The sequence below is a fragment of the Geodermatophilus sp. SYSU D00691 genome (assembly GCF_054050275.1).
Genome location: NZ_JBJGYZ010000004.1, coordinates 115,343 through 209,140, shown reverse-complemented (window position 1 = coordinate 209,140; position 93,798 = coordinate 115,343). Strand labels below are relative to the sequence as shown.

At 75.1% G+C, this 93,798-nt stretch carries 87 protein-coding genes (1 of these 87 running past the window's edge); 41 read left to right on the top strand and 46 right to left on the bottom strand.

Going from position 1 to position 93,798, the window contains the following annotated elements; genetic code table 11:
- Window positions 1-51: 51 nt before the first annotated feature.
- The 3 genes from ACI797_RS04695 to ACI797_RS04685 all read right to left on the bottom strand — a co-directional run bounded on the left by ACI797_RS04695 (window position 52) and on the right by ACI797_RS04685 (window position 3,124).
- The gene (locus tag ACI797_RS04695) at window positions 52-891 is read right to left on the bottom strand and encodes an aldo/keto reductase (RefSeq protein WP_456857343.1); all 840 of its coding nucleotides are present in this window, start codon (window positions 889-891) and stop codon (window positions 52-54) included.
- Between the two features lie 111 nt (window positions 892-1,002).
- Window positions 1,003-1,863 (bottom strand): tryptophan 2,3-dioxygenase, encoded by an 861-nt coding sequence (locus ACI797_RS04690; protein ID WP_456857342.1) that lies wholly within the window; start codon window positions 1,861-1,863, stop codon window positions 1,003-1,005.
- A 4-nt stretch (window positions 1,864-1,867) separates the two neighbouring features.
- Window positions 1,868-3,124: an MFS transporter gene (locus tag ACI797_RS04685; protein ID WP_456857341.1), complete on the bottom strand. Its 1,257-nt coding sequence runs from the start codon at window positions 3,122-3,124 to the stop codon at window positions 1,868-1,870.
- Between the two features lie 280 nt (window positions 3,125-3,404).
- Here ACI797_RS04685 and moaA point away from each other — a divergent pair, with 280 nt between their 5' ends.
- From moaA to ACI797_RS04660, 5 genes are all read left to right on the top strand, one after another.
- Window positions 3,405-4,454, top strand: a complete 1,050-nt coding sequence (moaA, locus tag ACI797_RS04680; protein WP_456857340.1) for a GTP 3',8-cyclase MoaA — start codon at window positions 3,405-3,407, stop codon at window positions 4,452-4,454.
- Window positions 4,451-4,690, top strand: a complete 240-nt coding sequence (locus tag ACI797_RS04675) for a MoaD/ThiS family protein (protein ID WP_456857339.1) — start codon at window positions 4,451-4,453, stop codon at window positions 4,688-4,690. Before moaA ends, ACI797_RS04675 begins: the two co-directional genes overlap by 4 nt.
- Before the next feature lie 41 nt (window positions 4,691-4,731).
- Complete coding sequence (locus ACI797_RS04670) at window positions 4,732-4,959, top strand: hypothetical protein (protein WP_456538393.1); 228 nt, start codon at window positions 4,732-4,734, stop codon at window positions 4,957-4,959.
- 5 nt (window positions 4,960-4,964) lie between these two features.
- The gene (locus ACI797_RS04665) at window positions 4,965-5,810 is read left to right on the top strand and encodes an SMP-30/gluconolactonase/LRE family protein (protein ID WP_456857338.1); all 846 of its coding nucleotides are present in this window, start codon (window positions 4,965-4,967) and stop codon (window positions 5,808-5,810) included.
- Window positions 5,811-5,874: 64 nt separating this feature from the next.
- A complete protein-coding gene (locus ACI797_RS04660) occupies window positions 5,875-6,390 on the top strand; it encodes a GAF domain-containing protein (protein ID WP_456857337.1) in 516 nt (171 codons plus the stop codon).
- 12 nt (window positions 6,391-6,402) lie between these two features.
- Here ACI797_RS04660 and ACI797_RS04655 read toward each other — a convergent pair whose 3' ends face one another.
- From ACI797_RS04655 to ACI797_RS04625, 7 genes are all read right to left on the bottom strand, one after another.
- Entirely contained in the window at window positions 6,403-6,825 is a 423-nt protein-coding gene (locus tag ACI797_RS04655; protein WP_456857336.1) for a molybdenum cofactor biosynthesis protein MoaE, read from the bottom strand.
- 20 nt (window positions 6,826-6,845) lie between these two features.
- The gene (locus ACI797_RS04650) at window positions 6,846-7,406 is read right to left on the bottom strand and encodes a nucleotidyltransferase family protein (protein WP_456857335.1); all 561 of its coding nucleotides are present in this window, start codon (window positions 7,404-7,406) and stop codon (window positions 6,846-6,848) included.
- Between the two features lie 12 nt (window positions 7,407-7,418).
- Entirely contained in the window at window positions 7,419-8,471 is a 1,053-nt protein-coding gene (locus tag ACI797_RS04645) for an ABC transporter ATP-binding protein (protein WP_456857334.1), read from the bottom strand.
- Window positions 8,468-9,277: an ABC transporter permease gene (locus ACI797_RS04640; RefSeq protein ID WP_456857333.1), complete on the bottom strand. Its 810-nt coding sequence runs from the start codon at window positions 9,275-9,277 to the stop codon at window positions 8,468-8,470. The genes ACI797_RS04645 and ACI797_RS04640 overlap by 4 nt, the downstream gene beginning before the upstream one ends.
- Window positions 9,274-10,062, bottom strand: a complete 789-nt coding sequence (gene modA, locus ACI797_RS04635; RefSeq protein ID WP_456857332.1) for a molybdate ABC transporter substrate-binding protein — start codon at window positions 10,060-10,062, stop codon at window positions 9,274-9,276. The genes ACI797_RS04640 and modA overlap by 4 nt, the downstream gene beginning before the upstream one ends.
- Window positions 10,063-10,126: 64 nt before the next feature.
- Window positions 10,127-10,522 (bottom strand): TOBE domain-containing protein, encoded by a 396-nt coding sequence (locus ACI797_RS04630; RefSeq protein WP_456538401.1) that lies wholly within the window; start codon window positions 10,520-10,522, stop codon window positions 10,127-10,129.
- 37 nt (window positions 10,523-10,559) lie between these two features.
- The gene (locus tag ACI797_RS04625) at window positions 10,560-11,153 is read right to left on the bottom strand and encodes a cysteine hydrolase family protein (RefSeq protein ID WP_456857331.1); all 594 of its coding nucleotides are present in this window, start codon (window positions 11,151-11,153) and stop codon (window positions 10,560-10,562) included.
- A gap of 146 nt (window positions 11,154-11,299) precedes the next feature.
- Here ACI797_RS04625 and ACI797_RS04620 point away from each other — a divergent pair, with 146 nt between their 5' ends.
- From ACI797_RS04620 to ACI797_RS04575, 10 genes are all read left to right on the top strand, one after another.
- Window positions 11,300-12,520: a DUF2786 domain-containing protein gene (locus ACI797_RS04620; protein WP_456857330.1), complete on the top strand. Its 1,221-nt coding sequence runs from the start codon at window positions 11,300-11,302 to the stop codon at window positions 12,518-12,520.
- 384 nt (window positions 12,521-12,904) lie between these two features.
- Window positions 12,905-14,746, top strand: coding sequence for a DUF222 domain-containing protein (locus ACI797_RS04615; RefSeq protein WP_456857329.1), 1,842 nt, complete (start codon window positions 12,905-12,907; stop codon window positions 14,744-14,746).
- Window positions 14,747-14,797: 51 nt separating this feature from the next.
- A complete protein-coding gene (locus ACI797_RS04610) occupies window positions 14,798-15,238 on the top strand; it encodes a flavodoxin family protein (RefSeq protein ID WP_456857328.1) in 441 nt (146 codons plus the stop codon).
- An 87-nt stretch (window positions 15,239-15,325) separates the two neighbouring features.
- Window positions 15,326-17,044 carry a RecQ family ATP-dependent DNA helicase gene (locus ACI797_RS04605; RefSeq protein WP_456857327.1) on the top strand — a complete coding sequence of 573 codons (1,719 nt, stop codon included), beginning with the start codon at window positions 15,326-15,328 and terminating at the stop codon, window positions 17,042-17,044.
- Window positions 17,045-17,143: 99 nt separating this feature from the next.
- Window positions 17,144-18,799 carry a carbamoyltransferase family protein gene (locus tag ACI797_RS04600; RefSeq protein ID WP_456857326.1) on the top strand — a complete coding sequence of 552 codons (1,656 nt, stop codon included), beginning with the start codon at window positions 17,144-17,146 and terminating at the stop codon, window positions 18,797-18,799.
- Window positions 18,800-18,959: 160 nt separating this feature from the next.
- On the top strand, window positions 18,960-19,403 hold the full coding sequence (locus ACI797_RS04595; RefSeq protein WP_456857325.1) for a DUF4383 domain-containing protein: 444 nt from the start codon (window positions 18,960-18,962) through the stop codon (window positions 19,401-19,403).
- A 177-nt stretch (window positions 19,404-19,580) separates the two neighbouring features.
- Window positions 19,581-20,018: a DUF4383 domain-containing protein gene (locus tag ACI797_RS04590; RefSeq protein ID WP_456857324.1), complete on the top strand. Its 438-nt coding sequence runs from the start codon at window positions 19,581-19,583 to the stop codon at window positions 20,016-20,018.
- Between the two features lie 135 nt (window positions 20,019-20,153).
- Window positions 20,154-20,498 carry a hypothetical protein gene (locus ACI797_RS04585; protein WP_456857323.1) on the top strand — a complete coding sequence of 115 codons (345 nt, stop codon included), beginning with the start codon at window positions 20,154-20,156 and terminating at the stop codon, window positions 20,496-20,498.
- Between the two features lie 54 nt (window positions 20,499-20,552).
- The gene (locus ACI797_RS04580) at window positions 20,553-21,764 is read left to right on the top strand and encodes an acyl-CoA dehydrogenase family protein (protein WP_456857322.1); all 1,212 of its coding nucleotides are present in this window, start codon (window positions 20,553-20,555) and stop codon (window positions 21,762-21,764) included.
- Between the two features lie 31 nt (window positions 21,765-21,795).
- Window positions 21,796-22,164 (top strand): DUF1801 domain-containing protein, encoded by a 369-nt coding sequence (locus ACI797_RS04575; protein ID WP_456857321.1) that lies wholly within the window; start codon window positions 21,796-21,798, stop codon window positions 22,162-22,164.
- 11 nt (window positions 22,165-22,175) lie between these two features.
- On the opposite strand, the gene ACI797_RS04570 is transcribed toward ACI797_RS04575, so the two are convergent.
- Complete coding sequence (locus ACI797_RS04570) at window positions 22,176-22,376, bottom strand: hypothetical protein (protein ID WP_456857320.1); 201 nt, start codon at window positions 22,374-22,376, stop codon at window positions 22,176-22,178.
- 182 nt (window positions 22,377-22,558) lie between these two features.
- Here ACI797_RS04570 and ACI797_RS04565 point away from each other — a divergent pair, with 182 nt between their 5' ends.
- On the top strand, window positions 22,559-24,700 hold the full coding sequence (locus ACI797_RS04565; RefSeq protein ID WP_456857319.1) for a protein kinase domain-containing protein: 2,142 nt from the start codon (window positions 22,559-22,561) through the stop codon (window positions 24,698-24,700).
- Between the two features lie 4 nt (window positions 24,701-24,704).
- On the top strand, window positions 24,705-25,964 hold the full coding sequence (locus ACI797_RS04560; protein WP_456857318.1) for a hypothetical protein: 1,260 nt from the start codon (window positions 24,705-24,707) through the stop codon (window positions 25,962-25,964).
- A 106-nt stretch (window positions 25,965-26,070) separates the two neighbouring features.
- On the opposite strand, the gene ACI797_RS04555 is transcribed toward ACI797_RS04560, so the two are convergent.
- Complete coding sequence (locus ACI797_RS04555) at window positions 26,071-26,646, bottom strand: hypothetical protein (RefSeq protein ID WP_456857317.1); 576 nt, start codon at window positions 26,644-26,646, stop codon at window positions 26,071-26,073.
- Between the two features lie 98 nt (window positions 26,647-26,744).
- On the opposite strand from ACI797_RS04555, the gene ACI797_RS04550 reads away from it, so the two are divergent.
- Together ACI797_RS04550 and ACI797_RS04545 are read left to right on the top strand one after the other, a co-directional pair.
- Window positions 26,745-27,308, top strand: a complete 564-nt coding sequence (locus ACI797_RS04550) for a hypothetical protein (RefSeq protein WP_456857316.1) — start codon at window positions 26,745-26,747, stop codon at window positions 27,306-27,308.
- Window positions 27,309-27,356: 48 nt separating this feature from the next.
- Window positions 27,357-28,607 carry a multidrug effflux MFS transporter gene (locus ACI797_RS04545; protein WP_456857315.1) on the top strand — a complete coding sequence of 417 codons (1,251 nt, stop codon included), beginning with the start codon at window positions 27,357-27,359 and terminating at the stop codon, window positions 28,605-28,607.
- Here ACI797_RS04545 and ACI797_RS04540 read toward each other — a convergent pair.
- Window positions 28,604-29,461 (bottom strand): aldo/keto reductase, encoded by an 858-nt coding sequence (locus tag ACI797_RS04540; protein WP_456857314.1) that lies wholly within the window; start codon window positions 29,459-29,461, stop codon window positions 28,604-28,606. The genes ACI797_RS04545 and ACI797_RS04540 overlap by 4 nt on opposite strands.
- Before the next feature lie 424 nt (window positions 29,462-29,885).
- On the opposite strand from ACI797_RS04540, the gene ACI797_RS04535 reads away from it, so the two are divergent.
- From ACI797_RS04535 to ACI797_RS04515, 5 genes are all read left to right on the top strand, one after another.
- A complete protein-coding gene (locus tag ACI797_RS04535) occupies window positions 29,886-30,260 on the top strand; it encodes a substrate-binding domain-containing protein (RefSeq protein WP_456857313.1) in 375 nt (124 codons plus the stop codon).
- A gap of 127 nt (window positions 30,261-30,387) precedes the next feature.
- Window positions 30,388-31,029, top strand: a complete 642-nt coding sequence (locus ACI797_RS04530; RefSeq protein WP_456857312.1) for a (Fe-S)-binding protein — start codon at window positions 30,388-30,390, stop codon at window positions 31,027-31,029.
- Window positions 31,026-32,486 carry a LutB/LldF family L-lactate oxidation iron-sulfur protein gene (locus tag ACI797_RS04525; RefSeq protein WP_456857311.1) on the top strand — a complete coding sequence of 487 codons (1,461 nt, stop codon included), beginning with the start codon at window positions 31,026-31,028 and terminating at the stop codon, window positions 32,484-32,486. Before ACI797_RS04530 ends, ACI797_RS04525 begins: the two co-directional genes overlap by 4 nt.
- Entirely contained in the window at window positions 32,483-33,109 is a 627-nt protein-coding gene (locus tag ACI797_RS04520) for a LutC/YkgG family protein (protein WP_456857310.1), read from the top strand. The genes ACI797_RS04525 and ACI797_RS04520 overlap by 4 nt, the downstream gene beginning before the upstream one ends.
- A gap of 36 nt (window positions 33,110-33,145) precedes the next feature.
- A complete protein-coding gene (locus tag ACI797_RS04515) occupies window positions 33,146-36,238 on the top strand; it encodes an ATP-binding protein (protein ID WP_456857309.1) in 3,093 nt (1,030 codons plus the stop codon).
- On the opposite strand, the gene ACI797_RS04510 is transcribed toward ACI797_RS04515, so the two are convergent.
- Window positions 36,187-37,740, bottom strand: a complete 1,554-nt coding sequence (locus tag ACI797_RS04510) for an LCP family glycopolymer transferase (protein WP_456857308.1) — start codon at window positions 37,738-37,740, stop codon at window positions 36,187-36,189. The genes ACI797_RS04515 and ACI797_RS04510 overlap by 52 nt on opposite strands.
- 200 nt (window positions 37,741-37,940) lie before the next feature.
- Here ACI797_RS04510 and ACI797_RS04505 point away from each other — a divergent pair, with 200 nt between their 5' ends.
- The 6 genes from ACI797_RS04505 (at window position 37,941) to ACI797_RS04480 (ending at window position 43,598) form a co-directional block, all read left to right on the top strand.
- Entirely contained in the window at window positions 37,941-38,873 is a 933-nt protein-coding gene (locus ACI797_RS04505; RefSeq protein WP_456857307.1) for an acyl-ACP desaturase, read from the top strand.
- Window positions 38,874-38,928: 55 nt separating this feature from the next.
- Complete coding sequence (locus ACI797_RS04500; protein WP_456857306.1) at window positions 38,929-39,720, top strand: exodeoxyribonuclease III; 792 nt, start codon at window positions 38,929-38,931, stop codon at window positions 39,718-39,720.
- Between the two features lie 76 nt (window positions 39,721-39,796).
- The gene (locus ACI797_RS04495; protein WP_456857305.1) at window positions 39,797-40,222 is read left to right on the top strand and encodes an ester cyclase; all 426 of its coding nucleotides are present in this window, start codon (window positions 39,797-39,799) and stop codon (window positions 40,220-40,222) included.
- Between the two features lie 66 nt (window positions 40,223-40,288).
- Window positions 40,289-41,377 carry a spore photoproduct lyase family protein gene (locus ACI797_RS04490; protein WP_456857304.1) on the top strand — a complete coding sequence of 363 codons (1,089 nt, stop codon included), beginning with the start codon at window positions 40,289-40,291 and terminating at the stop codon, window positions 41,375-41,377.
- Between the two features lie 11 nt (window positions 41,378-41,388).
- On the top strand, window positions 41,389-42,177 hold the full coding sequence (gene yaaA / locus ACI797_RS04485) for a peroxide stress protein YaaA (RefSeq protein ID WP_456857303.1): 789 nt from the start codon (window positions 41,389-41,391) through the stop codon (window positions 42,175-42,177).
- The gene (locus ACI797_RS04480) at window positions 42,174-43,598 is read left to right on the top strand and encodes an amidase (RefSeq protein ID WP_456857302.1); all 1,425 of its coding nucleotides are present in this window, start codon (window positions 42,174-42,176) and stop codon (window positions 43,596-43,598) included. The genes yaaA and ACI797_RS04480 overlap by 4 nt, the downstream gene beginning before the upstream one ends.
- 48 nt (window positions 43,599-43,646) lie before the next feature.
- Here the strand turns inward: ACI797_RS04480 and ACI797_RS04475 are convergent, their stop codons facing one another.
- From ACI797_RS04475 to ACI797_RS04460, 4 genes are all read right to left on the bottom strand, one after another.
- Window positions 43,647-43,835: a hypothetical protein gene (locus ACI797_RS04475; protein WP_456857301.1), complete on the bottom strand. Its 189-nt coding sequence runs from the start codon at window positions 43,833-43,835 to the stop codon at window positions 43,647-43,649.
- Between the two features lie 284 nt (window positions 43,836-44,119).
- On the bottom strand, window positions 44,120-49,054 hold the full coding sequence (locus tag ACI797_RS04470; RefSeq protein ID WP_456857300.1) for an NAD-glutamate dehydrogenase: 4,935 nt from the start codon (window positions 49,052-49,054) through the stop codon (window positions 44,120-44,122).
- Between the two features lie 58 nt (window positions 49,055-49,112).
- Entirely contained in the window at window positions 49,113-49,484 is a 372-nt protein-coding gene (locus ACI797_RS04465) for a phage holin family protein (protein WP_456857299.1), read from the bottom strand.
- A gap of 101 nt (window positions 49,485-49,585) precedes the next feature.
- A complete protein-coding gene (locus ACI797_RS04460) occupies window positions 49,586-49,960 on the bottom strand; it encodes a nuclear transport factor 2 family protein (RefSeq protein WP_456857298.1) in 375 nt (124 codons plus the stop codon).
- An 88-nt stretch (window positions 49,961-50,048) separates the two neighbouring features.
- Between ACI797_RS04460 and ACI797_RS04455 the strand changes: the two genes are divergently transcribed.
- From ACI797_RS04455 to ACI797_RS04445, 3 genes are read left to right on the top strand one after another with little or no spacing between them, the layout of a single operon-like run.
- Complete coding sequence (locus ACI797_RS04455; protein ID WP_456857297.1) at window positions 50,049-51,233, top strand: AAA family ATPase; 1,185 nt, start codon at window positions 50,049-50,051, stop codon at window positions 51,231-51,233.
- Window positions 51,234-51,261: 28 nt separating this feature from the next.
- Complete coding sequence (locus tag ACI797_RS04450; RefSeq protein WP_456857296.1) at window positions 51,262-52,026, top strand: ZIP family metal transporter; 765 nt, start codon at window positions 51,262-51,264, stop codon at window positions 52,024-52,026.
- Window positions 52,027-52,035: 9 nt separating this feature from the next.
- Entirely contained in the window at window positions 52,036-52,932 is an 897-nt protein-coding gene (locus ACI797_RS04445; RefSeq protein WP_456857295.1) for an alpha/beta fold hydrolase, read from the top strand.
- On the opposite strand, the gene ACI797_RS04440 is transcribed toward ACI797_RS04445, so the two are convergent.
- On the bottom strand, window positions 52,929-53,150 hold the full coding sequence (locus ACI797_RS04440) for a hypothetical protein (RefSeq protein WP_456857294.1): 222 nt from the start codon (window positions 53,148-53,150) through the stop codon (window positions 52,929-52,931). The two genes, ACI797_RS04445 and ACI797_RS04440, sit on opposite strands and share 4 nt — an antisense overlap.
- Before the next feature lie 180 nt (window positions 53,151-53,330).
- Here ACI797_RS04440 and ACI797_RS04435 point away from each other — a divergent pair, with 180 nt between their 5' ends.
- Both ACI797_RS04435 and ACI797_RS04430 read left to right on the top strand, forming a co-directional pair.
- On the top strand, window positions 53,331-55,022 hold the full coding sequence (locus tag ACI797_RS04435) for a SpoIIE family protein phosphatase (RefSeq protein WP_456857293.1): 1,692 nt from the start codon (window positions 53,331-53,333) through the stop codon (window positions 55,020-55,022).
- A 108-nt stretch (window positions 55,023-55,130) separates the two neighbouring features.
- Window positions 55,131-55,580 (top strand): ATP-binding protein, encoded by a 450-nt coding sequence (locus tag ACI797_RS04430; protein WP_456857292.1) that lies wholly within the window; start codon window positions 55,131-55,133, stop codon window positions 55,578-55,580.
- A 91-nt stretch (window positions 55,581-55,671) separates the two neighbouring features.
- Here the strand turns inward: ACI797_RS04430 and ACI797_RS04425 are convergent, their stop codons facing one another.
- The 7 genes from ACI797_RS04425 to ACI797_RS04395 form a co-directional block, all read right to left on the bottom strand.
- Window positions 55,672-56,160 carry a hypothetical protein gene (locus tag ACI797_RS04425; RefSeq protein WP_456857291.1) on the bottom strand — a complete coding sequence of 163 codons (489 nt, stop codon included), beginning with the start codon at window positions 56,158-56,160 and terminating at the stop codon, window positions 55,672-55,674.
- Window positions 56,157-56,519 (bottom strand): response regulator, encoded by a 363-nt coding sequence (locus ACI797_RS04420; RefSeq protein ID WP_456857290.1) that lies wholly within the window; start codon window positions 56,517-56,519, stop codon window positions 56,157-56,159. Before ACI797_RS04420 ends, ACI797_RS04425 begins: the two co-directional genes overlap by 4 nt.
- Window positions 56,520-56,545: 26 nt before the next feature.
- The gene (locus ACI797_RS04415; protein WP_456857289.1) at window positions 56,546-57,064 is read right to left on the bottom strand and encodes a chemotaxis protein CheX; all 519 of its coding nucleotides are present in this window, start codon (window positions 57,062-57,064) and stop codon (window positions 56,546-56,548) included.
- Complete coding sequence (locus ACI797_RS04410; protein ID WP_456857288.1) at window positions 57,061-57,447, bottom strand: response regulator; 387 nt, start codon at window positions 57,445-57,447, stop codon at window positions 57,061-57,063. Before ACI797_RS04410 ends, ACI797_RS04415 begins: the two co-directional genes overlap by 4 nt.
- A gap of 2 nt (window positions 57,448-57,449) precedes the next feature.
- Window positions 57,450-58,274 carry a CheR family methyltransferase gene (locus tag ACI797_RS04405; protein ID WP_456857287.1) on the bottom strand — a complete coding sequence of 275 codons (825 nt, stop codon included), beginning with the start codon at window positions 58,272-58,274 and terminating at the stop codon, window positions 57,450-57,452.
- Window positions 58,271-59,392 carry a protein-glutamate methylesterase/protein-glutamine glutaminase gene (locus ACI797_RS04400; protein WP_456857286.1) on the bottom strand — a complete coding sequence of 374 codons (1,122 nt, stop codon included), beginning with the start codon at window positions 59,390-59,392 and terminating at the stop codon, window positions 58,271-58,273. The genes ACI797_RS04405 and ACI797_RS04400 overlap by 4 nt, the downstream gene beginning before the upstream one ends.
- Before the next feature lie 460 nt (window positions 59,393-59,852).
- The gene (locus ACI797_RS04395) at window positions 59,853-60,740 is read right to left on the bottom strand and encodes a hypothetical protein (protein ID WP_456857285.1); all 888 of its coding nucleotides are present in this window, start codon (window positions 60,738-60,740) and stop codon (window positions 59,853-59,855) included.
- Between the two features lie 338 nt (window positions 60,741-61,078).
- Here ACI797_RS04395 and ACI797_RS04390 point away from each other — a divergent pair, with 338 nt between their 5' ends.
- Window positions 61,079-61,381 carry a helix-turn-helix transcriptional regulator gene (locus ACI797_RS04390; protein ID WP_456857284.1) on the top strand — a complete coding sequence of 101 codons (303 nt, stop codon included), beginning with the start codon at window positions 61,079-61,081 and terminating at the stop codon, window positions 61,379-61,381.
- On the opposite strand, the gene ACI797_RS04385 is transcribed toward ACI797_RS04390, so the two are convergent.
- From ACI797_RS04385 to ACI797_RS04315, 15 genes are all read right to left on the bottom strand, one after another.
- Window positions 61,362-62,318, bottom strand: coding sequence for a baeRF3 domain-containing protein (locus tag ACI797_RS04385; protein ID WP_456857283.1), 957 nt, complete (start codon window positions 62,316-62,318; stop codon window positions 61,362-61,364). The genes ACI797_RS04390 and ACI797_RS04385 overlap by 20 nt on opposite strands.
- Window positions 62,315-63,292, bottom strand: a complete 978-nt coding sequence (locus ACI797_RS04380) for a TerC family protein (protein WP_456857282.1) — start codon at window positions 63,290-63,292, stop codon at window positions 62,315-62,317. The genes ACI797_RS04385 and ACI797_RS04380 overlap by 4 nt, the downstream gene beginning before the upstream one ends.
- A 297-nt stretch (window positions 63,293-63,589) precedes the next feature.
- Window positions 63,590-64,042, bottom strand: coding sequence for a chemotaxis protein CheW (locus ACI797_RS04375; protein WP_456538454.1), 453 nt, complete (start codon window positions 64,040-64,042; stop codon window positions 63,590-63,592).
- Window positions 64,043-64,047: 5 nt separating this feature from the next.
- The gene (locus ACI797_RS04370) at window positions 64,048-66,525 is read right to left on the bottom strand and encodes a chemotaxis protein CheA (RefSeq protein ID WP_456857281.1); all 2,478 of its coding nucleotides are present in this window, start codon (window positions 66,523-66,525) and stop codon (window positions 64,048-64,050) included.
- Window positions 66,526-66,695: 170 nt separating this feature from the next.
- On the bottom strand, window positions 66,696-68,321 hold the full coding sequence (locus tag ACI797_RS04365) for a methyl-accepting chemotaxis protein (RefSeq protein WP_456857280.1): 1,626 nt from the start codon (window positions 68,319-68,321) through the stop codon (window positions 66,696-66,698).
- 358 nt (window positions 68,322-68,679) lie between these two features.
- Complete coding sequence (locus ACI797_RS04360; RefSeq protein ID WP_456857279.1) at window positions 68,680-70,287, bottom strand: methyl-accepting chemotaxis protein; 1,608 nt, start codon at window positions 70,285-70,287, stop codon at window positions 68,680-68,682.
- A gap of 293 nt (window positions 70,288-70,580) precedes the next feature.
- Window positions 70,581-71,153: an MCP four helix bundle domain-containing protein gene (locus tag ACI797_RS04355; protein WP_456857278.1), complete on the bottom strand. Its 573-nt coding sequence runs from the start codon at window positions 71,151-71,153 to the stop codon at window positions 70,581-70,583.
- Between the two features lie 280 nt (window positions 71,154-71,433).
- Window positions 71,434-73,041: a methyl-accepting chemotaxis protein gene (locus tag ACI797_RS04350; RefSeq protein WP_456857277.1), complete on the bottom strand. Its 1,608-nt coding sequence runs from the start codon at window positions 73,039-73,041 to the stop codon at window positions 71,434-71,436.
- A 312-nt stretch (window positions 73,042-73,353) separates the two neighbouring features.
- Window positions 73,354-74,097: a trehalose-phosphatase gene (otsB, locus tag ACI797_RS04345; RefSeq protein ID WP_456857276.1), complete on the bottom strand. Its 744-nt coding sequence runs from the start codon at window positions 74,095-74,097 to the stop codon at window positions 73,354-73,356.
- A complete protein-coding gene (locus ACI797_RS04340; RefSeq protein ID WP_456857275.1) occupies window positions 74,094-75,503 on the bottom strand; it encodes an alpha,alpha-trehalose-phosphate synthase (UDP-forming) in 1,410 nt (469 codons plus the stop codon). Before ACI797_RS04340 ends, otsB begins: the two co-directional genes overlap by 4 nt.
- A 45-nt stretch (window positions 75,504-75,548) precedes the next feature.
- Window positions 75,549-75,914, bottom strand: coding sequence for a fluoride efflux transporter CrcB (gene crcB / locus ACI797_RS04335; protein ID WP_456857274.1), 366 nt, complete (start codon window positions 75,912-75,914; stop codon window positions 75,549-75,551).
- Window positions 75,911-76,360: a fluoride efflux transporter FluC gene (locus ACI797_RS04330; RefSeq protein ID WP_456857273.1), complete on the bottom strand. Its 450-nt coding sequence runs from the start codon at window positions 76,358-76,360 to the stop codon at window positions 75,911-75,913. The genes crcB and ACI797_RS04330 overlap by 4 nt, the downstream gene beginning before the upstream one ends.
- 21 nt (window positions 76,361-76,381) lie before the next feature.
- A complete protein-coding gene (gene ngg, locus ACI797_RS04325) occupies window positions 76,382-78,133 on the bottom strand; it encodes an N-acetylglutaminylglutamine synthetase (protein WP_456857272.1) in 1,752 nt (583 codons plus the stop codon).
- Window positions 78,134-78,138: 5 nt separating this feature from the next.
- Window positions 78,139-79,920 (bottom strand): N-acetylglutaminylglutamine amidotransferase, encoded by a 1,782-nt coding sequence (locus tag ACI797_RS04320; protein WP_456857271.1) that lies wholly within the window; start codon window positions 79,918-79,920, stop codon window positions 78,139-78,141.
- 150 nt (window positions 79,921-80,070) lie between these two features.
- Window positions 80,071-81,546, bottom strand: a complete 1,476-nt coding sequence (locus ACI797_RS04315; RefSeq protein WP_456857270.1) for a S8 family serine peptidase — start codon at window positions 81,544-81,546, stop codon at window positions 80,071-80,073.
- Window positions 81,547-81,697: 151 nt separating this feature from the next.
- On the opposite strand from ACI797_RS04315, the gene ACI797_RS04310 reads away from it, so the two are divergent.
- Window positions 81,698-82,060 carry a hypothetical protein gene (locus ACI797_RS04310; RefSeq protein ID WP_456857269.1) on the top strand — a complete coding sequence of 121 codons (363 nt, stop codon included), beginning with the start codon at window positions 81,698-81,700 and terminating at the stop codon, window positions 82,058-82,060.
- Window positions 82,053-82,469, top strand: a complete 417-nt coding sequence (locus ACI797_RS04305; protein ID WP_456857268.1) for a hypothetical protein — start codon at window positions 82,053-82,055, stop codon at window positions 82,467-82,469. Before ACI797_RS04310 ends, ACI797_RS04305 begins: the two co-directional genes overlap by 8 nt.
- Before the next feature lie 4 nt (window positions 82,470-82,473).
- Here the strand turns inward: ACI797_RS04305 and ACI797_RS04300 are convergent, their stop codons facing one another.
- Window positions 82,474-83,124, bottom strand: a complete 651-nt coding sequence (locus tag ACI797_RS04300; protein WP_456857267.1) for a hypothetical protein — start codon at window positions 83,122-83,124, stop codon at window positions 82,474-82,476.
- Between the two features lie 176 nt (window positions 83,125-83,300).
- On the opposite strand from ACI797_RS04300, the gene ACI797_RS04295 reads away from it, so the two are divergent.
- Window positions 83,301-85,640 carry a SpoIIE family protein phosphatase gene (locus ACI797_RS04295; RefSeq protein ID WP_456857266.1) on the top strand — a complete coding sequence of 780 codons (2,340 nt, stop codon included), beginning with the start codon at window positions 83,301-83,303 and terminating at the stop codon, window positions 85,638-85,640.
- A gap of 16 nt (window positions 85,641-85,656) precedes the next feature.
- Here the strand turns inward: ACI797_RS04295 and ACI797_RS04290 are convergent, their stop codons facing one another.
- Entirely contained in the window at window positions 85,657-86,172 is a 516-nt protein-coding gene (locus tag ACI797_RS04290; protein ID WP_456539497.1) for a flavin reductase family protein, read from the bottom strand.
- Window positions 86,173-86,192: 20 nt separating this feature from the next.
- Window positions 86,193-87,128 carry a hydroxymethylglutaryl-CoA lyase gene (locus tag ACI797_RS04285; RefSeq protein ID WP_456857265.1) on the bottom strand — a complete coding sequence of 312 codons (936 nt, stop codon included), beginning with the start codon at window positions 87,126-87,128 and terminating at the stop codon, window positions 86,193-86,195.
- 127 nt (window positions 87,129-87,255) lie between these two features.
- On the opposite strand from ACI797_RS04285, the gene ACI797_RS04280 reads away from it, so the two are divergent.
- A complete protein-coding gene (locus ACI797_RS04280) occupies window positions 87,256-88,146 on the top strand; it encodes a diguanylate cyclase domain-containing protein (RefSeq protein WP_456539495.1) in 891 nt (296 codons plus the stop codon).
- 24 nt (window positions 88,147-88,170) lie between these two features.
- On the opposite strand, the gene pgm is transcribed toward ACI797_RS04280, so the two are convergent.
- Entirely contained in the window at window positions 88,171-89,805 is a 1,635-nt protein-coding gene (gene pgm / locus ACI797_RS04275; RefSeq protein ID WP_456857264.1) for a phosphoglucomutase (alpha-D-glucose-1,6-bisphosphate-dependent), read from the bottom strand.
- Between the two features lie 125 nt (window positions 89,806-89,930).
- Here pgm and ACI797_RS04270 point away from each other — a divergent pair, with 125 nt between their 5' ends.
- A complete protein-coding gene (locus ACI797_RS04270) occupies window positions 89,931-93,179 on the top strand; it encodes a DEAD/DEAH box helicase (protein WP_456857263.1) in 3,249 nt (1,082 codons plus the stop codon).
- 27 nt (window positions 93,180-93,206) lie between these two features.
- Here ACI797_RS04270 and ACI797_RS04265 read toward each other — a convergent pair whose 3' ends face one another.
- On the bottom strand, window positions 93,207-93,798 hold the 3' portion of the coding sequence (locus ACI797_RS04265; protein WP_456857262.1) for an alpha/beta fold hydrolase. The gene runs 263 nt beyond the window's last position; only the last 592 of its 855 coding nucleotides appear in the window; its start codon lies beyond the right edge, outside the window; it ends in the stop codon at window positions 93,207-93,209.

Here is a 93,798-nt window from a genome sequence, read left to right as displayed (position 1 = left end):
GGGCGGCGGCCGGGCCCCGCGCCCCCCCCCCCCCCCCCACTCCGCACCGCGTCAGCGCGGGATGTAGTTGAACGAGTCCGGGTCGGGACCGGTGCGCTCGCCGCGGTCGAGGCCGGTCAACATGGCCATGTCGCCGTCGGAGAGCTCGAAGTCGAACAGCGCGAAGTTCTCCTCCATCCGCGTCCGGTTGACCGACTTCGGGAAGACGACGTCGCCGCGCTGCACGTGCCAGCGCAGCACGACCTGCGCCGGGGTGCGGTCCAGGTTCTCCGCGATCGCCACGACGGCCGGGTCGTCGAGCACCTTGCCCTGCGCGATCGGCGACCAGGCCTCGGTGACGATCTCGTGCTCGGCGTCGAACGCGCGCAGGTCGTCCTGCGCCAGGTACGGGTGCACCTCGATCTGGTTCACCGCCGGGCGGACGACGGTCTCGCCGAACAGCCGGCGCAGGTGGTGCTCCTTGAAGTTGGAGACGCCGATCGCGCGGCAGCGGCCGCTGTCGTAGATCTCCTCCATCGCCTTCCAGGTCTCGACGTAGTCCACGTCGATGCCCGGCAGCGGCCAGTGGATCAGGAAGAGGTCGAGGTAGTCGAAGCCGAGCGCCTCCAGCGTGCCGTCGAAGGCGCGCAGCGCGTCGTCGCGCCGGTGGTAGCCGTTGTCGAGCTTCGAGGTCACGAAGACCTCCTCGCGCGGGATGCCGGAGGTGCGCACGGCCTCGCCGACGCCCTTCTCGTTCCGGTACATCTCCGCGGTGTCGATGTGCCGGTAGCCGACCTCGAGCGCCGCGGCCGTCGCCTCGGCGGTCTCGTCCGGGTCGATCTGGTAGACGCCGAAGCCGAGCTGCGGGATCTCGACGCCGTTGTTCAGCCGGATGGTGGGCACGGGTGCCACAGGTGTTCCTCTCGTCGTCGGACGGGGCGGCGGGACCAGCCGGCCGCGCTGCCGGCGAAAGACGCTCTGCCCCGGTCGGGGCCGCTACCCGGACGGCGGCGGCTCAACCGGTCACAGGGCGGTGCGCGCCTCCCACAGGTCGGGGAAGACCACGCGCCCGGCGCTGCGCTCGAGCCAGGCCAGGCCGGCGGACCCGCCGGTGCCCGGCTTGGCGCCCATCGAGCGGCGGACGGCGGTGACGTGCCGCTGCCGCCAGGTCAGGAACTCCTCGGCGACGTCGGTGAGCGCCTCGCCGAGCGCGAACAGCTCGTTGGTCGGCCGCGGGTCGCGGTAGACGTCCACCCAGATCGCGGTCACGGCCGGGTGCGCCGGGTGGGTCTCGGTCGGCTCCCGGTCGAGCACCTCGTCCGGCACCGGCAGCCCGCGGCGGGCCAGGAAGAGCAGGACGTCGTCCTCCAGCGACGGCGCGGCCAGCGCCCGCTGCAGGTCGGCGTGCACGGCCGGCAGCCCGCGGTGCGGGCGGACGACGGACTCCGCCTTGAGCCCCAGCAGGAACTCCACGTGCCGGTACTCGTAGGACTGGAAGCCCGAGGCCTCGCCGAGCTGGTCGCGGAACCCGTTGAACTCCCCCGGGGTCAGCCACAGCAGCGAGCCCCAGCTGGCGTTCAGCGAGCGCAGGTGGTGCACCGAGCGCCGGATCGCGGCCAGCGCGCCGTCCAGGTCGTCGGCCCGCAGCCGCCGCTGCGCCAGCTCCCACTCCCGGCGCAGCAGCGTGAACCACAGCTCCATGACCTGGGTGACGACGAGGAACGACGGCTCGGCGGGGTGGTCGGTCACCGTGCGCACCAGCGCCTGCAGCTGCCGGACGCCCACGTACTGCTCGTACGGCGTCGCCTCGGCGAACTCGAGGATCGGCTCGGCCGGGCCGGGATCGGCCGCCGCAGCGCGGCCGTGGGTGCGTCGGGTGCTCACCCGATCAGCATTCCCCCGCGGCCGACGGGGCCGGAAGGGACCCCGCCACCGGGCGCTCGGGGCGGGGGCGCAGCAGCAGCGGCGCCCCGGCCACCGCGAGCACGCCCGCCAGGCCGGCGGCGAGCGCGGGCACGGCGAACGCGGTCTCGGCACCCCAGGCGTCGACCGCCGCGCCGGCGATCGCCGAGCCCGCGGTGACGCCGAGGGTGAGCCCGGTCGTCGTCCACGACAGCGCCTCGGTCAGCGCCGCCCGCGGCACCCGGGACTCGACCAGCGAGGTGCCCGACACCAGCACCGGGGCGATCGAGAGCCCGGAGACGAAGGCGACCGGGACCAGCACCGCCAGCGACCCGACGAGCAGCAGCAGCTGCACCGAGACGGCGAAGAAGAGGGCGCAGGCGATGTAGCGGCCGGCGAGCGTGCCGGGCAGCCGGACGACGCCGTAGACGAAACCCGCGACCAGGCTGCCGAACGCGAAGACCGCCAGGGCGGCGCCGGCCATCACCGAGGCGCCCTGCTCCTCGGCGAAGCCGACCACGACGACGTCCACGGCGCCGAAGACCGTGCCGATGGCGAGGTAGACCAGGCCGACGACGAGCACGGTCGGGCTGAGCAGCGCCGCCCGGCGGGACCGGTCGCCCGGCTCGACGACCTGCGGCGGGGGCTCGGTGGCCCGCAGCCCGGCCAGCCACAGCCCGCCGACGACGCCGAACAGCAGGCCGGCGAGGAAGCCGACCGGCGGGGCGATCGCGGTGGCGAGCAGGGTGACCAGCGGCGGGCCGACGACGAAGACGACCTCGTCGACGACGGACTCGAAGGCGAAGGCGGTCTGCCGGCCGGCGTCGTCGAGGGCGTGCGCCCACCGGGCGCGGACCAGCGCGCCGATGTTGGGCTCGGTCGCGCCGGTCAGCGCCGCGAGGCCGTACCAGAGCCAGTGCGGCCCGTCGGTGACGACGGAGGTCACGAAGGCCACGCCGACGACGAGGTAGGCGACCACCACCCAGCGCAGCACGCGGCCCTGGCCGTAGCGGTCCATGAGCCGGGACCACTGGGGGTTGGCCACCGAGAAGGCGAGCGCCAGGGTGCCGGACAGCGCACCGGCGAGGCCGTAGCTGCCGGTCTCGCCGGCGACGAGGAGGACGGTGCCGAGGCCGATCATCGGCATGGGGAGACGGGCGAGCCAGCCGGCGAAGGAGAAGGCGACCGAGCCGGGGACGGCGAACAGCCGCGCGTAGGGCCGGAAGAGGGTGCGGGGCGACACGGGAACTCTCGCGCTTCCTGGCCACAGGCGAGTGCGGGGACTGCCCCGCCGGACTCTCGGGTGGCACCGCGACGGTAGCAACGGGGGACGACGGGACGCCGCCCCTTTTCCGCGCTCCGGCCCGGACCGGGGAGCGCTCCCGCGGCGGTGCAACGCGGGTGCAGCGGGGCGGACCGCGGGTGCGGAGGATCTCCTCGACTGCCTCCGCGGATGCGGCGGTCCTGCTCGGGAGGTCTCGCGACGGGCGACGCCGTCCCTGCCCGCGGCTACATTCGCGGACGTGAGTGCGACCGATCTGCCGACCCCCTGGGTGCGCCCGTCCGACGGCGTCCCGGGCAGCGGCGGGCTGGTCGACCGGCACGGCCGCGTCGCCACCGACCTGCGGGTCTCCCTGACCGACCGCTGCAACCTGCGCTGCACCTACTGCATGCCGCCGGAGGGGCTGCAGTGGCTGCCCAAGCAGGAGGTGCTCACCGACGACGAGGTGAACCGGCTGATCCGGATCGGCGTCGAGCAGCTGGGCATCCGCGAGGTCCGCTTCACCGGGGGCGAGCCGCTGCTCCGGCCCGGGCTGGTGGGGCTGGTCGCCGCCACCACCGCGCTGAGCCCGCGCCCCGAGGTCAGCCTCACCACCAACGCGATCGGGCTGGCCCGGGTGGCGCCCGCGCTGGCCGAGGCGGGGCTGGACCGGATCAACGTCAGCCTCGACACCCTCGACCGCGAGCGGTTCAAGCAGCTGGCGTACCGCGACCGGCTCGACGACGTCCTGGCCGGCCTGGCCGCCGCGCAGGCGGCCGGGCTCACCCCGGTCAAGGTCAACGCCGTCCTGCTGCACGGCATCAACGACCACGACGCCCTGCCGCTGCTGGACTTCTGCCTGGAGCACGGCTACCAGCTGCGGTTCATCGAGCAGATGCCGCTCGACGCGCACCACGCGTGGACGCGCGGCCGGATGGTCACGGCCGAGGACATCCTGGCCCAGCTGTCGGCGGCGCACCGGCTCACGCCGGACTCGGAGGAGCGCGGCTCGGCGCCCGCGGAGCGGTGGCTGGTCGACGGCGGCCCGGCGACCGTCGGGATCATCGCCTCGGTCACCCGCTCGTTCTGCGGTGCCTGCGACCGCACCCGGCTGACCGCCGACGGCCAGGTGCGCAACTGCCTGTTCGCCCGCGAGGAGTCCGACCTGCGCACGCCGATGCGCGAGGGCGCCACCGACCAGGAGCTGGCCGACCGCTGGCGGATCGCCACGCTGGGCAAGCTGCCCGGGCACGGCATCGACGACCCGAGCTTCCTGCAGCCGTCGCGGCCGATGTCGGCCATCGGCGGATGATCACCGTCCGTTACTTCGCCGGGGCCCGGGCGGCCGCCGGCGTCGACACCGAGACCCGCGACGCCGCCACCCTCGACGAGCTGGTGCGGCAGATCGTCGCCAGCCACGGCGACCGGCTGGAGAAGGTGCTGACCGCCTGCTCGTTCCTCGTCGACGGAACCACCACCCGTGACCGGTCGTTGGCGCTGGCACCCGGCGCCGTGGTGGACGTCCTGCCCCCGTTCGCCGGAGGCTGAGACCCGGCGGACCGGCCGGTGACCTGCGGGAGGATGGGCGCATGGGCATTCTGGGCAAGGCGAAGGCCAAGTGGGACGAGCTGCTCGGCCGCGCCGAGGAGCTCTACGGCGAGTCGCACGGCGACGCCGCGGCCACCGTCGGCGGCGAGGCCCGTCGCCTCGAGGGCGAGGCCGAGGAGGAGGCGGAGGAGCGCGAGGAGCGCGAGGAGGCCGCCGAGCGGGAGGCGCGGCGCGATCCCGGGGACGACGGGCTGGCCGGCGTCCGCTGATCGCGGTGCGCGCGGAGCAGGTGACCGATCCGGTCGCCTACCACGCCGAGGGCCCGGTCTGGTCGCCCCGCTGGGGCGGGCTGCGCTGGGTCGACATGCTCGCCGGGGACGTCCTGTCGCTGGGCGCTGACGGTGCGGTCGACCGCCGGCACGTGGGTGACGTCGCCGCCGCGCTGCGGCCGCGGGCCGGCGGCGGAGCGGTGATCGGGGTGGAGCGCGGCTTCGCGCTGGAGGCCCCCGACGGCACGGTGACCACGCTGCCGCCGCTGTGGACCGATCCGCAGCTGCGGATGAACGAGGGCGGCTGCGACCCGGCCGGGGCCTTCTACTGCGGGTCGATGGCCTACGACCAGCGGCCGGAGGCCGGCAGCCTGTACCGGCTGGACCCCTCCGGGGAGACGTCGGTGGTGATCTCCGGCGTCACGATCTCCAACGGCCTGGACTGGAGCCCCGACGGCGCGCTGGCCTACTACGACGACACCCCGACCCACCGGGTCTGCACCTTCGCGTGGACCCCGGACGGTCGGCTGGCCGGACGGCGGACCTTCGTGCAGCTCGCCGAGGACGAGAACCCCGACGGGCTCACGGTCGACGCCGAGGGCGGGGTGTGGGTGGCCCTCTTCGGCGGCGGGGTGGTGCGGCGCTACACGCCCGACGGGCGGCTGGACGGCGTCGTCGAGGTCCCGGCACGCCAGGTGACCGCCTGCGCCTTCGGCGGCCCGGCCCTCGACCGGCTGTACATCACCACCTCGCGGGAGAACCTGGAGCCGGACGACGACCCGCTCGCCGGCGCGCTCTTCGCCGCCGACGTGGGGGTGACCGGCCGGCCGGTGCGCGAGTTCGCCGGCTGAGAAAAGTCGGTACGCCGGAGGGTCGGAACGTGTCGTTCCGCCGGTTCGTGGGCATCCACAGGGCATGGGGATCCCCGAGATGAGCGGGATCGCCGACGTCAGGCCGTGGCCGGACTGGACGGCCGCGGTCGAGGGCGCCTTGGCGTTCCTGCACGAGCAGTTCGGCTGGGACGTGTGGGCCGTGACCCGGGTGGAGGGCGCGGCCCAGGTGGTGGTGCGCGCCTCGCCGGCCCAGGTCGCGCCGCCCGGCACCACGCTGGCCTGGGACGAGTCGTTCTGCCGGCAGATGGTCAGCGGCGCGGCGCCCCGGGTGGCCACGGTGACCGCGGCCGTGCCCGAGTACGCGCGGTGCTCGGTCGGCCTGGCCGCCGAGGTGGCCGCCTACCTCGGCGTCCCGCTGGTGACGCGGGACGGCGAGCTCTACGGCACGCTGTGCGCCCTCGCGTTCCGGGCGCAGCCGCGGCGGGCGGTGCTGGGGCTGCCGATGGTCGAGCTGGTCGCCCGCCTGCTCAGCACGCTGCTGGCGGCCGAGCAGGGCGGGACGCTGCCCGCGCCGCGGGCACCGAGCGCCGCCTCGTGAGGCGGCCTGCCCTCACGGGCAGGCGACCCACTCCTCCTCGCCGTCGGTGAAGACCTGGCGCTTCCAGATCGGCAGCCGCTCCTTCACCGCGTCGACGAGCTCGGCGCAGGCGGTGAACGCCGCACCGCGGTGGGAGGCGCTCACCGCGCAGGCGAGCGCGACGTCGCCGATGCCGAGCAGCCCGATCCGGTGGGAGACCGCGACGGCGTGCAGCCCCGGCCGGGCGGCGAACTCGGCGGCGATCTCGGCGATCACCTCGGGCGCCGAGGGGTGGCCCACGTACTCGAGCTCGGTCACCGACCGGCCGCCGTCGTGGTCGCGGACGACGCCGGCGAAGGAGACGACGGCGCCCGCGGCCTTGTCGGCCACGGCGTCCTCGTGCTCGGTCACCGACAGCTGCTCGTCGACGACCCGGGCGATCTGCGGGGCGGTCACGTCGGGCACGGTACCCGCGGTCAGGAGGCCGGCGGGACGTCCAGATCGGTGGGATCGGCCAGGCCGGTGCAGTCGACCTCGGTGACGTCGTGCGCGGCCAGGTAGCGGCGGGCGCCCTCGTCGCCGGTGGCGGTCTCGGCGACACCCGCCCAGTGGTCGCGGCCGAGCAGCACCGGGTGCCCGCGGACGCCGTCGTAGGTGGCGACGGCGAGCGCGTCGGGGGCGGCGTGCCCGGCCAGGCGCTCGAGGGCCGCGGGCGTCATGCCGGGCATGTCGACGAGCAGGACGAGCGCCGCGTCGACCCCGGGCAGCCCGCGGAGGCCGTCGAGCCCGGTGCGCAGCGAGGAGGCCATGCCGGTCTCCCAGTCGCGGTTGGCCAGCACGAGCACGTTCTCCAGCCGGGCGGTGCGCCAGACGTCGACCGCCTGCGCCCCGAGGACGACGAGCACCGGGTCGCAGACGGCCTGTGCGGTGCGCACGGCGCGCTCGACGAGCAGCTCGCCGTCGAGCTCGACCAGCGCCTTGGGCATGCCGTAGCGGCGGCCGCCCCCGGCGGCGAGGACGACGGCGGCGACGTTCACGGGGCCACTCTCTCAGCGCGCGTAGACGGCGACCTCGGAGGCCTTGACCGCCGCCCAGACCGCCGAGCCCGGCGCCAGGCCGAGCTCGGCGAAGGCCTGCGCCGTGACGTCGGCGACCAGCGGCACCTCGCCGTCGAGCTCGCAGCGCACGGTGGCGCCGTGCGGGGTGGCGCCGGTGAGCGTCAGGAGCCAGACGTTGCGCGGGCTGCCGTCCGGGCGCGTGAGGTAGAGGGCCACCGACTCGGGGCGGACGGCGACGAACACCGGCCCGGCCGCCTCCTCGGCGACCGCGACCACCCCGCCGCCGTCCAGCCGGACCGTCGTCCCCTCGCCCGTGCCGGGCAGCAGCGAGAGGCCGACGAGGCGGGCCACGTAGTCGGTCCGCGGACGGCGGGCGATCTCGGCCGGGGTGCCGCTCTGCGCGACCCGCCCCTCCTCGAGCACGAGCACGCGGTCGGCCAGCGCCATCGCGTCGACGGGGTCGTGGGTCACGAGCACGGTGCTGCCGGGGAAGTCGGCGAGGTGGTGGCGCAGCTCGGCGCGCACGGTGAGGCGGGTGCGGGCGTCGAGGGCGGCGAGCGGCTCGTCGAGCAGCAGCAGCGCCGGGTCGGTGACCAGCGCCCGCGCCAGCGCCGTCCGCTGAGCCTGGCCGCCGGAGAGCTGGCCGGGGCGGCGGTCGGCGAGGTCGGCCAGGCCGACGCGGTCGAGCCAGCGGGCCGCCCGGGCGCGCGCCTCGGCGTGGGCGGTCCCCCGCGTGCGCAGCCCGAACGCGACGTTCTCGAGGGCGGAGAGGTGGGGGAAGAGCAGGTAGTCCTGGAAGACCATGCCGAGCCGGCGCCGGTGGGCGGGCACGTGCACGCCGGCGGCCACGTCGTCCCAGACGTCGTCCCCGACGTGGACGCGGCCGGTGTCCGGCGGCAGGAGGCCGGCCAGGACGCGCAGGACCGTGGACTTGCCGGCGCCGTTGGGCCCGAGGACGGCGAGCACCTCGCCGTCGGCGACGTCGAGGTCGAGCTCGAGGCCGAAGGCCCCCCGCCGGACGCCGAACGAGGCGGTGAGCGTCATGCGGCGGCGGCCCGTCCCAGCCACCGGTCGCGCAGCAGGAGCAGGGTGGCCAGCGAGACCAGGAGCAGCAGGAGCGAGAGCACGATGGCCGCGTCGGGCTCGCTCTGCAGGGCGAGGTAGACAGACAGCGGCATCGTCTGCGTCGTCCCGGGGAAGTTGCCGGCGAAGGTGATGGTCGCGCCGAACTCGCCCAGCGCCCGGGCCCAGCAGAGGACGGCGCCGGCCGCGACGCCGGGGGCGACGAGCGGGAGGGTGACGCGGCGGAAGGTGGTCCAGCGGTCGGCGCCGAGGGTGGCCGCGGCGTCCTCGAACCGGGCGTCGGCGGCGCGCAGCGCACCCTCGACGCTGATCACCAGGAAGGGCATCGCGACGAAGGTCTCGGCGATGACGACGGCCGTGGTGGTGAACGGGATGCTGAGGCCGGTCGTCTCGTAGAGCCACTGGCCGACCAGGCCCTGGCGGCCGAGCACGAGGAACAGCGCGACCCCGCCGACGACCGGCGGCAGCACCAGCGGGACGGTGACCAGCGCCCGCAGGACGGCGCGGCCGCGGACGCGCGTGCGGGCGAGCACCCAGGCGAGCGGGACGCCGAGGACCAGCGAGACCGCGGTGGCGAGGGTGGCCGAGACCAGGCTGAGCCGCAGCGCCTCGCCGACCTCGGGCTCGGTGAGGCGGGCGCCGAGCTCCGACCAGGGGGCGCGGACGAGCAGCCCCACCAGCGGCAGGACGAGGAAGGCGACACCGATCGCGGCGGGGACGAGCAGGGGGAGGGGGACGTGGCCGTCCCCGGGTGCGCGCCGGCTCACGGGGTGCGGAAGCCGGCGTCCTCGAGGGCCTGCCGCCCCTCGTCGGAGAGCACGAGGTCGACGAACGCCTGCGCCGCCCCGGCGTTCGGCGCGTCGGCGAGGACGCAGACCGGGTAGTCGTTGACCGCCTGCTCGGCCTCGGGGAAGGCGATGCCCTCGACGGCGTCCCCGGCGGCGACGACGTCGGTGGCGTAGACCAGCGCGGCGTCGACCTCGCCGAGCTGGACCTTGTTGAGCGCCGCCTTGACGTCCTCCTCCTGGGTGTCGGGCCGCGCGTCGACGCCGGCGAGCTCGAAGACCTGCTCGGCGGCGGCGCCGCAGGGGACCTCGGGCGCGCACACGGCGAGGGTGAGGTCGGGGTCGGCGAAGTCGGCCAGACCGGTGACGCCGGCGGGGTTGCCCGCGGGGACGGCGATCTCGAGGACGTTCTGGGTGAAGACGGTCGGGTCGCCCTCGGCACGCCCGGCGTCGGTGACCACGGTCATCTGCGCCTGGTTGGCGCTGGCGAAGACATCGGCCGGCGCGCCCTGGGTGACCTGGGTGGCCAGCTGCGAGCTTCCGGCGAAGTTGAACCGGACCTCCAGCTGCGGGTTCTCAGCCATGAGCTGGTCGCCGAGCTCGCCGAAGACGTCGGTGAGGGAGGCGGCGGCGAAGACGGTGAGGGTCCCGCTGAGCGCGTCGTCCTGCGCCGTCGGGTCGGTCGTCCCGCTGCCGGTGTCGGCGGCGGACGACCCGCACGCGCTGAGGGTGAGCAGGGCCGCGACGAGCAGTGCTGAGCGCCTCACGCACGTCCTCCTGTTCCGCGGGTGCGGAACAGGGGATCACCAGCCTCCGCAGGTGCGCAAGTGGCTAGGGGATGTCGACGCTCACCTGCGTGGCCTTGACGGTGGCGACGGCGCGCACGCCGACCTCGAGGCCGAGCTCGTCGGCGGCCTCCCGGGACATGAGCGAGACGAGCCGGAAGGGCCCGGCCTGGATCTCCACCTGCGCCATGACGGTGTCGCGGAGGACGCGGGTGACGATGCCGGTCAGCCGGTTGCGGGCGGACGACGACCGGGTGGTGCCGGGGTCGGGCGCCTCGTGCAGCTGGGCGGCCACGCGGGCCAGGTCGGCGCCGTCCACGCGGGCCGGGCCACCGCCCTCCCGGCGGACGGGGAGCCGGTTGCTGTCGATCCAGCGGCGCACCGTGTCGTCGCTGACGCCGAGCAGCTCCGCGGCCTCGGCGATGCGGTAGGAGGCGGCCACGGCCAGACCCTAGACGGGGAGGCCCGCCGCCCCCTGCTCAGTCCGGGATCGCCCGGCCGTCGGGCACGACCAGCCCGAACAGGTCGGCGATCGCGGCCAGGCTCACCGTCTGGACCGCGGCGGCCGGGACGGTGCCCTCGGGCCCGGGCAGGTCCCGCGTGGCGGTCGCCGAGGCCACCACCGTCGGCCGGTACCCCAGGGTGAAGGCGCCGCGCGCGGTGGAGTTGATGCACATGTGCGTCATGAACCCGGCGAGCAGGACGTCCCGGCCCGAGGCCGCGCACCGGGCCTCCAGGTCGGTGCCGACGAAGGCGTTGGGGCGGTCCTTCACGACCACGGGCTCGTCGCCCCGCGGGGCCACCCGGTCGACGATGGCGCCGATCTCGGCCCGCACGTCGTAGGGCGATCCCGGACCGGCGTCGTGCTGGATGTGGATCACGGGGATCCCGGCGCTGCGCGCCCGGTCGAGGAGCTCCTCGACCTGGTCGAGCGCCTGCTGCACGCCGTCCAGCTCGAGCACCCCGCGGGTGTAGGTGTTCTGGCAGTCGACCAGCACGAGGGTCTGGTCCCGCCACGACGCCGGGGTCTCCGGCAGTCCGCTCAGGCGCCGCAGGCTGGTGGTCTCGCTCATGGCAGCTCCCGATCCGGGGGGACGGCGGGGCGCTCATGGTCCCGCCGAGCCGCGCCCGGCACAACGGACCTCCGCCTGTGGACGACGCCCCGCCGTCCACAGCTCGTGCTCCGGTGGTCCGGCCCGGGCGGGGCAGCATGGCCGGCGTGTTCGACGACGCCTGGCTGGCCGAGCTCCTCCGCAACCGCAACGGCGTGCTCGGCGATGCCGGGGTGGCGCAGGAGCTGGCCGATGCGCTGGCGGTCCACCACCCGAGCGTCGACCCCGGCGGTATCGCGACCCGTGCGCTGGCGGCGGCGCTGGACGAGGCGTGGGAGCGCGGCTGGCAGCCGGCCGACCTGGTGCACGCCGCCCGCCGGGAGGCGACGGCGGCCTCCGTGCCGCTCGCCGTCGCCCTGATCGGCGAGCACGCCCGGCGCAGCGACGCCAAGCGGCGGGCGCCGGACACGTGGCTCGCGCAGCTGCACGACCTCGGTGCCCTGCCGCCCGGGGCGCCCGACGTCGTCGCCGCCTGGCAGGGGGCCCACCGGCGACCGGCCGCCGAGGCGTGGCGGATCGTGCTCCGGCTCGTCGGCGTGCTGGGCGGTGCCGCCCGCATCGACCAGCTGGTGCCGCCGCCGTCCCGGTGGCCGGCGGCCCGTGCCGTGGCCGATGCGCCGTCGGCGGACGACGCCCGGGTGCTGCGGCGGATCCGCGGACTGCTGGCGAAGGCGGAGTCGACGGAGTTCCCCGAGGAGGCCGAGGCGCTGACCGCCAAGGCGCAGGAGCTGATGGCCCGGCACGCGGTGGACGCCGCGTTGCTGGACGCCGGCGCGGGTCCCGCGCCGGCGGGGGTGGGCACGCGGCGGGTGCACGTCGACGACCCGTACGTGCGGGCGAAGATGCAGCTGCTCGGCGCGGTCGCGGAGGCCAACGACGTGCGGCTGGTCTGGTACCGCTCGTTGGGCATCGCCAACCTGGTCGGGATGCCCGCCGACCTCGACGCCGTCGAGCTCCTCTTCACCTCGCTGCTGCTCCAGGTCGCGCAGGCGCTGACCGCGGCCGAGCGCCGGGCGGGGCAGCGGTCGGCGTCGCGGTCGTTCCGCCGGGCGTTCCTGCTCGGGTACGCGCACCGGATCGGGGAGCGGCTGACGAAGGCTCGGCAGCAGGCCACCGCAGAAGCGGCCGCGGAGAAGGGGGTCGACCTCCTGCCGGTGCTGCGCAGCCGCCAGGCGGCGGTCGAGTCGGCGTTCACGGAGCTCTTCCCGCGCGTGCGCAGCAGCCGCAGCCGCGCCTCGGTCGACGGCGGCGGCTGGTTCGCCGGTCAGGCCGCCGCCGACCGCGCCGACGTCGGCACCCGGCGGTCGTCCCTGCGCTGGGGCTCGTGATCCTGGCGCTCGCGGCGGGGCCGGGGCGCGCGCGGGGGGCGGCCCCGGGGGGGGCGGGGGGGGGGGGGGCGGGTGCGGGGGCGGGGCGGGCCGGGGGGGGGCGGCCCCGCGCCCCCGGCCCACGGCGTCGAACGACCTGTCGGGTGAGTGCCGGCACCGCCACGGCAGCTGGTTCGCCAGCCAGGTGCCCTCGGCCACGCGGACGTCGGCCGCCGACGGTCGCCCCTCCGCTGACGCGTCCCCGACGTTCCCGCGGGAACGTCCCACGGCGTCGATCGGCGCGTCGAGCGTGTCCCACCACCCCTGGCGCCAGTGCACCTTCGGCCATCCGTTGTAGCGACTTGACCTGCGGGTTCTGTCAGCCGTAGGCGCTACCGTTCGAACATGCATTCGACCAGCGTGGGCGACGACGTCGTCGCCGAGCACCCGTCCGGCTCGCCCCTCAAGGAGCTCGCCTGGGCGATCACCTCGGGAGCCGTGCGGTTGGCCGCGGCCAGCGCCGCCTGGCTGCGGCTGGTGGCCGAGTTCGACGAGCGCGGCGGCTGGCACGGCGTTGGCATCAAGTCCTGCGCGCACTGGCTGGCCTGGCAGTGCGGCCTCGGCCCCGGCGCCGCACGCGAGCACGTCCGCGTCGCCCGGGCCCTGCGCGAGCTGCCCCGGATCGAGGGCGCGTTCGCCGCCGGCCGGCTGTCCTACTCCAAGGTCCGCGCGATCACCCGCGTCGCCGCCCCGGACACGGAGGCCTCGCTGCTGGAGTTCGCGATCGACGCCACCGCCAGCCAGGTCGAGCGATTCGCCCGCGCCTGGCGCCGGGCCGATCCCCACTCCGACCACCCCGACACCGACGCCGGCGGCAGGCCCCGCTTCCCCGCGGTGCACCACCCGGAGAACGACCTCGTCTTCGAGTACTCCACCGACGGCGACGGGTTCTTCACCCTGCGGGTGCGCGGCCGCGCCGACGACGGGGCGGGCCTGATGACCGCCATCGACTCCCTGGCCGAGCGCGAGGCCCGCCGCGAGCGGGCGCAGAGCAACAGGGCCCGGGCGCGGCACGAGCAGGTCCGCGCCGCCGGCGGCACCGTCGACCGGGAGGTCGAGGAGCGCTGCGCCGAGGACGCCGCGGTCGGCCTGGCCCGCGAGCGCACCACCGCCCGCCGGGTCGCCGCGCTCTGCTCCCTCAGCCGGGCCCGCGTCGACCTCGACCGCCGCCCCGGCGACCCGCCGCGGCGGGAGGTCGTCGTGCACGCCGACGCCGCGGTGCTCGCCGACGACACCGCCGCCGGACGGGCGTACTTCGAGGGCGGCCCGGCGATCACCGGCGCCACGGCCCGCCGGCTGCTGTGCGAGGCCACCGTCGTCGCGATGATCTCCAGCGGCCGCGAACCGCTCGCCGTGGGCCGGCGCAAGCGGCTGGCGACCAAGGCCCAGCGCCGGGCGCTGCTGCGCCGCGACGGCGGCTGCATCCGGCCGGGCTGCCCCGAGTCCCGCATCGAACGGCTGCACGCCCACCACGTGCGGCACTGGCTGCACGGCGGCCGCACCGACCTGGCGAACCTGGTCCTGCTCTGCGACACCGACCACGGCCTGGTCCACGACGAGGACCTGGTCATGAGCCGGCAGAGCGGCCGCCTGGTGGTCACCGCCCCGGACGGCCGGCGCGTGTGGGGCACCGCGGACGCCACCTTCGCCGGCGGTCTCACCGGCCTGGAGTCCACCGATGCGGCCACCGACCAGGCGTTCGCCGGCATCGCCCCCTTCGACACGACGCCCGGCCGCCGCCCCACCGACTCACCGCGCACCGAGGCACCGCCCGCTGACGCCCTGCCCACCGAGGGACCGACCACCGACGCCGCCGGACCTGCACCCCGTCGCCGATCGCGCCGGCGACCCCGCCGTCCCGCCCTCGCGCCACGCCGTCCCGCTCCCCGCCCTGACAGCGGGCGCCCCGGCAGCAGGCGCCCCGGGAACGCGCGGGCCGGCAGCGCCCGAGCCGGCGCCCGGCCCGGCATCCCGCCGCACCGGGGCACACCTCCGGCGCCGGGGCCCACCGCTCTGCGCGCCCGGCTCGACGCCACCCTCTTCCCCCACGGCGCACCGGACCTCCCGGAGACCATCCAGGACCGCTACGACCCCCTGGACGTGCGGTACGCGGTCGGCGTCCTCATGGGCAACCGCGACCTGCTCCGCCGCCTCGCCGCCGAGGCCGGCGTCCCGCCGGCCGGCTGACCGGGCGTTCCCGCGGGAACGCCCTCCGCACCCGGGCGCGATGATGCGCAGGTGCCCCGGCTGCTCGTCGTCCACCACACGCCCTCCCCCGCCATGCAGGCGGTGCTCGAGGCCGCGAAGGAGGGCATCGCGATGGTCGACGAGGTCGAGCTCGCCCTGCGCCCGGCGCTGTCGGCGGGCGCAGCCGACCTGCTCGAGGCCGACGGCGTCCTGCTCGGGACGCCGGCGAACATCGGCTACATGTCCGGTGCGCTCAAGCACTTCTTCGACACCGTCTACTACCCCTGCCTCGAGGCCACCGTCGGCCTCCCCTACGGCGTCTACGTGCATGGCAACGACGACACCGCCGGCGCGCTGACCGCCGTCCACAAGATCACCGGGGCGCTGCGGTGGAAGCAGGTCGCCGCACCGCTGAGCCTCACCGGCAGCCCGGGCAAGGACGACCTGGAGGCGGTCCGCGAGCTGGCGGCCACCGTGGCCGTGAGCCTCTGACGCGTTCCCGCTGGAACGCCGGTGGGCGGCCCGGCAGGTGGCGAGGCGCACCGTTTGCCACGGGAGGGGGCCGGGCAGCCTGAGCCGGTGCCTCCACGCCGACGAGACGACGACGACAACCCCGCCGGGAACTCCGCGTCGGTCCGCACCCGCCGGATCCGGGAGATCACCCGGGACGTCCTCGGCCACGACGACTTCCGCCCCGGCCAGGAGCGGGCCATGCAGTCGGTCGCCGCCCGCCGTGACACCCTCGCCGTCCTCCCGTCCGGTGCCGGGAAGTCGTCGATCTACCAGGTCGCCGGCCAGCTGCTCGACGGTCCGGTCGTCGTCGTCTCGCCGCTGATCGCCCTGCAGCGCGACCAGGTCGACCGGCTCGTGGAGCTGGGCGAGGAGCGCGTCGGCCGCGCCGCCCAGCTCAACAGCAGCCTGCCCGCGGGGGAGCAGCGCGAGGCCCTCGCCGGGCTGGGGGACGGAACGGTCCGCTTCGTCTTCCTCGCCCCCGAGCAGCTCACCAAGCCCGACGTCGTCGACGCCGTCCGCGACGCCGGTCCGGCGCTCTTCGTCGTCGACGAGGCCCACTGCGTCAGCGCCTGGGGCCACGACTTCCGCCCCGACTACCTGCGCCTGGGCGGCGTCATCGAGCAGCTCGGCCACCCGACCGTGCTCGCCCTCACCGCCACCGCCGCACCACCGGTCCGCGCCGAGATCGTCGAGCGGCTCGAGATGCGCGACCCCGAGGTCGTCGTCGCGGGCTTCGACCGCCCCGAGATCCGCCTCGAGGTCGACCAGCACGCCGACGCCCACGGCAAGCACCAGGCCGTCCTCGACCGCGTCCTCGACCAGGTCGGCGACCGGCAGACGCCGGGCATCGTCTACAGCGCCACCCGCAAGGGCACCGAGGAGCTCGCCGAGGCCCTCACCGAACGCGGCCTGCGCGCCAGCCCGTACCACGCCGGCCTGCGCGCCTCCGAGCGCGAGGAGACCCAGGAAGCCTTCATGGCCGACGAGCTCGACGTCGTCGTCGCCACCACCGCCTTCGGCATGGGCATCGACAAGCCCGACGTCCGCTTCGTCGTCCACGCCGAACCCGCCGACTCGATCGACAGCTACTACCAGGAGATCGGCCGCGCCGGCCGCGACGGGCAGCCCGCACTCGCCGTGCTCGTCTACCGCCAGGAGGACCTCGGCCTGCGGCGGTTCTTCGCCGCCGGCATCCCGCCCGAGGAGGAGCTGCAGCAGGTCGCCGGCCTGGTCGCGGCGGCCGAGGCCGCCGGCATCGAGGACGGCGTCGACGTCAAGGCGCTGCGCGAGGAGACCGGCCGCGCCGCGACGCCCCTCGCCCGCGACCTGAACCTCCTCGAGCAGGTCTCCGCCGTCGTGCTCGACGAGGACGGCGCCGCCCACCCCGCCGAGGACGCGCCGAAGCCGTCCCAGGCCGCGGCCGCCGCGCGCGAGCTCGCCGAGCACCACGAGCGGGTCGACCAGAGTCGCGTCGAGATGATGCGCGGCTACGCCGAGACCACCGAGTGCCGCCGCCAGTTCCTCCTCGGCTACTTCGGCGAGCAGCTCGAGGAGCCCTGCGGCAACTGCGACAACTGCTCCGCCGGCCTCTCCCAGCAGCAGCCCGAGGACGACGAGACCCCCTTCCCCGTCGAGACCCCCGTCGAGCACTCCGAGTGGGGCGCCGGCGTCGTCATGCGCGTGGAGGACGACCGCGTCGTCGTCCTCTTCGACGAGGTCGGCTACAAGACCCTCGGCCTCGCCGCCGTCACCGAGCACGGCCTGCTCAGGGCCCGGCCCGCCTGACCGTCACCCGTTCGGGCGCTCACCCTGCAGGGTGACCGGCCACCCGTGATCATTCGGAAACAGGACCGGGCGCAGCGCCCGGCCGAGAGGAGTCCCCGCGTGAAGGTCCTGGGCATCAACGCCATCTACCACGACCCGGCGGCGGCGCTCGTCGTCGACGGCAGGGTCGTGGCGGCGGCCGAGGAGGAGCGGTTCAGCCGGCGCAAGCACGGCAAGCGCCCCCTCCCGTGGAGCGCCTGGGAGCTGCCCGAGCTCTCGGCCGCCTGGTGCCTCGAGGAGGCCGGCATCCGCCCGGAGGAGCTCGACGCCGTCGCCTACTCCTTCGACCCGGCGCTGATGGTCACCCCCGAGGAGACCGGGCTGTTCGACGACGGCGACACCATGCGCAAGAAGTACGCCGAGATGGCGCCGGACTTCCTCGCCCACGCCCTGCCCGGCCTCGACCCGGCGAAGGTCCGCTTCGTCAAGCACCACGTCGCCCACGCCGCCTCGGCCGGCCTCGCCGCCCCGCAGCGCGACAACGCCGTCCTCGTCCTCGACGGCCGCGGCGAGGCGCACAGCCACCTCGCCGGCCGCTACGTCGACGGCCGGCTGGAGGTCCTCGCCGGCCAGGCGCTCCCCCACTCCCTCGGCCTGATGTACGAGGAGCTCACCCACCACCTCGGCTTCCTGCGCAGCTCCGACGAGTTCAAGGTTATGGCGATGGCCTCCTACGGCAAGCCGCGCTTCCTCGGTGAGCTGTCCGAGCTGATCCGCGCCACCGGCGACGGCGGCTTCGTCACCGAGAAGATCGACTTCTCCGAGTTCGCCCCGCGCCTCGGCAAGGACGAGCAGTGGACCGAGGACCACGCCGACCTGGCCGCCAGCGTCCAGACGCGACTGGAGGAGGTGCTCGTCGAGCTGGCCCGCTGGGTGCACGAGCAGACCGGCGACAAGGCGCTGACCATGGCCGGCGGTACCGCGCTCAACTGCGTCGCCAACACCCGGATCCTCGCCGAGACGCCGTTCGACGACGTCTGGGTCCAGCCCGCCGCCGGCGACGCCGGCACCGCGCTGGGCGCCGCCCTGCACGTGGCCCACGAGCTCGGCGAGCGCACCGAGCCCATGCCCGGCGCGGCGCTGGGCCGCGGCTGGAGCGACGACGAGATCCGGAAGTGGCTCGACACCGCCGCCATCGACTACGAGCGGCCCGACGACGTCGCCGAGGCCGTGGCCGAGGTCCTCGCCGACAACGGCATCGTCGCCTGGTTCCAGGGCCGCAGCGAGTACGGCCCTCGCGCCCTCGGCCACCGGTCCTTGCTCGCCCACCCCGGTTTCGAGGCCAACCTCGAGCGGATGAACGACGTCAAGGGTCGCGAGCAGTTCCGCCCCGTCGCCCCGATGGTGCTGCTCGAGCGGGCGCCCGAGATCTTCAGCCGCGGCCCCATCCCCTCCCCCTACATGCTGTTCGTCCACGACGTCGCACCCGAGTGGAAGGACCGCATCCCCACCGTCACGCACGTCGACGGGACGGCGCGGATCCAGACCATCGACCCGCGGACCGAGCCGCTCGTGCACCGCATGATCTCGGCCTTCGAGCGGCGCACCGGCCTGCCCGTCGTCGTCAACACCAGCCTGAACACGGCCGGCCGGCCCATGGTCGACGACCCGCGCGACGCGCTGGAGTGCTTCGGTTCCGCCCCGGTCGACCTGCTCGCCATCGGCCCGTTCGTCGTCCGCCGCCCCAAGCGCACCCCCCGGCCCGCCCAGGCCTGAGCGAACCGCCCCGCGCCCCGCGCCCGAACACCGGGTGCGGGGCGCTCGGTTGCGCCCCACCCGGACGGGTGACATCGGTTGCAGATGGCATCCCCTGGGTATCGGACGCATCGGATCCGTCGAGACACCGGCGGGGTTGCAGAACGTCTTGGAGGACACTATGGCCGCTTCGGCGGGCAACACCGGCGCAGACCGCCGGGGCACGACCTGGCCGCAGATGCTGGCACTGGCTTTCGGGGCCGTGTACCTGCTGATCGGCATCATCGGCTTCTTCATCACCGGCTTCGACGACTTCGCCGGTCACGGGCAGGACGAGCACCTGCTCGGGTTCATGATCAACCCGCTGCACAACATCGTGCACATCGTGATCGGCATCGCCGGCCTCCTGCTGGCCCGCACCCTGGCCGGTGCGCGCACGTACGGATGGCTGCTGGCGCTCGGCTACGGGGCTGCCTTCCTCTACGGCGTCTTCGCCGTCGGGCAGGACTGGGACTTCCTCAACCTGAACTGGGCCGACAACGTGCTGCACATCGCCACCGCGCTCGTGGGCCTGGTCATCGCGCTGGCACCCGTCCGGACCGCGGTGGACAGCCGCCGGGCCTGATCACCGGCTCCTCTCCCGAGGCCGGGTCCCCGTCCGGGGACCCGGCCTCGGGTGCGTCTGGCGAGGCGGACGGTCACGACCGGATCGCACCGTTCCGGAAGGTCTTGACGACGGCGCCGTCGCGCGGACCGTTGGAGGCGCGCGAACCGACGCGCTCCCCGCACCTGGAGGACACGGATGTCCACCGACCGCACCACTTCCGCCCGCGGCCTGACCTGGCCGCAGCTCGCCGGCCTCGTGATCGGCGCGATCTACACGCTGATCGGCATCATCGGGTTCTTCGTGACCGGCTTCGACGACTTCGCCGCGCACACCGGCGAGACGCTGATCGGGTTCATGATCAACCCGCTCCACAACATCGTGCACCTGGTCATCGGCATCGCCGGCCTGGTGCTGTCCCGGACGCTCTCCGGCGCCCGCACCTACGGTTGGCTGCTGGCGGCCGGCTACGGGGCGGCCTTCGTCTACGGCCTGTTCGCCGTCGGCGAGGACTGGGACTTCCTCGCCCTCAACTGGGCCGACAACATCCTGCACCTGGTCACCGCGCTGCTGGGCGCGGCGATCGCCCTCGGCCCGGTGCGCAGCGCGGTGGGCGGCCACTCGCTGCGCGCCTGACCCGACCGGAGCCGGCCGGTACCGCGACGGGAACGTCCGCGGGACCCGGCCGGGTCCAGGTGTGAACCGCCGCTGACGGGGAACGGCGCAGCGACGGACCGCCGGGCGGTCCGACCGACCCGAGGGACGGCGGCCATGGACGACGAACACGTCCTCCGCTCACTGGGCGCCGCGCTGGAGCGCGACGACCCGCACCTCGCCGCGCTGCTGCGCGCCGGACCCACGCCGGCGGGCCGGCCGGTGATCACCGCGGCCGAGGCGGCGTCCGCTCCGCCGGGCGGCCGCACCGGACCGCCCGGCTGGTCGCTCGTCGTCGCCGGGCTGCTCGCGGCTGCCGTCGTCGCCGCCGCCGTCCTGCTCGGGCCCGTGGTGGTCGGCGCCGTCGGGCTGGTCCTGCTCATCGCCTCGCCGCTCGCCGTCTGCTGGTGGTGCGACTGCGCCGACGAGCTGCGCCCGCCCGACGAGCCGCCCGGGCGCTGACGCGGCGGGCCACCCCGCCGCGACGGAGGTCACAGGGGCGGCTACGTTCCGGGAATGGACTTCGCCCTGTCGGCACGCGCCGAAGACGTCTGCGGCCGCATGTGGAACTTCATGCGGGAGCAGGTCTTCCCCGCCGAGCCCGTCTACGACGAGTGGCGCGCGGCCCGCGGCCACGACAACCACGAGCACCCCCCGGTCCTGGAGGAGCTCAAGGCCGAGGCCCGCCGGCGCGGCCTGTGGAACCTGTTCCACCACGAGCTCGGCGGCCTGACCAACCTCGAGTACGCCTCGGTCGCCGAGATCATGGGCTGGTCGCCGGTCATCGCCCCCGAGGTCACCAACTGCGGTGCGCCGGACACCGGCAACATGGAGACCCTCATGCTCTTCGGCACCGAGGAGCACAAGCAGCGCTGGCTGGCCCCGCTGCTGGAGGGCGAGATCCGCTCTGGCTTCGCGATGACCGAGCCGGACGTGGCCTCCTCGGACGCCCGCAACATCCAGACCTCGATCGTCCGCGACGGCGACGAGTACGTGATCAACGGCCGCAAGTGGTGGACGACCGGCGCCGCCGACGAGCGCTGCCAGATCTTCATCGTCATGGGCAAGACCGACCCCGACGGCCCGCCCCACCGGCAGCAGTCGATGGTGCTCGTGCCCCGCGACACCCCCGGCCTGGAGATCGTGCGGCACCTGCCGGTCTTCGGCTACCAGGACCAGCACGGGCACAGCGAGCTGCGGTTCACCGACGTCCGCGTCCCGGTCTCCAACATCCTGTCCGGCGAGGGCGACGGCTTCATGATCGCCCAGGCCCGGCTCGGTCCCGGCCGCATCCACCACTGCATGCGGGCGATCGGCATGGCCGAGCGCGCCCTGGCGCTGATGGTGGAGCGGTCGAAGGCGCGGGTGGCCTTCGGTCGCCCGCTGGCCGAGCAGGGCACCGTGCGCGAGCAGATCGCGCTGTCGCGGATCGAGATCGACCAGGCCCGGCTGTACGTGCTCAAGGCCGCCGACCTGATCGACAAGTTCGGCGCCAAGGGTGCCCGCACCGAGATCGCCGCCATCAAGGTGGCCGCGCCCAAGGTGTGCCTCGACGTCATCGACCGCGCCATCCAGGTGCACGGCGGCGCCGGCGTCAGCGACGACACCCGCCTGGCGCGGATGTGGGCCAGCGCCCGCACGCTGCGCATCGTCGACGGTCCGGACGCCGTGCACATCCGCTCGGTGGCCCGCGAGGAGCTGGAGCGCGAGCGCCCCTACGCCGGGTGATCCTGTCGGGCGGGCCGGTCACACTCCCCCGGTGACCGTCCCTCCCGAGGTGCAGCAGCTGCTCGACGAGCACACCGACGACGTCGCACGGACGACGCTGGAGCTGCGGCGGGTGCTGCTCGAGGGCCACCCCGAGCTGACCGAGCGGGTGCGGCCCGGCTGGCACAGCCTCAACTACCGCCACCCCACCGCCGGCTACGTGGCGGGCCTGTTCCCGCTCGCCGACCGCGTCCGGCTCGTGCTCGAGCGCGGCGCCGAGCTGCCCGACCCGGAGGGCCGGCTGCGCGGCGAGGGGCTGCGCACCGTGCGGTACCTCGAGGTGGTCGTCGGGGACGACGTCGACCGCGAGCTGGTGCTCGAGCTGGTCGACCTCGCCGTCGGCCTCGGCCGCCGCCGCTGAGCCGCGGGACGTCAGGGCGCGAGCGTGCCACCGAGCGAGCCGCCGGCCAGCTTGGCCTGCAGCGTGGAGCGGTCCAGGCCGATCGACTCGAGCGCACCGGCGTCCCCGTCGGTGTCGACCTCGTCGGGCAGCGAGTTCTCCGCCCTGTCGGCGGTCTCGTTGTCCCCCTCGGTCCGCAGCACGCGGACCAGCTCGTCCTTGGCGATCTTCACGCGGGCACCTCCCGATCCGGCGCCCCGCGCTGGGCGCCGTCCCGGCTGGTGCTTCCCCACCGGACGGTGCTGAAACGAGGCGGGACGAACCCGCACCGCGAACGCCCTCCGTGGGGGATCATCCCCGTGCCCCTGTCCCAGCTCGGACCCGGGGCCGAGCGGGAAGCGGGAGGAGTGACGTCGTGCTGACCACCGGCGCCGTCTTCGCCGGCTACCGGATCGAGGGGCTGATCGGCGAGGGCGGCATGGGTGCCGTCTACCTCGCGCGCCACCCGCGGCTGCCGCGGCACGACGCGCTCAAGGTGCTGCACCCCGCGCTCTCCTCCGAGGCCACCTACGTCGGCCGCTTCGAGCGGGAGGCCGACGCCGCCGCCCGGCTGAGCCACCCCTCGATCGTCGCGGTCTACGACCGGGGCATGGAGGGCGACCAGCTCTGGATCAGCATGCAGTACGTGCGCGGCACGGACGCCGCCGCGGAGCTGCGCACCCACGGCCCGATGTCGCTGCGGCGGACCGTCGCCGTGGTCACCGCGGTGGCCGACGCGCTCGACCACGCCCACGCCCACGGGCTGGTGCACCGCGACGTCAAGCCCGACAACATCCTGCTCGCCCCCACCGGCACCGGCAGCGGCGAGCGGGTCATGCTCACCGACTTCGGCATCGCCTCGGTCACCGGCCACACGCACCTGACGCAGGCGGGCTCCTTCGTCGCCACGATGGCCTACGCCCCGGTCGAGCAGCTGGAGGGCCGCGCGGTCGACGCCCGCACCGACGTCTACGCCCTCGGCGTGGTGCTCTACGAGCTGCTCACCGGCGAGCGCCCGTTCGCCGACCTCGGCATCGAGGCGCTCTACGCGGCCAAGGTCCGCGGCGAGGTCCCCGACCTGGCGGCCAAGCGGCCCGACCTGCCCGAGGCCGTGGGCGCCGTCGTCCGCCGGGCGATGGCCGCCGAGCCCGGGCTGCGCTACGCCGCCTGCGGCGAGCTGGCCGAGGCGCTGCACCGGTCCGCCGCTCCCCCACCGCCGCCGCCGCTGCCCGCCGCGGTCGTCCGCCCGGCCGCCGCTCCCGCCACCTCGCTCCAGCTGCCCCGCGACGTGCCGCCCGCGCACCCCCTCGCCACGGCGACCCGGCCCGACGCCCCGCCGCCCCCCGCCCGTCCCGCCGGACCGCCGCCGCAGGGTGCGCCGCAGGGCCCGCCGCAGGGCCCGCCGCAGGGCCCGCCGCAGGGTCCGCCCGGCGCCGTCCCCCCGCCCCCGTGGCAGCGCTTCGCCCAGGCCCCGGGACGGCCGCCGCGCCGCCGGCGCGGTCTCCTGGTCGGCGTCGGCCTGCTGGTGCTCGCGCTCGTCGCGACCGTCACCACGCTGCTGCTCGTGTCCGGCGGGCTCCGGGCCCCGGGCGGGCTGGACCCCTCGACGGCCGAGGGCGCGGTCCGGCTCGACTGGGACGCCGTCCCCGGGGCCGACCACTACGAGGTCTACCGGGACGGTGCGCGCCTCGCCGACACGGAGTCCCCCGGCTACACCGACGCGACCGTCGACGGCGGGATCGGCTACCTCTACGAGGTCGCCGCCGTCGCCGCGGACGGCGAGCGCTCCGAGCGGGCCTCCTTCGGCGAGGTCGTCGCCGCCCTCGCCGCGCCCCGGCTGTCCCCGCCCGCGGTCGACGGGCTCACGGTGACGCTGGACTGGGCGGAGGTCCCCGGCGCGGAGCACTACGAGGTGCTGCGCGAGGGCGAGCAGCTCGGCCGCGTGACCGAGACGACGTACACCGATCCCGAGGCCGAGGTGGGGCGGCTGAGCTACGAGGTCGTCGCGGTCGACGCGAACGGTGAGGGCGGCCGCACGTCGAGCACGACGGTGGCCGTGGTCGCCCCCTGGGCCGGCATGCAGCCGCTGGCCGACTTCCTCCCGCAGCTGGTGCCGCCCGCGGCCGACCGCTCCCTCGACGGGCCGGTCGCCCCGCACACCTGCGCGTTCCTCGACGCGACCGGCACCGAGGCGGTCGAGCGGGTCCTCTGCACCTTCGACAACGGCATCGAGGTCTCGCTCAACCGCTTCCCCGACGCGGCGACCGTCACGCGGATCTTCGCCAGCTTCAACTTCGGCAACAACCAGCTGATCACCACCTGGTACTGCACCGAGGGGGAGACGCTCGGCCAGTTCACGCAGGCGCTCTACCCGGGCAGCGGCGAGCCGTTCCAGATGCTCACGTTCACCGACCCCGACCTCGCCGTCTACAACGTCTACGTCCAGTGGACGGCCGGCCGCACGGTCGACGAGCTGAGCGCGACGTTCTTCCAGTCGGGCATCCTCTGCCGCGAGTAGGCCGGTGGACGACGACGGCGCGGTCCGGCGGCGGCCGCGGGGCGGCCTCCTCGGGGCCGCGCTCGCCCTCCTGCTGGTCTTCGCCGCGGTGCGGCTGACCGCGGCCGAGCCCGGCCCACCGACCCCGCCGGAGACGGCCGGCACCGGCCTGCTCGACCTGCCGACCCGCGGCTCGCTGGCCGGCGACGACGGCTGGCTGGCCGCCCTGACCGCCGCCCGCGCCCTCGCCGACCTGCCGCCGGACCGGCACGTCGCCTACGCCGGCGACGCGGCAGGCGTACGGCTGGCCCTCGTCCTCGCGGGGGCGCCGAGCCGGCCGACCGCCGTCTGGCTGACCGGCCCGGCCGGCAGCGGGCCGGACGGCATGGTCCTGGCGGCCGGACCGGTGCCCGTCGGCCCGCGGGAGCCGCTCGCGCTGTGGGACGTGCCGCGCGGGGCAGGCCGCGGCGGACTGCTCCTCGTGGTGGCGCTGCCCGGCGACCAGGTCGAGCTGCTGACCGGCCGCGTGGTGGACGCGGCGGGGCAGGAGACCCGGCTGCGCACCACCCTGCCGCTGCACGACGGCGTCGCCGTGGCGACGGCCGAACCGCCCGCGGCGCCGGCCGACGGCGACTTCACGGCCGGGCGGCTCGTGGTGACCCGGGGCGCGACGCCGCTGACGGTCGCCCCCCTGCTGAGCGCCCGCGGCGCCGCCGCGGCGACCGCGCCGATCGACCCCGCCGACCCGCGCGGCCTGCGGGCCACGGTCGACGAGGCGCAGCTGCAGGCCGTGCTGCACGAGATGGTCGGCGCCTACGGGCTGCTGCCCGAGCGGGTCTCCCCCGCGCTGCTCGCCGCCGGGCCGGTGGGCGACGAGAGGAGCCGCGCCGTCCTCGTCGGGGTCACCCTGCCCAGCGGGGCGACGGTCGCCTGGCTCAGCGTCGCGGCGACCGCGCCGGACGCCGTCCCCCGGGTGGTGTCCACCCGGCCGGCCGCCGCCGGGACGGCGCTCCTGGACCGGGTCGTCGCCGTCCCCGCCGGCTGGGCGGTGTCCCGGATCCCGCTGCCGCCCGGCGACGGCCCGCCCGGCTGGCTCGTGGTGAGCGGCCCCCGGGGCGGGACGGCGGCGGAGGCGCTGAGCGCCGGCGGGAACGTGCTCGCCGCCTTCCCGCTCGCCGGCGGGTCCGGGACCGCGCAGGTGCCCCCGGGCACGTCCGCGGTGCGCGTGGTCGACGACATCGGGGCGTTCGTCGCGGGGTCCCGGCTGGCCCGGGTGGCAGGATGAGCCTCGGGCGCGACGACGCTGTCGCGCCCGAGGACGGCAGGGCCGGCGACGGCGCTGCCATGCCCCACCTTGCCAGTCGTCTCAGACGTCTTCCACGTGAGCCGCGTCACCCGATGGGCGGAACCGGTTCCCGTCCGGGCGGCCAGGTCCACGTGAAGCCCACCGCGACGCCCTCGGCCGAGTCGACGAACCGGTGGGCGGCGTGCTCGTCGTCCAGCACGACCTCCTCGGCGGCCCGGATCCGCGCATCGGGACCGAAGCCGTCCCACACGGCCCACTCCAGCCGCGCCGGCAGCCGCTCGGGGGAGAACTCCACGCGCATGTCGAGCCGCTCGACCCGCTGGCGCATCACCCGCCGGATCTCCGGGGTGGGCACCGAACGCCACTCGAAGAGCGTCTCGTACTCGAACGACGCCGTCTCGCCCGCCGCCAGCGGCCGGGGGAACTCGAGGTCGACCGCCATCAACCCGTCGGCGTCCGGGTACGGCCGGCCGGCCCGCACCCCGCGGACGGCGCGCACCCGCGCCTCCCGGCTGTCGAAGCGGTAGGTGTACGAGCCCAGCCCGGAGCGCAGCGCCCGCAGCACGTGGACGGTCCGGTGCCGGACCGGCAGGCCGTCGGGGCCCAGGGTGTGCCACTCGTGCAACGACACCGTCCGGTGCCCCGGCGCACGCTCCGCCACCCGCCACCTCCCGGGCCCCCGCGGTATCGGAACCCGCCGTCCACCTGCAGTCGGACGAAACGGGTGAGACCGTACCGGGATCGGGCGAGAGGAGCACGGTGGTGCAGCACGGGGGTTCCCCGCCGCGCCGCGTGGCGGTGGTGGCGGACGACGCGCGCGACCGGCGCTGCCTGTCGGCCGCCGTGCGCGGCGTCCCGGGCACCGAGCTCGTGGCCTGGGCCGAGGACGCCGAGCTGCTGCTCGTCCTCGGCAGCCGGGTGGACGTCTGCGTGTTCGCCGTCCCCCCGCGGAGCACGGCGGCGACCCGGTTGCGCGCGCGGGGGATGGCGCTCGTCGTCCTGCCCCGGGACGCCGACCCGGCGGAGACGCTGGCGGGGGGGTTCTCGCGCGGCGGGGCGGCGGCGGTCCGCCGTCCCCGCCTCGCCCCGCGCCAGCGGGAGGTGCTCGTCGCCTATGTGTCGGGCAGCGACCTGCTGCCCACCGTGGCGCGGGAGCTGGGCATGGACCGGGAGACGCTCAAGACGCACCTGCGCCGGATCCGCGCCAAGTACTCCGAGGTGGGCCGGCCGGCCCCGACCCGCCGCGACCTGTACGTGCGCGCGGTGGAGGACGGGCTGGTGCCGGCGCCCACCGAGAGCGATCCGCACCACCGTTCCCCGTGAGCGAGGTGGTTGCGGAATGAACCCACCCGGGAGCGACTTGGCCCTCGCGTGAGCACAGCGCAGCCGACCTCCGATCCCCGACCGCTCGGCATGGCCCGGCTGGCACTGATCCTCGGCGCGTTCGTCGCCGTCGGTCCGCTCACCATCGACATGTACCTGCCGGCGCTGCCCACCCTGCGGGCCGACCTGGGGACGACGTCGGCGGCGGTCCAGCTCACCCTCACCGGCACGCTGGTCGGCCTGGCCGTCGGCCAGCTGGTCGTCGGCCCGTGGTCCGACGCGCTCGGCCGCCGGCGGCCGCTGCTGGCCGGGGTCGCGCTGCACGTCGTCGCCTCGCTGCTGGTCCTGCTGGCGCCGAACCTGGCGGTCCTCTCCGTGCTGCGGGTGCTGCAGGGCGTGGGCACCGCGGCCGCCGGCGTGGTAGCCCTGGCCGTGGTCCGCGACCTCTTCGACGGCCGCGCGGCCGCCACCATGCTCTCCCGGCTCTTCCTCGTCATGGGCGTCGCGCCCGTGCTGGCGCCCACCCTCGGCGGCGAGGTGCTCCGCTTCACCTCGTGGCGGGGCGTGTTCGCCGTCCTGGCCGCGTACGGCGTCGTCCTGCTCGTCGTCGGCGCCCTGGCGCTGCCCGAGACGCTGCCGCCGGCCCGCCGGCGCAGCGGCGGCATCGCCGGCACCGTGCGGACCTACGGCATGCTGCTGCGCGACCGGTCCTACGTCGGGCTCGTGGTGGTCGCCGGCCTCACCATGGCGGCGCTGTTCACCTACGTCTCGGGGTCGTCGTTCGTCTACCAGCGGCAGTTCGGCCTCGACGAGCAGGAGTTCGGGCTGCTCTTCGGCGCCGGCGCGGTGTGGCTGATCGCCGCCACGCAGCTCAACCCGCTGCTGCTGCGCCGGTGGTCGCCCGCGCAGATCCTGCTCACCGCCACCGTGGCGGGGGCGCTGGGCGGCGCCGTGCTGGTCGGGCTGGCGGCGACCGGGGCCGGCGGGCTGCCCGCGGTGGTGGCCCCGCTGTGGGCGATCCTCTTCGCCGCCGGGCTGGGCCTCCCCAACGCCCCGGCGCTGGCGCTGTCGCGCTACGGCGACGCGGCCGGATCGGCCGCCGCGCTGCTCGGCGCCGTGCAGTTCGGGGTGGGCGCCGCCGTCTCCCCGCTGGTCGGCATGCTCGGCAACGACGCGGTCGCGATGGGTGAGGTCATCGTCGCCGCGCTGGTGCTGGCGGTCGGCGTGCTCGTGGTCGTCGTCCGCCCGTGGCGGCTGGCCGAGCCGCAGGAGACCCCGGCCGCCGCGTACGCCCACTAGACGAACAGCGGGGTCGCCTCCTGCCGGGCGGCCAGCGCGGCCATCTCCCCGTCGTCCGGACGGCGCTCGAAGCGCTCGGCGGCGTCGAGCAGCAGCGGCAGCAGCTCGACGTCGCCGGTGGTGAGCAGGAACGCCTCCGGCCGCCCGAGCACCCAGTGCACCGCGAGGTCGACGTCGGCGGGCTCGCGCAGCGGCTCGTACCAGGTGGCCGCGGTGGCGGCCCGGCCGTCCCAGCGGCGCCGGGCGAGGCTCTTGATCGTCTGCAGGGCGACGTCGCGCTCCGCGCAGACGGCGGCGAGCGCCTCGAACCGGTCGGCGTAGCGCTCGTCCTGCACCTGCACCCAGTTGTAGGGCGCCAGGACCGAGTCGAAGGGGAAGCGCTCCAGGCTGCGCCGGTGCATCTCGGGCACCGACAGGCCGTGGCCGGTGACGCCGATGAAGCGCACCAGCCCCTGCTCGCGCGCCTCGACCGCCGCCTCGAGCGCGCCGCCCGCGCCGAGCGCGGTCTCCCACTCGATGACGTCGACCAGGTTGTGCAGCTGGATCGAGTCGACCGAGTCGACGCCGAGCCGGTCCAGCGAGCGGTGGATCTCGTCGCGCGCCCTCCGGTAGGTGCGCTCCCCGGTCTTGGTGGCCACGAAGAACGTGCCCGGGTTCCGCTCCAGCCAGCTGGCGATCCGCAGCTCGGCGTCGCCGTAGCTCGCCGCGACGTCGATGTGGTTGACGCCGTGCTCGAGCAGCAGGTCGAGCGCGCGGTCGGCGTCGCCCTTCGAGACCCGGCCCAGCGCCGCGGCACCGAAGACCACCCGGCTGGACTCGTGCCCGGTCGCGCCGAAGGGCGCTCGCCCGATCATGCGCTCGACCCTAGGGCCGCAGCCGGGCCCCCGCAGCGGCCCAGGGGGCCCCGGCCCCGGGGGACGGGGTGTACGTGCGCACCTCCTGCGTCGCCCGCAGCTCGGGCAGCCCGCCCTCGACCGCTCCCCCGGACCGACCCGCACGGCCATCACCCGGCCGCTGGAGGCGCCCAGGTCGACGGCCGCGAGGGTCAGCTCCCGTTGCGTCACCGGAGGAACGCCGCCGCGACCCCGGAGTCCACCGGCACGTGCAGACCGGTCGTCCGGGTGAGGTCGCCGCCGGTCAGCGCGAAGACGGCGTCGGCGACGTGCTCGGGCAGCACCTTGCGCTTGAGCAGGCGCGGACGACCCCGTCCGGGTTGATGCCGTTGACGTCAAGCGCTCCGGCGCGCCACCGTTTGAGACGGTTCAACCGACCCGAGGAGTGCCCGCTGAGCCCCAGCATCCGGGACGTCGCCACCCTCCGGCGTCCCGGCGCCCCACGGCCACGGTCTGCGCGATCGACCTGCTGGCGCTCGGCATGCTGCAGGAGATGGTGCGCCACGGGGTCCGGGTGCCCGGCGACTTCGCCATCGTCGGCCACGACGACATCGACTTCGCCGCGGCCGCCGCCGTCCCCCTCTCCTCGGTGCGCAAGCCGCGCCAGGGGATGAGCCGCCGGGCCGCCGAGCTGCTGATCGACGAGGCGCGCGGCGACGGGCACACCCACCAGCAGCCCGTGTTCGACCCGGTTCTCATCGTCCGGGAGTCGAGCATGGTCCGCCGCACGCCGGCGGCCGACACGAGGGGGACCGCATGAGGGTCGCGCTGTTCGCCACCTGCCTGGTCGACACGATCGCGCCGCAGGTCGCGGCGGCCACCGCCCGGCTGCTGCAGCGACTGGGCCACGAGGTCGTCGTCCCCCGGGTCAGGCCTGCTGCGGGCAGATGCACGTCAACACCGGCTACCGGCGGGATGCGGTGCCGGTGGTGGCGAACCACGTGCGCGCCTTCCGCGGGGCGGAGGCGGTCGTGGCGCCGTCCGGCTCGTGCGTGGCCTCGATCCACCACCAGCAGGCGGCGGTGCTGCGCCGGGCGGGGGAGACGGCGCTGGCCGACGAAGCCGCCGCGCTGGCGGAGCGGACCCACGAGCTGTCCCAGTTCCTCGTCGACGTCCTCGGCGTGACCGACGTCGGCGCCTACTACCCGCACCGGGTCACCTACCACCCGACCTGCCACTCGCTGCGCGTGCTGCGGGTGGGGGACCGGCCGCTGCAGCTGCTGCGGGCCGTGCGCGGGCTGGAGCTGGTCGAGCTGCCCGGAGCCGAGCAGTGCTGCGGCTTCGGCGGCACGTTCGCGGTCAAGAACGCCGACACCTCGACGGCGATGCTCACCGACAAGATGGCGAACGTGCTCTCCACGCACGCCGAGGTCTGCACCGCCGGCGACGCGAGCTGCCTGATGCACATCGGCGGCGGCCTGTCGCGGCTGCGCTCGGGCACCCGCACCGTGCACCTCGCCGAGATCCTCGCCTCGATCGAGGACGAGGTCTCCCCCCAGCAGTCCACCCGACCGGCGGTGACCGCGTGACCCCCACCTTCCTCGGCCTGCCCACCGCGCCCCGCGGCGTCGGCAACCTCCGCGGCGAGCGCCCCTTCCCCGACGCCGCCCGCGAGGCGCTGCGCGACGGGCAGCTGCGGGCCAACCTGGGCCACGCCACGACGACGATCCGCGGCAAGCGCGCCGCCGTCGTCGGCGAGGTGCCCGACTGGGCGCAGCTGCGCGCGGCCGGGCGGGCGATCAAGGCCGCCACCATGGCTCGGCTCGACGAGCACCTCCTCGAGCTGGAGCGCCAGGTCACCGCCCGCGGCGGCACCGTGCACTGGGCCCGCGACGCCAACGAGGCCAACGCGATCGTCCTCGACCTGGTGCGGGCCACCGGCGCCGACGAGGTGGTCAAGGTGAAGTCGATGGCCACCCAGGAGATCGGGCTCAACGAGGCCCTCGAGGCCGCCGGCATCGCGGCGCACGAGACCGACCTCGCCGAGCTGATCGTGCAGCTCGGCGACGACCGGCCCTCGCACATCCTGGTGCCGGCGATCCACAAGAACCGGGCCGAGATCCGCGAGATCTTCCTGCGCACGATGCCCGGGGTGGACGCCGACCTCACCGACGAGCCGCGCCGGCTGGCGATGGCCGCCCGCGCCCACCTGCGCGAGCGGTTCCTGCGGGCGCGGGTCGCGATCAGCGGGGCCAACTTCGCCGTCGCCGAGACCGGCACCCTCGCCGTCGTCGAGAGCGAGGGCAACGGCCGGATGTGCCTGACCCTGCCGCAGACGCTGATCACGGTCATGGGCATCGAGAAGCTCGTGCCCACCTGGCGCGACCTCGAGGTGTTCCTCCAGCTGCTGCCGCGCAGCTCGACCGGCGAGCGGATGAACCCGTACACGTCCCTCTGGGCCGGCGTCACGCCCGGCGACGGCCCGCAGGAGTTCCACCTGGTGCTGCTGGACAACGGGCGGACGGCGACCCTGGCCGACGAGGTGGGCCGCGAGGCGCTGCACTGCATCCGCTGCTCGGCCTGCCTCAACGTCTGCCCGGTCTACGAGCGCACCGGGGGGCACGCCTACGGCTCGGTGTACCCGGGCCCGATCGGCGCCGTCCTCTCCCCCCAGCTCACCGGCGTGGAGGACAACGCCTCGCTCCCCTACGCGTCGTCGCTGTGCGGGGCCTGCTACGACGTCTGCCCGGTGGCGATCGACATCCCCTCGATCCTCGTTCACCTGCGCGCCGAGCACGTCGAGGCGCAGGAGCGGACGACCGTCGAGGCCCTCGGCTTCCGCTGGCTGGCGAAGGCGATGGCGAACCCGCGGCTGTGGCACGCGGCGCAGAAGGCCGCCGGCCTGGGCCGGTTCCTCGCCCGCGGGAAGCCGGTGCTGCCGGCCGCCCTGCCACCGCCGGCCTCGAGGTGGACCCGCACCCGCGACCTGCCGGCCCCACCGGCGAAGACGTTCGTGCAGCAGTGGACCGAGGAGCACGGCCGGTGAGCGCCCGCGACGAGGTGCTGGCGCGGATCCGGACGGCGCTCGGCCCTACCCGCCCGCCGGTGCCCGAGCCGGCCCGCGACTACCGGACCTCCGACGACCGCGCCCCCGAGGTGCTGGTGGACGTCCTGGTCGACCGGCTCGAGGACTACAGGGCACGGGTGCTGCGCTGCGCGCCCGGCGAGATCGCGGCCGCGGTCGGCGCCGCCCTGACCGCCGGCCTGGGGGAGGGCTGGCGCGCCGGCGACGTCGTCGTCGCGCCCGGGCTGCCGGGCGACCGGCTGCCCGCGGGCGTGGTGCCGGACGACGGGCGGCCCGCGGTCGAGCTGGCCGCGTTCGCCGCGGCCGTCACCGGCGTGGCGGTGGCCGTCGCCGAGACCGGCACGCTGGTGCTCGACGGCACCCCGGCCACCGGCCGGCGCGCGCTCTCCCTGCTGCCCGACTGCCTCGTCTGCGTCGTGACGGCCGACCAGGTCGTGGGCGGCGTCCCGGAGGGCCTGGCCCGGCTCGACCCGCTGGCGCCGCTGACCATGATCAGCGGCCCGTCGGCCACCAGCGACATCGAGCTGTCGCGGGTCGAGGGCGTGCACGGGCCCCGGACGCTGGTCGTGGTGCTCGCGGCCTGAGACACTCCCGCCCGGGGCCACACCCCTGGGGGCGCCGTGACGGTCGAGCTGCAGCTCCTCGGGGGCTTCGCCGTGCGCCGCGACGGCGCGCCGCTGCCGCCGTTCCCCCGCCGGGACGCCGCCGCGCTGGTGAAGCTGCTGGCCCTCGCCCCCGGTCACCGGCTGGCCTGCGAACGCGCCACCGACGCCCTGTGGCCCGACCTGCCGCTCGAGGAGGCCCGGCCCCGCCTGCACAAGGCCGCCCACTTCGCCCGCCGGGTCCTCGGCGAGCAGGACGCCGTCACCGTGCACGCCAACCGGGTCGCCCTGCTGCCGCACGCGCCGGTCGAGGTCGACGTCGAGCGGTTCGAGGCCGCGGCGGCCGCCGCCCTCGCCACCGCCGACCCCGCCGCCTGCGCGGACGCCGCACGGCTCTGCCCCGGCCCCCTCCTCCCCGAGGACGAGACCGAGCCCTGGACGGCGCAGGCACGGGAGCGGGTGCACCGGCGCCGGCTGGCCGTGCTGCGCGGCGCCGGCCGGTGGGACGACGTCCTCGAGCTGGAACCGGCCGACGAGGAGGCGCACCTCGCCCTGCTGCGCGCCGCGGTGGACGCCGGCGACCGGGCCGGGGCGCTGCGCCGCCACGACGCCCTGGCCCGCGCCCTCGCCGAGGGTCCGGGCGTGGCCCCGGGTGCCGAGGCCGACGCGCTGCGGGCCCGGGCGCTGGGCACGGGTGCCCCGGCACCGGCGCCGGAGCGCCCGCCGCTGCTCGAGCGCGAGGTGGAGCTGGCCCGGCTGCGGTCGGTGGTGGACACGACGGTCGCCACCGGCCGGGGTGCGGTGGTGCTCGTCGGCGGCGAGGCCGGCAGCGGGAAGACGGCGCTGGTGGCCGAGCTGGCCGCGCGGGTGGGGGACCGCGCGCGGGTGCTGCGCAGCGGGTGCGACGACCTGCTGGCGCCGCGGTCGCTCGGCCCGTTCCGCGACGTCGCCCGCGCGGTGGGCGGTCCGCTCGCCGACGCGTTCGCCGCCGGCGGCGACCCGGAGGCGGTGCTCCCCGCGCTGCTGCGGCTGCTCACCGGCGCCCCGACCCTGCTCGTGGTGGAGGACCTGCACTGGGCCGACGACGCCACGGTCGACGCCGTCCGCTTCCTCGCCCGGCGGGTGCCCGAGCTGCCCGCCGTCCTGGTGCTGACCTGCCGCGAGGACGAGCTGGGCCGCACCCACCCGGTGCGCAGGCTGCTGGGCGCCCTCTCGGGCCCGGGCCTGCGGCGGATCGCCGTCCGGCCGTTGAGCGTCGAGGCCGTCGCCGTCCTGGCCGACGGGCGAACCGACCCGCGGCGGCTGCACCGGGTCACCCGCGGCAACGCCTTCTACGTCACCGAGGTGCTGGCCGCGGGTGGCGGCGTGCCGGTGACGGTGCGCGACGCCGTCCTGGCCCGGCTGGCCACGCTGTCCGAGCCGGCGCAGGACCTCATCCAGCGGCTGGCGGTCGTGCCCACCCGGGTCGACCGCGGGCTGGCCGACCACCTCACCCGCGACGGGCCCGGGCCGCTGCTGGAGGCCGAACGGGCCGGCGTGCTGGCCGGCGACGCCGGGTCGCTCTGGTTCCGGCACGAGATCGCCCGGGCGGCGGTCCTGTCCACGCTGACCCCCGGCGAGCTGGTCGCCGCGCACCGCGACGTCCTGGAGGCGCTGCTGCGGGAGCCGGCGCCCGACCTCGCCCGCGTCGTCCACCACGCGCAGGCCGGCCGGCGCCCCGACGTGCTGGTCCGGTACGGCCCGGCCGCCGCGGACGACGCCGTGCGGGCCGGCGCCTACCGCCAGGCGGCCGACACGCTCCAGGTGGTCATCGACGCCGGCGCCGGGCTGGAACCGGCGCGCCGCGCCCGGCTGCTGGCCGACCGGGCGTCCTACCTCTACTACCTGAACCTGTTCGAGCAGGCGTTCCGCTGCGCGACCCGCGCGGTGACGGCCGCCGAGGCGGCCGGCGACCCCCTGCTGCTGGCCGACGCGCACGTCGTGCTGTCCAAGACCGCCTACTGGGCTCGCGGGCCGCTGTTCGCCGAACGGGCGGCGGCGCGGGCGGTGGCCCTGCTCGAGGGGTCCGGCGACGACCTGCGGCGGGCGGCCGCGCTGGCGGGCCTCGCCCGGGCGCTGTCCAACCTCGGGACGCCGGGCGTGGTCGCCGAGCCGGGCGGGGAGAGCGCGCGGTACGCCGAGCAGGCGCTGGCGCTGGCCGAGCGGGCGGGGAGCGTGGAGCTGCGCTGCCAGGCGCTGTTCTACGTGGGCAGCGGCCGGCTGGCCGAGGGCGACGAGCGCGGCGTGGCCGACCTGGCGCTGTCGGTCGAGCTCGCCGCCGGCGACCCGCACCTGGAGCTGGGCGTGCGCGCCTGCGTCAACGCCGCCGGCGGCAGCTACCGGGCCGGCCGGTACGCCGACGCGGAGCACTACGTGACCCTCGGCCTCCAGCTGGCCGAGCAGTCGGAGTTCTTCAGCGGCGACTACCGGCTGCGGCTGACCCGCGCGGCGATGCGGGCGAGCGCCGGCCGGTGGGAGGAGGCGGTGGGCGAGCTGCGGGAGCTGCTCGCCGTGCCCAGCGCCCCGGCCGCCATGGGCCTGCACGCGCGCAGCCTGCTGGCGCGGCTGCTGGCCCGGCGGGGGAGCGCCGAGGCCGCGGACGTGCTGGCGACCGCGACGTGGCCGGCCGAGGCCCGCGACGAGGTGTCGGTCACCGGACCGCGGGCCGCGGCCGCCGTGGAGGTGGCGTGGCTGCGCGGGGACGTCGGGGCGATGCCCGCGCTGGCCGCCGACGTGCTGGCCGCGCGCCCCGCGTCCGGCGCCCGCGGCAGCCGCGCGGAGCTGAGCCGCTACCTCCAGCGGGCCGGCCACCCGGTCACCGTCCCGGCCGACCCGATCGGGCCGTGGGCGCCCGCGCTGGCCGGGCGCCCCCTGGAGGCCGCCGCCGCCTGGGCGGCCCTGGGCGAGCGCTACGAGGAGGCCGTGGAACGGGCCCTGTCGGGCGACCCGGCGCAGCACGAGCGCGGGCTGGCGGTGCTGGACGAGCTGGGCGCCGTCGCCACGGTGGCGGCGCTGCGGCGTCAGCCCCTCTTGGTGGGCGGCTCGCCCTGCGCCAGCTGCGCCTCCGCCTGAGCGCGGTCGTAGGCGCAGGCGTCGGCGACGTCGGCGACCGGCGACCGGGCCGGCGGTGGCGTCTCCCCGGCCGAGGGGTCGGCCGGCGGCGTCGTCCCCGTGGGCGGCGCGCTGCTGGTCGCCGGCGGCGACGCCGGGCCGACGGCGTCCTGCGCGATCTGCCGCATCAGGTCGTAGTCGGGGTACGCGGGGTCGATCACCGTGTTGTCGAACACGACGCTGCGCACCTCGGCGTCCTTGACCAGGAAGCCGAGGTCGACGAAGTCGCCGAGCGCCGAGCGCGGGATGTCGGTGCTGACGATGTCCTGCGTGGTCCGGGCGATCTCCTGGTACTGGCGCAGCAGGGTGACCGGGTCGGCGGCGTCGATGATCGCGTCGATCGTGCAGCGCTGCCGGGCCATCCGGTCGTAGTCGGTCAGGCCGAACCGGCCGCGGGCGAACGCCAGCGCGGTGGGCCCGTCCAGCTGCTGGTCCGGCCCCGGGGCGATGTAGTCGTCCGGCAGCGAGCCGGTGCCCGGGTCACCGCCGATCGGCACCCAGTAGTTGACGTTCACCGTGACGCCGCCGAGCGCGTCGACCAGCCGGCTGAAGCCCTCGAGGTTGACCAGCACGAAGTAGTCGATGTCCAGGCCGAGGGCCTCGCCGACGCCGAGCTTGAGGAAGTCGGCGCCGGGGTCGTCGGTCGGGCCCAGGATGTCGGGGTGCGTGGCCGGGCCGTTGCGGTAGACCGCGTTGAGCAGGCTCTCGCTCTCCGAGCCGGCGTCGAAGCCGTCCGGGTACACCTCGTGCAACGGGCTGTCGGCCGGGAAGGGCAGGTCCTCGAGGTTGCGCGGCAGGCTGAACAGGACCGTGTCGCCGGTGTCGGTGTCGATGCTGGCCACGATGACCGTGTCGGTGCGCAGCCCCTCGCGGTCGGGACCGGAGTCGCCGCCGAGGAGCAGGACGTTGACCCGCTCCTGGTCGCCGAACGGGTTCGGGGTGTCCTCGACGGTGGCCGACTGCCGGTCGTCGGCGAAGACGCCGTCGAGCAGCCCGCGCTGGGCGTCGGCCAGCTGGACGACCCAGTAGGCGGGCAGGGCCACCCCGGCGGCGAGCAGCAGGACGAGCAGCGCGCCCACGGCGTGCTGGAGTGGCCGGGTGCGGGCCGGGGCGAGCATGCGGTACCCGGCCACGATGACCGCCACCCAGAGCAGGCCGATGACGGCGACGCCGCCGATCACCCACAGGAGCGAGCTGCTGTCGATGGCGAGCCGGACGGCGGCGCGCTGCCCGGCGGTGGCGAGGTAGACGGCACCGCCGACCAGGAGCAGGAACAGCACCAGGGTGAGGACGCCGAGCTTGCGGCGGCCGGTCGCGAGGAAGGCGCTGCCGGGGACGAGTGCGCCGAGGGCGGTCAGGCCGAGCGCGGACCCGAAGCTGCGGGCGGTCCGTCGGCGGGAGCGCGGGGGCGGTGGGCCCCCGTCCCCCGCGCCGGCGGGGGGAGCGTCGAGATCAGCGCTCACGCGCACCCACCGCAGCCCGGGACCTGGTCATCCGGCCATGATCGCACCGAATTCCATCACGGGGAGCCGATCCGGCGGGGGCCGGGGCACGAGCACCCGCTCGTGGGTGAGCTGTGCCTCACCTGGGCACTGGAGGGGCATCCCGCCCGTTGGTTACGGCGGCGTAGGTTACGCGGTCGTAGGGATGTCCGGAGGTGGTCATGTCGAGCACGTCGCCGCAGAGTGCGGTCCTGATCGAGCTGGAACCCGTGGTGGCGCAGAACCTCGACCGCCACCTGTCGCTGGCCAAGGAGTGGCACCCGCACGACTACATCCCCTGGGACGAGGGCCGGAACTTCGCCTTCCTCGGCGGCGAGGACTGGGCGCCGGATCAGTCGCGGCTGGACGAGACCGCCAAGGCCGCGATGATCACCAACCTGCTCACCGAGGACAACCTGCCGAGCTACCACCGCGAGATCGCCACCCGCTTCGGCAAGGACGGCGCCTGGGGCCAGTGGGTCGGCCGGTGGACGGCGGAGGAGAACCGGCACGGGATCGCGCTGCGCGACTACCTCGTCGTCACCCGGGGGGTCGACCCCGTGGAGCTCGAGCGGGCCCGGATGGACTACATGACCACCGGCTACGACTCCGGCGACAAGACCCCGCTGGAGGCGATCGCCTACGTCTCGTTCCAGGAGCTGGCCACCCGGGTCTCGCACCGCAACACCGGCCGCGCCACCGGCGACCCGATCGCCGACAGGCTGCTCGCCCGGATCGCGACCGACGAGAACCTGCACATGGTCTTCTACCGCAACCTCATGGCGGCGGCCTTCGACGTCGACCCGGACCTGGCCATGCAGGCGGTGACCAAGGAGGTCGTCGGCTTCGAGATGCCCGGCGCCACCATGGCCGGGTTCCGCCGCAACTCCATGCTGATCGCCAAGGCCGGCATCTACGACCTGCGGCTGCACCACGACGAGGTCGTCAGCCCGGTGCTGCGCGCGTGGAAGGTCTTCGACCGCACCGACCTGGGCCCGGCCGGGGAGAAGGCGCGCGAGGAGCTCGCCCTCTTCCTCGAGGGCCTGGACGCGCAGGCGACCCGCTTCGTGGAGAACCGCGAGCGCTCGCGCGCCCGCGCCGCCGCCCGGTCCTGACGCGGAGTCCCAGGGCGCGGAAGACGCGTCCCCGGGACTCCGTATGGTCGGTCGGGTGCGGCTGGCCACCTGGAACGTGAACTCCATCCGGACCCGGGCCGACCGGGTCGCGGCCTGGCTCCAGCGGCGGGACGTCGACGTCCTGGCGCTGCAGGAGACCAAGTGCCGCGACGACCAGTTCCCCGAGATGGTGTTCAGCGCGCTCGGCTACGAGGTCGCGCACGTGGGCCACTCGCAGTGGAACGGCGTGGCGATCCTGTCGCGGGTCGGCATCGACGACGTCGAGATCGGCTTCCCCGGGCAGCCGTGCTGGGGCGAGAAGTCGGAGACCGAGGCACGGGCGCTGGGCGCGACGTGCGGCGGCGTCCGGGTCTGGAGCCTGTACGTGCCCAACGGCCGCACGCCGACCGATCCGCACTACACCTACAAGCTCGACTGGCTCGCCGCGCTGCGGTCGACGGCCGCCGGCTGGCTCGCCGCCGATCCCGGCGCCCAGGTGGCGCTGGTCGGGGACTGGAACATCGCCCCGCAGGACGACGACGTCTGGGACATGCGGGTCTTCGCGAACTCCACGCACGTGACGCCGCCGGAGCGGGACGCGTTCCGGGCGGTCGTCGACGCCGGGTACGCCGACGTCGTCCGGCCCCACGCGCCCGGGCCCGGGGTGTACACGTACTGGGACTACACGCAGCTGCGCTTCCCGCGCCGCGAGGGCATGCGGATCGACTTCGTGCTCGGCTCACCCGCCCTGGCCGATCGGGTGACCGGGGCGCTCATCGACCGCGAGGAGCGCAAGGGCAAGGGCGCCAGCGACCACGCGCCCGTCGTGGTGGAACTGGCGGGCTGACGGAGGCGGAAGGGCCCTGGTGCCCCGGGGGGGTGCGGTGCCAGCGTTCCCGGCAGCCGAGCACCCGGGAGGAACCATGGCCGCGTCCGCCGCTCGCGTCGAGGAGGCCCGCCTCCGGTGGAACGCCGGGGACCTGCCCGGCTACCTGGAGCTCTACGCCGACGACCTGAGGTTCCACGGGGCCTCGCCGGAGCCCCTGGACAAGGCCTCCCTCGCCGAGTTCTACCGGACGCTGTGGGCGGCGCTCGGCTCCCCGGAGCGGCCCAACCCCCAGCTCGAGTTCCACGAGGCCCTGGTCGACGGCGACTACTACAGCTGCCGGTTCACCGTGGCCGGCGAGCACCGCGGCGAGTTCCTCGGCGTGCCGGCGACCGGCCGCATGTACGTGCTGCCGGGCATCACGATCATGCGGTTCCAGGGCGACCAGGTGGTCGAGCGGTGGACGACGGCCGACTTCCTCGGCCTGATGGTGCAGATCGGGGGCGTGCCCGCGCCCGTGTGAGCCGGGTGCCCGACGTCACCGGGCCGCCGGGCAGGCGATCCCCCCGCGGGGGCGTTCTCCCTGGTGATGGCCGCCGCCCCGCTCCCCGCCCCCACCCGCCTGTGGACGCCGCGCCGCGTCCTGGTCACCCGCTCCGCCGCCGAGCGGCCGCACGGGCAGCGCGTCCTGCGCCGGCTGGAGGCCGCCGGGGTCCGGGACGTCGACCTGCTGCCCGGTGACCGGCTGCCGTCCCTCCGCGGCGACGGCGACCGCGCGGCGTTCACGGCGGCCAAGGACACCCTCGCCGTCGTCGTCCCCCCGCCGTCCAAGCGCCGGCTGCAGCCGATCCCGCCGTCCGCTGACTGGCGCTTCGACCTGGCCGAGGGGTGCCCGGCGCACTGCCAGTACTGCTACCTCGCCGGCTCGCTCTCGGGGCCACCGATCACCCGCGTGTTCGCCGACCTCGACGAGGCGCTCGACGACCTCGACGGGTACGTCGGCCGGGGGGTCGTGACGTCCGGCACGGCGGAGCGGGGTGGGGAGGGGACGACGTTCGAGGCGTCCTGCTACACCGACCCGCTGGCGCTCGAGCACCTGACCGGCGGGCTCGCCACGATGATCGGCCACTTCGGCACGCACCCCTGGGCGGGTCCGGTGCAGCTGCGCGCCACGACCAAGTTCGACGACGTCGCCGGCCTGCTCGACCTACCGCACGGCGGCCGCACCCGGCTTCGCTTCTCCCTGAACGCGGCCGCGGTGGCCCGCCGCTTAGAGGGCGCCACGTCGCCCGTCGCCGGGCGGATCGCGGCCCTCGGCGCCGTCGCCGCCGGCGGCTACCCGGTCGGCCTGACCCTCGCGCCGATCATGCCGGTCGACGGGTGGCGTGAGGAGTACGGCGCCCTGCTCGACGCGGTGGCCGCGGCGCTGCCGGCCGGGGCCGACCTGACCGTGGAGTGCATCACGCACCGGTTCACGCTCGGCAGCAAGGCGACGCTGCTCGACTGGTACCCGCGGACGAAGCTGGAGATGGACGAGCAGCGGCGGACCACCAAGCGGGGGAAGTTCGGGTCGGTCAAGCACGTCTACCCAAAGGAGACGATGGCCGAACTGCGGAGCTGGTTCGAGGCGGCGGTCGCCGACCGCCTGCCGCAGGCCCGCTTCCTCTACTGGACCTAGTCTGGCTTCTCGTGCTCGTGCTGCTCCCCCCGTCCGAGACCAAGTCGCCGGGCGGTTCCGGCGCCCCCCTCGACCTCTCCTCCCTGTCCTCGCCCCCGCTGACCCCCGCGCGGGCGCAGCTGGTCGAGGCGCTGGTGGCGCTCGCCGACGACGTCCCCGCGTCCCGGGCCGCCCTCGGTCTCTCGGCGCAGCAGGACGGCGAGGTCGCCCGCAACGCCGCGCTCCGCACGGCGGCGACCGCGCCGGCGCTGGAGCGCTACACCGGCGTCCTCTACGACGCCCTCGACGTCCGGTCGATGACGAAGGCGCAGCGCTCGCGCGCGGCCGGCCGGCTGGCCGTCGGGTCGGCGCTGTTCGGCCTGGTGCGGGACGGCGACCGGATCCCCCCGTACCGCCTCTCCGCGGGCTCGCAGCTGCCCGGGCTGCCCACGCTGCGGGCGCTGTGGAAGCCGACGCTCGGCGCGGTGCTGGCCGAGGTGGACGACCTGGTGGTGGACCTGCGCAGCGGGTCGTACGCGCAGCTGGCGCCGGTGCCGGGTGCGGTCACGGTGACGGTGCTGAGCGAGCGGCCCGACGGCTCGCGGGCGGTGGTCAGCCACTTCAACAAGGCGCACAAGGGCCGGCTGGCGCGCTTCCTGGCGACGACGACGGCCGAGCCCGCCGACGCCGGCCGGCTGCGGGCGCTGCTCCGGCGCAACGGGTGGGCGGTCGAGTCCGGCGGCGGCGACGCGCTGACCCTCGTCGTCCCGGCCGACCAGGTGGTCACGACGCGCGCCCAGCGTGGGAACCTCGCGGGGTGAGCCTCCACCCAGACGCAGAACTCTGCTCCCGGCCGGCGACGGAGCTGGCCGGGCTGGTCCGCACCCGCGAGATCTCCGCGCGCGAGCTGCTGGACGCCCACCTCGACCGGATCGAGCGGGTGAACCCCGCCGTCAACGCGATCGTGACGCTGGACGTCGACGGCGCACGAGCGGAGGCTGACGCCGCCGACGCGGCGCTGGCGGCCGGCGAGGACGTCGGCCCGCTGCACGGGCTGCCGGTGGCGCACAAGGACACCCACGCGACCGGCGGGATGCGGACGACGTGGGGCTCGCCGCTGTTCGCGGAGACGGTGCCGGCGCGCGACGAGCTGGTGGTGGCCCGGCTGCGGGCGGCCGGTGCGGTGCGGGTGGGCAAGACGAACGTGCCCGAGTTCGCGGCCGGCTCGCACACCTTCAACCCGCTCTTCGGCGTGACGCACAACCCGTACCGGCAGGGGCTGTCGGCGGGCGGGTCGAGCGGGGGAGCGGCCGCCGCGCTGGCCGCCGGGCTGGTGCCGCTGGCCGAGGGGTCGGACATGGGCGGCTCGCTGCGCAACCCGGCGGCGTTCTGCAACGTCGTCGGGCTGCGGCCGACGCCGGGGCGGGTGCCGACCTGGCCGTCGCCGCTCGGCTGGTCGACGCTGTCGGTCCAGGGGCCGATGGGCCGGACGGTGGCCGACGTCGCGCTGCAGCTGTCGGCGATCGCCGGGCCGGACCCGCGGGTGCCGATCTCGCTGGAGACGCCGGGGTCCGCGTTCGGGGAGCCGCTGGACGTCTCGCTGGCCGGTCTGCGGGTGGCCTGGGCGCCCGACCTCGGCGGCCGGGTGACCGTGGACCCGGCGGTGACCGCCGCGCTGGCGCCGTCGGTGCAGGTGTTCGCCGAGCTGGGCGCGTCGGTGGAGGAGGACTGCCCGGACCTGTCGGGTGCCGACGACGTGTTCGGCACGCTGCGGGCCTGGCTGTTCGAGCAGGCGCACCTGGAGAAGTCGCGCCGGCACCCCGAGCTGGTCAAGGAGAGCATCCGCTGGAACGCGGAGATGGGCGCGAAGCTCACCGGCGCCGACGTCGCCCGGGCCGAGGTGGCGCACACGCAGCTGTACGAGCGGGTGGTGGCGTTCTTCGAGCGCTACGACGTCCTGCTGGCCCCGACGACGCAGGTGCTGCCCTTCCCGGTGGAGCTGGAGTACCCGACCGAGATCGGCGGGGTGCCGCAGGAGAACTACCTGGAGTGGATGCGCTCCTGCACGGTCATCACGCCCACCGGGTGCCCCGCGCTGTCGGTGCCGGGCGGCTTCACGCCGGACGGCCTGCCGGTGGGGCTGCAGATCGTGGGACCGCCGCGCGCCGACCGCCGCGTGCTCGAGGTGGGCCACGCCTTCGAGCAGGCGACGCGCTTCGGTGAGCGCCGTCCGCCCCTCTGAGGCGTTCTACGACTCTCTAGCCGTCCCGCTAGACGGCCCGAGACGCCCTTAGCGCAGCCGGAGAACCCGTGCCGGCGGCCGCTCCTCGTCGGAGAGCCGACGAGCCCTGACGTCCCCCAGGATGTGGTCGCCGTCGTCGGCGAGGCGCCACAGGCGGCTCGTGCGCCGCCATCGGCTCGACCACTCCCACCGCTCGACCGGGCGTCGTAGCTGGGCGGCGAGCCAGTCGAAGACCACGTCGGCGCGCCCGCGTGGGGAGAGATCCGTCGCCGTCAGCTCAGCGTCCCGCTGCGCGTCGAGCAGGAACCCGCACGTCTCCCACGCGGCGACGAGCCAGGGGCGGGCCGTCGTCCCGGAACTCGACGCACGCCTGGATCGTCGGACACGCCTCACCGGCAACCCTCGCGTCATGGTCGCGACCCGCGGGCGACGTCCTCCCTCGCCGCAACAGGTCCTCCCTCACGCCGCACCGTAGGGGAGGAACCTCTGCGATCAGCTCAGCTGATCGTGACCACCGACAGTCAGCGGCGGCGGAGGCCGCGCAGGGTGCGGACCGCCACCAGCAGCTCGGCCAGCTCCTGCCGGTCCCCGGACGCGATGTCGGTCAGCTGCGCGGCGGCGCGGCGCTGGCCGGCGTCCCAGCCGGACGCCCACGTCCCCACCAGGTCGGCGGGGCTGTCGTCGTCCCCGGCCCGCAGCGCCAGCACGTCGGCGGTGAGCGCGGCCTGCTCGGCGGCGAGGTCGTCGCGCAGGGTGGCCCGCGCCATCGAGTTCCACCGCCGGTCGCGGGGCAGCGCGATGATCAGCTCCCGCAGCGGCACCAGCGAGAGCCGGTCGGCCAGCCGCTGCATCACCTGGCCGGCCTGGGCGATGGGCGCGCTGGTCCGCTCGGCGACGACAGCGAGGTCCAGCGCCGACGGCAGCAGGGGAGCGGCCGCGACCTGGGCGGCCAGCTCGGCCGGCACCCCGGCCGACTCCAGCCGGGCGGCCCGCTCGGCGTAGGCGTGCGCCTCGGCGCCGAGCAGCCAGTGCGGCAGCCCCGCGCGGACGGCGGCCACCGACGGGCCGAACCGCTCCGTCACCGCGGCCAGGGACGCCGGCTGCTCGCCGGTCAGGTCGGGCAGCCGCAGCAGCCAGCGCGCCGCCCGCTCGGCCAGCCGGGTCGCCTCGGTGCGCAGCTCCACCTGCGCCGTCGCCGGCACCTGGTTGTCCAGCGGCCGCACCGCCGACCACAGCCGGTCGACGTCGAACACGGCCAGCGCCACCACGTGCGCGCGCACCACGGCGGCCAGCGGCACCCCGGTCTCCTCGGCCAGCCGGAACAGCCCGGTGACCCCGGCGACGTTCACCGCCCGGTTCGTCACCGCCGTCGCCACGATCTCCCGCCGCAGCGGGTGCGCGGTCAGCGCGGCCGGGAACCGCGCCCGCAGCGCCGTCGGGAAGTACTCGACGAGCAGGTCCTCCAGCGCCGCGTCGTCGGGCAGCGCCGAGGAGAGGACGGCGTCCCCGGTCTCGAGCTTCGCGTAGGCCAGCAGCACCGACAGCTCCGGGCCGGTGAGCGCCTGACCGTCGCGCCGGCGCTCGGTCAGCCCGCGCTCGTCGGGCAGGAACTCCACGGCGCGGTTGAGCCGCCCGCCGCGCTCCAGCGCGCGGATGAACCGCTCGTGCGCGTCGAGCAGCGACCGGGCCGAGCTGACCTCGGTGGCCAGCGCCGCGTTCTGCGCGTGGTTGTCGGTCAGGACGGCGGCGGCGACCTCGTCCGCCATCTCGCCGAGCAGCGCGGCCCGGCCGGCGGCGTCGAGCGCGCCGTCGTCCACCACCCGGTTCAGCGCGATCTTGATGTTGACCTCGTGGTCGGAGGTGTCGACGCCGGCGGAGTTGTCGATCGCGTCGGTGTTGATCCGGCCGCCGGCCAGCGCGTACTCCACGCGCCCGCGCTGGGTCAGGCCGAGGTTGCCGCCCTCGGCGACCACGCGCACCCGCAGCTGCTCGCCGTCCACCCGGACGGCGTCGTTGGCCTTGTCGCCGACCTCCAGGTCGCTCTCGTCGCGCGCCTTGACGTAGGTGCCGATGCCGCCGTTGAACAGCAGGTCGGCCGGCGCCAGCAGGATCGCCCGGATCAGCTCGGTCGGCGTGAGCGTGTCGACGTCGTCGTCCAGGCCGAGTGCCGCCCGCACCTCCGGCGAGACCGGCACCGCCTTCGCCGTCCGCGGCCACACCCCGCCGCCCGCGCTGATCAGCGCCGGGTCGTAGTCGGCCCACGACGAGCGGGGCAGCGCGAACAGGCGGCGCCGCTCGGCGAACGACGCCGCCGCGTCGGGGGAGGGGTCGACGAAGACGTGCCGGTGGTCGAAGGCGCCGAGCAGCCGGATGTGCTCCGACAGCAGCATCCCGTTGCCGAACACGTCACCGGACATGTCGCCGATCCCGACGACGGTGAAGTCCTCGGTCTGCACGTCGACGCCGAGCGCGCGGAAGTGCCGGGTGACCGACTCCCAGGCGCCGCGGGCGGTGATGCCCATGGCCTTGTGGTCGTAGCCCACCGAGCCGCCCGAGGCGAAGGCGTCGCCCAGCCAGAACCCGCGCTCGACCGCCACCCCGTTGGCGATGTCGGAGAACGTCGCCGTCCCCTTGTCGGCCGCGACGACGAGGTAGGTGTCGTCGCCGTCGTGGCGCACCACCCGCTCGGGCGGGACGACCCGGCCCTCGACCAGGTTGTCGGTGAGCGACAGCAGCGCCCCGATGAACAGCTTGTAGCAGGCGATGCCCTCGGCCAGGACGTCGTCGCGCGAGGCGCCCTCGCCCGGCGGGCGCTTGACCACGAACCCGCCCTTGGCGCCGGTCGGCACGATGACGGTGTTCTTCACCATCTGCGCCTTGACCAGGCCCAGCACCTCGGTGCGCAGGTCCTCCCGGCGGTCCGACCAGCGCAGCCCGCCGCGGGCGACCGCGCCGAAGCGCAGGTGCACGCCCATCACCCGCGGCGAGCTGACCCACACCTCGCGCCACGGCCGCGGCTCGGGCAGGTCGGGCACCTGCGACGGGTCGAGCTTGAGGGCCAGCGGCGGCGGGTGGGGGGAAGGCAGGGCGTAGTAGGTGGTGCGCTGGGTGGCGACGACGGCCGCCAGCAGCGCCGACAGCACGCGGTCGGCGTCGAGGGAGGCCACCTCGCCGATCGACCGGCGCAGCGCGGCGATCAGCTCCTCCTGCCGCGCCGCCCGCCCGGAGTCGCGGCCGGGGGAGAAGCGGGTCTCGAACAGCGCGACCAGCCGGCCGACGATCTCGGGGTGCGCGGCCAGCGTCGACTCGACGTAGCCCTGCCCGAACGGCAGCCCGGTCTGGCGCAGCCACTGCACGTAGGCCCGCACCACGGCGACCTGGCGCCAGTTCAGCCCGGCGAGCAGCACCAGCGCGCCGAGCCCGTCGTCCTCGGCGTCGCCGCGCCAGACGGCGGACACCGCCTCGGTGAACCGCTCGGGAAGCGAGCGCAGCAGCGGCAGGTCGGCCACCGTCGTCGTCAGGCCGAAGTCGTAGATCCAGGCCAGCGGGGCGCCGATCCGGTCGATCTCGTACGGCCGCTCGTCGACGACGTCGACGCCCATGTGCTGCAGCACCGGCAGCACGTCGGAGAGCAGCAGCCGCTGCCCCACCCGGTAGATCGTCAGCCGCCGCTCGGCGGGGTCGGCGCCCTGCGGCGACCACAGCCGCAGCGCCATCCCACCCGGCTGCAGCTCCTCGAGCCGGCCGATGTCCTCGACCGCGCGGGTGGCCGGGAAGTCCTCCTGGTAGGCGGCCGGGAAGGCGTCGGCGACCCGGGCCAGCAGCCGCTCGGCCTCGACCGGCTCGTGCACCGCGTGCAGGGCGTCGGACAGCTCGTCGGTCCAGCTGCGGGCGACCGCGGCCAGCTCGGCCTGCAGCGCCTCGGCATCGACGTCGGGCGGCCTTGGCGCTCCCCGGCGGCCCTGCGGCACCCGGACGACGAAGTGCAGCCGGGTGAGCACCGACTCGGTCGACCAGGCGGTGTACTCGATCGAGGTGCCGCCCAGCCGCTCGAGCAGCACCTGCTGCATGCGGGTGCGGACCTCGGTGGTGTAGCGGTCGCGCGGCAGGTAGACCAGCGCCGACCAGAACCGCGCGGCCGGGTCCCGGCGCAGGAACAGCCGGGTCTGGCGGCGCTCCTGCAGGTAGAGCACCGCCATGGCGACCGGTAGCAGCTCGTCGGTGGTGACCTGGACGAGGTCGTCGCGCGGGTAGGTCTCCAGGACGTCGAGCAGCGCCTTGCCGGTGTGGCTGTCGGCCGGCACGCCGGAGCGGGCGATCACCTCGGCCACCCGCCGCCGGACCAGCGGCACGTCGAGCACGCTGGTCGTGTACGCCGCGGTGGGGAACAGCCCCACCAAGCGGTGCTGGCGGGGGTTGCCGTCGGCGTCGGGCAGGGTGACGACGACGAGGTCCATCCAGGCCCGCCGGTGCACCGGCGAGCGGGCGTCGGCCTTGGTGACGGCGAGCAGCCGCCCGCCGGTCGAGCGCCGGGCCTCCGGGGCGGCGAGGACGGCGGCGCTCATGTCGGTGTCGCTGCGCAGCACCCCCAGCCCGGTGCCGGGGACGGCGCGCACGGCGCTCTTGCCGCGCGAGGGCGCCGGCTGCACGTCGCGGGCGCCGAGGAAGACGAAGTTGCCGTCGGCCAGCCAGCGGAGCAGCGCCGCGGCCTCGGTGGGGTCGTCGGCCGGGTCGGCGGCCGGATCGGCGGCTCCGGCGCGCGCGCCGGCCTGCTGCTCCAGCCGGTCGGCCAGCTCCAGCGCCCGGGCGCGCAGCTTGCCGGCGTCCTCGTCGACGGCCCGCACGTCGGCCAGCACCGACCGCAGCCCGGCGACCAGGTCGTCGGCGGCCTCGTCGTCGAGCGGCCCGTCGAGGACGACGGCCATCCACGACTCGGGCACCGCGTCGGGTCCCAGCCCGTCGGGGGAGGCGGTGTCGCAGAACTCGCGGATCCGGCCGGTCACGTCGCGGCGGACGACGACCACCGGGTGCACCACGTGCGCCAGCCCCACGCCCTGGCGGACCACCTCGGCGGTGACCGAGTCGACGAGGAACGGCATGTCGTCGGTGACGATCCGGACGATCCCCCGACCGTCCGGGAGCCGCTGCACGTCCACGGTCGCCGAGCCCTGCGGGCGGACCTCGGCCAGCCGCATGTGGCCCAGCGCCAGCCCGGCCAGCTCCACCGGGTCGTGGCCGAGCACCTCGGCCGCCGGCTCGCTCCAGTAGTAGCGCTGCAGCAGCGCGGGGACGTCGCCGGGGGAGCAGCCGGCCGGGAGCGCCCCCTCGCCGGCGGCCGTCTCCGCGGCCCGGTCCAGCAGTTGCCGCTTCTCGGTGCGCTCGGCCTCGAGCACGGCGAGCTCGGTCGGAGCACCGTCCCCCGTGGTGGCCGGAGCAACGTCGGTGGTGCTCCCCATGGAGGCCCACGCTAGTGCCGCGCGGGGCCCCCGTCACGGCGACCCGGCGCGTGCGGCGTCAGCGGTCGAGCACCTGGTCGGCGACCCAGCCGACGACGGCGAGGATGAGCCCGCCGAGGAGCGCCGTCCCGAAACCGGCGATGTCGAGGCGATCGGTCACTCCCGCCGTGATGGCCAGCAGGGCCGCGTTGATGACCAGCAGGAACAGGCCCAGGGTGAGGATCACGAACGGCAGCGAGAGCAGCCGCAGGATCGGACCGACGATCGCGTTGATCACCCCGAAGATGAGCCCGATCCACAGGTAGGTGCCGAACTCGCCCAGCGGGCCGTCGGGGTTCGGGATCACCTCCAGGCCTTCCGGGATGTGGAAGTAGGCCATCCCGTAGAAGGCCGCCGCGAGGATGACGACCTTCAGCACGAACTTGATCACGGGGGAACGCTAGCGCCCCCACCTGTGCCGAACCCGCATCTGAGCCGTTCTACCGCTCTCTAGCGTCGTCCGTAGAGAGCCGCAGACGGACCTGTCGCGGCTCAGGGGAGGGGCGTCTGGGTGTAGACGGCCAGCCGCCAACCGTCGCCGTCCCGCACGTAGGTGCTCGTCATGGCCCCGGTGAAGGGTGGCCCGGACTCCTCCCGCCAGGCGCGGGCGGTGTAGACCAGCACCGCGGCGCCGTCCCCGGCGGGCACCACCCGCGCGCTGTCGAGCTCGAAGCGCTGCCAGGGCGGGGAGCCGCGCAGGGCCTCCAGGACCGCCGCCCGGTCGGCGACCGTGCCGTTGGCCAGCACCATGACGCCGTCGTCGGTCATCAGCGACCCGTAGAAGTCCGCCCCGCCGCCGTCGCTCAGGGCCTGCCAGCCGCGGTGCTCCAGCTGGAGCAGGTCCCGGGTCAGCTCGTCGTCGGTCATGGGGGGTGGGCTGCCCGCGCGCGACACGCGCTACACCGTTCTACGGATGTCTACGGCGGTCGCTAGACGGCGCCATACGGTGCTCGACGTGGACCCCGTGCGGAACCCCTACGCCCCCGGCGCGGGGCAGCGGCCGCCCGAGCTGGCCGGCCGCGACACCGAGCTGTCGGCGTTCGACGTCGTGCTGGAGCGGATCGCCCACGGCCGGCCCGAGCGCTCGCTGGTCCTCACCGGGCTGCGCGGGGTGGGCAAGACGGTGCTGCTCAACCAGCTGCGCTCGGCGGCGATCGGCCGCGGCTGGGGGACCGGCAAGATCGAGGCGCGCCCGGACCAGTCGCTGCGCCGTCCGGTCTCCTCGGCGCTGCACATGGCGCTGCGCGAGCTGCGCCACCCCGACCAGGACTCGATGGACGCCGTCCTCGGCGTGGTCAAGGCCTTCGCGCTGCGCCAGCAGCCGGACGCCAAGGTGCGCGACCGCTGGCAGCCGGGCATCGACGTGCCCCCGGCCAGCGGCCGGGCCGACTCCGGCGACATCGAGATCGACCTGGTCGAGCTGCTCAGCGACGCCGCCGGGCTGGCCGCCGACGTCGGCAAGGGCATCGCGCTGTTCATCGACGAGATGCAGGACGTGCAGCCCGACGACGTCTCGGCCGTCTGCGCCGCCTGCCACGAGCTCTCCCAGCAGGGCGCGCCGCTGATCGTCGTCGGCGCCGGCCTGCCGCACCTGCCCGCCGTGCTCAGCGCGTCCAAGAGCTACTCCGAGCGGCTGTTCCGCTACCTGCGCATCGACCGGCTCGACCGGGTGGCCGCCGACCGCGCCCTGCTGGCCCCGGCCGAGCGGGAGGACGTCACCTTCGAGGCCGACGCCCTCGACGCCCTCTACGCCGCCGCCGACGGCTACCCGTACTTCGTGCAGGCCTACGGCAAGGTCACCTGGGACGTCGCCGCCGCCTCGCCGATCACCGCGGCCGACGTGGCGATGGCCGCCCCGGTGGCCGAGGCCGAGCTGGCGGTCGGCTTCTTCGGGTCCCGCTACGACCGGGCCACCCCCGCCGAGCGGGAGTACATGCACGCCATGGCCGAGCTCGGCGGTCCGCAGGGCACCGCCGTCGCCACCTCCGAGGTGGCCGTCTCGCTCGGGCGCAAGCCGGCGTCGCTCTCGCCGGCCCGCGACTCGCTGATCAAGAAGGGCCTCGTCTACTCCGCCGAGCGCGGCCAGATCGCCTTCACCGTGCCCCACTTCGGCCGCTACCTCCTCTCCCACCCCGAGTAGAGGAGCTTTTTCGGGCTAAGGCCCACCGGTGCCGGTGTGGCTGGAGGCGGGGCTGTGGGGGCTGCTGGGCGGCGCGGCCCTGGTGCTGGGTGCGCTCGTCGCCTGGTTCGCCCGCGTGCCCCAGGCGGCGATCGCGTCGGTCATGGCGTTCGGCTCCGGCGTGCTCATCTCCGCCGTCGCCTTCGACCTCATGCAGGAGGCCGCGGAGACCGGCGGGCTCGCGGCGGCCGCGTTCGGCTTCCTCGCCGGCTCGCTCGCCTACGTGGGGGCCAACGCCCTGCTCGCCCGCCGCGGCGCCCGGCACCGCAAGCGCTCGGGCGGGGACCCCGAGGAGGACATGCCCAGCGAGCAGGAGCAGGCGGGCAGCGGGACGGCGATCGCGGTCGGGGCCCTGCTCGACGGCATCCCGGAGTCGGTCGTGCTCGGCATCGGGCTGCTGAGCGGCGGCGGGGTGAGCCTGTCGATGCTGGCCGCGGTGTTCATCTCCAACGTCCCCGAGGGCCTCTCCAGCGCCGCGGGGATGAAGCGCAGCGGCCGCTCGGCGCGGTACGTGTTCGGCCTGTGGGGCGGGATCGCGGTGGTCAGCGGTCTCGCGGCGCTGGTCGGCTACGCCGCGCTGGGCAGCGCGTCGCCGGAGGCGGTCGCGTGGATCACCGCCGTCGCGGCCGGGGCGATCCTGACGATGATCGCCGACACGATGATCCCCGAGGCGTTCGACCGGACCCGCACGTGGACCGGGGTGATCGCGAGCGTGGGCTTCCTGGTGGCCTTCGCCATCGAGGTGGCCGGGTAGGAGACCGCCATGACCGAGCCGCGCGATCCCGAGCTGACCACCGTGCCCGTGGCGGGCGGCAACCTCGCCGTGCTCCGCTGGGCCGCCGACGCCCCGGGCGCACCGGTCGCGGTGCTGCTGCACGGCATCACGTCGAACGCCCTGGTGTGGGCGCGCGTCGCCGCCGAGCTGGCCGGGGAGTTCGAGGTGCTCGCGCCGGACCTGCGCGGCCGCGCCGCGTCGGCGGGGCTGCCACCGCCGTACGGCCTGGCGGCCCACGCCGACGACCTGGGCGCCGTCCTCGACCGGTACGGCGACGCCGTCCTCGTCGGCCACTCGATGGGCGCCTTCGTCGCCACGCTCGCCGCCTCCGGCACGGCCCGCTACCGGGTGCGCGGCCTCGTCCTCGTCGACGGCGGCCTGCCGTTCCCGCAGCCACCCGGCGAGGACGTCGACGCGATGCTCGCCGCGCTGCTCGGCAGCACGCTGGACCGGCTGGCCACCACCTTCCCCGACCTGGCCGCCGTCCGGGCCTACTGGGCGCGGCACCCCACCGTGGGGCCGTGGGTCGACGTCCCCTCCGTGGCCGCCTTCCTCGCCCGCGACGTCGCCGGCTCGCCGCCGTCGCTGCACAGCACCGTCGTCCCCGAGGCGGTGCGGGTCGACGGTGGTGACCTGCTCGCGAACGAGAGGGTGCTGGAGGCGACCGCCGACCTCCCCGTCCCGGCCACCCTGCTGTGGGCGACCCGGGGCACGACAGACGTGCCGCCCGGCCTCTACGACGAGGACCGGCTGGCCCGGCTCGGTGCCGACCGGCAGGGCGTGCGCGCCGTGCCGGTGCCCGGCACCAACCACGACTCGATCGTGTGGGCCGCCGAGGGCGTGGCCGCGATCGCCGCCGCGGTGCGCGCCGGCGGACGGCGCTAGCGGGCCGGCGGCACGACCGGCGGGAGCCGCTCGGGGCCGGCCTCCGGCGGCCGGGGACCGCCCAGCGGGTGCGCCCGCACGGCCAGGACGGCGACGTCGTCCTCCACCCGCTCGCCGACCAGCTCGGCGAGCAGCCGGTCGCACAGCTCGGGCAGGGGAGCGGCGGCGGAGTCGGCCAGCAGCCGGCGGACGCGGTCCCGCCCCTCGTCGAGCGGCATGCCGCAGCCCCACTCCGCCCTATCGGCGTGCCGCGCCGGACGTGACCGTTTCGTGCCCGCCCCCGCGCCGCCGATCCTTGGCAGCGGGCGTGACCGCGGCCACACTCTCCCTGTCCTCCCGGCCCACGACCGGGTGAGCTCCGACAGCGGGGTCGACGACGACCGACGGTGGGGGGCGAGGTGCCACCCGAGCAGCAGTCCCCGGCGGAGCTCCCCGAGCCGGAGCCCCCGCTCCTGCGCGTCGTGCCCGGGGCCGGGCCGGGGCTCCCCCAGGAGGCGCTGGCCGACGTCCTGGAGTCGATGCCGGCCGCCTTCTTCCTGCTCGACGCCGGCTGGCGGTTCACCTACGTGAACGCCGCGATGGACCGGATGCTCGTCGAGCCCCGCGCGGAGCTGCTCGGCCGGTCGATCTGGGAGATCTACCCCCGGATGGTCGGCAGCCGGTTCGAGACGGCCTACCGGGAGGCCGTCGCCACCGGGGAGGCCGTGGCGTTCGAGGCGCCGTACGTCGGCGAGCGCAGCGGCTGGTACGAGGTGCGCGCCTGGCCCGGCCCGGAGGGACTGGCCGTGTACTGGCTCGACGTCACCGACCGCCACCGGGCGCAGGACGCCGCCCGCCGCGCGACCGCCCGGATCGACCTGCTGGCCCGGGTGAACGCGGAGGTCTCCGGAGCCCTCGACGGCGTCTCCGCGCTCGGCCGGCTCGCCCGCCTCGTCGTCCCCACGCTCACCGACGCCTGCATCGTGACCGTCGTCGACCGGGACGGCCGGGCCCGGGACGTCGGGTCGTGGCACGCCGACGACCGCCGGCGGGAGCTGCTGGACCGCTACGCCGCGGTGCGCCTGGACACCCTGCCGCCGTCGTCGCCGGTGGCGCAGGCGCTGACCGGCGGGACGTCGGCGACCGAGCCGGTCGCCGACGTGCTGGCGCTCATGGATCCCGGCCCCGCCCGCGACCTCCTCGAGCGGCTCGGACCCGAGCGGGCGAGCGTGCTGCCCCTGCCCGCCACCGACCGCACCGTCGGCGTCCTCACGCTCTACCACGACCCCGGCCGGGTGGTCGGCGAGGAGGACCTGGACACCGCCCGGGAGGTCGCCGCGCAGGCCGGGCGGGCGATCGAGCGGGTGCACCGGCAGAACCAGCAGGCACAGCTCGCCGAGGCGCTGCAGCGGAGCCTGCTCACCGACCCTCCGACCGTGCCGGGGACGGAGGTCGTCGTCCGCTACGTGCCGGCCGCCGAGGCGGCCCGCGTCGGCGGCGACTGGTACGACGCGTTCCTGCTCCGCGACGGCACACCGGTGGTCGTGATCGGCGACGTGGTCGGGCACGACACCGCCGCGGCGGCCGCCATGGGGCAGCTGCGCGGCCTGCTGCGCGGCATCGCGCACCACAGCGGCGCCGGCCCCACGGAGGTGCTCCGCGGCCTCGACGAGGCCATCGCGTCGATGCACACCGGGACGCTCGCCACCGCCGCCGTCGCCCGGCTGACCGGTCGGGACGGCGGACGGGTCGGGCTGCGGTGGGCCAACGCGGGTCACCCGCCGCCGCTCGTCCTCGCGCCGGACGGCGGGGTGAGCGTGCTGGGCGACCGGGTCGGCGACCTCATGCTCGGCGTCGACCCGGCCGCGGAGCGCGCCGAGCGCGCCCACGACCTCCCGGCGGGCGCCGTGGTGCTGCTCTACACCGACGGGCTGATCGAACGGCGGGGCCGCACCATCGACGCCGGACTCGAGCAGCTGGCGGGACACCTCGCCGCGCTCGCCGGCCGCCCGCTGGCCGAGCTCTGCGACGAGCTGCTCGACCGCATGCTCGCCGGCACCCCGCAGGACGACGTCGCCCTCGTCGCCGTGCGCCTCCTCTCCCCCGGGTGAGGGGGGACCTCGCCTGCGGTCGCCCCGGCGTGGTTGGGCGAGCGGCTTCCTGGGCACCGGAGAAGTGGTCCTAGCAGACGGACAACGACCGGAGGAGGCATGGCTCGCATGACCTGGCCATTACGGCCGTTGCCGGATGGTCGCGGGGAGGTCTGGCGCTGGCATCTCGGGACGATCGGGGAGCTCCCCGCCGCACGGTCGGTGCTGCGCAGCAAGCTGGGCGACGTCGGTCTCCCGCGCGACCCCGACGATCCCGCCGCCGAGCAGCTCGTCCTCGCCTTCGACGAGCTGGCCTCCAACGCGCTCCGGCACGGCGGGACGCCGGTGGTGGCGACGGTGGTCGCCGGCAGCGGCGGCTGGCTGCTCGACGTCAGCGACCGCGACCCCGAGACCATGCCCTCCCCCGCGGTCGACCGCGACCCGGCCCAGGGCGGCCTCGGCCTGCACCTGGTGGCCCGGCTCTCGGTCGCCCACGGGTGGTACTTCGACGGCAGCTGCAAGCACGTGTGGGCCTGCCTGCCCAGCGAGCACGATGACCGGGGTCCCCCGCTCGTGTGACGGTTGGTCCACGTGCAACAGAGGGCGTGCGCCCGGTTCCGGGGAGGAACCGGGCGCACGGCCTCTGCGCGTGGTGCAGGGTGCGGCTAGCTCACGGCAGGACGAGGCTGAGGCCGCCCTTGCCGTAGCCGGGGACCTCGATCACGAGGTCGATCCGGTTGAAGTTCGCCAGCATGCCGGCGACGTCCGGGTCGAGGTCGTCGCCGGGGGCGAAGAGCTTGTGCAGCTTCGAGTGCGGGGCGCCCGGGGTGTTGAACATCGCGGAGAGGACGTTCACCACCTCGTGCAGCGCCTCGGCCATGAGGCCGGTGAGCTCGCCGTCCTCCTCGACCGCGTCCCGGCAGCCGCCGGGGGGCAGCAGGGCCAGCGCGCCGCCGGTGTAGGCGGAGGCGGCGAGGTCCATGACGCACAGGGCGTTGATCGCCATGTGCGGGTCGACGTAGACGGCGACCGAGACCGGGCTGGTCGGCGTCGGGGTCACCGGACCGCCGGGGCTGACGGCGACCGGCTTGCCGAGCAGGCCCGCGAGCATGTCGCGGACGTCCTTGGCCGCCGGCAGCTGCACGGTCCCGGTGGTCACGCGATCACCCCGTCGAGGACGTCCTTGAACGTCTCCTCGGTGAAGGGCTTGGCGATGAGGAACAGGGCGCCGGCGTCGGCGGCCTTGTCCCGCATCTCCTGCGAGCCCTCCGAGGTGACGAAGCCGAACGGGACGCTCGACCCCGAGGAGCGCAGCGCCTGCAGGCACTCGATCCCGGTCATGTTCGGCATGTTCCAGTCCGACAGGATCAGGTCGGGCTGCTCGGAGCCGACCTTGGCCAGCGCGTCGGCGCCGTCCTCGGCCTCGACGATGTCGTGGTCGTCGTAGCCGGCCTGGCGCAGGGTTCGGATGACGATCTGCCGCATCACGCGGCTGTCGTCGGCGACGAGGATCTTCACAGGGACACCTCTTTCCGTGATGCGGATCAGTTGGAGGAACCGGGCAGGGCCGGGAGGGCACCCTGCACGGAGATGGCGACCGGCTGGCCACGCCAGAGGACGTCGACGCGGACGAGGTCGGCCGGGTTGCGGACGGCCGGCGCGTCGCCGACCTCGGGCAGGCCGAGCCCGGACGGACCGGGGAGAGCGGCCTTGACGTTGCCGCCGACGACGTTGGCGATCTCGCCGAACGCGTCGGCGACGTCCTCGTGCTCCAGCAGCTCGGGGGCGGCCTCGCCGAGCAGCGCCCGGGTCAGCTCGGCCGCGGTCTGCCGGCCGGTGGTGAGGACGACGCTGCCGGTCCACGGGCCGACGACGTCGACCCAGCTGGACAGGACGTCGGCGGGGAGCTCACCGGGCAGCGGGACCAGGTACTCGTCCTCGCCGACCAGGGCGACCCAGGCCTCCCCGGCGATCGACTCGATGGTGGGCTCATCGATCAGCTCGGTAATGAGGGGACGGGCGTCGCTGGCGCGACGGCGCTCCCCGGTGTCGAGAGTGGTCACAGGGAGACGACCTCCTCGGGCAGCAGGCCGAGCAGCGCGAGCTTGTGGCGGATCGCGTCGGCCGTGAACGGCTTGATCACGTACTCGTGGGCGCCGGCGGCCAGCGCGCGCACGATCTGGGTGTGCTCGCTCTCGGAGGTGACCATCATCATGGTCATCGAGCGCCAGGCCGGGTTGGCCCGGACGGCCGAGACGAACTGGAGGCCGTCCATCACCGGCATGTTCCAGTCGATGGTGGCCAGGTCGGGGACCCAGCCCTCGTCGAGGACGTCGAGCCCCTCGCGGCCGTGGCCCGCGTCGCGGACCTCGTAGCCGAGGTTCTCCAGGATCTGCGTGACGATCCGGCGCATGGCGCGGGAGTCGTCGATCACCAGTGCACGCACGTTCAGGCCCCCTTCAGCGGGCGGTAGGCGGAGCTGCGGCCGATGACGACCCGCTCCCATGAGTCGTCGACACCGAGGGTCGTCTCCGCGGCGCCCAGGAAGAGCCAGCCGTCGGGCCGCATGAGCTCCCGCACCCGCCGGAGGATCGACTGCTTGGTGCCGAGGTCGAAGTAGATGAGGACGTTGCGCAGGTAGACGACGTCGAACGGGCCCATCCGCGGCAGCGGCGCGGCCAGGTTGCACTCCGAGGCGGTGACCATCCGCTTGAGGGCAGGGGCCACCTCCCACTCGCTGCCGGCCCGGGCGAAGTGCCGGACGAGCATCGGCGCGGGCAGGCCGCGGTTCACCTCGAGCTGGGTGAAGCGCCCGGCGCGGGTGCGCTCGACCATCTCGCGGGACAGGTCGGTCGCGGTGATCGAGACCCGCGCCGCCGCGTTGGGCAGCGCGTCCTCGAGCAGCATCGCGATCGTGTACGGCTCCTGCCCGCTGGAGCAGGCCGCCGACCAGATCTTCAGCGGCTCGGCCGGACCGCGGGCGGCCAGCAGCGCCGGCAGCACCGTGGACGTCAGCGCCGTGAACGGGTCGCCGTCCCGGAACCAGGACGTCTCGTTCGTGGTGAGCGCCTCGACGATCCGCCGCGTGGCGTCCGGGTTCGGCCGGGTGCGCACGGACTCGACGAGCTTGCCGACGTCGTCCAGGCCCATCGTGCGGGCGATCGGCAGCAGGCGCGCCTCGACGAGGTACTCCTTGCCCGGCTGCAGAACGATCGCGCTCTCCTTGTGCACCAGCTGGCGCACCCAGTCGAAGCTCGTGGTCGCAAGTGTCATCGCCGGCCTCCGACGGTTGCTGGGGTGGGGGCGGCCGCGGTCAGGCCGGACAGGTGCCGGCCGATCGCCTCGGCGACCCGGTCAAGGGGGAGGACCTCGTCGGCGTAGCCGGCCTGTGTGACGGCGCCGGGCATCCCCCAGACCACGGAGGTCGCCTGGTCCTGGGCCAGCACCGTGCCGCCGGCGGAGCGGATGGCGCCCGCGCCGGCGCGACCGTCGGAGCCCATGCCGGTCAGCACGACACCGAGGACGGCGCCGTCGTAGGCGGCCACGGCCGAGCGGAAGAGGGGGTCGACCGCGGGGCGGCAGAAGTTCTCCGGCGGGTCCTGGGTCAGGGCGGTGTGCGGCCCGCGCGCCGACGTCCGGACCACGAGGTGCCGGTCGCCGGGCGCCAGGTGCACCGTGCCGGGCTGCAGCGGGGTGCCGTCGACGGCCTCGACGACCCGCAGGGCGCACAGCCGATCCAGGCGCTGGGCGAACTGGCGGGTGAAGACCGGCGGCATGTGCTGCACCAGCAGCACCGGCACCGGCAGCGACGCCGGGAGCGCGGGCAGCACGCGGGCCAGCGCCTCGGGGCCCCCGGTGGAGGAGCCGATGACCAGGACGGCGGGCTTGCGCGGCGGCCCGCTGCGCGGGGCCGGGCGGGGCGGGGCCACCGCGACCGGGGCGGCGGCTCGCGGGCCGGGGCCGACCGGCCGGCCCAGCAGGGCCTTGATCTTGGGGATGAGCTGCTCGCGCACGCTCTCCATCGACTGGGCCACGCTGCCGACGTTGGCCGGCTTGGTCACGTAGTCGTTCGCGCCGGCGGAGAGCGCGTCGAGGGTGGCCGACGCGCCGCGCTCGGTCAGCGTGCTGAACATGATGATCGGGACGCGGCTGTGCCCTGCCCCGCCCACCCGGCCCCGGATCGCCCGGACCGCCTCGATGCCGTTCATCTCCGGCATCTCGATGTCCATGGTGACCAGGTCGGGCTTGAGCTGCTCCAGCTTCGCCAGGGCGACCCGCCCGTTGACGGCGGTGCCCACGACCTCGATGGCGGGGTCCTCGGACAGCACGTCGGTCACGATCTTGCGTACGACGACCGAGTCGTCGACGACCATCACCCGGATCGGGTCCACGCCTGCCCTCCTGCTTTCTGCTGGACGCCAGCCCAGCAGGCTGTCGTTTTCTGTATCGGCATCCACCACTCGCCCTTGAGCGGGAAATGCGCGCAATCTGCAGATCCCCTGAATTGCGAGATCAGCAGCGGAATTGCCCCCAGGTGCCGGCGGCGACCGGGGGCACGCCGGTCGAGGTGCCCCCGGACCGGTCCGTCGGGGACGACGGGCTGCGGGAGCCGGCAGGGCGGCGAGGGGCCATGGGGGTCCGTCCGGGCGAGCCCTCGCGCCGGGTCACCGGCGCTGCGGGGGCGGCTGAGCAGGTCCGGGTCAGCGTGACCGGACGGACTCGGAACCGACGCGCGCAACGCCGCGCCCCGCCATTTCTTCACCCACCCGAGACCGATCCCGGAATTGTCGGAATGTCGACCTGGGAAAGGCGCTCAGCGCATTGTCGACAAACGGGTGCGGCGCGGGACGGCTACTGCGCGGCGGTGACCCGCAGCCAGGGGGCGCGGAGCACGGCGAGCGAGCTCTCGTCGAGCAGGTCGGCCATGGCGACGCCCTGCACGCACCCGGCGACGGCGTTCCAGACGCCGTGCGCGCCGTCGCGGCCGTCGAAGCCGCCGGCGGTGAACGCGCGGACGGCGTGCAGCTGGGCGGCGGCCAGGGTGCGGGTGCGCCCGGAGACGTGCGCCGCCCAGCACGCGTCGTGCATGGCGCTGGCCCACGGGCGGTGCTCGGTGCGCCCCTCGTCGACGGCGGCGCGCCAGCGACCGCGGCCGGCGGCGTCGAGCCCGGTGACGGCGGCCAGCAGCCCGGCCAGCTCGTCGGTCGCCGGCCCGAGGTCGGGCAGGTCGCCCCAGCCCACCGCGGCGCGGTGGTAGGCGGCGGTGAGCTCGCGGTGCACCAGCGGCGGCAGCACGTCCTGCGCCCAGAACCCGACGGCGGCGTCGGCCAGGACGTCGGCGGCCTCGGCGCGCACGTCCCCGTCGACGATGGCGGCGTGCTCGGGCCCGAGCACGTCCTCGCGCAGCAGCCGCTCCAGCGTGGGGGCGTTGCCGATCGTGCCGCGCTCGAGCTGCTCGACCAGGACGGCGGTGCGGTCCTCGGCCCCGGTCACCCGGCCGGCCACGCCGCTGACGTGCGGGACCCCGGAAGCCAGCTCCCGGGCCCGGCGCGACCGGACGGCGAGCACCCCGCGCTGCTCGGCGGTGGCCTCCCGGCCCGGGTGGGCGGCGGCCAGCCGCTCGAGGGTGGCGGCGTCGGCGTTGAGCCCCGTGAGCAGCACCTCGGCGACGTTCCGGCCGGCGGGCAGCCGCACCAGGTCGAACCCGAGCGTCGCGGCACTGACCAGCGAGTAGGGCACGGCGACGCCTCCAGCGGGCTCCCGGGAAGTGGGCCCGTCCACTGTGACGGTCCGGAGCCGTCCACGCCACGCGGCCGTCACCCGATCGCCGGAGGTGCGGTGGGGGGCAGCCGCGTGTCCGGCTGCTTTCCGTCCCCCACCGGTTGCTCTGAGTGACGAGCCGGGGCGCGGGGTCGCGATCCGGTCGACCGCCGTCCGGGTCGACCCGCGCCGGCGGCCGTGGAGCCGCGGCACGGCACGGCTCCACGGCCGCTCGTGCGGGTCGACCCTCGTCCGAGCAGGGCGCAGAGGCCGAGGCCTGGCGGAGGTCGTGGCACTCCCCGTCCTACGGTGCCGCCATGGCGGAGTGGACCTTCTTCACCAACCACGCCCACGTCCTGGTCTGCATCGCTCGCGATCCGGACGTCCGCCTCCGCGACGTCGCCGCGCGCGTCGGGATCACCGAACGCGCGACGCAGCGCATCCTCGCCGACCTGGTGGAGGGCGGGTACGTCGAGCGCTCGCGGGACGGCCGGCGCAACCGCTACCGGGTGCGTCCGGACCGCCCGCTCCGCCACCCCGTCGAGCAGCCGCACCGGATCGGGGAGGTGCTCGCGCTGATCCTCGGCGAGGAGCCGACCGTCACCGATCGCGAAGGGTGAGCGCGACGCGATCCGCGTGCGCCAGGGCGCCGTCCGACACCCAGGCGACCCACCCACCCCGCTGCAGCACCGTCTCGACGACCTCGTCGACGGCGTCGTCCAGGACGTCGGGGTGCTCGACGTCGGTCGCGGGGAGGAGGAGGTCGCCGTCCCCCATCACCCTCGCCGGGTGGAACAGGCCCTCCTCGACGGCGAGCATCTCGGGTCGCTCGGCCCGGGCGGCGAGCCACACGGCCGGCATCCCGGTCACGACCCGGCGACTGCCGGCCAGCCTGCGGGTGTTGCGCGACAGCCTGGCGAAGGCCGCCACCACCCGGGTGTCACCGGCCAGGACCAGCGGGGCGGGGTGCACGCGGAGGTGGGTCCCGAGCCCTCGGTCCACGGCGCGCAGGAAGGAGTCGCGGTCGCGGTCGCCGCACGGCATCGGGAAGGCCCCCGCCGGGGCGGGTACGAGGACGCCGGCGTGCCCGTCGAAGAGCTTGGCCTCCCGCGAGGTCAGGACCAGCAGGACGTGCCGAGGCGTGCGGTGCAGCGAGCGCACCAGGTCCCGCGTGGCGAACGTGGGGTCGACGACGGCGCGGTCGGGGACCTCGACCGTGAGGGCCCAGGCCGAGGAGTCGTGCGCGCCGACGTAGACGGCGACCGCGGCGCGCGTCGGCCTGGTGGCGGGGTCCGCCACCAGCTCGCGCAGCCGGGTGCTGATCGGCGCGGTGGCCGCCGCCCCGAACTCGCGGGCGACGCGGTCCGCCGCCCTGGTGGCCAGGCCGGTCAGCGTCGCGGCATCGGCGGCGGTCATCCGCTGCGCCGGTTCCGTGGTGCACAGCACCGAGACGGCGGGGTAGGAACGGACCGCCTGCAGGGCGATCACGTCGGCGGGCGTCGGCTGCGGCAGCTCGGCAGGCCGGCCCGCTCGGGCGTCCCGGAGCGCGCGGGTCACGACGCCTCCCGGGGGCCGGCGGGTGCGAGGGACGCGGACCGAACGCGCTCCCGGGTGGTCCACAGGCTCGCGCCGATGCTCACCGCCAGGGTGAGGACGATGACGCCGAGCGTGAGCGGGATCGGCAGCTTCCCGACCGGGGTCTCGGCGAGGACCAGCTTGACCCCGGCGAAGGCCAGCAGCACCGCGAGCCCGTAGTGCAGCAGGACGAACCGCTGCAGCAGCCCGGCCAGGCAGAAGTACAGGGCGCGCAGGCCCAGGACGGCGAAGGCGTTCGCCGTCCAGACCAGGAACGTGTTGGTCGTGATGGCGAGGACCGCGGCGACCGAGTCCACGGCGAAGACCAGGTCGGTCGCCTCGATGGCGACCAGCACGACGAAGAGCAGGGTGGCCGTCCGGCGGCCGTCCAGGCGGACGAAGAACCGGCTGCCGTGGTACTCCGGTGTCGTCGGCACGGCCCGGCGCACCAGCCGGACCAGCACGTTGCGCTGCGGGTCCACCTCGGCGCCGTGCCGGTAGGCCATCTTCCACGCGGTCCAGATGAGCAGCGCTCCCAGCAGGAACGCCGTCCAGCTCAGCGCCTCGAGCAGGCTCGCCCCGGCGAAGATGAAGACCAGCCGGAACCCCAGGGCACCGATGACGCCCCAGAAGAGGACCTTGTGCTGGTAGGCCGCCGGCACGGCGAAGGCGGCGAACACCATGGCGAAGATGAAGACGTTGTCCACCGACAGCGCCTTCTCGATCAGGTAGCCGGAGTAGTAGGCCCCGGCCACCTCACCGCCCTGCCAGAGCCACAGGACGGCGCCGAAGCCGAGGCCGATGCCGATCCAGACGGCGCTCCAGGTGGCCGCCTCGCGGAAGCCGATCTCGTGGTCGTCCCGGTGCAGGAACAGGTCGATCGCCAGCATCGCGGCGATGCCGACGGTGAGGGCGATCCACGCCCAGGCGGGCACGGCGAAGCTGAGGTCGTCCACACGCGGTCCTTCGACTCGGAGCCGAAGGTCTCTCCCGTCCACCGCGGTGTGCGGCGGACCGGTCGCGCCGGGCCCGGGAGGGCCGTACTGACGACGCGCCGCGCGGGGGTACTCCCCTTGTACGACAGCAGATTACCGATTTTTATGTCGTACATCAACCGCGGGGGGTACGGACGCAGCGGACCCCCGCCCCCACCTCGACGGGAGGGGGGACGGGGGTCTCGAGGTGTTGGAACGGCCTCCCTGCAGGGGCCCGCCGCGAGCGTGCGAGCGGTGGGGGGCAGGGAGGCCCTTCTCCTAGGCGGAGACGGCCTTCTGCACGTCGAGGGCCAGCAGCAGCTGCCCGCTGAGCTTGTAGGCCCCGCGGATCAGCTCGCGGGCCTGGCCGTCGAGCGTGTCCGGCGGCGTCTCGAAGTCCTTCGCCTCGACGTCGACGACGTCGGCGATCGAGTCGACGAGCAGGCTGACCGCCTCCCCGTGCAGGCGGACGACGATGACGACGGCGTCGGTGCCCTCGGGCCGCGGCGGGCGGCCGAGCCGCTCGCGCAGCTCGATCGCGGTGACGACCTGGCCGCGCAGGTTGATCAGGCCGGCGACCGCCGTCGGCGCCAGCGGCACCCGGGTGAGCCCCTGGCTGCGCAGCACCTCCTGCACATGCTCGACCTCGACGCCGTACAGGTCGCCGTCCAGCCAGAAGGTGGCCAGCTGACCGCTCGTGGCGGTCGCGGGCGTGGCGGTGGGAGCGGACACGGGGGTCAGACCTCCAGCAGCGGGGCCGCGACACCGTCGGTCGCCGGCGAGTGGTCGAGGGGGGCGGAGTAGAACGCCGGGTCGGCGGCGAGGATCGCGGCACGGACGTCGAGCAGCTCGGTCACCTTGTCGCCCAGGACGGCGGAGCCGAGCAGGCCCAGGTCGTCGATGTCGCTGCGGACCGCGGCCTCGCCGTCGACGATGTCGAGGATCTCCTCGACCACGATGGCGACGCTGCGCCCGTGGTCGGAGTAGACGATGACCTCGAGCACCTCGCGGTCGGTCTCGCCGTAGGCGCCCAGGTGCCGGTCGAGCCGCACCATCGGCAGGATCGCCCCGCGGTACTGCACGACCTCGCGGTTGCCGACCTTCTCCACGGTCTCGATGCGCACCTGCTCGAGCCGGGTGACGGTGTCGAGCGGGATCGCCACGCGCCGGCCGCCGCCGATGGCGGCCAGCAGCATCCGCTGCCGGTCGCGGTCGGTGCGCTCCGCCGCCGCGGCGGCCTCGCGAGACTCCTGGCGGTCCGTGGTCTCGGTGCGCAGGGCCCGGCGGGACAGCGCCTGGACGTCGAGGATCAGCGCGATCGCCCCGTCGCCGAGGACGGTGGCCCCGGAGTACAGCCCGATCGACTTCAGCTGGCCGCCGAGCGCCTTGACCACGATCTCCTCGGTGTTGAGGACGCGGTCGACGACCAGGCCGAAGCGGCGGCCCTCGGAGCGCAGCACCGCGATGACCACGTGGCCGTCGTGCCGGTCGCTGGGCAGCTCCAGGACGTCGGTGAGCCGCACCAGCGGCAGCAGCTCCCCGCGCAGGCGGTAGACCGGCGCGCCGCCGACCATCTCCACCGCGGTGGCCGCCTTCTCGGCGTCGAGGGCGACGAGCTCCTGCAGGCTGATCTGCGGGATCGCGTAGCGGTCGCCGGCGCACTCGACGGTGAGCGCCGGGACGATGGCCAGCGTCAGCGGGATGCGCAGCCGCATGCAGGTGCCGCGACCGGGCTGCGACTCGACCTCGATCGTGCCGCCGATGGACTCGATGTTCGTCTTGACGACGTCCATGCCGACGCCGCGGCCGGAGACGTTGGTGACCGCCGCGGCCGTGGAGAAGCCGGGCAGGAAGATCAGCTGCAGCAGGTCCTGCGGGCTCATGCGGTGCAGGGCGTCGGCGGTGATGAGCCCCCGCTCGACAGCTTTCGCCCCGATCCGGGCGGGGTCGATGCCCGCGCCGTCGTCGGCGACCTCGACCACGACCTGGCCGCTCTCGTGCTTCGCGCGGAGGGTGAGCACGCCCTCGGCCGGCTTGCCGGCGGCCTTGCGGACGTCGGTGGCCTCGATGCCGTGGTCGACGGAGTTGCGGACCAGGTGGGTCAGCGGGTCCTTGACCGCCTCGAGGAGGGTCTTGTCGAGCTCGGTGTCCCGGCCCTCCATCTCCAGCCGGATGCTCTTCTTCAGCTGCAGGCCGAGGTCGCGGACGACGCGCGGCAGCTTCGACCAGATGTGGTCGATCGGCTGCATGCGCGTCTTCATGACGCCCTCCTGCAGCTCGCTGGCGATGAGGTTCAGCCGCTGGGAGGCGCGGATCAGGTCCGTGTCGGTGGAGCGGGCGACGTTCTGCACGATCTGGTTGCGGGTGAGCACCAGCTCGCCGACCAGCAGCATGAGCTGGTCGAGCAGGTCGACGTCCACGCGGATGGTGCTGTCGGCGACGCCGCGGCGGCCGGCCTGGCCGGCGCCCTCGGCGGACGGCGCCCCCTCGCCCTCGGCGGCGTCGTGCTGGTCGTCGGCGGGCTGCCGCGGGGTCGGGATGCCGACCTCGGCGGCGGGGCGCTCCACCGTCGGCTCCTGCGGGGGCTCGGGCAGGACGACGTCGGCGACGAGGTCCTCGGCCGGGGCGACGACCGGCGCGGCGGCCTTCGCCGGCGCCTTCTTCGCCGCGGCCCGCTTGACGGGCGCCTTGGCGGCCTTGGCGGCGGGCTTGGCGGCGGGCTTGGCGGCGGGCTTGGGCGCGGTCCGGCGGGCACGCGTCGCCGGCTTCGCGGCGACCGGCGCGGCGGCGGCGGGCTCCTCGCCGGCCGTCGCGGCGGCCGGCTCGGGGACGTCCTCCATGGCGGCGCTGATGGCGGCGACGACGTCGGAGACGTCGACGCTGCCCTCGCCGCCGGAGGCCTCGATCGAGGTGAGCAGCGCGCGGACGGTGTCCACCATGCGCAGCAGGACGCTCGTCCGGTGCGGCGTCAGGGCCAGCTCGCCGTCCCGCAGCCGGGAGAGCATGTTCTCCCCGACGTGCGTGACCTCCTCCAGCCGGTTGAACGCCAGGAAGCCGCTGGTGCCCTTGATCGTGTGGATCGTCCGGAAGATGCTGGACAGCCGCTCCCGGGAGTTGGGCTCCTGCTCCAGGGCGACGAGGTCCGTGTCCAGCTGGTCGAGGTTCTCGTGGCTCTCGACCAGGAACTCCTCGACGATGTCGTCCAGACCGTCCACTGCTGCTCTCTTCTCTCAGTTCACGTCCGGAGCTCAGCGCTCCAGCTGTACTTATCGGCCGCCCGGGCCGCGATGTGGAGGTGGGCCCCGGCCGGGGCGCGGTGGTCCGCGCCCCGGCCGCGGCCCCCTGCAGGGCCCCGCCGCGGGCGTGCGAACGGCGGGGGGTCCTTCTAGTAGGTGAAGGTGGCCACGGTGCTGCGCAGGTCGGCGGCCATGCGCGAGAGCTCGTCGACCGCGGTGCGGGTCTGCGTCAGCGCCTGCGTCGTCGAGTCGGCGGCCGTGGAGACGCCCGTGATGTTCTGGGCGATCTCACCGGTGCCGCCGGCGGCCTCCTGCACCGAGCGGCTCATCTCGTTCGTCGTCGCGGTCTGCTCCTCGACGGCGCTGGCGATGGTGGTCTGCCGGTCGCTGATCTGGGCCACGATCTGGCTGATCTCGGCGATGGCCGTCACGGCGGCCCCGGTGTCGGCCTGGATGGCCTCCACCCGTCGGGCGATGTCCTCGGTCGCCTTGGCGGTCTCCTGGGCCAGTTCCTTGACCTCGTTCGCGACGACCGCGAAGCCCTTGCCCGCCTCGCCGGCGCGGGCGGCCTCGATGGTCGCGTTGAGGGCCAGCAGGTTGGTCTGCTCGGCGATCGAGGTGATCACCTTGACCACGTTGCCGATCTCCGCCGACGACTCGCCCAGCTTCGACACGGTCGCGGTGGTGGTCTCGGCGGCGCTCACCGCGCGGGCGGCGACCTCCGACGCCTCGGCCGCGTTCGACGCGATCTCCCGGATCGACGCCCCCATCTGCTCCGCGCCGGCCGCCACCGTCTGCACGTTCCGGCTGACCTCCTCCGCCGCCGACGCGACGACACCGGACTGCGCCGAGGTCTCCTCCGCCGACGCCGAGATCTGCGCCGAGGACGCCGACAGCTCCTCCGACGAGGCCGCCACCGCGTCGGCCGAGGCCACCACGGAACCGAGGACCGACCGCAGGTTCCTCTGGGCGTCGGCCAGGGCCGACGCCATCCGGCCCAGCTCGTCCCGACTCCTCACGTCCGGGGTGGTGGTCAGGTCGCCCTGGGCGAGGGCCTCCACGGAGGTCTGCACGGAGCGCACCGTCGCGACGAGCCGGCGGACGACGACGACGGTGAGCGCACCGGCGATCGCGATACCCACGCCGAGGGACACCCACAGGGTGAGAACGGCCGAGGAGGCGATCGCCCCCGCGTCGTCGGTGTCGGCCTGACCTGCGGCCACGCGGCGGTCCTGCATCGCGGCGTACGCGTCCATGATCTCGTCGGAGCTGCCCTGCAGGGGTCCGGTGATCAGGGCAGCGGCGGTGGCGAGGTCACCGGCGTCCGCCGCCGGGATCAGCTGCCCGTCGGCGATCGCGTAGTACTCGTCCACGAAGCCGCGGAACTCCTCGAACGCCTCCTTGTTGACGGTGACCTCGGCGTAGGCGTCCAGCTGCTCGTCGATGGTGGTGCGGCGCTCGGCGAGGTCGGCGAGCAGGGCGGCGCGCTGCTCCGGGTTCGCCAGCGGGTAGGTGTTGTACCGGGACCGGTCGCCCTGCCACGAGCGCTGGATGTTCGCCAGGTCCGCGAGGGTGCCGACGTTCTCGTTGATGCGGTCGGACGCCGCATGCAGCGAGGAGATCCGCGTGACGGCGATGACCGTCATGGCGACGGCCACGACGGCGAGCAGGGCGACGGCGGCGCCGATCTTCACGCCGATCGGACGATCGGCGAACCAGCCGCCCCGGCGCGGGGCAGGTGCGCCGACGCGGTCGTCGGTCAGGTGGTCGGGCATGGGGGTGCTCCTCGGGCGGCCGCCGTGGCGGGGATGGGGCAGGGGGAAGGGCTCGCGGTGGCGACGGCGTCGGCTCCGGTGCGAGTGCCGGTCCGTGTGCTGCGCACCGCGACCGACGGGAAGGACCATAAATGCGAAAGCGGACGTTCCGGTCCCTTATCTGCGGCGCGTCGCGCACTTTCCGCCCGGCACCGGCAGAAAGGGACTTCAGCCCTGGCGACGGCCCGGTCGGTGCATTGTCGCGGAATGGTTCCCGTGGCTGCATGTCGACAATTTCGGGACGTCGAGGAGCGGCCCGGAATGGCGACGGGGCCGTGCGCACGTCGTCGTCCGCACGGCCCCGTCGTGATCGGTCCGATCAGTAGTGGAAGCGACCCACCGTCCCCCGCAGGTCCGCCGCCATCCGCGACAGCTCGTCGACCGCGGTGCGGGTCTGCGTCAACGCCTGCGTCGTCGACGCGGCGGCGGTGGACACGCTGCCGATGTTGTCGGCGATCTGACCCGTACCGCCGGCGGCCTCCTGCACCGAGCGGCTCATCTCCGTGGTGGTGGCCGTCTGCTCCTCCACCGCGCTGGCGATGGTGGTCTGCCGGTCGCTGATCTGGGCCACGATGGCCGAGATCTCCTCGATGGCGGCGACGGCGGCCCCGGTGTCGTGCTGGATCGTCTCGACGCGGCGGGCGATGTCCTCGGTGGCCTTGGCCGTCTCCTGGGCCAGCTCCTTGACCTCGTTCGCCACGACCGCGAAGCCCTTGCCCGCCTCGCCGGCGCGGGCGGCCTCGATCGTGGCGTTCAGCGCCAGCAGGTTCGTCTGCTCGGCGATCGACGTGATGACCTTGACGACGTTGCCGATCTCGGCCGACGAGTCGCCCAGCTTGGCCACCGTCGCCGTCGTCGTCTCCGCCGCCGTGACGGCACGCGCGGCGACCTCCGACGCCTCCGCCGCGTTCGACGCGATCTCCCGGATCGACGCCCCCATCTGCTCGGCCCCCGCGGCCACGGTCTGCACGTTGCGGGAGACCTCCTCGGCGGCCGCCGACACCACACCGGACTGGGCCGAGGTCTCCTCGGCCGAGGCCGAGATCTGCGCGGAGGACGCCGACAGCTCCTCCGACGACGCGGCGACCGCGTCGGCGGACGCGACGACGGAGGACATGACCTGCCCGAGGCTCTCCTGCGCCTGGTCCAGCGCCGCCGCCATCCGGCCGAGCTCGTCGCGGGACTCCACGCCGGTGCGGACGGTCAGGTCGCCCTGGGCCAGCGCCTCGGCGGTCCGCTGCACCGAGCGGACGGTCCCGGTGATGCGCCGGATGATGAGCACGGTCGCGACGCCGGCGACGACGACCGAGCCCAGTGCGGCGACGACGAGCGTGAGGACCGCCGCGCTCGCCGCGTCGGCAGCCTCCGCGTTGCGGGCCGCGGCCTGCGCGGACTGGGCGACGCCCTCCTCCTCGAGGCCGTCGGCGACGTCGGTCAGCAGCGGGCTGGAGACCTCGCGGTAGATCTGCGCGTAGGCGGTGAGGTCGCCCCGGTCGGCGGCGGGGAACAGCTGGCTCTCGTTGGTGGCGAGGAACTGCTCGCGCGCACCCAGGTACTTGTCCATCGCCGCCTGGTCGACGACGTACGGCTCGTACTCGGCCAGCGCCGTCTCGACGTCGGCCTGCTTCTCGTCCATCTCGCCGCGCAGCTCCTCGCGGCGCGCCGGGTCGGAGACGGCGTACTCGAGCACGCGGGCGCGGTGCGCCGCGGTCGCCCGCTGCACGGCGGACAGCGCGTTCAGCGGCTCCAGGTTCTCGGTGTAGATCTGCTCCTGGCCGTCGCGCAGCTCCTGGATCCGCAGGATCGCCAGCGCGTTGGTGGCCAGGACGACGATCGCGAGCAGCGCGACGGCCGCCCCGATCTTGGCGCCGACCGGCCGGTCTGCGAACCAGCCTCCTCGTCGGCGGGAGGTGGTGCGCTGGGACATCGGTTCTCCATGGGGTCTCGGTGCAGGAGAGGAACGCGTTCATCGTGGGGCTGGAGAGACTGCGCCGGCACCATTGGTAGGTCCATTCCGCGCAATTGTTACGAGCTGCCCGGGTCACCGTTCCGGACGGCGTGATTTGTCGACACGGCGGACATTGACCGGGGTCGTGCGGACGATGTCCGCACGACCCCGGAATGGTGGGGGAGGTGCCGGTCAGTACGTGAAGCGGCCCACCGTTCCGCGCAGTTCCGCCGCCATGCGGGAGAGCTCGTCGACGGCGGTGCGGGTCCGGGTCAGGCGTGGGTGCTCGAGTCGGCCGCGGCGGCCGCCTGTGCGTCGCTCTCGACGGCGTAGGGGTCCATCACCGCGGCGGCGAGCGGTTTCTCGTCGCCGAAGCGGAACGCGGCGCCGTGGTCCAACGCGGCGCCGTGGTCCATGGCGAGCAGGGCCCGTTCGGTGGCGGCGTAGCAGGCGGTGACGCCCTCGGTGAAGGCGCTCCAGGCGGCCTCGTCGGCCTGGCTGCCGTCGTACTCGCCGATCAGCGCCTGCAGCTCGCCCTGCCGCTCCTCGAGGTCGGCCCGCAGGTCGGCGCGGGTCGCGGGATCGGCGACGGTGTAGGAGAGGACGCGCACGCGGTCGCCCTGGAAGCTGCGCTGGATCGCGCCGAGGGTGACCAGCGGCTCGACGTCCTGCTGGTGCAGCCGCAGCTCGCCGTCGCGGAGGGACTGGGCACCGCGGACGGTGAGCACCGCGGTGACGACGGCGCCCAGGGCCATCAGGGCGACCAGGACGCCGATCGTGACGGCGACCGGCCGGTCGGTGAACCAGCGCGCACTGCGGGCTGGCGGTCGAACAGGGGCGGACATGCGGGGACTCCCGTGCACGGACCGACGAAGTGCGCTGCGCGGTGTCCCTGGAACCCAGGAGTCACAGGCGTTGCACCGACGGGAACAGGTCGGTCCGGATCGGCTCCCCGCTATTGCGCGGGCGTGTTGGACTCAGCCGTTGAAAGCAGTTCGCTCACTCTCCCCTCGAATGTCGACAAGACGTCCGGAATGGTCGGAGACCATTCTCTCGTCGCTGCGGCGGGGGTGGCGGCGCCCTCGCGCCACCCCCGCCCGGGACCATTCCCCGCGAGCGGGCCCGTCAGTAGGTGAAGCGGCCGACCGTCGTCTTCAGCTCCGCGGACATGCGCGACAGCTCGTCCACGGCGACCCGCGTCTGGCTCAGCGCCTGGGTCGTGTCGCCGGCGGCGGCGGACACGCTGGTGATGTTCTCCGCGATCTGGCTCGACCCGCTGGCCGCCTCGGTGACCGAGCGCGACATCTCCTGCGTGGTGGCGGTCTGCTCCTCGACGGCCGAGGCGATCGTGGCCTGGCGGTCGCTGATCTGCGCGACGATCTCGGAGATCTCCTCGATCGCGGCGACGGCCGCCGACGTGTCGCCCTGGATGGCCTCGACGCGGCGGGCGATGTCCTCGGTGGCCTTGGCCGTCTCCTGGGCCAGTTCCTTGACCTCGTTCGCGACGACCGCGAAGCCCTTGCCCGCCTCGCCGGCGCGGGCGGCCTCGATCGTGGCGTTGAGGGCCAGCAGGTTGGTCTGCTCGGCGATCGAGGTGATCACCTTGACCACGTTGCCGATCTCGGTGGAGGACTCGCCCAGCTTGGCCACGGTCGCGGTGGTCGCGGCCGCGGCGTTGACCGCCTTGTTGGCCACCTCGCTCGCCTCGGCGGCGTTGGAGGCGATCTCGCGGATGCTGGCGCCCATCTGCTCGGCGCCGGCGGCGACGGTCTCCACGCTGCGCGAGACCTCCTCGGCGGCGGAGGAGACGACGCCGGACTGCGCGCTGGTCTCCTCGGCGGAGGCGGCGATCTGGGTGGCCGAGGCGGAGAGCTCCTCGGCGCTGCCGGCGACGGCGCCGGCCGAGCCGGCCACCAGGGCCAGCACCTCGCGGAGGCTGGCCTGGGCGGCGTCGAGCGCCGCGGCCATCTGGCCGACCTCGTCGGTGCTGCGGATGCCGGTGGACACGGTGAGGTCCCCGGTGGCCAGCGCCTCCAGCGAGGCCTTGACCCGGCGGACCGGGCCGGTGATCGAGCGCATGGTCAGGACGGCGATGACGACGAGCAGCGCCAGGCCGACGACGGCGGTGACCACGCTGATCACCTCGGTGCGGACGATCGTGTCGTCGAGGGCGACCTGGGCGGCGTCGGACTCGGCGGCGAGGGCGTCCTTGGCGGCGGAGACGGCACCGTCGGTCAGGTCGTTGGCCGCCTGGATCTGCTCCCACTGCACGCGGGCGGCGGCCTGGTCGGCGACGGCGCTGTCGACGAAGGCGCTGATGGCGGCGGTGTAGTCGCCGTAGGTGGCCTGCAGGTTGGCGACGGTGGTCGCGCTCGCGCCGGTGAGCTCGATCGTGCGCAGCTCGGCGAGCAGGGCCTCGGGGGTGGCGATGTCGTCGGCCAGCTCACCGAGCTGCTCGGCCGGGTCGTCGCGGACGATGGCCTTGAAGCCGTCGACCTTGAGCTCGCTGGCCCGGGTGTCGAGCTGGAGGACGAGCTCCTGGGCGTGGTTGAGGCGCTCGAGGTCGCCGTTGGCGTCCTGGATGTTCGTGATGCCGATCAGCACGGCGCCGAGCAGGCCGCCGAAGGCGAGCACGACGACGGCGATCAGCGAGCCGAACTTGACCGCCAGCGGCCGGTTGGCGAACCAGCCGGGCGGCCGCGCGGCCTTCTGCGGGGTGGAGGCGGAACTCATGACGGAACTCCTGGGAATGCGAGCGGGGAATGGCGCACGCAGATTGTTGCCACTCCAGTCACACGCGTCGCGCTGATTCCACCCGGGAGACTGAATTGTGTCCGAGGCGCGATACCGCCGTCTCGTCGCGACCATTTTGTCGACAGCGGGAAATGGTGGCGGTGCGCGGATCGGCGTCGGTCGGGGGAGGACGTGCAGGTCGGCCGGGCCGCCCCGCCGCATGTCGACACGAGGGAGACGGTCGCCGTCGAGGGACCGGCCGGCCACCGGGCGGCCGGGGTCGCCACGCCCGGCTCGGGGGCGCGGCGCGCCTCAGCTGAGCAGGTCGGCCAGCTCCTCCAGCACCGCGACGACGGCGGCCGGGTCGCTCACGCGGTGGGCCGCGACGGTCGGGCCCTCGCCCACCTTGATCGCCACGTCGTCCGGCCCGAGCACGCGGAACCCGTCCTCGTCGGTGACGTCGTCGCCGAGGTAGATCGCCGCCGCCGCCCCGAGGTCGGTCCGCAGGCGGCGCAGCGCGCTGCCCTTGTCGGCGTCGGTGACGGCCAGCTCGAGCACGGCCTTGCCCGGCTTCATCGTCAGTGACGGATCGGCCAGCGACCTGGCCCGCTCGAGCAGGGCCGTCCCCACGGCCGGTTCGGGGACCTGTCGCACGTGCACCGCGACGCTGGCGGGCTTGACCTCCAGGCGGGCGCCGGCGACCTCCGCCACGACGGGGGCCAGCCGCTCGGCGAGCGCGTCGCGCCGGTCGGCGAGCTCGCCGGTGAGGGGCCCGTCGAACTCGGCCCCGTGGCTGCCCACCCAGCGGTAGGCGCCGGTGAAGCCGCTGGTGCGCTGCAGGTCGGCCACGCCGCGACCGCTGACCAGCGCGACGGTCACGCCGTCGGCGGCGGCCACCCGCGCCAGCGCCTCCGCGACCCCGGGCTCCGGCACCGCGGCGGAGGGGTCCCCGACGAGCGGGGAGAGCACACCGTCGTAGTCGCTGGCCACGAGCAGCGGTCGGCGCGGGGCGACGGCGGCGAGCGCGGCGCGCAGGCCGGCGGGGACGGCGGTCACGAGGTGAGCGCGTCGAAGAACGAGCTGGCCCAGTGCTCGAGATCGTTGCGGATCAGGTGCCGGCGCATCGCCCGCATGCGCCGGCGGCCGTCGGCGGGGTCCTGCCGGAGCGCGCGCACCAGCTGGCTCTTGACCCCGGCGATGTCGTGCGGGTTCACCAGGTAGGCCTGCTTGAGCTCGGCGGCGGCGCCGGCGAACTCGCTCAGCACGAGCGCGCCGCCGAGGTCGCCGCGCGCGGCGACGTACTCCTTGGCCACCAGGTTCATGCCGTCGCGGTAGGGGGTCACGAGCATGACGTCGGCGGCCCGGTAGAGGGCGGCGAGCTCCTCGCGGGGCATCGACTGGTTGAAGTAGTGCACCGCCGGGCCGGCGATGGAGCCGAAGACGCCGTTGATGTGCCCGACCTGCTGCTCGATCGTCTCCCGCATGTGCACGTAGTGCTCCACCCGTTCGCGGCTGGGGGTGGCCACCTGCACCAGCACGGTCTCCGGCGCCGCGATGACGCCGTCCTCGAGGAGCTCCTGGAAGGCGTTGAGCCGGACGCTGATGCCCTTGGTGTAGTCGAGCCGGTCGACACCCAGGACCATCTTGTCGGGGCTGCCGAGCTCGGTGCGGATCTCCTTGGCCCGGGCGATGACCTCCTCGGAGGAGGCGAGCCGGTCGAACGACGCGACGTCGATCGAGATCGGGAAGGCCCGCGCCGCCACGGTGCGGCCCTCGTACTCGATGAGGTTGCCGCGGGTGGGGAGGTCGTGCAGCCGGCGGGCCAGCTGCACGAAGTTCGCCGCGGCAGCCGGCCGCTGGAAGCCGACCAGGTCGGCCCCGAGCAGACCCTCGATGATCGCCTGCCGCCAGGGCAGCTGGGTGAACAGCTCGTAGGGCGGGAAGGGGATGTGCAGGAAGAAGCCGATCGTCAGGTCGGGGCGGCGCTGCCGCAGCAGCGCCGGGACCAGTTGCAGCTGGTAGTCGTGCACCCAGACGGTGGCGCCCTCGGCCGCGACCTCGGCCGCACGGGCGGCGAAGCGCTTGTTGACCTGCACGTAGATGTCCCACCAGCGCCGGTGGTACTCGGGCTTCTCGACGACGTCGTGGTAGAGCGGCCACAGCGAGGCGTTGGACATGCCCTCGTAGTAGCCGTCGACCTCGTCCTCGGTGAGCGGCACCGGGATCAGGGACATGCCGCCGGACTCGAACGGCTCCGGGGCGTCACCGGCCGAGCCCGACCAGCCGACCCAGGCGCCGCCGCGGCCGGCGACGAACGGCTCGAGCGCCGTCACCAGTCCACCGGGGCTGCGCTGCCAGCGCGTCGTCCCGTCCGGGTCGGTGACCTGGTCCACCGGCAGCCGGTTGGCGACGACGACGACAGGGCTGTCCGCCCGCACGTGTCCTCCCTCGGTGCCCGCCATCGCTGCCGACCCTATAGATCGCCCGGGTCGACGGCACCCGGGGTCTCAGGCGAGGGCCGCGCCCAGGGCCCAGCCGAGCACCACCGCGGCCAGCCCCGTGACCAGCGACACCGCCACGTTGGCGGCGGCGAGGACCCGGGCCCGGGTCTCGAGCAGCCGCAGCGTCTCGTAGCCGAACGCGCTGTACGTGGAGAGAGCACCGCAGAACCCGGTCCCCAGGGCGAGACCGACCGCGGGGTGCAGCGCGTGCGCGGCGCCGGTGAGGAGGCCCAGCAGGAAGGACGCCACCACGTTGACCGTGAGCGTCCCCCACGGGAACACGCTGTCGTGCCAGGACTGCACCCAGCGGTCGGTGACGTACCGCGCAGGCGCGCCGACCGCGGCACCGAGCGCCACCCAGAGCCACGTCACCGGGCGGCTCCCGCTCGCCCGCGGACCGCCCACAGCCCCGCGGCGGCCCCGCCGAGCGCGGTCACGGCGGAGCCGGCCAGGTAGAGCAGCGCGAGACCCGGCCGGCCGGCGGACAGCAGAGGCGGGACCTGGACCATCGCCGTGGAGAACGTGGTGAACCCGCCCAGGAACCCGACACCCAGGAACGGCCGGGCCAGCGGGTGCGGGCGGTCCAGCCGGCCCAGCACGCCCATGAGCACACCGAGGAGGAGCGAGCCGACCACGTTGACGGCGAACGTCGCCCACGGCCAGCCGTCGGCGGGGGAGTCGACCAGCCGCTCGAGGGCGTAGCGGGCCTCGGCGCCCAGGACGCCGCCGACCGCGATCACCGCGAGGAAGGCGGGGGCGAGGGCCCGCTCCCGGCGCTGTCCCGGGTCGTGCAGGTCGACGTCCGGATCCACCACCATGGCGTGGGAACGATAGACCGCCTACCCGCGGGTCTCCGGGAAGAGGAGGTCGACGAACCGGGCGACGGTGGGTTGCGGCTCGTGGTTCGCCAGGCCCGGCCGCTCGTTGGCCTCGATGAAGACGTGCTCGGGCCCCTCGACGTCGGGGACCATGAAGTCCAGGCCGGTGACCGGGATGCCGAGCGCCCGGCTCGCGTGCACCGCCGCCGCCGCGATGTCGGGGTGCAGCCGGTCGGTGACGTCCTCGATCGTGCCGCCGGTGTGCAGGTTCGCCGTCCGCCGCACGCGGATGCGCTCGCCGGTGGGCGGGACGTCGTCCATGGCGTACCCGGCGTCGGCGACGACCTCGGCGGTCGTGTCGTCCAGCGGGATGGTGGACTCGCCGGCGGTGGCCCGTTCCCGGCGGCGGCTCGTGGCGCGGACCAGCTCGGCCACCGTGGACCGGCCGTCGCCGATCACCTGGGCCGGCCGCCGGACGGCGGCGGCGACCACCCGGTGGTCGATGACCACCACGCGCAGGTCGTCGCCGGCGACCAGCTCCTCGACCAGGACGTCGGGGCAGTGCTGCGCGGCCAGGGCGACCGCGCGCTGCAGGCCGTCCCGGTCCCGCACGCCGACGGTGATGCCCTTGCCCTGCTCGCCGCGGGCCGGCTTGACCACCAGCTCGCCCAGCTCGTCGAGCAGCGCCGCGGCGGCGTCCAGGTCGCCCTCGGCGGCCACCGCGCCGCGGGGCACCCGCACCCCGGCCCGCTCCATGACCCGGCGGGAGGCGCGCTTGTCGTCGCAGCGGCTCATGGCCACCGCGGAGGTGAACTCGGACAGCGACTCGCGGGTCAGCACCGAGCGGCCGCCCAGCGAGAGCCGCAGCTCGCCGAACTCGGCGTCGGTCACCTCGACCCGGATGCCCCGGCGCAGCGCCTCCTCGGCGATGATCCGCGCGTAGGGGTTGAGGTCGGCCAGCTCCGGCGGGCGCGCGGCGAACAGCGGCGAGTTGATCGGGTTCTTCCGCTTCACGCAGACGGCGTTGACCTGGGTGAAGCCGAGCTTGCGGTACAGCGCGATCGCCGGCGCGTTGTCGTGCAGGACCGACAGGTCCAGGTACGCCCGGCCCCGGGCCGCGTAGCGCTCGGCCAGCACGCGGACCAGCGCCTCCCCCGTGCCGGGCGGGGCGTCCTGCGCGTCGACCGCGAGGCACCACAGGCTGGTGCCCCCCTCGGGGTCGCCGAAGGCGAGCGCGTGGTCGACGCCGGTGACCGTGCCGACGATCTTCCCGGTCCGCCGGTCCTCGGCCACCAGGTAGGTGAAGTCGCGGGTGCGGTGGTTGGCCCACATGGTGATGCCGTCGCCGGTCACCATGCCGTTGCGGGCGTAGATGTCGTTGATCGCCTCCATCTCCGCGCCCGAGGTGACCGTGCGGACGAAGACGCCGCGGATGAGGTCGCCGCGCGGCCGGTAGCGGTTGAGGTGCAGCCGGAAGGTCAGCGACGGGTCGAGGAACAGCTCGTCGGGGGCCAGCCCGATGAGCACCTGCGGATCGCGGGGGTAGACGCAGATGTCCCGCCGGCCGGACTCCTCGGCGCGCAGCGCGGCGAGCACCCCCCGCAGGTCGGCGAAGGTGTGCCCGAAGACCAGCCGCCCCCAGCCCATGTCGAGGACGACGTCGGACTGCATGCCGCGCCGCTCGTGGGCGGAGGGACGACGTGTCGAGCGGTCGGTGAAGCCGCGGTCGGCGGCGCGGCGGCGCGCGCCGGCGATCCGGGTGGGCGAGCCCACGGCGGTCACACCCCGTGGGCCTGCAGCCACAGCTCCAGCAGGCCGAGCTGCCAGAGCTTGTTGCCCTTGAGCGGGGTGAGCTCCCCGTTCGGGTCGGCCAGCAGGGCGTCGACGTAGCCGTCGCGGAACAGGCCGCGCTCGCGGGCCGGCACGCTGCTCAGCGCGTCGCGCACCAGCGTGAGCACCTTGCCCTCGAGGTGGGTGATGGCCGGCACCGGGAAGTAGCCCTTGGGCCGGTCGATGACCTCGGCCGGGATGATCCGCCGTCCGATCGCCTTGAGCACCCCCTTGCCGCCGTCGGCGAGCTTGAGCTCCGGCGGGCAGGCCGCCGCCAGCTCCACCAGGTCGTGGTCGAGGAAGGGCACCCGGGCCTCGAGCCCCCAGGCCATGGACATGTTGTCCACCCGCTTGACCGGGTCGTCGACCAGCATGACCTCGCTGTCCAGGCGCAGCGCGGCGTCCACCGCCGTCGCGGCGCCGTCGGCACCCATGTGCTCGCGGACGAAGGCCAGCGACGGGTCGTGGTCGAGGGCGTACCGGTCGGCGACCAGCCGCCGCATGTCGGCGGCGTCGCGGTCGAAGAACGCGGCGGCGTAGCGCTCCGGCGCCTGCTCCCGCGGCACGCCCGCCAGCGGCGGGTACCAGTGGTAGCCCGCGAAGACCTCGTCGGCGCCCTGGCCGGACTGCACCACCCGGATGCTCTGGCTGACCCGCTCGCTGAGCAGGTCGAAGGCGACGACGTCGTGGCTGACCATCGGCTCGCTCATGGCGCCGATCGCGTGGTCCAGCGCGCCGGCCAGCTCGTCGGAGCTGACCCGGATGCGGTGGTGGTCGGTGGCGAAGCGCTCGGCGATGACGTCGGAGTAGACGAACTCGTCGCCCTCCCGGCCGCCGGCCGCCTCGAACCCGATGCTGAAGGTGGCCAGGCCGGTCTGCCCCTCCTCGGCGAGCAGGCCGACGATCAGGCTGGAGTCCAGCCCGCCGGAGAGCAGCACGCCGACCGGGATGTCGGCCACCAGCCGGCGGCGGACGGCGACCCGCAGGGCCTCCTCGACGGCGTCCTCCCAGTCGCGGGCCGACCAGCCGGCGTGCTCGGGACGGCGCTCGTAGCGCGGCTGCCAGTAGCGGTGCTCGCGGCTGGTGCCGTCGGCCTCGACCACCCGCACCGTGGCCGGCGGCAGCTTGCGGACGCCGGTGAGGATCGTCCGCGGCGCCGGGACGACGGCGTGCCAGGTCAGGTAGTGGTGCAGCGCCACCGGGTCGATGGAGGTGTCGACGTCGCCGGCGCGCAGCAGCGCGGGCAGCGACGAGGCGAAGCGCAGCCGCCCCGGGGTCTCGGACAGGTAGAGCGGCTTGATGCCGAGCCGGTCGCGGGCCAGGACGACCCGGCCGGTGTCCCGCTCGTGGATCACCACGGCGAACATGCCGTGCAGGTGGTCGACGAAGTCGGTGCCCCAGTGGTGGTAGCCCTTGATCAGGACCTCGGTGTCGCTGGTGGAGAAGAACCGGTAGCCGTGGCCCTCCAGCTCGGCGCGCAGCTCCTGGTAGTCGTAGATGCAGCCGTTGAAGACGGCGGTCAGGCCGAGCTCGTTGTCGACCATCGGCTGGCCGCCGGCCGTGGAGAGGTCGATGACCGACAGCCGCCGGTGACCGAACGCGACCCGCCCGGCGCTCCAGGAGCCCTGGCCGTCGGGTCCGCGCGGCACCAGTTCGCAGACCATGCGGTCCACGGCCGCGGTGTCGGCCAGGGAGCCGTCGAAGGTGATCTCGCCGGAGAGGCCGCACATGCGCATTGATCTAACCCTCCCCATCGGCGCCATGCCTCCGGACGGGGAAAGTCACACCTCCGCAACGCGGCTGTTCCACGTGGAACCGTCCCGATCGTGGACGGCCGCGATCAGCCCGGGCCGCAGCTGAGCTGATCGTGGCCGGGACGGCTACGCCGTCAGGCGGGCCACCGCGGCGACCACGTCGACCAGGCCGGTGCCCTTGTCGTAGGACGTCGCGTACCCGCCCACCGACTCGTAGGGCGCACCGTCGGCGTAGGCGTGGGTGCTGCCCTTCAGCGCCGCCTCGATCTCGGCCGGGGTCGCCCCCGGGTCGGCCTGGAACAGCTGGGCGACGATGCCCGCGACGTGCGGCGCGGCCATCGAGGTCCCGCTGATCGTGTTGAACGTGCCGACGTCGAGCAGGCCGGGACCGTTCTGCGGGGCCAGGCCGGTGGCGCAGATCGGCAGGTAGGGCCGGCAGGCGCTGGTGATGTCCTCGCCCGGGGCGGAGAGGTCCGGCCAGGTCGAGGGGTCGGCCGCCGCGCCGCGCGAGGAGTACTCGCTCACCACGCCGTCCCGGGTGCCGGTCCCGTGGTCGAAGTAGGACGCGACCGACAGGATGCCGCCGGTCGGGTCCTGGCCGGGCGGGTTGGTCAGCGACGACGTGCCGTCGCCGCCGTCGTTGCCCGCGGCCCACACCGTGACGACGCCGTCCGCGGCCAGCGCCCGCTGCAGCTTCACCGTGGCCGAGTTCGGGTCGAACGCGCCGCCGCCGCTCGGGCCGTACGAGTTGTTCGTGACCTTGATCGGCGGGCACGCGCTCGCCGGGACGCCGGCGCCGCACGGCGCCTCGTGGTTCTCCAGCACCCAGTTGAGCGCGGAGTCGGCGCCGACGATGAGCAGGACGGCGCCGGTGGAGATGGAGACGAGGCTGGCGCCGGGGGCCGCGCCCTGCAGCTGCGTGCCGTCGGACAGGGTCGTCGGCCGGCCGGCGACGATGCCGCTGACGTGCGTGCCGTGCCCGCCGCCGGAGATGGTGTCGGTGTCCAGCGCGCCCGGCACCGGCAGCACGCAGTCGGTCGCGGTGTTCGACTCGACCAGGCACACGCTCTTGAGGTTGGCGACGACGGCGCTGCTGCCGTCGGCGTCGCGGAAGTACGGGTGGGTGGGGTCGACGCCGGAGTCGATGACCGCCACCGAGACGCCGCTGCCGTCGAGGGGCAGCCCGTTCGCGCCGGTCAGCGTGGCGACCGCCTCGCCGCCGCGGGTGGCGGTGTGCGAGGTGGAGTCGTGGAACTCGATCGCGGTGTTGCCCTCCAGGTAGGTGACGCCGGGCTGCGACCGGGCCGCCTCGACCTGGCCGGCGGTGCCCGAGGCGACCGCGACGCCGATCCGCTCGAACTCGGTGACCAGCCGCATGCCCGTCGTGTCGACGGCGGCCCGGGCGGCCGCGATGTCGGTGCCGTGCACCAGCACGGTGGTGGGCACGGCGGCGGCGAGCGTGGACAGCTGGTCGGCCAGGAAGTCCTGGACCGGCGCCAGGGAGGTCGACGACGGGGCGGCCTGCGCGGGGGTGGCGGCGAGCACCCCGGCGACCAGGGCCGCCAGGCTCCCCGCTCCCAGGGCTCGGCGGGACCGGCTCATGTGGCTCCTCGGGTCAGGTGGATCACATCGCTGTGGCCTGACTGAACGAGCCGCGGCCCCTCCGGTTACCGGTGAGTTCGGTTCGCGGCGGGTCGGGGAAGGATGGCGGCGTGCCGCCCGCCGCCCCGTCGTCCCCGCCCGCACCGCGCCCGTGACGACGCTCGCCGCCCTCGCCACCGTCGCCGCGGTCGTGCTCGCCGTCCTCGGGCTGGCGTCGACCGCCGCCTCCCGGCGGATCGGCGCGCTGCACCTGGCCGCGGCGGGGCTGCTGGAGGCGGTGCTGCTGGTGCAGGTCGTCGTCGCCGTCGTCGGGCTGGTCGGCGGGCACCGGCTCGTGGAGCCCGGCACCTTCTTCGGCTACCTGGTCGCGATCCCGCTCATCCCGGTGGCCGGCGTCCTCTGGGCGCGCACCGAGACCACCCGGTGGGCCGGCACGGTGCTGGCCGTCGCGGCGGTGGTGGTCGCCGTCATGGTCTGGCGGCTGGTGCAGGTGTGGGAGGCGACCGGTGCCTGAGCGCGGGCCGGGGGACACGTCCGGCGGGCCCGGCCGCGTCCTCGTCGCCCTCTACGGCATCTTCACGCTGGCCGCCGGCGCCCGCGCCGCCGTGCAGCTGGCCACCCGCTTCGACGAGGCGCCGCTGGCCTACCTGCTCTCGGCGCTCGCCGCGGTCGTCTACCTGGTGGCCACGGTCGGGCTGGTGCGCGGGGGCCGGGCCGGACGGCGCACCGCGCTCGTCGCCGTCTCGGTGGAGCTGGTGGGCGTGCTGGTCGTCGGCACGCTGTCGCTGGTCGACCGGGCCGCCTTCCCCGACGAGACGGTCTGGTCGGTCTACGGCAGGGGCTACCTGTTCATCCCGCTGGCGCTGCCGGTGCTGGGCCTGCTCTGGCTGCGCTCGCGGGGCCGCGTCGCCGGCGACCGGTGAGCGGTCAGAAGTCGCCGCCCCCGCCGAAGTCGCCGCCGCCGAAGTCCCCGCCGCCGAAGTCGCCGCCGTAGTCCCCGCCGCCGAAGTCCTGGGCACCCTCCTCGTAGCCCGCGGCGTAGGCCTCCTCGTCGCCGCCGCCGAACAGACCGCCGTCACCGAGGCCGGTGTCGAAGAGCGCGTCGGCGACCGCGGTGCCGATCACCAGGCCACCGATCGTCCCGAGCAGGCTGCCGCCGACCATGCTGCCGAAGCTGGGTCCGCCGTAGCCGCCGCCGTACCCCCCGCCGTAGCCGGGCCCGTACCCGCCGCCGAAGGCGCGCTCGAGGGTGCCCGGCCGGCGCATCTCCACCCGGGTGGCGGCCCGGGCGAGCGCCTGCGCGTCCTCGCCCTGCGGACGCTCACCGGCCGCGGAGAGCTGCTCGAGCACCTGGCGGCGCTGCTCGGGCGTGAGCTGGGCGAACGCCTCGGCGTGCGCCTGCTCGATCTGGTCCGGCGGCGCGGTGCGGAGCAGGTAGCGGTAGCGCTCGATGGCCTGCTCGTCGGCGGAGCGGGCGGGCCGCGGCGGGCCGCGGTGGTCGTCGTAGCGGTCCCCGTACCCCGTGGAGCTGGCGTGGCCGCGGTCGCGGCGGCCGAACAGCCGGTCGAGCAGTCCCATGGTCCCTCCCTGGTGAGCCCTGCTCCCGTCGGACGAGCGACGGGGGCGCGCCGTTCCCCGGTCGGGCGTCGGGGTGCCCGCTCGGCGGGAGCACCACACCTGCGGCCCGAAAGCCGCTGGCCACGAGCGTGATCGTCGTGGTGGTCGGCCCCGAACCCGCCGGTTAGATTGGTTGCGTGCCGCCGAATCGCGACCGGGGACCGGGCCCCGCCGTCCCCCCGCAGGCCGCGGCGGCCGTCTCGGGCGCCCCCACCGACACCGGGCGGGACCTCGACCGCCAGGCCGGCATCGTCACCGCGGCCAGCGCCGTGGTGTCCGAGCACGCGCAGGACTCCGGCGCGCACGCCGCGCTGCCGGGGGTGCTCGCCGACGTCCCGGTCGCCGTGCTGGTCATCGACCAGAAGGCCGGCACCGTGATCTACGCGAACACCGCCGCCGTCGAGCTCTCGGGCAACGTCTCGCTCCCGGTCGACATCGACACCTGGGGCGCCTCCGCCGGGCTGACCGACCTGGGCGGCGAGGCCCTCGCCCGGTCCGGCAGCCCGTTGTCGCTGGTGGCGCAGGGTCAGCCGGTCACCGGCGAGGCCGTGCGGCTGAGGCCGGGCACGAGCTCCGAAGCAGAGCGCGCCCGCGGTGACGACGGCCTCTCCGACGAGCTGCTCTGGGTGACCGGCTTCCCGCTGTCGCAGGCCGGCAGCGACCAGCAGCTGGCGCTCGTGGTGTTCCTCAAGCTCGACGGCGTCGGCGACGTCGAGGACCCGGACGCCTACCTCCAGGCGCTGCGCGAGCGGGCGGTGCTCGCCACCGACATCACGTTCACGATCACCGACCCGCGGGAGCCGGACAACCCCCTGGTCTGGGTCAACCCCTCGTTCACCCGGGTCACCGGCTACGAGTACGAGGAGGCCGTCGGCCGCAACTGCCGCTTCCTGCAGGGGACGGCGACCGACCCCCAGGCGGTGGCCGAGATCCGCGCGGCGCTCGAGGAGCAGCGCACCGTGACCACGACGCTGGTCAACTACCGCAAGGACGGCACGGCGTTCTGGAACCAGCTGTCGATCAGCCCGGTCTTCGACGGCGAGGGCAACCTGGTCAGCTTCGTGGGCGTGCAGACCGACGTCACCGAGCGGGTGCGGGTCGAGAGCGAGCGCGAGGCGGCGTTCGCCGCCGAGCAGGCGGCCCGCCGGGAGGCGGAGCTGGCCCGGGCGATCGCCGAGCAGGCGCGCGCCGACGCCGAGCACGCCCAGGAGGGCGCCGAGCGGGCGCAGAACCGGCTGGCCCTCATGTCCGAGGCCACCAGCACGCTGATGGCCACCCTCGACATGCAGTCGCTGCTCGACCGGCTGGCCGGCATCTGCGTGCCGGTGCTCGCCGACTGGGTGTTCGTCACCCTCGTCGACGCCTATGGATCGGTCGTCGACACCGCCGCGCGGCACCGCGAGGGTTTCGAGGAGGAGCTCCGGGTGTTCAGCGCGGCGCACGCCATGAACCTGCCGGAGAGCTCGCCGAGCCGGCGCAGCATGGCGACCAGCCAGCCGACGCTGATCGACCCCGTGACGCGGGACGTCAAGGACCGGGTCTTCGTCAACCCGACGGCGCGCGAGCTGGTGGAGCAGCTGGGGTGCGTGTCCGTGCTGACCGTGCCGATGGTCGCCCGCCGCCGCACGCTGGGGGCGATGGCGCTGGTCATGACGTCGGAGGACCGCCACTTCGCGCCCGAGGACGTCGACCTGCTCCAGGACCTCGCCCGCCGCGCGGCGCTGGCCATGGACAACGTGCGGCTCTACCAGCAGGAGCACAGCGTGGCCGACACGCTGCAGCGCTCGCTGCTGCCGGTGCTGCCCGAGATCCCGGGCATCCGCGCCGCGGCCCACTACGTCAGCGCGTCGACGGCCGCCGACGTCGGCGGCGACTTCTACGACCTGCTGCAGCTGCCCGACGGTTCGATCGGGATCGTGGTCGGCGACGTCATCGGCCACGACGTCGCGGCCGCCGCGGCGATGGGCCACCTGCGGGGTCTCATCCGCGCCTGCGTGTGGGAGGCGCAGGACGACGACCCCGCCACCGTGGTCACCCGGGTCGACCGGCTGGTGCAGGGCCTCCACGTGGCCCCCATGGCCACGATGGCCTACGTCCGCGCGACCCGCCCGGAGCGGGACGGCGGACCGTGGCGCGTGCGGCTGGCCAGCGCCGGCCACCCCCCGCTGGTGCTGCGCTCGCCGGACGGCCGCGTGCAGCTGCTCGACGGGGTGACGGGGCTGCTGGTCGGGGTGGACACGAGCACCCGCCGGGACACCGTCGACATCGAGGTGCCCGCGGGGTCGACCCTCGTCGCCTACACCGACGGGCTCATCGAGCGCCCCGGCACCGACCTCGACGCCGGGATCGCCGAGCTCTGCGCCCGGCTGGCCGCGGCCCCGGCCGACGCCGACCCGCGGACGCTCTGCGACGCCGCCGTGGCGGGGTCCCTCGACGGGCGCGACGACGTGGCGCTCATCGCCGTCCACTTCGAGTAGCCGTCGTGGCCGCCGTTCAGCCGTCGGCGCGGCGGCCGTCGAGCAGGCCGTAGGAGCCGCGGTGGAACAGCAGCGGCCGCCGTCCCGGGTCGGCGCCGAGGTCGAGCACCCGGGCGGCGACCAGGGTGTGGTCGCCGCCGTCGTACTCCGCCCACAGCTCGCAGTCGATCCAGGCGACGACGTCCTGCAGCACCGGGGAGCCGTGCCGGCTGCGCGACCAGGGGACGCCGGCGAACTTGTCCTCGCCCGAGCGGGCGAACGTCTGCGACAGCCCGGTCTGGTCCTCGGCCAGCACGTTGACGCAGAACCGGCCGATCTCCCGCAGCCGCGGCCAGGTGGTCGACGTCCGGCCGGGGGCGAAGACGACCAGCGGCGGGTCGAGGGACAGCGAGCTGAACGACTGGCAGGTGAAGCCGATCGGCCCGGCGGCGGTGTCGGCGGTCACCACGGTGACCCCGGAGGCGAAGTGGCCGAGGACGTCGCGCATCACGCGGGGGTCCACCGGACCCGGGTCCTGCGGCACGGCCGTCACGTGCCCCAGCCAACCACCGGTCAGCGGGCGGCGGCTTCCCGGGGGACCGAGGGCCCGCCGGCCCGGTACAGCGAGCTCGGCAGGTCGTGGCCGACCGCCTGCTCGGTCACCGCGGCCGCGGCGAGGACGGCGTCGAGGTCGAGGCCGGTGCGCACGCCGGACTCCTCGAGCATGTACACCAGCTCCTCGGTGGCGATGTTGCCGCTGGCGCCCGGTGCGAACGGGCAGCCGCCGAGCCCGCCGACGGAGGAGTCCAGCTGGGTGACCCCCGCCTGGACGGCGGCCAGCGCGTTGGCCTGGCCGGTGCCGCGGGTGTCGTGGAAGTGCACGCCCACCGGGACGCCGGGGCACGCCCGGCGGACGGCGTCGAGCAGCTGCACCACCCGCAGCGGCGTCGTCGTGCCGATCGTGTCGCCGAGGCACAGCTGGTCGGCCCCGGCGGTCACCGCGGCCCGGGCGACGTCGACGGTGCGGGGGATCGGCGTGCGGCCGTCGAACGGGCAGTCCCACGCCGTCGCGATGATGACCTCCAGCGAACCGCCGGCCCCGTGCGCGAGCCCGGCGACCTCGCCCACCGCGCCGACCGCCTCGGCCGTGCTGCGGCCCGCGTTGGCGCGGCTGTGCCCGTCGGAGGCGCTCACCACGTACTCCAGGTCGGCCACGCCGGCGTCGACCGCCCGCACGGCACCGCGCGCGTTGGCGACCAGGGCCGACCAGTGGACGCCGCCCCAGCGGGAGAGCTCGGCGGCCACCTGGTCGGCGTCGGCGAGCGCGGGCACGGCGCGCGGCGAGACGAACGACGTCGCCTCGATCCGGCGGACACCGGTCGCGACCAGCGCTTCGAGCATCTCGAGCTTGGCCTCGAGCGGGACGGGTGCCTCCAGCTGCAGCCCGTCGCGCATGCCGACCTCGCGGATGTCGACCTCCGCCGGCAGCACCAGGTCGAACTCGTTCACGGCGTCCTCCTGCGGGTCCCAGGCGTCTCCTCCGCATCCTGCACCCCTGGCGCGGCATGCGGATCGCCGGTATTGGGGAACACTTGGGTTATCCACAGGTTGAGCTGAGCGGCGGGAGGAGGTGGACGTGACGGAGCTGGTCGACGCACCGCCGCCCGCGGATCGGCGCAGCGTCTTCGCCAACGCGCCGATGGGCGTGGCCCTGTGCACCACCGACGGCGTGGTGACCGACGCCAACCCGGTCCTCGGCCAGCTGCTGCGCCGCAGCACCGACGACCTGGTCGGCCGGTCGCTGTTCGACCTCACCCACCCCGACGACGTCGAGGGCGCCCGCGAGGCGTGCAGCGTGCTGCACCGCCACCCCGGCCGGCACATGCGGCACGAGTGCCGGTTCCTGCGGTCCGACGGCTCCGCCGTGCCGGTGCAGGTGGCCACCTCGTGGGTCGCGGCCACGCCCGACGGCGGGCCCGCGCACCTGGTCATGATCATCGAGGACATCACCGACCGGAAGGCGCTGGAGGCGGCGCTGGTGCACCGGTCGCTGCACGACCCGCTGACCGGGCTGCCCAACCGGATCCTGTTCCACGACCGGCTCCGGCACGCCCTCGAGCGCGGCCACCGGGAGCGGACGCCGACCTGCGTGCTGATCATCGACCTCGACGGCTTCAAGGCGATCAACGACGAGCACGGCCACCCGATGGGCGACGCCGTCCTGGTGTCCTTCGCCGGCCGGCTCGCCTCGGTGCTGCGGGCCAGCGACACGGCCGCCCGCCTGGGTGGCGACGAGTTCGCCATCGTCTGCGAGAACACCGAGCGGCCGGAGGCCGAGGTGCTCGCCGAGCGGGTGCGCACGACGGTGACCGATCCGCTCGTCATCGGCGACCTGAGCATGACGATCGGCATGAGCATCGGGATCGGGTCGGCCCACGGCGGCGCCGACCCCGACGAGGTCTACGAGCAGGTGGTCCGCGAGGCCGACGACGCGATGTACGCCGACAAGGCCGACCGCCGCCGCTGAACCGGGCCGGCTGCGGGACCGCGCTCAGCCCCCGAGGGCCGCGGTGACGACGGCGCGGGCCTCCTCCTGCACCCGCGCGAGGTGCTCGGGCCCGCGGAAGGACTCGGCGTAGACCTTGTAGACGTCCTCGGTGCCGGACGGGCGGGCGGCGAACCAGGCGTTCTCGGTGACCACCTTGAGGCCGCCGATCGGGGCGTCGTTGCCCGGTGCGCGGGTGAGCTTCGCGGTGATCGGCTCACCGGCGAGCTCGGTGGCGGTCACGTCCTCCGGCGACAACCTGCCGAGGGCCGCCTTCTGCTCGCGGGTGGCCGGGGCGTCGACGCGGGCGTAGGCCGACTCCCCGTACCGCCCGGTGAGCTCGGCGTGCAGCTGCGACGGCGACCGCCCGGTGACGGCCTGGATCTCGCTCGCCAGCAGCGCCAGCAGGATGCCGTCCTTGTCCGTCGTCCAGACGCTGCCGTCGCGGCGCAGGAACGACGCCCCGGCGGACTCCTCCCCGCCGAAGCCGACCGAGCCGTCGAGCAGGCCGGGCACGAACCACTTGAAGCCGACCGGCACCTCGACCAGGCGGCGGCCGAGGCCGGCGACGACACGGTCGATCAGCGAGCTGGAGACCAGCGTCTTCCCGACCGCCGTCCCCTCGCCCCAGCCCGGCCGGTGCGCGAACAGGTAGGAGATGGCCACCGCCAGGAAGTGGTTGGGGTTCATCAGCCCGGCGTCGGGCGTGACGATGCCGTGCCGGTCGGCGTCGGCGTCGTTGCCGGTGGCGATCGCGTAGTCGGCGCGCTTGCCGATGAGCGAGGCCATCGCCGAGGGCGACGAGCAGTCCATGCGGATCTTCTCGTCCCAGTCGAGGGTCATGAACCGCCACGTGGGGTCGACCAGCGGGTTGACCACGGTGAGGTCGAGACGGTGCCGCTCGGCGATCACGGCCCAGTAGTCGACGCTGGCGCCGCCCAGCGGGTCGGCGCCGATGCGCACGCCGGCGTCCCGGATCGCGTCGACGTCGAGGACCTGCGGCAGGTCGTCGACGTAGTCGCCGAGGAAGTCGTGCCGCTGCGCGGCGGCACGGGCCCGGGCGAACGGGACCCGCCGGACCTCCTTGAGCTCCCCGCGGAGGAGGTCGTTGGCGCGGTCGGCGATCGCCTTGGTGGCGTCGGTGTCGGCCGGGCCTCCGGACGGCGGGTTGTACTTGAACCCGCCGTCGGACGGCGGGTTGTGCGACGGGGTGACGACGATGCCGTCGGCGAGACCGGCCGACCGGCCGTGGTTGGCGCGCAGGATCGCGTGGCTGACCGCCGGGGTGGGCGTGTACCGGTCGGCGGCGTCGACGAGCACCGTCACGTCGTTGGCCGCGAGCACCTCGAGCGCGCTGGTCCAGGCCGGCTCCGACAGCCCGTGGGTGTCCCGGCCGAGGAAGAGCGGGCCGTCGTAGCCCTGCGCGGCCCGGTACTCGCAGATGGCCTGCGTGGTCGCGAGGATGTGCGCCTCGTTGAACGCGGCGTCGAGGCTGGACCCGCGGTGCCCGCTGGTGCCGAAGGACACCTGCTGCCCCGGGTCGGCCGGGTCGGGCTCGAGCGCGTAGTAGGCGGTGACCAGCGCGGCGACGTCGACCAGGTCGCGGGGCTGGGCGGGCTGTCCGGCGCGGCTCTCGGTCATGCCCTGATCTTGTCCCCTCGCGGCGAGATCGGCGATGTCGCACGCTTTCAGGGGTCATAGCGTGCGAGACCGCCGGTCTCGCCGGGGGACCGGGGACCGTCGGTGGCCCGCCGTAGCCTGTCGGGGTGCTCGGGGGCTGGGACGAACTGGTCACCGACCCCGCGCTGGCCGAGGCCGTGGGCGACGACGTGCTCGACCGCGCCCGCCCGTACGTGGCCCGCAGCGTGCTCGGCGTGCGGGTCGCCGACGACGCCCGCCGCGTCTCGGCGCTGGTGCAGGGCAGCGGGCCGGCGCCGTACCGCACCACCGTCGTCCTGGCCGACGGCAGCCGCACCGGCTGGGTCGGGGCCTGCACCTGCCCGGTGGGCGACGACTGCAAGCACGCCGTCGCGGTCCTGCTGACGCTGCGCGGGCGCCTGCCGGGGAGGCCCGTCCGGCGGTCCCGCACCTGGGAGGACGAGCTCGCGGACCTGGTGACGGCGGCCGACGCCCCGGGACAGGCGGCCGTGCCGCTGGGGCTGCAGTTCGACCTGGTCGCCCACGAGCCCGGCCGGGGACGCGCCTCGGTGGGCGCTCCCGGAGCGCGGCAGCGGCTGGTCCAGCTGCGACCGGTCACGCCGGGCAAGCGGGGTCAGTGGGTGCGCACCGGGGTGTCGTGGCGGCAGCTGCAGTACGACAGCGTGCGCGCCGGCTGGGACCCGGCCCACCTGGCGGCGCTGCGCGCGCTGCACGCCACCCACCAGGCCGCGCGCAACCAGTACTACTCCTACGCGCCGGTCGACGTGTACCTGCACGAGTTCGGCCCGGGGCTGTGGCGGCTGCTGGCCGAGGCGGTCGCCGACGGCGTCGCGCTGCTGACCGCCGACCGCCCGGCCCGGCCCGTGGTGCTCGCCGCGGAGCCCGCCACCATCGCCGTCGACGTGCGGGACGGCGGGGACCGCACCGACCTGGCCGCGGTGCTGCGGGTCGACGGCCGCGCGGTCGACCCGGCCGCGCTCTCCTTCCTCGGGGTGCCCCCGCACGGGGCCACCGTGGACGGGCGGCCGGACGACGGCCCCGGGCTGGTGCTGGCCCGGCTCGACCGGCCGGCGCCCCCGGCGCTGGCCGGCCTGGTCGCCCGCGGCGGCGCGATCGGCATCCCGGCCGGCGACCGGGACCGGTTCCTGCGCGACTGGTACCCGGGGCTGCGCCGGGCGGTGCCGGTGATCTCCGCCGACGGCTCGGTCGAGCTGCCGGAGACCCCCCGGCCGCGGCTGGCCGTCACCGCCCGCTACCCCGGGGACGGCAGCGTCTGCGTGACCTGGGCGGTGGCCTACGGCGAGCGGGCGTTCGCCCTCGACGAGCCCGCCGCGCCGGGGTCCGGCCGCGACCCGGCGGCCGAGCAGGCGCTGGTCGGGGCGCTGCCCGCCCCGGTCGGGGGGCTGCCGGAGCTGTGGACGCCGGAGCGCCGGCTAGCCGAGCGCAGCGAGCTCGCCGGCGTCGAGGCGATGGAGTTCACCACCGAGGTGCTGCCCGCCCTGCGCGGCGACGGGGACGTCGACGTGACGGTCGAGGGCACCCCGCCGGCGTACCGGCAGAGCACGGCGGCGCCGCAGATCAGCTTCGCCGCCCGCGACACCGGCGAGTCCGACTGGTTCGACCTCGGGATCAGCGTGTCCGTCGACGGGCAGACCGTCCCGTTCGCCACGCTGTTCCAGGCCCTCGCGGCCGGGCGCACCCGGCTGGCGCTGATCTCGGGCACCTGGTTCTCGCTGCAGCGGCCGGAGTTCGAGCAGCTGCGGCTGCTCATCGAGGAGGCCCGGGAGCTGCGCGACGTCCCCGGCGACGGCGTGCAGGTCAGCCGGTACGCGGTCGGGCTGTGGGAGCAGCTGCTGGGGCTCGGGGTCGTGGAGGAGCAGAGCGAGCGCTGGACCCGCGAGGTGCGCGGCCTGCTCGACCTGGAGGCCGCCGAGCCGCCGCCGGTGCCGGCCGGGCTGGCCGCGCAGCTGCGGCCCTACCAGCAGGAGGGCTACGGCTGGCTGTCCTTCCTGTGGGACAACCGGCTGGGCGGCGTGCTCGCCGACGACATGGGGCTGGGCAAGACCCTGCAGACGCTGGCCCTGCTGGTGCGGGCGCACGAGGCCGGTGAGCTGGACGGCGCCCCCGCGCTGGTCGTCGCGCCGACCAGCGTGGTGCACACCTGGGTGCGGGAGGCGGCCCGCTTCGCCCCGGGGCTGCGGGTGGTCGCGGTGACCGAGACCGAGCGCAAGCGGGGCAGCGCCCTGCGCCGGGAGGTGGCCGGCGCGCACCTCGTCGTCACCTCGTACGCGCTGTTCCGGATCGACGAGGAGTCGTGGGCCGACCTGCCCTGGTCGGGGCTGGTGCTCGACGAGGCCCAGTTCGTCAAGAACTCCCGGGCCCGCACCTACCGGAGCGCCCGCCTGCTGCCGGCGCGGGTCAAGTTCGCGCTGACCGGCACGCCGCTGGAGAACAGCGTGATGGACCTGTGGTCCCTGATGTCGATCGTCGCGCCGGGGCTCTTCCCCGATCCGCAGCGCTTCAGCGACACCTACCGCATCCCGGTCGAGCGCGACGGCGACGCCGACCGCCTGGCCCAGCTGCGCCGCCGGATCCGGCCGCTGGTGCTCCGGCGCACCAAGGAGATGGTGGCGGCCGACCTCCCGCCCAAGACCGAGCAGGTGCTCGAGGTGGTGCTCGAGCCGAGGCACGAGCGGCTGTACCAGACGCACCTGCAGCGGGAACGGTCCAAGGTGCTCGGCCTGGTCGAGGACATGCGGAAGAACCGGATGACGATCTTCCGGTCGCTGACCCTGTTGCGGCAGCTGAGCCTCGACCCGGCGCTGGTCGACCCGGCGTACGCCGACGTGCGGTCGAGCAAGGCCGAGGCCTTCCTCGAGCACCTGCGGGAGGTGGTCGCCGAGGGGCACCGGGCGCTGGTCTTCAGCTCGTTCACCCGCTTCCTGAAGGGGATCCGCGACCGGCTGACCGGCGAGGGGATCGACTGGGTCTACCTGGACGGGCACACCCGCGACCGCGACGCCCGGATCGAGGAGTGGCGCACCGGCACCGCCCCGGTGTTCCTGATCAGCCTCAAGGCGGGCGGCTTCGGGTTGACGCTGACCGAGGCGGACTACGTCTTCGTGCTCGACCCCTGGTGGAACCCGGCGACCGAGGCGCAGGCGGTCGACCGGGCGCACCGGATCGGTCAGGACAAGCCGGTGGTCGTCTACCGGCTGGTGGCGGCGGGCACGATCGAGGAGAAGGTGATGGAGCTCAAGGCCCGCAAGGAGGCGCTGTTCTCCCGCGTCGTCGGCGACGGCGCGCTGGCCTCGGGCGCGCTCACCGCCGACGACGTGCGGGGGCTGTTCGGGTAGGGCGCTGATCCACGTGGAACAACCGGGTCAGTCGTGCTCGACGCGGTCCAGGAAGCGGCGCAGGGTCTCCAGGAAGATCTCCGGCTGCTCGGAGTGCACCCAGTGCCCGGCGTTCTTGATCCGCACCAGCCGCGTCGCGGGGAACAGCTCGTCCATCCGGTCCCGGTCCTGCGGCAGGACGTAGTGCGAGTTCGCGCCGGCGATCCACAGCACCGGGCCGTCGTAGGTGGCGCCTGCCGGGGGCTCGGGGAAGCCGCGCAGCAGCTCGAGGTCGCGCTCGAGCAGGTCGAGGTTGAGCCGCCACCGCCAGCCGCCGTCGGCGCCGAGGCCCTCCCGCACCAGGCTCTGCAGCAGGAAGCTGCGCACCATCCGGCTCGGGACGACGTCCTGCAGCGCCGCGTCGGCCTCCTCCCGGCGCTGCAGCGACCCCAGGTCGAGGGCCTTCATCGCCGCGATGTAGTCCGCGAACGGCGAGGCCTCCTCGTCCGGGTCGTCGGTGCGCCCGCCGGAGACGGGGTACTCGACCGGGGCGACGTCGACGACGACCAGCGCCCGCAGCAGCTCGGGACGGCGCAGCGCCAGGGTCATCGCCACCTTGCCGCCCATGGAGTGCCCGACC

Bases quoted from the DNA above. Each gene is read 5' to 3' on its own strand.
- ACI797_RS04675 (WP_456857339.1), top strand. From the start codon at position 4,451: ATGATCACCGTCCGTTACTTCGCCGGGGCCCGGGCGGCCGCCGGCGTC.
- ACI797_RS04670 (WP_456538393.1), top strand. From the start codon at position 4,732: ATGGGCATTCTGGGCAAGGCGAAGGCCAAGTGGGACGAGCTGCTCGGC.
- ACI797_RS04660 (WP_456857337.1), top strand. From the start codon at position 5,875: ATGGGGATCCCCGAGATGAGCGGGATCGCCGACGTCAGGCCGTGGCCG.
- ACI797_RS04645 (WP_456857334.1), bottom strand. From the start codon at position 8,471: ATGACGCTCACCGCCTCGTTCGGCGTCCGGCGGGGGGCCTTCGGCCTC.
- ACI797_RS04625 (WP_456857331.1), bottom strand. From the start codon at position 11,153: ATGAGCGAGACCACCAGCCTGCGGCGCCTGAGCGGACTGCCGGAGACC.
- ACI797_RS04615 (WP_456857329.1), top strand. From the start codon at position 12,905: ATGCATTCGACCAGCGTGGGCGACGACGTCGTCGCCGAGCACCCGTCC.
- ACI797_RS04595 (WP_456857325.1), top strand. From the start codon at position 18,960: ATGGCCGCTTCGGCGGGCAACACCGGCGCAGACCGCCGGGGCACGACC.
- ACI797_RS04590 (WP_456857324.1), top strand. From the start codon at position 19,581: ATGTCCACCGACCGCACCACTTCCGCCCGCGGCCTGACCTGGCCGCAG.
- ACI797_RS04585 (WP_456857323.1), top strand. From the start codon at position 20,154: ATGGACGACGAACACGTCCTCCGCTCACTGGGCGCCGCGCTGGAGCGC.
- ACI797_RS04580 (WP_456857322.1), top strand. From the start codon at position 20,553: ATGGACTTCGCCCTGTCGGCACGCGCCGAAGACGTCTGCGGCCGCATG.
- ACI797_RS04540 (WP_456857314.1), bottom strand. From the start codon at position 29,461: ATGATCGGGCGAGCGCCCTTCGGCGCGACCGGGCACGAGTCCAGCCGG.
- ACI797_RS04530 (WP_456857312.1), top strand. From the start codon at position 30,388: ATGCACGTCAACACCGGCTACCGGCGGGATGCGGTGCCGGTGGTGGCG.
- ACI797_RS04505 (WP_456857307.1), top strand. From the start codon at position 37,941: ATGTCGAGCACGTCGCCGCAGAGTGCGGTCCTGATCGAGCTGGAACCC.
- ACI797_RS04495 (WP_456857305.1), top strand. From the start codon at position 39,797: ATGGCCGCGTCCGCCGCTCGCGTCGAGGAGGCCCGCCTCCGGTGGAAC.
- ACI797_RS04490 (WP_456857304.1), top strand. From the start codon at position 40,289: ATGGCCGCCGCCCCGCTCCCCGCCCCCACCCGCCTGTGGACGCCGCGC.
- ACI797_RS04470 (WP_456857300.1), bottom strand. From the start codon at position 49,054: ATGGGGAGCACCACCGACGTTGCTCCGGCCACCACGGGGGACGGTGCT.
- ACI797_RS04460 (WP_456857298.1), bottom strand. From the start codon at position 49,960: ATGACCGACGACGAGCTGACCCGGGACCTGCTCCAGCTGGAGCACCGC.
- ACI797_RS04445 (WP_456857295.1), top strand. From the start codon at position 52,036: ATGACCGAGCCGCGCGATCCCGAGCTGACCACCGTGCCCGTGGCGGGC.
- ACI797_RS04440 (WP_456857294.1), bottom strand. From the start codon at position 53,150: ATGCCGCTCGACGAGGGGCGGGACCGCGTCCGCCGGCTGCTGGCCGAC.
- ACI797_RS04430 (WP_456857292.1), top strand. From the start codon at position 55,131: ATGACCTGGCCATTACGGCCGTTGCCGGATGGTCGCGGGGAGGTCTGG.
- ACI797_RS04405 (WP_456857287.1), bottom strand. From the start codon at position 58,274: ATGACACTTGCGACCACGAGCTTCGACTGGGTGCGCCAGCTGGTGCAC.
- ACI797_RS04390 (WP_456857284.1), top strand. From the start codon at position 61,079: ATGGCGGAGTGGACCTTCTTCACCAACCACGCCCACGTCCTGGTCTGC.
- ACI797_RS04365 (WP_456857280.1), bottom strand. From the start codon at position 68,321: ATGCCCGACCACCTGACCGACGACCGCGTCGGCGCACCTGCCCCGCGC.
- ACI797_RS04360 (WP_456857279.1), bottom strand. From the start codon at position 70,287: ATGTCCCAGCGCACCACCTCCCGCCGACGAGGAGGCTGGTTCGCAGAC.
- ACI797_RS04355 (WP_456857278.1), bottom strand. From the start codon at position 71,153: ATGTCCGCCCCTGTTCGACCGCCAGCCCGCAGTGCGCGCTGGTTCACC.
- ACI797_RS04350 (WP_456857277.1), bottom strand. From the start codon at position 73,041: ATGAGTTCCGCCTCCACCCCGCAGAAGGCCGCGCGGCCGCCCGGCTGG.
- ACI797_RS04340 (WP_456857275.1), bottom strand. From the start codon at position 75,503: ATGGCGGGCACCGAGGGAGGACACGTGCGGGCGGACAGCCCTGTCGTC.
- ACI797_RS04330 (WP_456857273.1), bottom strand. From the start codon at position 76,360: ATGGTGGTGGATCCGGACGTCGACCTGCACGACCCGGGACAGCGCCGG.
- ACI797_RS04320 (WP_456857271.1), bottom strand. From the start codon at position 79,920: ATGTGCGGCCTCTCCGGCGAGATCACCTTCGACGGCTCCCTGGCCGAC.
- ACI797_RS04315 (WP_456857270.1), bottom strand. From the start codon at position 81,546: ATGAGCCGGTCCCGCCGAGCCCTGGGAGCGGGGAGCCTGGCGGCCCTG.
- ACI797_RS04300 (WP_456857267.1), bottom strand. From the start codon at position 83,124: ATGGGACTGCTCGACCGGCTGTTCGGCCGCCGCGACCGCGGCCACGCC.
- pgm (WP_456857264.1), bottom strand. From the start codon at position 89,805: ATGACCGAGAGCCGCGCCGGACAGCCCGCCCAGCCCCGCGACCTGGTC.